The organism is Acetobacter senegalensis, from assembly GCF_001580995.1.
GTDB lineage: Bacteria > Pseudomonadota > Alphaproteobacteria > Acetobacterales > Acetobacteraceae > Acetobacter > Acetobacter senegalensis.
The window spans coordinates 1-93,445 of sequence record NZ_LHZU01000138.1 but is presented as its reverse complement, the minus strand read 5'-3'; the positions used below and the strand labels follow the sequence as shown (position 1 = coordinate 93,445).

The following is a 93,445-nucleotide window of genomic DNA, read 5'->3' as shown; positions in this document are numbered from 1 at the left end:
GCGCCTGCATCCGCCCCAGATCGCGCGAGACCAGCCGCATGACCAGCGAGGTCAGATCAGCCACCTGCGCCCGGCACGCGGCGGACTGGCGTGCAAGGTGGTTGTAGATGATCACCGCCGGAATGGCCGCCACCAGCCCCAGAGCCGTGGCCAGAAGCGCTTCGGCAATGCCGGGCGCCACCACCGCAAGGCTGGTCGCCTTGCTGGCGGCAATGCCGGTAAAGGAGGTCATGATCCCCCACACCGTGCCAAACAGGCCAATAAAAGGTGATGTTGCGCCAATGGTGGCCAGCAGGCCCGTGCCACGCATCAGGCGGCGGCCTTCCGCCGCTTCCAGACGTTCAAGATGCAGCACGATCCGCTCCTTCAAACCTTCACGGTCATCGGGAATATCCTGTGAGCGTTCGCGCTCCGTTTCCGCGGCCATCACCAGTGCATGGGCAATCCCGGCGCCACGCGTGTGCTCTTCTCCCAGATCCAGCGTTCCCGCTTCCTCCAACGCCCGTTCCGCCCGGCCCAGCTTCAGCCGCACACGCACCAGTTCAACCGATTTGGCAAAAAAGACCGTCCACGTCAGCAGGGATGCCAACGCCAGAAGAACCATCACACACCGGACAACAGGCCCGGCATTCATAAACATTTCCCACGGAGAAAACGAAATATCGGTCATGAGCGACCTCCTTTGACTGATGGGACGCACCACGCTTGCAGGAGGCAGACCACCGTCACGATAAAGGGAATGGAAAGGCTGATCCATGAAAGCACCAGCCAGAGCCCCTTCTGCCCCAGCAGGGCAGAGAACAGGCCAAACACCGTGAGTGCGCCCAGCGCAATGGGCCACCGCCACACAGCAATCTGCGGGCGGCCACGTGCTTCAGACACAACGGAAAAAGCGCCCTCCGGCGGCGGAGTGATCTTCATGACACCCCCTTCGCCAAAGCCGAAACAGGCGAGACCTCTCCTTCATCAAGCGCATACCCCAGCGCGCGCAGGCGTGCGTCTGTTGCTATCTTTCTTTTGCCTGCCCACAGCACCACGCCGCTTACAAGCACGCCAATCACAACACAATCGAGCAACGCCCAGAGAATACGAAGCGGCATGCCCCCGTAATCCCCAAAGTGAAGCGGGCGTGACACTTCAAGAAACCGCAGATACCACGGCATCGGATACGCACCCGTCAAAGCGCCGGTACGGGCATCCACCAGAACCGGGGTAAACAGGCGGGCACGCAAGGGCGTAGCACCTCTGGTCCACAACACGTAATGCACCGGGCTGCCAAAAGACGCACCGGGAAAGGAAAGGCCTGTCACCTCGTTGCCCAGAGCCGCCTTTCTGGCAGTTTCAAACGCAGCCTGCACGGACGCAAGATGATCCTGCGACGGTACAGGCAGATTGGCATAAGGCTTTAAAATCTGCCGCACATCCGTCACGCGCCACAGGCCAAAAAGTGGCCTCTGCAATTCATTCACTAGCCCGGTAAAGCCAACCACCAGTGCCCACACCAGCGTGGCAACCCCCAACAGATTATGCAGATCCAACCACGTCAGGCGAGAAGCACGGTCTCTCCGCACAGCGCCAAACGGTAACCGCTTCATGAAACGCCCATACAAGACCGTGCCGGATATCAATGAGACCACAAACACCCCACCCATGGCCCCCATGAACAATGCTCCGGGCAGTCCGGCAAACAGGTTGATGTGCAGGCGGGTGCACGTTCCCATAATCAGACCGGTCCATGTGCGGGGTTCCGGGGGAGCGTTGGCAGGGCGAGACTGTTCAAGCACCTTGGCGGTGCGCGCGTCAAACTTGATCCAGTGGCTGGAATTACGGTCTGGATACTTCTTGTCTTCCTCAAGCGCCTGCCAGCTTGGCGCCATGGAAAGCAGAACAGCAGGTTCATCATCCATGGGAGACACATTGGTGATAATCTGCCCCGGAAACATGGCCCGCGCTTTTTCTACAAGCGTATCCAGACTGGCGTTGGGTGTGCCGGGAGGCAGAACCTCATAGGGTGGGTCATCATCGCCCACAAACGTGTCCCATATCTGTTCTGAAAACAGCATGGGCAAACCTGTGACACACACAATCAGCAGAAAAAGGGTACACACCAGGCTGGACCATTTATGCACCACAAACCAGCGGCGGAGTGTTCGCGTGGTCATTTACCGCCCCCGATCAGACATGCGTGTGCGAGTAAATCGCAAAAACGCGCTGGATCAAGGCTCATCCGTTCCATCATCATGCGCCCTCTGGCTTCTGGAAAACATGCTAGAGGACACACACGACGCCTCAACGGGCGTTCAAGCCACCTCTCTTACTTACATGGACGAACAAGCAGCCCGTTTTTTTACGTGTTGCCCCATTTTATCTGAAAACAGGGCCTGACAAATCCGTGATACCCTGCCTTACCAATGGTAGCTCAGATTGCCATACACCCGTCGCCCCTGCCCCAGATAACACTGCGTGGTGCCGCAGGAGGTGATGTAGTACTTGTTGGTAAGGTTTGAGAGTGTCACCTGCCCCTCAAGCCCTTTCAGAAAAGACGCAGCTTTTCCAAAATCATACCGCATGCCGGTATCAAAGAGAATAAAAGCCGGAATCTTGAAGGAATTGGCAGTATTCGCGTAGGTCCACCCAACATAGCGAACGCCAAAATTGAGTTCCAGCCCGGACAAGATCTTGCCCGGCAGGGCGTAATTCACAAAAAGAGATGTCATGTTCCGTGGCAGGGCATTGACGTATTTCCCCTGAAGAGGCGTCTTTTCCCCCTGCCGCATATGATACCCCGCCGAATTTGATGTGGGATCATAATAGTAAGGAACAACCGTGTTGGTGCTCTTGCTGTAGCGTGCATCATCGTAAGTATAGGATGCAATCAGGCGCAGATTTTTTGTTATGTTTGCCTGCGCAGAAACCTCAACCCCTTTGGAAGTCACCTTCCCGCTCTGCACTGAAAAATTTGCGTTGTCCGGGTCCTGCGTCAGAACATTTGTCTGATCAATATGGAACGCAGATGCTGTAAACAGCGCATCAAAGCCGTGGGGCTTGTATTTCAACCCTGCTTCATACTGCGCGCCTTTGGTGGGCTTGAATGCGTTCCCGTGAGAGTCCGTGCCTGTCTGCGGCTGGAAAGAGGTAGCGTAACTGAAATAGGGAGCCAGCCCAAAATCAAATTCGTAAGTCGCCCCCGCACGCCAGGTAAAAGCCTGCGTGGAAAAAGGTGATCTGGTTGTTGTGCTTTCCCCCGTGGCAGGCGTGTTGGATTGCGACCACGAATATTGTGAATACCAGTCTTCCCGTCCGCCTAGCGTAACGGTGAGCCGTTTGTATTTGATCTGATCCTGAAAATAGACGCCAACCTGATCATATGTGTCACGCCCGAACCACGACCATGAATTTGCATTGGCTGGCCCCATCCCTGGATACCCAAAAGACGGCGTGAATTGACCATACTGGGGCGCATACACATTCAGGCTGTTGGCATCAGACCTGTAATAATCACCAGTGGAATGGTAATCCCAGAAATCAACACCGGCGATGGCGGTATGCTTGACCTTGCCCGTATTGAATTGTCCCAGAAGGCGGCTGTCCAGTGATGCCGTGCGGGTAGTGTTTGGCACTGCAAATGCAACACGCGGCTGGGTGACGCCATCATCCTCCAACGCACCGGATTTGGTATAAACGTAGCTGAAATTTGTTTTTGATTCCTCGTATCGGAACGTCTGCTGAAAAGTCAGATGAGAATTGAAGCGATGGGAAAACACATATTCAAAAAGTGCGCCCGTTTCCTTATGATTGTTCCAACCCGGTTCACCCATGAAAAGATGCCGGGAAAGGCGTCCATACCGGCCGGGAAAAATGGTCCCCACAGCCGGAAGGTAAGAGGAATAAGCACCATCTTCGGGAGTATAGACGTAATTCCCGATAACGGTCAGATCCGTATTCTCATCAATATCCCACTTCAGGGAGGGTGATACGCCTACCCGATGATAGCGAACGTAATCTGTCTGCGTATCCTGAGAGACACCAATGGCCGCTATCCGGTATTTGAGATTGCCGGATTTTGTAATCTTGTCGCTGATATCAAACGTGGCCTGATACCGGTTCCAGTTCCCAAACCCTACCGATACAGCCCGCAAGGGCGTATCGGTGGGGCGTTTTAACGTTTCATTGATAATACCACCGGGAGAAGACTGCCCATACATGACGGAAGACGGGCCGTTGATTGTCTCAACACGTTCAATAAAGGACGGGTCCAGCGCAACCTCAGAATTACTGATCATACCATCAATAAACTGTGCCGAGGAAAACCCGCGCTGCATGTAGGACCCATGGCCAAAACCGGCTGCCGCCCCGTTTGTCTGCTGCCCCATGCCTTCTGCATAAATACCTGGGGTGTAGCGCAAAGCCTCGGCAAGGTTCTGAACCTGCTGATCCTGCATCTGCTGTTTGGTGACAACATAAATGGAATTAGGAATTTCCATTATGGGCGTATCGGTTTTTGTACCAGACAAAGAGGTCTGCGCCACATACCCCACGCCCGGCCCGATGGCTGATTCCCGCATAAACGAACCATGAACCCGCACCGGCCCCAGAACGATGTTTTTTGCAGCCCGGGTCAGCATCACGGTGCCGCGGCCCGAGGGAACATAGCTCAACCCCGTGCCCGCCAGCAGTTGCGCCAGCGCCTGCTGCACGGTGAGACGGCCATGCACGCCTGAGGTCTGTACACCCCGCAAAATGGTTGAATCCGCAGTAACCTGCACACCGGCCTGCTGGCTGAAACGCATCAAGGCTGCGGACAAGGATTGTGCGGGAACATCAAACACCCGCGCACCGGCATCCTGCGTCTGCGCTGTTGGGTTTGAAGCTGCCAGTATGACTGAAGGGAGAGACACAGCCATGGCTGCACTGACAAAAAGTAGAAAACTCCTCTTCTTTCTTCCTTTTATCAGGAAGTATTCAATCCCGGACCACACCTCTGCTTATCCCTTCACGCAACATGATCAACCAGGAAGCAAAGGAGACAGGTTTCGGCACCGCGTTATTGCGATCTGCTTGCATTCGCATTCCCGCTCCTGAGACGTTCGGGGGAAATGCTTTTCCAGAAAAAGTTCCACAAGATTGATTTTTTTCGCGCTCATCCCCCTTTTCAGGGTTAGCGCACCACCTCGAACCAGGAGGAAAACCGATAAATTTCAGAGGCCTGAGCCTTGGCCACGGCCCGCAACGCCTCCTGAGGCGCGGCAAGATTATAAACGCCGGTAATATGCCGCGCTGCGTGAGGGGAAGCCATCACCACATGCGCCCCAAGCCACGGACGCAAACGGTCCACAACGTCGCTCATGGGTTCCTCATCCGCAACCAGCCAGCCTTCTCCCCATGCGCCAACATGATCTGGTGTTATCGTGCTCCGATAAGCGCCCTTCTCCTGCACATCAAGCACCTCACCCGCGCCAAGTTCCTGACCACCCTGCAGCGCGGCCCCTCCTTCAACCTTAACGCGCCCATCGCGCACCGCCACAATAACATCCGCCCCTTTGCGCCGGACATCAAACACGGTCCCGATATCCGTTGTCCGCACGGCCCCCGCCATCACAACAAAGGGCCGGGCAGGATCATGCTTGACGGTAAAAAACGCCTCTCCGGCTAACAGCCTGATCTGCCTGTACCCATTAGAATAGTCTATTGCTATGGCGCTTTGTGGCGCCAGTCTGGCCGTACTTCCGTCCGCCAACGTTACGTTTTGTGTTTCAGCCGTTGCGGTCATGCAATCTGCCTGAAGCCGCACCGCTATATAAGGAAAAACCACAAGTGCAACGCAGGCCGCTGCCGCAAGCACCGTAACGCCCTGCATGGCAAACCGCCGGGACCACCAGCGAGCGTGTTGCCGGCCGCTTTGCCAGTTTCCCGTATTCTGTGGCGGCATGCGGGCGATAACGCCCACCGTGCGCTGCATGATTTCCCACGCTTGCGCGTTCAGGGGTGATGAGGCACGCCATGCCTCAAATCTGGTGCGCTGCCCGCTATCCTCAGGGTCTTCCTGTAGAAGGACAAACCATGCCGACGCTTCTTTGGAGGCTTGTCGCCTCTCCTGTTCAGAATATGCCGCCATGTCTATCCTTCAACGCAGCCCGCCGCATGATCCCACCACAACATTCCGCGTGCCGGACCGCTACGCACATCGGCGCTCCCTCGTTTATCAGACGAGCGAAGACATGGTATTTCCACAAAGACCGCCTCTTCCTGTGCGGCAAGGGCGTGCCATTCTGTGCTGCGTGACATCATGGCTGATCCAGACGCTCCTTGCAGTGCTCCAGCGCCTCAACAACAAGCGTATGAGCCTTGGCCACGGAAACATCAAGAAACGCAGCAATTTCGCGCAGTTTTCGTTCCCCAAAGCGATGCATTTCAAAGGCTATGCGTGTCCGTTCAGGCAATTCGGCCAGAGCGGCATACAAACGTTCCATCTCATCCCGATGAAGAAGCACCTGATCAACAGACGGCTGACGGTCGGCTGATATCTCTGCCACCGTATCCAGCGGTTGAGACACCACAACCATTCGCTCGCGCTTTTCCCGGCGGCGGCCATCAAGCGCGAGGTTGCGGACAATACTGTACAGATAGCTCCGCGGAGACCGAAAACCCTGCTTCTGTGCGGCATCCTGAAGGCGCAGCCACGCCTCCTGCACAATATCCTCTGCCCGCGCCATATCGCCCGTAAAACTATTGGCGTAATTTATGAGGTCACGGCGATACGTTGAATATAAGGCCAGTAACACGCCTTGCTGCACCAAGATCCGTACCCTTCTTCGCCACCTTCCCCAAAAAAGAAGGATCCTTATAGTTCAGCGCCATCCGTAAGTGCGAATTGTTCTTATTATCTTCGATTGCACATTTCAAGCACCTTCCCTATTTGATCAGCCTTGCCCCGCCCGTGCTTCACTGACGAACTGAGCAGGGAATAACCATGCAGGCTCCAGAGTCACAAAAAGCTACGCACCCCGGCGAAAAACAGGTTCATATCCCGCCATACTAAAGCTCTCATAAACTTTGATCACGAGCCCGTGTGCTTGCCTCCATCCGGAGCCTCTTCGCTATTTTCATGATGGAAGGTTTGTTACAGACGCGGTTGCAGAGACTGCATACTACTCTGTCCGCCCACGCAGCCCCCAATCATTCTGATCGTGAAGAGACCACGCAAGCCGCGCCTCGCTTTATCGAGGCCCCACTCCGCTCTCTTTTTTTGGTAGCCCGTGCGAGACCCATGAACCACCAGCTTCCTCTGCCCAAGAAAGGCAAGATGCCTCCAGCCGGGAACACTTTTCTCCACTCTACAGCATTCTGCGGGAAAATACTTGCCACTTGGACAGGACGTTGCCACCCTTTCCTTTGTCATTACCCGCACGCTGACATATCATTCCGTCCCTCAAACAGTGCCCAAACGTCGAACCGATTTTGAATTTGCCGTTTGGAAGCTGTTTGAAATTTGCACCCCGCTGTAGGAAAAGAGCCATTCATGAGCATGATTTCTATTGATGACTTCGTTAAAATTGATGTCCGTGTCGGGACAATCACGGATGTCCAGCCTTTTCCGGAAGCACGGAAACCGGCATGGAAACTGACCATCAACCTTGGTCCACAAATTGGCCTGAAACGCTCCAGCGCGCAGATTACAGACCTGTATACTGCTGAGGATCTGATTGGCCGCAAGGTTGCCTGTGTCGTGAACCTGCCACCCCGCCAGATTGGCCCTTTTATTTCCGAAGTTTTGACCTTGGGGTTTCCTGACGAACACAAACAGGTTGTTCTGGCTGTGCCTGAACGTACTGTGCCCGATGGTAGCCGCCTGTTCTGAAAAGAGGAGCCTGCGCGCAAGGAAGGGACAGCACAGCGGAAAAGGACATCATTGCCGCAACGCCCCCTTCCTTCTTATGATGTTTAGCTGTGCTTCCTGATTAATCTGCCCCTTGCGCAAAAGAAACGCCAATACCCCTCAGCGCCGTCCGCCCCTGAAGAAAGGCTCACGGTGTAGAGTGCAGCCTTCCTCTTCAAAAATGGGCTTTGATAAACCCAACCAGTCTCTACGCTTTCTGCAAACCCGGATGCCCTCTTTCCGTGACAAAGCTGGCATAGGTGGACGTCACCCCGTTAGGCTGCATGACCTGATCGACTATTTTCAGATCTCCTCTCCACTGGTCACGGCCAACATCACACAGAACGTAACCGCGTTTATCTGTTGTGGCTTTCAGCCAAGGGTTTTCGTGCCGAACCGACTGGCTGAAAGCATCATCATCGCCCACACCATCTGAGCCTGATGTAATAGACGTTGCCAGAAACTCCACAGAAGCAGGCTGTTTGTCGTCCGGATTGACCAGCAGATCCCCAGCAAAGTGTCGGTGTGCATCCCCCGTCACGTTCACCACGTTGCCCGGACAATGAGCCTGAACAAACTCAAGCAGGCGTTTACGGCTATAAAGATAGCCTGACCATTGATCCATACTGTAAAGAAGCGGGGAACTGGCCGATTTACGATGTGCCAGATTCAGCATCATGACCTGATGCGCCAACAGGTTCCACCGTGTATCGGACTGCGCCAACCCGTTGAACAGCCACTGCTCCTGCGTCTGCCCCATCATGCTACGGTTTGCGGCCCACACATCTTTCCCCTGCGGACCATCTTTGTCACCGTAAACCTGATCGCTCCGGTATTGCCGCGTATCAAGCACAAAAACGTTCAGCAAATCACCATACCGTGCAGTTCTGTAGATCTGCATATGGCTGCCATTTGGCAAAGACCTGCGCCGCAATGGCATATGTTCATAATAGGCCTGCATGGCAACGGCCCGACGAAACAGGAATACCTCCTCCGGCGTGCCGTCCTGATCCGTATCGCCTGCCCAGTTATTATCTACTTCATGATCGTCAAAGCTCACAAACCATGATGTCGCAGCATGCGCCGCCTGAAGATCCGGATCAGTTTTATATTGAGCATAACGGCGGCGATATTCATCTAACGAATAACATTCCGGCCCCATATGCCTGCGCAGTACCTTGAAGGGCTGGCCGTTGATTTTACGGTATCCGGGCCCGCTATCCGCGCCCTCGTAAATGTAATCGCCATAGTGATAGACAAAATCAACAGGTTCCTGCGCAATGGCGCGCCAGGCTGTGTAATGTCCTTCTTCATAATGCTGGCATCCGGCAACGGCAAAACGGACTCTCTCTACAGATGCTCCAGCCGCAGGCAGCGTTTGCGCGCGCCCTAGCGCGCTTTGGTAATCCGCAACGCGGAAACGATACCAATAGGGGCGCGCTGCCTTCAATCCGGCCACCTCAACATGCACAGAATGCGCCAGTTCCGGATGCGCTAACGCCTGCCCTCGCGCCACTATGCGAGACATATGCTCGTCTTCCGAAACTTCCCAGTTCACCCACATAGGTTTCAAAACCATTCCACCAGCTTCTTCAAGCGGCGTGGGGGCAAGACGGGTCCAGATTACAAACCCATCTGCTTCCGGGTCACCCGAGGCCACGCCCAAGGTAAAGGGCGTTGACACAAATTTCGGATTTTTTTCAATATTGCGCGGGGCCTGTTCTGCTGCAAATGCCTGCCGCAGCATGAAGCTGCTTCCGGCAAATCCTGCCATACCCCCTAATAAAAGCGACCGACGACTGACCGACATTTTTCTTCCCTCCTGAAACAACGCCTGAAAACAGAACAGTCTGGCGAGACAAACTCTCTCGCCAGACCGCAAACTGCCCGCACTACACCGGAAAAATCAGTGAATAATCACGTGGAAATAAACACCCCGCCCATAATTATCCATCTGATTGGTATATTGCAGCTTGTCCCCGATAAGCCATTTAGGCTGCTGGTTTGCCAGATTCATGACCTCATACTTGAAGCTGATGCCTTTGTAGACCTGATGCCAGAAAGCCAGATTCAAGGTGAACAGAGATCCAAAACCCGTATTCTGGTTAGGCGTAGCGCCCAAAGATGTCAGATATCTTCCAGAATAATTGGCCGTCGCCCGCAGGCCCCCTTCAATCTGGGGGATGTGCCATGTCAGCGCACCATTGACCAGAACATCCGGCTGATAGATCAGATGGTGGCTGCGCAACATGGTTGTGCCATTAGAATAATTCATGCTGCCACCAAGCCATGTGGCATTGGCCGAAGCATCAAAATACTGGCCCCAGAGCTTCATGTTCCGGTTCAGAAGAGACACTTCAACGCCCTTGATGTTTGAACTGCTGGCGTTCATGGGCTTGCGCACATCATAAAGCGTATTATCAATCACTTCCGTGGTGCGCATGGTGTAAATGTCGTCCTGAATCCATTTACTGAAAAAGGCGACACTGAACATACCCTGATTATGGTTGAACCATTTATCCAGAGAAATATCGAAGTTATGGGAACGACGCGGTTTGAGGTTGGGGTTCCCCTGAGTAATGCTGCACTCGGCTACGCCACCACCATCTCCGCCGTCTCCATCACAGGAAATATTGGCAGCCTGTGCAATATTCCCCGGCGTAGGCCGCCCGATTGTACGGCTGTAAGACGCATGCAGGTTCATCTGATATGGCAGATGATGCACCACATCAAAGGATGGTAACGGATTGATATAGGAACCGTTCGTTTTGCTTTTCCCGGCGGAGGCCGTTCCGTTGGAAATTGTGGGTGTCCATGAGGAATAATTGACATTATCCACCCGCACACCGGCAATAAACGTCGTGTTTTTCAACTGGTAATGAAGGGAGAGGTACCCATCCACTATGTTTTCACGATATTTGTAGTCTGAAACACGGGAATCATAAAGGCTTTGCGCTGCATTCTTTTTCAGGCTTGACCAGGGATAGTGATACCCGTTTACCCCTATGAAGGAGGCCGGTGTTCTATCCTTCCACGCGACATAATTTGTATGATCAATCTGGCCGGTCATGTCACTGCCGGTGCCATATTCATCTTCGTTCACATCATTGGTAATTGTCAGTTCCCGCCATTGAAAGCCGGAAACAAGACCAAACCCGCGGGAGGTCGGTGACGCATTGAACGTATAATCAAGACGGGCTGTGGGAATCCCTTCCCACGCATGCGGACGCGTTACAGAGGCTGTACTCAGCGCATATTTTGAAGAAGAGGCGATTGAAGGGTCTGTTAATGAGCGCAGCAGATACACGCTGCCATCAGCAGGGTTGTGATCATAATTGGCATAAACATTTTTAGGATACGTGCGCCCCGCAAGATACGTGGATACGTTATCATAGGTCTCCCATGTATAACCGGCACGAGCCACAAGGTTTGAGCGCCCTCTGTGCCAGTCAACATGGCCGATCACGCCACTATGATGCCGATCCCACTGGTCCTGACGCCGCCGGATATAAATGCTGTTGACCTTGCGTGTTCCGCCTTCATCTGTCTGATCAGAAACAGTGCCGGTCAGATTGTAATCCTGCTTATCCATAACAGAATGTTCCCATCTGTCATAAGACCAGCCCATAACGGAGGCATAGAGATTGGTGCCAGTGGGCCGCCATTCCAGCTTGCCAGATCCACCAACAGTTGTAATGGCGTTGGCAAACTTGCCAGACTGAAAGCTGATGGGTGCTGTGCGGTCATTCCAGTCACCATCTTCCGGGTTGGTCATCACCTTACCGGATGAGTCCGTATATCCCATATTGCCATACTGTTTCTGGGAGTTCCGCACACGTGCCTGATAACGGCTGGAAAGAATAATGCCAAACTGGTGATCTTTACCGAATGTATCGGAAATAGTTCCCTTTGCGCCCGCCCCCATGTGGGGATCATACCCCTTCAGGCCATTATGCCCTACAGAACCACGATAACTTGAATAAATGCCATATCCGTCAAAATATTTGTAAAGACCCTTATGATCAAAGGCGCTCATGGGAATCATGTCGATCACGCCGCCAATGGCGTCCGCATCCTGCTCAGCAGTGAAGCTTTTATAGACATTGGTGCGAGAGGTCATTTCTGCTGGAATATCCTGCAAATTGACACGCCGGGTGCCTGATCCCGTTTCCCCGACCGAGGCAAGCGTTACACCGTCAATAGTGGTATGGTTCAGATCCGGGCTGATGCCGCGCAAACTCACATAGCGCGGCTCGTCCCCATCCACGATGCCCGTAACCCCCGGCAGCAAGACAAGAGAAGACGCAATTGAGGAATTTCCGCCCAGATTTTCAAAGGGATCATAAGGCACCGTGTCCATGACAATATTTGAAGTACGTTTCTCTGTCTGGCTTTTTCGGTGCCCGACAACAAACAGTCCTTCCATGTCATTGATCCCCGATTTCCGGACATGCGGAGCGGGTTTCCTGCTGACCACCAGCGTCGAGCTTTTCCCCAATGTCTGCACCTGCAAAGGTGTTTGGGCGAGCAATTTCTGAAGAGCAGCTTGATCATCCATCATGCCATGCACTGGCGAAACATGAATTTTCTGAACATCCGCACCTTTTGCAATCACACCCACACCGGACTGCTTTTGAAACGCCGCCAGGGCCTCGGGCACGGTGCTTGCCGGGATATTGAACATGTGTGTTGCGCCCAGCGCTGCACTCCATGACACGGTAGAAGAAAGCAGAGTAAGCGCACCTATCGCTTTAACTGAACGCATGGGGAAAGATTACCTTCGGACACAGTAAGAAACTTACCCCTTAAGACGAGACCGCACACCGCCTTCCCCCCTCTTTCCGTGCCGGAATTATGTTAAGGTTTTGTGTCAGTCTCAGGTGGTCAAAATAAATATTGTTATAACAACAACTTAACGGAAACATCCCCCACTCTGCGTATTCTTGCGCTTGCACACAGGCGCAGTGTAGATGAACGCATCCCGCCCTATCCCCCTGTTGCGAGATCCGTTCATGCTCGTTGAGCCACCTATGAAACGACGTGCGACACCACCGGAAGAAACTGCGGCAAAACCATCTTCTCCGCTGCCGGATACGGATCATCTGGCGTGGATTGCGCAGGATGTGATGCCGCATGAAAACGCAGTGCGACAATGGCTTTCCCGCACCCTCCTGCCCGGCGTTACCGAGGATGATATTATTCAGGAATGTTATGCACGGTTTTGCGCCGCGCCATTTCAGGACATTCAGAATGGCCGGGCTTTTTTCTTTTCATGCGCCAGAAACCTTGTGATAGAATATGCCAGAAAATCGAAAATACGCTATCTGGATGCAGATCTCGGCCTTGAAGCCTGCAATGTTGCAGATGACCGCCCCAACCCGGAGCAGAACCTGGCAGCCCGCCAACAGCTCGACTGGCTGCGCGAACAAATGATGACATTACCCAGCCCCTGCAAGGATGTCTTCATCCTCAGAAAAATCTATAATCACAGCCATGATTACATTGCGCAGTCATTAGGCATTTCCCGCCGCGCCGTTGAACGGCATATAGGGCGTGGACTTCAGAAACTGATAGAAGCCGGTAAGCGTTCCAAATAAAATTTTCCGGTTCATACTCTATAACAAGACAGACATATCATCAGACTCCCTTTAATCAGGGATGGACATCGGTTTCCCGTTGACGGAAAACATGTCTGGCAACCAGACGAGATTTGCTTGTGTACTCCACCACCTCTCAAACGGATGGACAACGGCGGAAAGAAGATGCTGCCCATTGGGTAGCATTAACAGATGCGCGCGCGCTGCTGCCTGATGAACAAAAACAACTGGATGACTGGCTTCAGGCTGACACGCGCAATCTGGGGGCCTTTGTTCAGGCCAAAAGCATCTACCATGCGCTTGACTATCGCTCTGGCCGACACATAGCCGCCGCACCTGTTCCCGCACCTTCCCCGCCTCTCGCACGGCGGCATTTTCTGACAGCGGCCTGCGCTGCCGGAGTAGCGGCGCTTGTTGCTCCCAAAGCCATAACGGAACATTTTTCTCTGCGCCATCGAGGCCGGCAAGCGCCGCAGCGTTATGAATGGCATGGCAACCAGATTACTGTGGATGCGCGTTCGGGCGCATATTTTTCTTCCACCCAACACCATGACGCCATTCTGATTGCTGATGGCCGCATCGGCCTGCAAATTCAACGCCACCCTTTGCATGTCACGGTGGGAACAATGTGGCTTGGAAGCAAAAAGGCAGACTTTGATATCTCCGTGCAGGGAGCTAACGTAATTGTCGCACTTTATTCAGGCGCTCTTAATTGGAAAAGCCCCGATAAATCTCTAAAGTTTACGTCTCCTAATATTCTTCTCTTTTCTCAGGGCTCCAAGAGTTCTCCCGTTCTCGTCAGCAAGCAAACACTGCCTGATGATGATGCTTTTATACGCAAGGCATGGCGTAACGGCCAGATTATTATGAATAACTACACCCTGACCGAAGCCGTGAATGAATTTAATCGGTATTCCGATGTTCAATGCCTGATTGCCAGCCCGGCTCTTGCACAACGCCGCCTTTCTGGCAGCTTCAGCCTGTTAAAACTTCATGATTTTGCGCAGGCCGCAGCCCTCTTGCTGAATTGCAAGATACGACAAGAGAAAAGTACAATTCTCTTCTATTCATAGCTGGAACTGTAAATATCCATGATCTCCCTATTCCTCTAAATGCTCACCTCAAGAACAACGTCTATTAGGCTCAGGCCTCATTCTTGGAGGTAGAAGATGAAGCTTGCCGCGATATGGATTGCGGACATGAATGCATGAGCGCAGCAGTCATATCTGGTGGCGATATGTCGCCAGCCCTTGTGTTTCGCGAACATGTTTTCGATAAGGTGGCGCTTTTTATACAGATGCCAGTTGTAAGGTGCCTTTGATTTCCGGTTCTTCTTCCGCGCGGTACAGGCAATGATATTCCGGCCCGCGAGAGACTGCCTGATCTTGTTACCGTCGTATCCCCGGACCCGATGATTTCTGATGTCTCATCCGGAAGGTTGTTCAGCAGCACGTCTGCGCCCCTGAAGTCACTGACTTGCCCTACTGTCAGACGAAGGCCGGACAGGCTTGCCTTCACCATCACACACGCCATGGAGCTTTAAATTCAGGTCGCCTTTTGTGCGCCCGATATGGGGGCGAAAAGCCCTTTTTAAGCAGGGGCCTGCCGTTCTGTGTGCTTTGAGATGTGTTGTATCTATCATCAGACGCTTTGAACGACCAGTCTGATCAGTCAGAGCCGTGAAAATCCAGTCGAAAACGCCCAGGCGGCTCCAGCAGATAAAGCGATTATCTAAGGTCTAGTGCGAGCTATAGGCTTGCGGCGCATCGTTCCACTGAAGGCCGTTGCGGATCACGGAAACAATCCCGTTCAGAACACGCCGGCCATCCATACGCAGAACACCATGCGCCAGAGGAAAAACGGCTCAATCCGTTCCATCTGGCGTTCAGACAGCAAAGCACATCACTCACAGGCTTACCTCCATCAGCAAGACTGTGACTCACAACAGCCAGATTAGTTCAATGAATTAACAGCTCCTGAGCCTCGCAGAACCCAGTCCACTATAACGCCAAGCCCACATCTTTTTGGCTACTGGTCGTGGGCTTGAACAATAACCCGGCTTATTTATTCTTATATTTATACGTAATAAAGCCAGAAATAGACGCAACGACCATAAAAATAATCGGGAAATAATGCAGGTACCAATGGGTATTGCCGGGATCAAAAACTGACAATCTTGGCCATGCCACATTAACAAGTAAAAGAGCCCCAATAACGACAGCAACAAAATTAACGATAAGCCCTTTGCTCCGTCCCAAATAAAAATACTCCATCCCCCCTGAGACAGGGTTAACACCCTTGATGCGTAAAATAAGCATAGGGAGGGTAACCAACAAATAAGCAAAATAAATTGTAACAGTCGTAACAGAACACAAAGCACTAAAAATAGCGGGGTCACCGTAAGACAGCCACAACAATGCTATAGCCAGTACAGTTACCACGAGTGTTGCAACCCAAGGTGTTCCGGTTCTGACTGACACGCGTGTTAAAAAAGAAGAGAGAGGCAACGCACCATCGCGCGCCATCGAAAACATAACTCTTGCTGCCGCGTTTTGAATGGCAAGGGTGGCAGAGAGAATGGAAATTGCGACCATTGCAAACAGTACATGCCCTGCAAAACCACCTGTTACAGCGGCCAAAACATAGGAAACACCATCTTTGGCCAAATTGCCGTCTGTTAACGACGGCGCGGCCATAAGAGCCCCCATGACCATAAGAGCACCGCCAAAAAATGAAACCATAAGACATTGAATAATAGCTTTGGGCGTGGTGCGCCGTGGGTCATTGGTTTCTTCGGAGAGCTCTGCTGCGCTATCAAACCCATACATGACATAGGCCGCCATTAAGGTAGATGACAAAAAACTCCAGAATGTAGGTGATGGCACCCCGCCACCCAGCACAACAGACGGGCCACGACTGGTATGGGTAAACAAAACAACAAGCAGGATAATCAAACCGATTATTTCACAATACACACCAATTGCTGTTGCCGTAGCTGCTGCCCGCACCCCGAGAGAAGAGATTACGGAGCAAATAACAATGGCAACTGTTCCTAAAATAACAGCATTGGCCGCACCTGTTGGCGAACCCAAGGCTGTATCACCCCCAAGAACCTGGAAGCCAATCCAGACACTTGGCAACACAGATTGCATGGCAATAGCAATGGCCGCCACGCTCATAATATAGCCAAGCAGCATAAACCAGCCCGCAGACCAGCCTATGCTTTCATTGGATAAACGCCGAGACCATTGGTATACCGCTCCGGCCACAGGATAAGAAGCAGCAAGTTCTGCAAAGCAGAGTGCGGTAGAAAACTGGCCGATAAAAACGATCGGCCATGTCCAGAAAAAAAGCGGACCGCCAAAGCCATAACCCGTCGCAAAAAGTTCAAAAATTGTCGATAAAATAGAGACAAATGAAAAACCAGATGCAAAAGATGCAAATGGCCCTAATTCTCTGCGCAATTCCTGACCATAGCCAAACTGCGCAAGATCTTCCGCCCCAGAGAGCTCAGATACAGCTTTAACAGAAGACATTTTTTGAGAACATGACATCAATTTACCCTCGACAAGCAATCATAACAAACACTGAGCATGGGAGCAGGCCTAAAAGAACAAAAGCATCATGCAGACACCAGCGGTACCAGACATTTTGCAGGAAGAATGATACAACGGGATGAAAAACCACCACTTTTACACACGTCGAAAAAGGATGGTGCTCTACAATGCAATTCCTGCCTGCTCCAAAATACGGCGTGCAGGCATCAAAGCTTCCTCATGCTGCTTCCAACGCTCTAAAGCATCTCGGTAGAGCGGACGGCGCACCTGAGCTGCACTTGGTGTTGACACTGCGGCACTGTTCTTATGAAAAGAAAGGCAAGCATCGTTCCAGCTTAAACCGCAATGCTCGAGAATATTCCTCGTGATGTTTTCTTGATCTAGAACAATATTTTCATACTGAACCTCTAAGATACGACCCTGCATTTCCTGCCGCCAAAAACGCATTAATCTATCAAAACGCACGTAATATCTGGCAATATCCTCTATGCTATAGCTGTAATCGTAATAACGTGATGTTGTAGCAAATAGGTTTTTGAAATTACTTAAAACAGTATCCATCGGATGTCTGCGCAGGCAAATAATACGTGCAGAGGGCAGCGCTCTGGCGATAAGCCCCGCATACATAAAGTTGCCAGGAAACTTGTCGCTAAACCGCATGCCTTGTGCAGGCAAATGTGAGCGTGCACGCGCAATATAGTCGCGCCCTATCATGCCAAGGTTTTTATCTGCGGCTTTCACAATTGTCTCAACATCAAGGACCAATCTGGTTCTGACACCAGAGGCGGCTTTGACTGCGATAGGAAAAGCCTGAAGTTCACCAGCGCTCACCATATCTGGATGAGAGGAAATAATACGATCCACCAAGGTTGTACCTGTTCTTGGCATACCGATAATAAAAATCGGGGCCTCTACAGGCGCATTATTGACGGGTGCTTGAGCATAAAGCGGCCAGTTTTGTTCTATAGCATCAAAAATTTTTTCATCCTGCTCAATGCTATACGCCAACTGCTTTTTATGTGCCTTGTTGGCATCAAACAAAAACTGGAAAGACTCCTTTGCCTGCCCAATTTCTTCGAGTTCTTTTGACAGCGCATAACCCAGCAGTAACCGCGCTTCTGGATCTTCTGCCCGAGCCAGTGTTGCGCGTAAACGGGGCACATGGTTGCGCTCTGCAGTTTGCCGCCGCAACCCACTTAAACCGTGGTGAGCCCGTGCATTATCTGGAGCACGGGCTATAAGGGCCTCAAAAGCCTTATCGGCCTCATCTATACGCCCAACAAAGCTTAAAGCTACTGCCCAATTATACAAAAATGCTGTATTGCTTGGCGCACCACGGGTTGCCGCTTCAAAATGTGCAAGAGATGCCGTGTGCATACCTAAACGAGAATAGGCACACCCTATTGTGTCGCGCGTTATAGCATCAGATTTTTTGCCGGCGTTTAGGCAAGATTCGGCCTCCTGCAACGCAGCCAAGGCATCTGCGTCGCGCCGCAATAGTAAAAAAACACGTGCCAGCTGGGCGCAACCTTCCACAGAGGGTTCAAAACCAACAGATGTTTCTAAAAGATCTTTTCCCGCCCGTATGTTTCCCCTCGTTATTTCACAAACACCAAGCAGGAAATATGCGGTGGCTGAACGCGCATCTTGCGCCACGACGGCCATGGCAAGAGAGTGTACTTTCGGCAAGTCGCCCTGTTCAAGCGCGCTACGAGCCTGCTTCAGGTTGCTGAGAAGAAAATGCGGCATCATGAAAGCCTATTCTTGCAACATACTGATATTCCTACGCTCTTTACCCGCAAAGGGGCATTATGAGCGACGGGCAATGTCGGCATCTATTTTATACTCCCTTAAGTGGTAGTTACGTGAAGGAAAAAGACTTATTCTATTTTGTGAGTTAACAGATTTTTATAATATTGAGACGGCCTCACTTATTCATTGTTGCCATAGCAATAGCTGCGGCTGATGTTCTGTTTTCAATACCAAGTTTAACAAAGATCTGCTCAAGATGTTTGTTGACTGTGCGTGGGCTGATGTTCAAGATAATGCTCACATCTCTGTTAGACTTCCCCTTGCTGATCCAGAGCAATACTTGTGCCTCACGCACCGTAAGCCCAAGGCGTGTTTCAAGCAAACGCTCCTCATCACCTGGACGTTTTAATAAAAGCGATACGGCATTTATGCTGTCATCCATTGTACCCATCAACACACACTCTATAACCCCACCAGCAACCTCTATTGTTTGGCGCATCGTGAGGGAGTGCTGCTCGAGGAGGTTGATGATGACGGCACGCAGTGGTTCTGGCAGGAGCTGATTAATGGCCCAACCGGGAAAAGCACTAGTTAACACAACAGCAGACTGTGGGGTGTGCCACAACAAGATGCCCTGATTATCGACACCAATTGTTGGGCGGTGCCCAAAATCGAGCGCCTGCGTAACAGCCTGCCCTGTTCTGGCATTGTGCAAATGTACACGTATACGTGCAACCAGTTCGTTCACATCAACCGGCTTGCGAATATAATCAACGCCACCCGCTTTAAGGCCCTGCACAACGTGCTCAGTTTCGGTCAGGCCTGTCATAAAAATAACCGGCACATGGGTAAACGTGGGATCGGCCCGTAGCCGCCGCGTAACCTCAAAACCATCTAGACCCGGCATTAACCCATCCATAATAATAATGTTGGGCACCACCTTCTTAAGAAGGTCAAGCGCCGCAAAACCATCACGAGCGATCAGCACGGTCATGCCTGCTTCCTCCAGTGCAGCTGTCACAAAATGCAGTGACTGAGGCATATCATCGACAACCAGAACACATGGCTGTGCTCTTTCTGTCAGTTGATCATAATTCGGCATCGTTAATTGCTCTGGTTATTGCTGCCAGGTCAAAGTCACGTACATACCGTTTTATTATCGCAATAAAGACTCTATCAGATTCCGTTTCGATTGCGAGTGAATTCAGCACGTTTTCTACGCCTCGGACATGCCCCAGTTCTGACGCTTGGCGAATTTTGTGGAAAGACTGCCGAATTTTCGATGAAAGATCCGAAAAATAACCGTTAGAAAAATCAGGTATGTCGATTTCCACCTCATCATCTTTCACGTAAATCCACTCAAGGTGTAGTACATGGCCAATGGTGGTGAGTAAGGTGTTACTATCAACCGGTTTTGTAACAAAAGCATCATAATCTGTGGCTCTGTCTGCATCTGCACTTAACTCGGCATTGCCGGCAGAAACCATAATGATAGCTGGTTTGCGTGGGTGTTCTGAGCGTATTTTAGCCGCCGTTACCAGATCATCTTCACTGGGCATTTTCACGCTCAGCAGCACCATATCAGGGTGGCATTGCGTCACGGCGTGAAGGCCTGAAAGGCCGTCATACGCTTGATGCACAACAAAGCCTAGCGGCACCAACAAGGCTTCCAGAAAGTCACGCTGGAGCGCATCATGATCGACCACCAGCACGGAAAGCGGCTTGCCTTTATACCCTACAATCTGACCTTTAGAGGGCGTGGGTTCTGCTGTATCGGACAGGTTATGAACGATGGGCAGCATAATTCTGAGGCAAAATGTGGTCCCAACACCCACATGACTGTCCACTGTGATCTCGCCTCCCAACATCTGCGTAAGCACTCGTGTTATGGCTAGGCCAAGTCCTATTCCGGGCTTGCCCTGGGTTTGCGCATCGCAACCACGTTCAAAAGGTTCAAACACACGCTCCAGATCATCTGGGCCAATGCCTGCCCCTGTGTCACTCACCTCAATCCGTGCCACCTCATTCCGATAATGGACAGAAAGCGTTACGCAGCCTTCATCTGTATATTTAATGGCGTTTGAAAGGAGGTTTACGAGAATTTGGCGAAGCCGTTTTTCATCTGTCCTGATCCTGGTTGGTAATGGATCATGCACAATGACGTCTAGTTTAAGGCCTCTTGCTTGTGCTTGTACCCGAAACATCATGATAACATGTTCAAGCAAGTCTCGTATTGAAACAACGTCTGACTGGACTTCTACATGCTTGCTTTCTATTTTTGAAACCTCAAGCAGGGCCTCGACCAGGCTTGTCAGATACTCGGTTGATTGACGGATAACAGCCCCGGCCTCTTTGGGAGGGAATGGGTTGCCGCGCTCCAACAGTTGGGCGTAGCCATAAATGGTATTTAGTGGTGAGCGAACATCATGACTGACAGAGACCAGATAACGTGTTTTTGCTTCATTAGCGGCAAGGGCGACATCATGCGCTCTACGTAGGGCCGTCTGCGCTCTGGTGCTCTCATCAAGCTCCGCTTTTAACGCATTGAGGTAGTTTTGCGCCTCTACCTCTGCTGTGCGGTGGCGTTTTTCTTGTAGAACCAACTGCCATACGCCAACGCCAGCCTGCAGGCCGAGACAAAGAATAACACTCACACTATACCAGATGAGTGTAGAACCTCGACCCAAAACCACACCAGACCAAAACACGCCCCCAAACAAAACAGCAGCAAGAAAACACGCAGTAAGTAGCATTGGCGCAATAAGCGGCCAATGCTGTTTCTCCCACATGTTTTTGCTTATCTTCATGCCATGACCTGCCTTGTATGCACGCTATTACAATGCTTACCTAACGTAGCACCCCACGCTAATGATAAAGGCTATTGCAGACCCATTTTAAGACTATTCAATGGATCCTTACTTCATTGAAAATGGAGCCGAACCCGCCTCTCTTTATGGAGCGCGTGACTTCAGCCATGCACGCCATCCCCCCCAACTGGTAATTTCCTGTGCGTCGGCAAGGGCGTAGCCATCACAGACAAAGCCTGTCTCCCATGAGCCATCCGCCAGTTCTACTTTACCAAGGCCTAATGGGGCTGGAATGTTGGTTAAAAAAGACCCGAGCTCTGCTGAGGGCACTTCCCACACTTCTACTTCAATGGCCTGCCCGCCTTCACTAGCGCGTACCATGGCAGGACGCATAGGCGGCCCACCCGGCAAGGCATATAGGCGGTAATGCGCAGAGGTTGTGGTGGCAGAGACCAAACGCCCCTGCCGCTCACGCAGTTGCCAGTTAAGCGGCAAACCTTCCAGATGAGCACCGCAAACAACAACGCGGGCTCTGTCATTACTTGCCCGGCGCATTTTGCCCACAGAAGCCGGCAGTGTGTTGCCGCCCACCAGCGCTAACTTGGTGGTATGCTGGAATTTGTTGGCAACAGACAGAAGGTACTGATCGGTAAACGCCCGCCCAAACAGCGTAATGCCCCATGGCAGGCCGGTGGTCATAAAACTGGCAGGCACGGCTACAGCAGCGTAGTCCAGCAGGTTCATGAAGTTGGTGTACCAGCCCAATTTTGAATTGGCCTCAACAGGTTCCCTGTGCAAATCATTCAGGGTAACCGGGTGCGGCATGGACGGGGTTATTACAAAGTCGAGGTCAGCCATCAGGGCATCACACACCATTTTTAGGTGTTGCAGCCGGTATAAGGCCTTGTAATGATCGAGCGCTGAATAATGCGGTGCTTTTTCAAGGACATCATGAATAACAGGCAAAACGGCTTCTGGATTTTTTGTTATTAATGGACCCGCAACCAGGTAACGCTCTGCCACCCATGGCCCTTCATACAGTAAACGGGCGGCTTCCAAAAATGGAGTAAAGTCTAAGGAGACTTCTGTTCCGCCCATGTTTTTGAGCTTAGCGATAGAGGCGGCAAAGAGTGCTGCGCTTTCATCATCACCAAAAAATTCTGTTACTTTTGGCACACCAAACCGAAAACCCGGTTCAATATCGCCAAAGGCTGTTGCATCGTTCCATGCCGGGTTGTGGCGGCTAAAGTCATCACGCGGGTCGTGCCGGGCAACCAACCCCAGCAAACGGCTGGCTTCTGCCGCCGTAGCAGTAAAAAGGGTTGTGCAATCAAGCGTGCGACAGGCGGGCACAACACCGGCTGTTGAAATAAGTCCTTTACTGGCCTTAAGGCCAACCAGATTGTTATACGCAGCAGGAATACGCCCACTACCGGCTGTATCGGTACCCAAAGAGAAACTGGCCACACCCAACGCAACCGCCAATGCAGAGCCCGCACTTGACCCGCCTGAAGGATACTCCGGCAGAACACTGTTTTTGCAGATACCGTAGGGGGAGCGTGTACCGTTAAGCCCTGTTGCAAATTGATCCAGATTGGCTTTGCCTACAGGTAAAGCCCCTAATTCAATTAGCTGCTCAACAATGGTGGCACTTTTCTTAGGCATATAGGCAAAAGCCGGGCACGCGGCTGTGGTTGCAACACCTTTTAGGTCAATATTATCTTTTATAACAAACGGGATACCATAAAGCGGTTTGGTTTTGGCTGCCGGATTTTCAAGTCTTTCCAAATAAGGCTCGAGTTCCGCTTCATCTAGAATATGTATGAATAGATTAAATTCTGCATTGAGTTGTGTCGCACGGCGTTTCAACTGTGCCATAAGGTCGCGCGGAGTTATGTCGCCGCGAGTATAAGCTGCGGAAAGACTATCAATCTGTAAATTAGGAAAATTGTTTGTCATGAGTTCAGTCTTCCTTGATTACAATGACGCATTGTCCGGATCTGACAGGAGCGCCAGGTTGAACGCGAATTTCCATGACTGCGCCAGAACAGGGTGCAACAAGAGATATTTCCATTTTCATGGATTCCAGAACAACAACAACCTGGCCGACTTCAACTCTGTCGTTCAGGCTAACAAGTACCTGCCACAGGTTGCCCGCAATGCTGCTTTCAACGGCCTGTAGGCCATTGGCTAGCGGTACATCCTCCCCTTCCTCTGGAGCTACATCGTTACTTTCAAAATTAGCCGTACCATTTTCTATCCAGCGTTGGCGCTCTGCATCAAAAGCGGCCTGCTGGCATTTTTGGAACGTGGAAATTGCCTCATGATGCTGCTCCAGAAACGCATGATAATCTGAAAGAGCGATTTCTGTTTGTTCGATTTTGATATCATAACGGCCCAACGGAAAGTCTCGGCGGATAACTTCCAGCTCTTCAGCTGAAACCGGATAGAAACGGACCTGGTCAAAAAAGCGCAGGAGCCAAGATTTACCCTGAAACGCTTCTGGCAAGCGATACCGCATCCACATTTGCAAGGTACGGCCTACAAACTGATAGCCCCCCGGGCCTTCCATGCCGTAAACGCACAGGTAAGCCCCGCCGATGCCAACCGAGTTTTCTGCTGTCCAGGTGCGGGCCGGGTTATATTTTGTGGTTACCAACCTATGACGCGGGTCTAGCGGCGTTGCGACTGGAGCGCCCAAATAGACATCTCCCAGCCCCATGACCACGTAGCTGGCGCTAAAGACAATGTTGTACACGTCATCAATGCTACCAAGGTCATTAATACGGCGGATAAATTCTAAATTGCTTGGGCACCATGGCGCATCTTTGCGCACGGTGGTCATGTATTTGCGAATGGCCAACTGGCAAGCAGGGTCATCCCACGAGAGGGGGAGGTGCACAATACGAGACGGAACACGTAGGTTGGTTTTTTTTAAAACATCAGCCCACAGTTGCTTAATGATGCTGAGCAACTGCCCAGAAGTGATTAGATGGGAGGCATAATGGATCTGTAAGGAGCGAATCCCTGGCGTTAGGTCAATAATGCCGTTGAGATTTTCTGCCTCCATTGCGCGCATAAGCGCATGCGCCCTAAACCTGAGTGTCAGATCAAGTTCGGGATCGCCAATTTCAAGCAAAAGGTTTGCATCACCCGAGAGCCGGGCCACAAGGCGTGTACTGCCCTCCCCTTCGGTCATGACAATGGGGGAGGAAAGCTGTGCGCGCTCCCACGATGGGCTTTGCTCCTCCAGTGTCTGGACTTCGGCTTCACCCGAACGGGCCAAGCTGTGCGCCGTGGGGAGGTCAACCGGCACAAAGCGCACCAGATCACCTGCCCGTAGCTGCCCCAGCTTCCATAGGTCCGCGCTTATAACGGTTACGGGACACACAAACCCACCCAGGCTAGGGCCGTCTGGCCCCAGAATAACCGGCATGTCTCCCGTAAAATCGACTGCCCCAATCGCATATGGATTGTCATGAATATTGGAGGGGTGAAGGCCTGCTTCTCCACCACTTTCACGCACCCATTCCGGCTTGGGGCCAATAAGACGAATGCCCGTGCGGCTGGAGTTAAAATGGATTTCCCACTCTGTAGCGAAAAATGTTTCCATATAGGCGGGCGTGAAATATTCCGGTGCGGCATGGGGGCCGTAGATCACACGCACGGTCTGCACATCGGGCAGTGCTAGTGCAAGCGATACAGGCAGCACAGCACCATCTGTTAGGCTCTGTGATGGCGGGAGATGCAATACATCACCCACACGCAACGCACGCCCTGCATGCCCGCCAAACTGACCCAGAATAAACGTGCTGCAACTGCCCAGATAAGAGGGCACAACAATACCGCCGCGCAGGGCCAGATAACTACGCGCCCCTTTTCTGACGATACTACCCAGCTTTAAAACAGACCCCGCACAAACACGGAACGCGGTGTTCATTGGGCAAGGCTGCCCATCAAGCTCAATAACAATTTCGGCACCGGCGATGGCAACAACAGCGTCTGCGTTAAAACGCAGAGTTGGGCCATTCATGGTTATTTCAAGACCGGCCGTTCCTGCGGCATTGCCCAAAAGCCTGTTAGCCATTTGGAAAGATCGGCTATCCATGGGGCCAGAGGGGGGAATTCCAACAGCCCAGTACCCCAACCTGCCGGGAAAATCTTGCACGGTGGTTTGTGTGCCCGCGACAAGAACTTCAAACGTATTGGCTTTATAGGTTAAGCCCTCAAGACATCTTGTCCATGGGTTGCTTTCTACAAACGGTTGATAGGCTAGAATTTGCCTAAGGTAGGCACAATTGGTTTCAACCCCGTAAATCTCTGTTTTGGCAAGTGCTTCATCCAGCCGGGCAAGGGCTGATTGCCGTGTGCTATCATGCGCAATAACCTTGGCTACCATGGGGTCAAAAAAAGCCGGAATTTCTGCGCCTGCTTCTATCCATGTATCTATACGCAGAGCTTTTCCGTCTGCTGGTGGAAAGTGAACATGCGTAACGAGGCCGGGAGAAGGCTGAAAATTACGGCCGGGGTCTTCAGCATACAGTCTGGCTTGAATGGCATGCCCTTGCGGCGTTAAGCCAGCCATGAGCGTGCTGAGCGGGGGCAGTGTGCCTGCCGCCAGTTCAACCATCCACCGAACCAGATCTACACCCCAGACCTGCTCCGTTACGCCGTGCTCAACCTGCAGCCGTGTATTAACTTCTAGAAAGTAAAACTGCTTGACATCACTATCATAAACAAATTCTACAGTGCCCGCACTGCGGTAGTGCGTGGCTTTACCCAGCCGAATTGCGGCTTCACACAAGGCTTCAGCTATGCCATCGGGCAGGCCGGGAGCCGGGGTTTCTTCTATAACTTTCTGGTTTCTGCGTTGTATTGAACAGTCGCGCACCCCAAGGGCAATAACCTCACCCTGTCCATCACCAAATATCTGAACTTCGAGGTGTCGTGCATGCTCAATGTATTTTTCAATAAACACTCCTCCATCAGAGAAGTTATTAAGGCCCAACTGACGAACTTTATCAAAGGCCTCTATCAATTCCTCTTCAGAGTAACAGACACGCATGCCTATGCCGCCACCGCCTGCCGTACTTTTGAGCATAACCGGATACCCGATCTGGGTGGCGGCATCTGTTGCGTCTTGCGCTGTATTGAGCAAAGGGGTGCCACGTAACATAGGTACGCCTTGTGCGGCGGCCAGATCTCGCGCGGTATGTTTTAAACCAAAAGTACGAAGTTGCTCCGGTGTAGGACCAACAAACGCAAAACCTTGCCTCTCACACTCTTCAGCAAAAGCGGCATTTTCAGACAAGAACCCGTAACCAGGATGAATGGCCTGAGCACCCGCCTGCCGGGCTGCTGCCAGAATTTTATCTGTTTTCAGATAGGTTTCAGCTGCAGCGCCTTCCCCAAGCGAAATAGCCTGATCTGCATTGCGTACATGAAGACTTCCAAGGTCTGCTTCTGAATAGACAGCCACCGAACCAACATGCAGGTCTTGTAAAGTCCGCTCAATACGGGCTGCAATGGCACCACGGTTAGCTATGAGTAATTTTTTAAACATTACAATTTCATTCAGAAGAAAGTGGCTACCCACTACGGGAAAAAGACTGGCTTGGTTCTACAACCCGCTTAAAAACAGCCGAAGTGGCCGCTTTTAATTCCAGACCAGCACTTCAGCCGGTGTGGGATTCCACCCATTGCAGGGATTGTTCAATTGCGGACAATTAGAAATAAGAACCATGACATTTTGTTCGGCGCGCATTTCAACATATTTTCCGGCGGCGGAAATACCATCTTCAAACGTAAGCCCACCATCTGGTGTAACGGGCACGTTCATGAAAAAGTTGATATTGGCACCAATATCACGCTTGCCTAATCTGCCATCATGCAGACAGGCACACAAGAAATTGTCACGGCAACTATGCATAAACCGGCGGTCGTGCGCATAGCGAACGGTATTACTCTCCTGCGCGCAAGCGCCACCCAAAGTATCGTGCCGACCGCATGTATCTGCCACAATTGTCAACATAGGATTGCCCATATTGGAATACAGCACTGTGCCACACGTAAGGTAAACGCTGTTCTGGCGCCGTATTGTACGCTGGGGGTCGTAACGCTCCCGTGGCGCTTGAGCGTTATAAAATAAAGTATCTATGGCCTGATTACCTTCCAGATCAAGAAGGCGCAGTGTTTGACCAGCTTTTACTTCAAAAAGAAACGGTTCACCTGCGGGAATCACATGGCGGAAAAACGCTGTTTCGGGTGACAGAGCACTTGGCGTTAATTTCATGTCCGTTTTCCTTACACGCAATAAAGAGCTGTATTGAAAAAAGCGCGCCCATTTTCTGGCCGAGAGGTGTGACAACCAAAAGAAATACCGTCTTCTACAACATCATGTACTGAAAAAGAGATAGGCTTTGGGTTGTACTGCGGTGAAGGGTCCATGGGGTGCTGCAACGCAGTCAGAATAATCAGCACATCCATCGGGGCGTACAAGTCGATATAATCACCCGCAGAAGAGTTGCCCTCCACAAAGGAAAACTGACCTGTTTCATCAACTATGACTTTACTGAAAAAATTAACAACCATCAGAAGGTCTTGAATATTAAGGTTCCATTTTCCCATCTCCACAAGAAGGTTATCGTGCCCATTGCGGTGGAATTTATTGCGCAGTTCCTGATAGCGGCCAGGGCCGTATTTTTCTTCTACTTCCTGCGCGTTCAGTACGCCGCCAAAAGAGTCATGCCAGCCACAGCTATCTTCTGATATAGCGAGTAAAACGCGTCCCATATCAGAATACAGACAGTGCCCGGCAGTCAGTTTTGCAGTATGCTGCCCCTTTAGGGTATCTGGTAGGTTAAAACGCTCACTTTTCTGATCTGCATTGAGAAAAGTGGCACTTACATTTGCACCGCCCTCTATATCTTTAATGCGCAAAACACGCCCACGCTTAAGGATAAAAGACGTATGCCCCCCACCCGGGACAAATTCTTCGTAAAGACACGGACGTAACGTCGACATATCGTTTTTCATTATAGACTCTCAGCTCCTGGAGGGTGGGAAGCGCAACAGCGTGAACAAGCACGCGCAGCAGCAGGAACAGAACACTCAGGCCTACAAGATTGTGTAAGCGAGAGTCCTATCTCATTGATAAACAAGGAAAAAGGAGAGAAATGCATTTTAAAGACCTCCGGTTAACACGACAACAAACAGAGCAGCGCGACACAAAAAGTGTGCTGTCTCCCGGGCTTTTGTCCCGCCGTGTAACCCCAACCAGAGGTCGTTCGCTCTCGGACCAGGCACCTGCATAAACAGGTCGGAACCCTAGCGAACCATTGCATATTGTTACAGTCTAACTAAGACTGCATAACGCTTTTATAGCAGAGTCTCTGACATTGAATCAATACCGTAATGGATTTTTTGGAAGAAACATTTATTTTACCAGAGTGAAGCTTGCCCGCATGCCACAAGGAACATGGTTAACGTATTGTATTGTAAATGTTTTTTATCTGAAATTAAGGTGGTGCTTTCAACTAAGGCCAAAAGCACCCATTTTTCTTTTTTGACGTAAAGATGGCAGCTTAAATCCACATAAGATGGGGAAGATTAATGCTCCAACAAACCGAAAATATCATCTCCCTCAACAACGGTAGAATATGTTTTGAGCGGAACAGTACACGGCGGAGAAACAGCGTTGCCCGTACACACATCAAAACCACCACCGTGCAATGGGCAGTAAATGGTGGTTCCTTCCAGATCACCCTCCGTAAGAGCTACTTTACCATGAGTGCAAAGGGCGTCTGTCGCATAAACCTTTCCCTTAACCTTATAAACCACCAGCGAAGCATCTATTCCCGCAACGGCCACCTGGCGCATAGCGCTCTCTTTAAGCTCGCTGTTACGGCACAAAAAAACTTTTTCGACCATTGCTTTCTCCAGCATATATTTTTGTAAATTTATAGACCGTTTTGATCTGAGAATAGAAGCTGACATAGGTTGACTGGTTTTACAATCACCATGCCCTCCCTATGCCACAAAAAATATTTTACCCAACCAGATTATGCCTACAGCACGCTTGGTACGTGCCGTTATATCACCCCACATAACCCGAAATATCTCTTGTTTTATCATTATTTTTCAAAATTATCTAAATAGGAAAATCTCTGTTTTGCATCTGAGACCCTCACCACACCTCAATGATAACGATCATTTAATGCACTTCATGTTTGAAAACCGATGCTTTTTTGATGACAAACACCTTTAATTACGTCAAACAACATATATCGGTTACGGAATAATTTATCTACGCTCCCATATGAATTTGTTTAGCAACTCTCTTCTTGGTTGCTCAAACTGGCGACTAAGACACTCACCAAAGTGAAAACAGGAGTAATGTATGCAGGATTGTCCGGCCAAAAGAAGGGCATATCTGTTTTGCGCCACCATGTTGATCAGTGGCGCTCCCTTTGCTCTCGCTGCCTCTGCCCATGCAGCCTCGTCTGACCAGAAGAATGGCCCAGTGGCAGAAAAGAAGACACGCTCTGGCGCACCAGCAAAGCAGCAACCTGCAACAACGAAAGCCGCCGCGGTTAAGCCTGTTCAGCAGAAAGTACATGCTGCCCAAGAAGAGCAGATTATGGTTACCGCAACGCGGCGTTCAACCAAGCTGGAAGACTCGCCCATCAATATTTCTGTCATAGATCAGAAGCTGATGAAGAATGAGCGGATCACTGACATTCGCCAGTTGAGCTCTTTTGTGCCGGGTTTGACCATTACCGATAACGGCCCGGGCAATACCGGTAACATTATTATGCGCGGCCTTTCTTCTGGCTCAACGTCAACAACCGGGAACTTCACCAACAACTCGGTTGGTGTCTATCTGGGTGAAGTACCGCTTTATACAGACTTCAAGATGGTCGATATCGATCGCCTTGAAGTGCTACAGGGGCCACAGGGCACCCTATACGGTTTAGGCACCTTGGCTGGCGCTATTCGTTATATGCCCCACCGCCCGGTTCTGAACCACTGGTCTGCAGATGTAACCGGCAAGACCTTTGGGGAATCGCACAGTGGCTCCCCCGGTGGTGAAACAACGGGCACGTTTAATATTCCACTCATCAAAGACCATCTGGCGTTCAGAACGGTTGTTGGGTACTATAATGACCCCGGCTTTATGGACTACAATTACCTGCTGAAAACACCGGGAGTTTCTAACCCGCAGCCGGGTGCTAACTCTTTGGGTACAGCTGAACAGCGCGCCCAGAATTTTTACCGCCGTAAAGATCTGAACTACGACCACACCTTTACAACCCGTAACCAGCTCTTAGTGCAGGTTAACCCTAACATCAAGGGTTACCTGACCTACATGCACCAGGAAACCCGTACAGGCGGCCAGCAGGCCAATGCTGCGGGCGTGCTCGGGACTGGCCATTATGATGCACCGTGGCGCTATCAGGAGCCAGTAAACCGCAAATCAGACCTTTATAGCGGGGAATTCTATTTCAACATTTTCAACTTTGCTCAGTTGGTCAACACAACGGCTTATACACACCAGACCATAGACTCAGTTGAAGATAATACGGATCTTCTGCTTGATCTTGATTATGGGTACCAAGCCTTCCCAAACTTCTCTTCCTATGCCGTGAGTCACAGAAAATACACACAGTTCAACGAAGAGCTGCGCCTTGTTTCTACCCATAAGGGGCCGATAAGCTGGGTTATTGGTGGTTTTTACAACAACCAGAAAACAGATACCAACCGCCATGAGTATGTCCCTGGGTATACATCTTGGGCGGGTATCGATCGGCCTGATGAACTTGAGTATGCCTCACGCGTGCACACCAAAACGCAGGAGCGCGCAGTGTATGGCGAGCTTACCTACCATATCTTGAAAAATCTTCAGATTACAGGCGGCTTCCGGTACTTTGATTATGACTCTTCGGTAGATGGTGGCACTGCATTGCCGCTCTTCCAAACCTACCCGAATGTAAACTATAGCTCACAACAGGGTTCTACCGGTGCCAATGGCACCATGTGGAAAGCGAACATTTCCTACCGTATTAACCCGAATATCATGACCTACTTTACTTACAGCACTGGTTATCGTGTGGGTGGGGTAAACAAAGTGGCCCCCTGCTCCATGCCATTGGACACAAGCGTCCAGCATGCTTGTGCCCTCCCCAATGAAGTCAGTTATAAACCAGATAAAACACGCAATGCTGAACTTGGTATCCGTGGGAATTTTTTCCACCGTCGGTTAATATTTACATTGGCTGGCTACAATATTGACTGGACGAACATACAGGTTCCCGGCCAGACTCAATATGGGAATGTTGGAATTACGAAAAACGGCGCGGCTGCTGTCTCAAGGGGCTTCGATGCGTCTGTGAATGTGAAGGTTCTGCCAAACTTTACGATTTCAGCGACCTATTCTTATGTTGATGCACACTTGACAAAATACTCTCCAGGATTAGTCACCAACGTACTAGGCTCCTATGCAGGAAAACCAGGGGACCGTTTACCCGGCTCGACCAAGAATTCGGGCAGTATTATTGCAAACTATACCTTCCCCCTAGATGAGGACCGAAATATCCAGTTTAATTGGGCGACCACTTATCAAGGCAGCATCTTCTCTCGTGTGGGGCTAGAAGGCTACGGCTACCGCATGCCCAGTTATGTAACGCACCGAGCGTCTATTACATACAACACACGGAAATGGAGTGTTGATCTTTTTGTCAATAACCTGACTGATCAGTATGCTGTAACTGCAGTCAGTAATGATATGAGCTCCATTCGTTCCCGTGATGGCATTGCTGAACGTTATTATGCCTATAGTGTTTTAACACCACGCACCTTTGGGCTGGAAGCAAGCGCACATTTCTAAAAATTAGTGCCTGACTGATACCACAAAGAAAGACTCCTCTATGTGAAACATATTTTCCATACGGGGGTCTTTCTATTATTTTGGTGTGCACCTTGTTTCGATGCTCATATCAACTCAAAAAAATTACCATAAGCAGGGAAATTTCTGATGGGAACAACACAAAAAGTCATTATGGTTTCAGGCGCAGCAAGAGGCATGGGGGCTGCGATTGCCAAAAAGTTTTACGATGAAGGCTGGTGTGTTAGCCTTGGTATGCGCAAATCCCTGATACCAGCATGGGCAACAGACAAAGAGCGCGTTTTGATTGGCCACTACGATGCCTTAGACACAACAACAGAAGCCAGTTGGGTTGAAAGCACAATAAGCCATTTTGGGCATATTAATGCAGTTGTTGCCAATGCTGGCATTGGCATATGGAAAAACATTATAGACATCTCCGAAGATGAGATGGATGACCTGCTGGACGTCCATATTAAAAGCCCCCGCCGCCTCGTAAAAGCTGCATGGGAACAACTTGTTGCCTGTGGCAGCGGCCGAGTTGTTATGATTGGCTCCCTGTCGAGCAAACGTGTTTATGATTCAGATTCTGGCCCTTATGCCGTGTCCAAATTTGCAACGCTTGCTTTGGCGCACTCCATTCGCCACACTGGGTTTGAATATGGCATTAGAGCCACGGTGATCTGCCCTGGCTTTGTAAAGACCGACATGGTTGAAGGCATGATGCCGGAACTGAACATGACCCCACCAGAAGAAATTGCCCGCGTTGCGCATTTCCTTGTCACGTCACCCAATGAGGTTAGTATTTCGGAAATTCCCGTAAATTGCAGGGCAGAGGAAAGCTACTAAGCTCGGCTTTAGAATAAACTTGAAAAGCAAGTCGGAGTTCACAAGAACTTTGCCTTGGCCAGTCCAATAACCCTGACAGACGCTTTGTGTGGAACTCTTTTTACTCGCGTTACTTTCTCTCCTCTCCCTTGAGACTATTAGGTGACAGGCGCACAAATGCCTTCTCTTTTTGTTAGCAAAACTGACAACGCTTTGAACCCTCTTTTACGGCGCCACTTCTTGGGAGGGGGCATAGCGCTTGCTTTTGCAGGGCTACCTGCTGCACGTAGTAAAGTGGCCTTGGCGCAAACAAGCCAGAATGTTCACTCCCCATCAGATATTACTCTTGGGGGTGTTGTTCGTATTGGGAGCGATAATAAAATATCTCTCATTGTTCCAAACATTGAAATGGGACAGGGTATTTACACAACTGAAGCCATTATTATTGCAGAAGAGCTGGAAGTAGACCCTAAAGACATTACTGTCCTGCCTGCATTGCCGCAGGACGTGAGTGATGTTGCTCCAAAGTTTCTAAAATCCCTTTCAACAGGCGGTTCCCGCTCTGTCCGTAATGGGTGGGTACCCTTACGGCAAGCTGGCGCAACGGTTCGGCTTATGCTTCTTACTGCTGCTGCTGCACGCTGGAATATACCGCAGCATTTGTTAGCAGCCGAAAATGGTTACATAAAAGACCATACAGGCCAGCATTGTGCACAGTATGGTGACTTTGCGGTTGATGCCGCCCGGCAGAACATACCCCAAAATGTGCCTCTAAAATCACCCAGCGACTGGAAATTGATAGGCAAGTCTTTCCCGCGGGTTGATATTCCTGCCAAAACGAACGGTACTGCTGTTTTTGGTATTGATGTGCGTGTGCCAGAAATGGCGATTGGCGCTGTTATGGGAGCACCTGTTATTGGCGCTACTCTCGACACCCTTGATGACACACTGTGCAGGACTATCCCTGGTGTTCTGAATGTTCTAAAAACCAGCACAGCCGTTGCTGTTATAGCAAGGAATTACTGGACCGCTAAAAAAGGCTTAGCAGCTCTCAAAATTAAGTGGGTAGAAGGAAAAAACTCTTCTCTTAGCTCTGAGGACATCAGACGAAAAATCCGCGATGCTTCCCTTTCTGTGCCAGAAATTATTGCGCGCAATGATAAACCCAAGAATACTTCTGCAGAGTCTGGCAAAAAACTGGAAGCGACTTATGAGCTCCCATTTCTCTCTCATGCACCTATGGAACCCGCCAATGTAACACTACATGTGCGTGCAGAGCGTTGCGATGTCTGGATGGGTACGCAGGTTCCAACCCGTGCACGGGCTGCCGTTGCAAAGATAACAGGTTTGCCGCCAGAAAAAGTTGCAATTCATAACCACATGATAGGCGGTAGTTTTGGGCGTAGGCTGGCTACAGACTTTTTGGAACAGGCAACACACTTCGCCTGTCAGGTCTCTCACCCTGTAAAATTTATCTGGAGCCGGGAAGAAGATATCCGTCAGGATCTTTTTCGGCCCGCGTACTATGACCGTATCAGTGCAACACTGGGTCAAAATGGGCAGCCGCTTTCTTGGCAGCACCATGTAAGTGGGCCTTCTGTCGTTGACCGCTTTGCCCCAGGCGGGTTGCCCGTAGGCAAGCTCGATACTGATGCTGTCGCCGGCGCAGTAGATACACCTTATGACTTGCCCCAGATGTTTGTAACGTGGACGCGCGCTGATACACCTGTGCCAGTTGGCTGGTGGCGGGGTGTTGGCCCAGCGCATAATGTTTACGTAGTAGAAAGTTTTATAGATGAATTAGCCGCCGCAACACATACCGACCCGCTTGAATACAGGTTACGCCTTTTGGGCAAAAACCCTCGTTCTGTAGCAGTTCTAAAACGTGCTGCGGAAGAAAGCCAATGGAGCAAACCGCTCCCTACAGGCACCGGCCGTGGCCTGGCCTTACATAATGCTTTTGGCTCCCATTGCGCTGTGGTCACTGAAGCAGTGGTAACGGATAAAAAATCTATTGCTATAAAGAAGGTGACCGCCGTTGTGGATTGCGGCATAGCCGTTAATACGGATGCACTTATAGCACAAATGGAAGGTGGACTTCTTTTTGGATTTAGCGCCGCGCTTTATGGAGAAATAACCATAAAAAATGGGCGCATAGAGCAAAGTAATTTTCATAACTACCCGCTTATGCGCATTAATGACGTACCGCCCATTGATGTGCATATCATCAAAAGTACTGACAGCCCCGGCGGTATTGGAGAGGTCGGTACGACTGCTGCGTTTCCATCACTTGGCAATGCACTTTTTAATGCTACAGGCAAAAGATGTAGGCGCTATCCGTTCTCTCCACATTTCTTTAATGGCGAGTTCGGTTCAATTTAGACCAATTTGTAATGGGATTGTTTCTCGCTTTTGAAAAACTCACCCAATAAGAGGGTGAGCTTTATAAGAGGGTGCTTTTTTGTGCTCGCCTCTATATTGGCTGAGTTAGACAGGCAGGGCTTACCTTGTCACTACTTTTATAAAATGCAGATACTACCCGACAAGGATGAAGCATCTGCCACTCTATAAGGTAACTTTCTTCAGCTTTTTAATTCCCGATATTTTCCGGGTTTGCCCACCATGCCAGAACATGAATATCGTGAGATGTTGTCCAGATACCTTCTGGGGTGTACCGCAACGCGCCACTGCCCGTTTGTGCACCAATTCGTGCACGAATGGCCAGAGTTTGGGGGTCAATGACGACAAATGTCTGATGGTCTGTGGTACGCAGCCAGACCTTACCACCCCCGGCATCAATATCCCCATACATCAATGAGTTATCGACTTTTACCCGACCAGAAACCTCTCCTGTTTCTGGGGAGACGCGAGCAACTGTTCCGTCACCCTGCTCTTGTACCCAAACAGCCCCCTCCCCCGCAGCAAGAAAGCCAGGAGCACGCCCAAGGGCGGTTTTTTTGACGACGGTGTTAGTTTGCGGATCGATCTTTTGAAGCGTGTTATGGGTAGCGCTTACACCCCATAGGGCACCATAACCGAATGCAAGATAATAGGTTTCAGAATCGACCGGGATAGATGCAATGACTTTGTTTGTAAGTGGGTCAACACGGGCAACTTTCCCACTGCCATCACTGGCTACCCAGATAGAACCCTCCCCACTGACAACATTCAGCTCGCCTCTGGGGTTTGCTATACCTGTTTGAATAACAACGTCTTTTTGTGCAGTCTTGAGGTCTATCCGGTTGAGGGTATTCGCTTTGCAATCAGCAACCCAAAGGGAGCCAAACGCTACTGACATGGCACCACAAGGATGGCCCAACTTAACTTCAGCCAGTTTTCCCGACACAGACCAGTGCTCTACACGCCCTCTGTTCATAACCCAAACTGAGGCACCATCAACGGCAAGAAAATCAGGTGAACCCGGTACATGCATAACCTGCTGTGTTGGCACTGTTGCCGCAAATACATGAGGGAGACAACTGACCGGTGAAAACACCGCCAACATTAAAGCATGTTTTAGTATTTTTTTAATACGCACACCGCAACCTTTTCGAATGTCTTAGAAAATCAATACTCAGACAAATATTTTCTAAAAAGAGACTTTACGGACAAAGCTTCGCTAATCCTGCCGATAACGTATAAGATCGAAAAGATACCGGCAAAAACGTAAGCCGCTACGGGAGAGAGTTTTTTCTTGCCCTGTTTCTCGTCATCTTTATCTGTTTTCTTTTCTGGCGCGGGCACCCCCAAAGCTTTGTCTATAGGGCTTTGAATAAGATATCTGGCCTCTTCCTCTTTTTCCTTCTCGGCTAAAGACTGTGACACCTCAGTTGATGGCTTTTGGAGGTGTTTAACCACAATTGTGAGTTCGGCCATTGCCAGAAAGAAAAACGGTGCCAGAAAACAAAAAAGGAGTGTTTTACTTCTTAAGTCATACTGTAAAACAGAACCTTCTTTTTTGCTCTCTATGCTCAAAACACCATCATCAAATACAGCCATCTTATCTTGAGAAGGTTGATTTTTTTTAGAAAAAACCAGACTCTCATTTTTCAATTCATGCGTTGTTCCAAATTCCTGAAACAAAGGATCTATTTTACAAAAGACTTCGCTGCTGGTTTGTTGCGCGGGAATTGAAAGACATCCTCTTACATGCCATATCCAATCAATAAGATGCCAGTTCACTTTTGTGCCCCTTCTCTTTAACCATTTTAAGTGGTCAAACCCATTCAATAGTAATGAAACAATGATTTAGGGCTTATTGCCGCGCTTTTGTTCCAAACCATTGCTTGGTCATTTTTTTGACTTTCCTCTTGTAGTAGCGCCAACCATTCGTGAACGGGTACGTCATTTGTTCACTGATTGTAAGACGACGCCCGCCTTCTGTTCCAAGCAGTTCAGCCTCACCGTCAACGCAAGTACCGAACATTCTATCTATGAAAATATAAACGCTCGCATAGTTGCTACATGTTGCTTCATAATCCTGTGCATGATGCAAACTATGATGCTCCGTAGTATTAAACAAATATCTCCACCAACGCGGCGTGTTAAACCTTACGTTAATATGCTGATATTCGCCAATTGCCATAGACATGGCTCCAGCCAACAAAACAGCTCGTGGCAAAAAATCAAAAAAGCCACCCAAACCAAGTCCGATAAGAAACAACTCAGTTGGATTGCCCACTGCACCTTTATTAATATTTAATTGGGTAACATAATGATGAACCGAGTGCGGTAACCACAGCGGGTACCATGTATGCATACCGCGATGCATCCAGTACTGACCAAAATCAAAAATAAATGAAATAATAAACGCCTGAACCAAAAGAGGAAGAACAAGAAACCACATAACTTTATCAAAATGAAAATAGCTCTGGATGAAATCAATCACCGCATCACTACCAATATAACTATTTACAATCCGTAAAAAAGTATAACCGACGCCGACATAAAAAAGGTCCGTGACCAGCTCTTTCCAGGTCAAACGCCAACTTTCATAACGTGGATTTACCCACTCAAGCGCCATCAAGAGAACCCGAAAGCCTACGCCTATCCAGATGGCTGTTGTGGCCGTCGCTATTGAATTGGGAGCGTAATACCAAAAAACAATCAAGGCGAGGAGCATAGCCGGCTGAAAATAGGTGAAGACAAATTGCTTAACCTTACCCCCCTCCACTTTTGGTATATTATCCCAGCCAATCGTGACGGGAGCTTGCGAACCGATCACTCTGTTTCCAACGCGAGTTCCGCTCATCTCCACCTCCAAAAATTCATTGGTTTGAATTTACCTCATTCTCCATCAGAGTTTCATACGTCATTCGACGCAGCCCGAAGGGTTTCTGGCTGGCTTTTCCGTTCTTGAAACGCAACAATTCTCTTTTAAGCGCTTTTTATGGTGATATGCACTAGAAATTTTTAGTCTTTTTAAAATTCTAGCGCACGAAAGATGAAGAGATATTTATGCTTTACAGAGCACAATATTGATAATTTTTAATATGAGAGCCGAGTGATGCTGCGTAAGAAGTTCCTGTGCGTCCTGCCCGCTGATTAAAATAGTGTATTCCACTCGTCAATCAGGAACAACTCCCAAGTTATTCATGTCGCATAACAAACATGATTTTTTCTTATTACAACGTAATTTTTAATATATTCCCTCTCTTGTGATGGAAAAATTTATCTGACATAGGGGTAAAGTATTATTTTTTGCTTGTATGCGCATTAACAAGTAAGTGAGAGTTGAGAGTGAAAGAAAAAACGGTTGTCATTGTAGGGGCTGGCATAGCTGGCGTATCTGCTGCCCAAGCCCTGCGAGAAAATGGTTTTGACGGGCAGATTATCTTATTAAGCCGTGAAAATACAATGCCTTATGACAGGCCACCGCTCTCTAAAGATGCTCTGCATACAAGCGCACCGCCCGCCACTTTCTTGCTCCGTGACGAAGCCTTTTACAAGACAAACCAGATAGACCTGAGGCTAGGTGCCGAAGCGACCGCTATTGATGCTGCAGCCCACCTTGTAACGCTCTCTGATGGTACAAAACTGCCTTACAGTACGCTCCTTTTGGCCACAGGTTCACGCCCCCGCACACTGCCTCTTTTTCCTTACGGTGCGCCCTTTATCCATTATTTGCGCACGTCCCTTGATGCGCAAAGACTAAGACAGGACATGCAAAGCCTCCCCAAAGGGGCCAGCATGGTTATTGTGGGTGCAGGCATTATTGGCCTTGAAGTCGCTGCCGCGGCAACGGCACAAGGCTTTCATGTTACTGTTATTGAGGCTGGGGAAAGGCCGCTGGCGCGCTCTGGCAGCCCGTTACTGGCCAGCTTTCTTGCGGCGGAACACACGAAACACGGTGTAGATATTCGGTGCCAAACGCATATTATAGATGTAGAAAAAGGCAAGTCTGGCTACTCTCTCACCCTCTCTGACAAGAGCACCCTCGCTGCAGATTTGATTGTTGTTGGCATTGGTGTGTGCCCTGAGCACAAACTTGGCAGCCTTGCTGGGATTGAGGCTGCAGCTGGTGGCATTTCTGTCGATGCACAAGGCAGAACCAGCATTAAAGACATTTATGCTGCGGGAGAGGTCGCCTTTCATCACAACGTACATTACGGCACGCAACGCCGTGATGAAACATGGCAGCACGCAGCGAGCCATGGCGAGCACGTAGCCAAAGCGATTCTTGGTGTGCCTGATGATTACTCATCACCAGGGTCATATTGGACAGACCAGTACACCTTTAACATTCAAGTTGTAGGTAACCCGCTTGGAACCAGCGAAGTTGTACGCGGTAACCCGAACGATGGAGCTTTTGTTATTTTCCACCTTAATGACTCAGTTATCTGCGGGATAACGGCTGTTAACGCCACGCGCGAGTTACGCAAATTACGGCGATTAGTCAGCAATGCCAGCGCAGTACCACAAGATATTTTAGCAGATCCAACAACAGACTTAACCGATTACTAAATAAAACTTACCTCCCCTGTTACTTACCAGAACAGACTTTCCTAAATGAAACGGTCTGTTCTGGTATAAGAAAAAATGAAAGACCATTTTTCTTTATAGCTGGAAAGATCGAAAAAACCTTGCTTGAAGCATAATCACCCTGATTTCATGCAAGGCTGCGTTGGTTATTGGTTTTTGCACTATGGCCTTCCCTCTACATTGGGGCAAAGTGGGGGGCCTTGGATTGCTATGCGGCAGCGCTGATCCGCTCAGGAAGAGGAAACGGCGCATTGTAGATGATATTAGCCAGTCAGACGCTCTTCAACATCAAAGAAACCCGCCTGCTTCATGATTATTCCGCCCCCCGCTCACCATAAGAAGCATGGAAGCAGAGACACGCACGCAAAACCACGAGGTTTGTAGAACCCTCCACGTCTGAGCTGACGACTGGGAGAGAGCAGCTATGCCCAAGGCGGCAATCAAGGCCGGACATTTCCTAGCAAGCCTCAGTTCTTCCCATCGCGCCCCATGTCCTCCGATATTCCGGCGCCAGAACCACGCCCAACAAAAACATCGCCTGCCAGCACTCGGTAGTGCCATTCCGTTCACATCTCACAAATGGGCACAAGCACCACCATCAAGCACAGATATGTTATCATGCGTGTTTGGCGCACTCCATTCGCCACACTGGAACTGATCGGTTTAACGACCGTGCTTGACCATTACGCGAAGCATACTGCTAGAAAAATGTAGAGGTTGGCAGCTATTACTTACCCGTAGTAGATAACTATAAGCTGCCTTCGGTCAGTCTCTACAGCAACTTCACATGAACCAAGGGAGACCAGAATCATTCGCTCCGTTACGTCGATAGATGTTGCAAAGCTGGCCGGTGTGTCCCAGTCGGCTGTCTCCCGTGCCTTTTCTTCAAATGCGAGCATTTCCGCCGAGACGAAAGAAAGGGTACTGGCTGCGGCTGCCACGCTCGGATATCGCCCCAACCGGATACCAAGCATCATGCTTTCCGGACGATCTCATATGGTTGGTGTGGTTATCGGAGGGCTAGATAATCCGTTTTATGCTTCCGCACTCGAACGGCTGGCAATAGCCCTTCGCCAGGCAGGACTGCAGGTTCTGCTGGTTCAGGTTGACGACGCGCTGACTTTGGATACAGCGCTTGACCAGTTAGCCAGCTACAGAATTGATGCAGTGGTAACCTCATTGGCCGTGGGCTCGCAATCCGTCGTTCAGGCACTGTCCGAACTTCATACCCCCGTGATCTGTTTTAATTCATCTTTTGTGGGGCCGTGGATATCCACGGTCGTATCCAACAATTACGGGGCAGGCCAGATCGCAGCACAAATTTTCATCAAACATGGCGTAACACATCCTGTATGGCTGGCAGGCCCCGCAAAAAATGCGGCCTCCCGCGCACGAGGAGAAGGATTTTGCGATACCCTGAAAGAGACATCTGACTGTTTCGGAAAACTGGTCCGGCTTCGTGGCGATGATACCTATCAGAGCGGCTATAAGGCTATTCGCCGCCTCTTGCAGCGAGGCTTACGTCCCGATGGTATTTTTTCCAGTAACGATATGATGGCCTGTGGTGTGCTGGATGCCCTGCGTGAGTGCGCAGATCTGCGTTGCCCTGATGATGTGATCGTTTTGGGTTACGACAACATCCCCCAGGCAGCATGGCATGGCTATGATCTGACCTCTTTTGACCAACGGACGGATCAGATGGTGACAGTCGCTATGGATATGCTGAATGAGGCGCTTCAGACGGTCGATCATCCGTATTCCCAAACCCGCACCATTAACGCGCAGTTGATCGAACGCGGCAGCACGCGCACAGGCAAATAAGGGATTAGGGGTTGCACTCCCAGGCAAAAATGGTCTTCATTGCATAGCTATGCATACAAGCTCCATAGCCACTAAAAAGGAATGCAACACGATGCACCGCACTTTCCGTAGCATTCTCACGGGTTCTTTCTCGACGCCATGCGCAGACAACCCTACCGTCGCGATGATAGAAGCCGGGTTTCAGCACGCAGGACTGGACGCGCGTTATATCAACTGTGACGTGAAACCTGCGCACCTAGGCGAGGCAGTACGCGGGGCTCTGGCCATGGAATGGGCTGGCTTTAATTGCTCCCTGCCGCACAAAGTTGCTGTTATCGAGTATCTTGATGACATGGCCGAAGCTGCCCGAATTATCGGTGCCGTCAACTGCGTCAGCATTCGTAATGGCAAACTGATAGGCGACAACACCGATGGCAAGGGCTTTCTTGCCTCGCTCAGGACCGTCATCGATCCTACAGATAAGAAGGTTTTTCTTCTTGGTGCCGGAGGAGCCGCGCGGGCAATTGCCGTTGAGCTTGGTCTGGCAGGCGCAGCCCATATAACCGTGGTCAATATGAAAAAGGCGCACGCTGACACCATTGCTGATCTCGTGCGTGATAACACCAAATGCAATGCGACTGCACACCTATGGGAAGGCGAAGCGCGCATCCCGGCTGATACGGATATCGTGATCAATGCGACCTCGGTTGGCTTTGGTAACGCAGACGCCATGGCGGCAGTAGATGTCGATACTTTTAAAAAAGGCCAGGTGGTTGCGGATGTTATCCCCAACCCACCGATGACACGCTTCCTACGTGAAGCAAAGAAGCGGGGCTGCACGCCGCTTGACGGACTTGGAATGCTCGTCAATCAGGGCGTGATCGGGGTGGAACTCTGGCTGGGCAAGACGCTTGATGCGACCGTTATGCAGCGTACGTTGAGCAACATATTCAACACATCTGACGCGGAATGATGTCCGGGCACTGCACCTGATCACAGAAAATGGAGGCGCCGTTATGACTGCCGCGCCGGGCACCCACAACACATCCACGTCCTTAATGCATAAGCGTGCCATATCTGCCTTTCATGCTCAGGCCCATGAAGAGGATCAACGCAAATCTGCGCGTCGGTATGTCTCCATCGCTGCTGCTGTCGCTGCGGTTGGTGGGCTTCTTTTTGGCTATGATACCGGCATCATAGCGTCCGCATTGATTTTTGTGACGCAGACGTTCTCTCTTTCCACAATGGGGCAGGAATGGGTTGCTGCTTCATTAAACATCGGTGCGATTTTCGGCGCAGTGTTCAGCAGTCCGATTTCTGACCGCTGGGGCAGGCGCCCTGCCATTATGGCTGCAGCGGTGGTCTTCATCGCGGCATCAATCGGATGTGGACTGGCCCCCAATGTGGCAGTGCTGATCTGCGCCCGGCTTGGTCTGGGCATTGCTATTGGGGCTACTACGCAGATCGTGCCAGTCTATGTGGCGGAATTGGCCCCTGCGTCTCGTCGGGGCAGTCTGGTATCGCTCTTCCAGCTTGTATTCTCCTTAGGGCTGCTTCTGGCGTTTTTTGTCGGTTACGAACTTGCAGGCAGTGCTGAATCATGGCGGGCCATGTTCATGCTTGGAGCCCTGCCGGCATTGCTCCTTGCTTTTGGCATGCTGTTCTTGCCCGAAAGCCCGCGCTGGTTGTTGCATAACGCGCAGGAGCAACATGCCGTCTCCGTTCTTTATCGGCTCCGTGGCCATAAGGACGTGGTACGCAATGAGCTTGATGAAGCACTTGTTGTCAGAACAGGTGAGCACAACGAAGGCGATTGGAAAATCCTGAAGCAGAAATGGGTAAGACCAGCACTTATTGCCGCTTTAGGAATAGCCGCCTTTTCCCAACTGTCAGGCCCCAACGTGATTGTCTATTATGCTCCTATTATTCTGTCACAAGCTGGCTTGGGACATTCCGCGGCATTACTGACATCTGTTTCTGTTGGCGTGGCCTCCACTATCACAACAGCCTTGGGGATCGCCCTGATTGATAGAGTGGGAAGACGCCGCATGATGCTGGCCATGCTTCCGCTGGCTGCGCTCTCCCTCTTTGTGCTGGGTGCCATTTTCATCAGTTCCGCACCACTCTCCGGTGCACGTCTGGCTCTGATGATAATTTCTTTGTTGGGATATATTTTCTTTAATTTTGGCTCACTGTCCGTTGCGGTGTGGCTGGTTGCGTCTGAAGTGTTCCCTCTTATTATACGCAGCAAAGCAATGGGGCTAGCAAGTGCCACAGTCTGGTTCTCCGATACCATCGTATCCCTGATTACACTTTCTCTGGTTGAAGCATTAGGCACGACAGGAACCTTCTGGCTATTCGGGGGTGTTAACGTCGCGGCATTCCTATTCATCTGGAAATATGTTCCTGAAACAGCCGGCACGACATTGGAATATATCGAAGAGTCTTTAAGGCATGGAAATTTCTATAAAATACACAAAAAATAAATAGTGTTCTTTGCTTTCTATAACCTAGGAATTTCGTAAAACCTCCAATTAGCCTCGTGGAAGATAGCCACACTACCATTGAGAATAATCCTGCCGAAGAGTCACTGAATCCATCTACCTCGGTAGAAAAACTATCTTTTTGCCAAATTGATCAATGCTTGGGCTTAAGAAGCCGGTTACGATCAAACCAGAATATAAAAAATCCCGTTTCCTAAAAGCTAAGCGAGCGAAATACCAGTTCGTCGTTCGGCAACTGCTAATACAAGCTTACGCATTCAACCCAGTTATCAGACTACATTAAACACGTGAACCAAACCGTCATATCTTCTGAGACGAGGCCATTACCTTATGAACACCATTCCGTTACAGATAAAGAAAGACATTAGAATTGTATAAATGATATATCGTTTTTGGATATATCACAAATTTCTTTTTACAATGCCTTGCACGGACTATTTTCTATGAAACCCTATGCAAAGACATTTGTTAATTGGAGAGGACGTTAATTTAACAACGATAGGAAGCCTTATGCCGCTTACAATCTCTCCCCAAAGCCAATCTCACCAGCCTGGCATTGAGAAAGTCATGAAGCCACTAGCCGTCCACATCAGGCCCGATTACCGTGGCAGCGGCAAACTCACCAACAGGAAAGCGCTGATAACCGGCGGAGACAGTGGCATCGGGCGTTCTGCTGCCTTGCACTTCGCTCGCGAGGGCGCTGACGTAGCCATTATCTATCTTGAAGAACATGAGGACGCACAGGAAACCGTTCGTCTGATCAAAAATGAAGGACGCAAGGCTATTGCGATTCCGGGTGATGTCGCATCCAGCACATTTTGCAACGAAGCTGTGAAGCAGACTGTCGAAGCATTGGGCGGCCTTGATATCGTGGTCAATAATGCGGGCATCCAATATGTCAGTGAGGACCTCACGGATATTACTGATGAGGTCTGGCAGCATCACATGGACGTAAATATCAATGGTTACTTCTACATAACACGAGCGGCTCTCCCCCATTTAAAAAAGGGAGCCACGATCATTTCAACTTCTTCCATAAACGCATTTTCCGGCAACAAATCTCTGGTGGCATACACGACGACCAAAGCCGCCGAAATGGGCTTTACACGGGCACTCGCATTGCAACTGGCCGATAAGGGTATCCGTGTTAACGCTGTAGCGCCTGGCCCCGTGTGGACGCCTTTGCAACCCGCGAGCTGGGGCCCTGTTGATCCGCAGGCGGTAGCAGAACTGGGTTCAGACACGCCAATGGGCCGTTGTGGTGAACCGGCCGAATTGGGGCCAGCATATGTCTATCTTGCCTCAGAAGATTCCAGCTTCATGACTGGGCAGACCCTGCATGTAAATGGAGGTAAAATTATTAATGGCTGAAATGCTGCCATCGCTGATGGTGCCAACCTCCAGTTGGCTACGTTCAACCCCGCATCGATACTGGCTGGAATATCAAGGGTTACGGTTACTGGATTTTTCGAAAGCATCCAGATTAAACGATGGATTTGGAGCTCTCGACAATCAAGGAAAGCTCGTACCAGATACCCAACCAGACACGACCCTTACGGCAAGAATGACCCATTCTTATGCTACCGCAGCCATTCGGGGGCTACCCGGATGTAGAATGTTGGCTGCACATGGTGTCCAGTCGCTTCTTGGGCCGTTACAGGATGCAGAGCATGAAGGATGGTTTGGCGGCCTGACAAACGGCAGACCGACGGAAACGCAGCAACGCAAACAGAATTATCTTCATGCCTTCATATCGTTGGCAGCGTCCACTGCTGTTGTCGCACGTCTACCGGGAGCCGCACAGCTTTTGGAACAGGCGACATCAGTTTGGGAAACACATTTCTGGAGTGCAGAGGAAGGTGTTTTTCGCGAGAGTTTTCAAGCCGACTGGTCATGTGAAGAGGATTATCGTGGTGCGAACTCCAACATGCATTCTGTCGAAGCCTGCATGGCGCTTGCTGACGTTACCAAAAATCCGGTATGGCGACATCGCGCCCTTCGTTCGGCCGAGCGTTTCATCCATATTCTTGCACGAGATTCCGACTATGCTGTACGGGAACATTACGATCGCAACTGGACGTATCTTGCGGATTATAATCGCACCCGACCAACAGACGACCTGCGACCTTATGGGTTGACCCCAGGTCATTTTGTTGAATGGTCTCACCTCCTGCTGAAACTTGAAGCAGCTCTCCTTCGCGAAAGTGGGACAGCTCCGGCATGGTTATTAACCGACAGCATTGCCCTTTTTGACAAGGGTATCGCAGCGGGATGGAGCCGAAATGGCAGACCCGGACTGCTTTACACCGTCAATAACGATATCGAACCTGCTGTGGAAAACCGTCCACACTGGGTACAAGCCGAAGCACTTACAGCGGCCGCGGCTCTGCTGAAGCGGACTGGCAATGTCAAATATGAAACTTGGTATCAGACCCTATGGGACTATATCGATCTTTATATGATCGACCGACATAATGGCGGATGGTTTCAGGAACTGGATGGCGAGAACCGTCCTTCGGAAGTCGTTTATGCTGGCAAAGCAGATCTATACCATGCCTGGCAGTCAACATTGACCCCCCTCCTCCCGCTCTCGCCTAGCTTTGCGACTGCGGTTCAAGCACTATTCTGAAAAATACCTACTCATCTACAAGTTCAAAAAATATAGTACCACTTTAGCATTATCCGATAACCCACAGCATATCGGCAGTTGTCCAGGACGAGGAGGGTTCTAAAAAGCTCTTGATTTTGAGTGCTTTTCCGTAATTCGATCCTCTGTGTCGTGATGAGGGGATGGTGGCATGAGGCTGCCCGGTTTCTCTGCGTTGAAGCGCAGGCAGGTCCGGAACGAGCAAGCGCTTATTGTCGACGATTGCCCATGATGAAGAAACGTGTTGTGGCAGGCATTGCCGTTCTTACCTGCCTCGCTCTTCATGCAAGACTGGTAGCCTGTGAACCGGAGAACAAACCCATATCCCCTGTCAATCAGACGCTACCGCTGGACAACAGTCAGCTCATGCTTGGCGCGGTCATGAACTCGGAAACCGAAGAAGTCAGACGCCTTGCAGAACGACATCAGGGACTGGATGAACGTGATACAGACGACCAGTCAACGCCGATGATAGCGGCTTCAGATACGGATCAATAGCCGGTCGTGGAGATCCTGATCGACCATGGCGCTGATATCTGGGCACATGACAGATTCGGCATTACGACTGCCCAACGCACGCTCACCAGCCGTATCCTGCGTGGCTCTCCCGAGGATGCAGCCCGGCTACGGGTGATCGAAAAACTCAAGGCACGAGGCTATCCGTTTCCTCCGCCCTCCCGTGCCAAGATTCTGGCTCTCGACAAGGCGGGCAAATGGCCACCGTCGGGAGTGAAACGCTGAGACAAACAATGCAGCACGACGTCCATTGAGGTGTGCGGCAAACCTTGTTTGTGATGAAATTAGCTCGCGCCTCCCGCATAATTTTTGCGTGGTAGAGAACAACGTGATCGTAGAGCGCAGACCAGATATGGAACTACGCTGAGTAGAATTTGTGCTGCGTTGTTCTTCACAAGAAACGGTAGAGTCGAGGTCCTATGCTGGGCTATCGCAATTCTATGATGACCGGCGCTCCCGCGATTGGATAATCGGGAAAGGTCAACCAAACGCCTGATTGATTATTGCCGTCGTGCAGATTGGCTATCGGGACGATAGTTGCGAACAAACCGGAAGATTCGCAGAACCCCTAGTTTTGATAGGTTCTGTATGATTCCCTCTTTCATCTTGTGATAAGGGATGGCTGGAATGAAGCAACCTAGTTTCTTTGATGTTGAATAACGCCCAGCCCGTTTGAGCGGGCTTGGTGACCAACTCGAAGCCTTTTACCGGACTGTGGATTTTGAGGTGTTCCGTCCTGATCTGGACAAGGCTCCGGCCTATTCAGATGGCAGGAAAGGTGGCGAACGCCATTTAATCCGGTGCTGATGTTCAAGATCCTTATGATCCAGACGCTGAACAACCTATCCGACGAGCGAACAGAATACCTGATCAATGACCGGCTCTCCTTCATGCATTTCCTTGGTCTGGGGCTGTCAGACCGCATGCCGGATGCCAAAACGGTCTGGCTGTTTCGCGAGCGCCCGACCAGGCTCGGGCGATTGAAAGACTGTTTGACCGGTTTGACGCGACCCTGCGCAATGCCGGTTATCTGCCCATGTCCGGCCAGATCCTGGATGCAGCACTGGTAGTGGCTCCCAAGCAGCGACTGACATGGCGGAGCTCCCGGGAAGGACGGATGATCCCACAAGACTGCCAGGACAAGCCCTCACAGCTATCTCACAAGGATCGTCAGGGCTGCGGGATAAAACCAATACCGCCTCAACGGTTTGGGCAGATACAGCCTACCGCTCAAAAGCCAATGAGGACTTCATGGAAAAGCATGGCTTTGTCTCGAAGGTTCACAGGAAAAAGCCTCATCTCAAGCCCATGCCACGACATATCCAGAGGTCGAATGCTGGACAGTCGTAAGCTTCCGGTATGAGGTCCTTGTTGAGTTTATGGAGTGGTGACGTGTTCTGTTCATGACAGAGCGATCAGAACAGAATGATGCTTTCGCAGCGACATTCGCTGCGAAAGCATCGCGAGCCCTTCATCCGGTTATTGAAATTGTTGGTGAACGACGCCGGGCCTATGATGACACGTTCAGGCATCGGGTTGTACTGGCTTCTTATGGGAACTGGTCAGTCAGTCCGTGCTGTTGCGCGCCAGTTTGGTGTCCACGTCAGCGTCGTTTACCGATGGCGTCAGAGACTGGATTTCGTAAACCCGTCTGCTAAAGAGCAGCTTTCTTTTGTGCCGGTTCACGTGACATCCCCAGTTGAAGGGCTGGGAGGAGACCAGTCCTGCGGGAGTGGACATGAAGCCAGCATTCTTTTTCCTGGTGGCGAGAAGCTGATGGTTGACAGCCGGATCGCGATTGAAGATCTCCGTAAACTCCTTCAGGTTTTACGCTCATGATCCCTCTTCCCTCTGGCCTGAAGATATGGCTGGCGGCAGGTACGACAGACATCCGCCTTGGCATGCCCGGTCTGGCTTTGAAAGTTCAGCAGTCATTGGGCCATGATTCCTTTGCTGGTAACGTCTTCGCTTTTCGGGGTCGCCACGGTGATCTGGTGAAACTGATCTGGCATGCCGGGATCGGAGTGTCCCTCTATGCGAAACGGATTGAACGTGGGTATTTCATCTGGCCCTCAGCAAAGGACGGGACCATCCATCTGACGCCGTCACAATTAAGTGGTCAGCTCGAAGGGATCGACTAGCGTAATCCGCAGAAAACATGGCGACCTGAACTGGCGGGATAACAAAAAGGGGATCGTGATCCATAGTCCTGTACCCTTTTGAACGGTTTTGTGCTGAACTGTTTTTCATGATGGGAAGCATGGATGACATGACGGCCTTACGTGCGGCACTTACCGCTGCCGAGGCGCGTGCCCGTGCTGCCGAAACCCGGGCCACAGACGCTGAAGCCCGAACAGTCAGCGCCGAAGCGCAGATTGCCCATCTTAAACATCTTGTTGCACGGATGCGTCAAGACCGCTTCGGGGCGTCATCGGAACGGGGGCGGCGCCTGCTGGAGGAGCTGGAAACAACGCAAGCCGAAGGCGCGTCCGAAAATGCGGCGGACCCCACTGTCGGTGCAACAGCACCGCGGAATAACCGGGGGCGGCAACCCTTACCCGCCGACCTGCCACGCGAACGGGTGGTTCTTCTTGCGCCAACACAGTGTCCGTGCTGTGGCTGGACGCGCCTGAGTAAACTGGGCGAAGGCATCACTGAGACGCTGGAAGTGATCCCACGCCAGTTCAAGACCATCCAAACGGTGCGGGAGAAGTTCACCTGCCGAGACTGCGAGAGCATCACCCAGCCACCAGCGCCTTTCTACCCGATCTCACGGGGGCGTGCAGGGCCAAAACTGCTGGCGGGCATTCTGTGCGACAAGTATCTCCTGCATTTGCCGCTGAACAGGCAGAGTGATGCCTTTGCACGCGAAGGGATTGATCTCGACACGTCAACGTTAGCCGACTGGGAGGGAGCCTGCACAGCGACCCTGGCCCTCTGAACGCGCTGATCCGGGTACATGTGCTGGCAGCTGATCGTCTGCATGCGGATGACACCACCGTGCCCGTGCTGGCGAAGGGCCGGACAGTCGCCGGTCGATTGTGGAATTATGTGCGGGACGATCACCCCTTTGGAGGCACAGCGCCCCCAGCCGTATGGTTCCGTTATTCACGGGACCGCAAGGGCGAACATCCTGTCGATCATCTTTCGGGCTGGACGGGGATCGTGCAATCCGATGCCTATGCCGGATATAACGCTCTGGCAAAACCGGGCCGTCAGCCTGCACCTGTCGTGTCTGCAGGGTGCTGGACGCATAGGCGAAGGGGGCTGTTCAAAATTGCAGAAAAGGACAAAGGCCCCATTGCCATAGAGGCCGTGCGCCCGATCGACGCCATCTTCGAGGCTGAACGTGTGATAAACCGCGCACCTGCCCAGCATCGGTTCGCAGTCCGTCAGGAAAGCAGTGCTCCCATGGTAGAGAACCCACGCACATTAATAACTATTTAATAACGCTATTAATGTGAAACACTTTGACTCTGTGTTTTAATTTATATATCGAATATTTATGTGTGTTTTTTGTTTAATCCATATCTTTAAGTGATATATCAAGAAGGAACAGCATCTCCATGCTGGCGCAGCACCGCAAATTCGTGATCCCGTTTCTACTGCCACCGATTTTAAGCCTTTCCCTGCCTGAGCAGGCCAGGGCCGAGACGGCAATCAACCCGAAGCCATTCCAGAAGCACAAATTTGCCCCTGCCCCCGTAAAACTGAAGACAACCGATGCCGCCAAGACTATCGCTGCGACTATTGGGGCATCTCCTCGTCCTCAGGTCAGTTCAGCGGCAGAGCAACTGGTCGTAACCGGTAGCCGTAGCGGTGCGCGTCGGGTCGAGGACAGCCTGACGCCCATTGCCCTTGTGACCTCAGCAGACATCAAAAAGACCGGGAAACAGACCCTTCGCGATGCTTTGGCTCAGCTTTTTCCAAGCTATACCAGCACGGCCGGTTATCAAGGGCAGCAGGGTGAAGCCGTTCGCACTGCACGTTTACGCGGTCTGGACTCGAAGGATACCCTGATCCTCGTGGACGGAAAACGGCGGCATAAAACATCGCTTTTCATTTCCGGCGAATCACCGACAGATCTGGACATGATCCCGATGAGCGCGGTTGACCATATCGAGATTCTTGAAGATGGTGCTGCCGCGCAATACGGTTCAGATGCAATAGCCGGCGTCATCAATATCGTCCTGAAGAAAAACGCAAAAGGCGGCGCGGCCAGCTTCGGTTACGGCCAGTACGGCTCTACCGTGGGCGACCGGTCGGACCTTTGGGGCCGGACAGGTACGATACAGTTCAATCAGGGTTTCGACCTTGGGCCGGAAGGCAGTTTTTTCTCGCTCAGTGGTAATATTGATATCAAATCCCCAACAAACGTCTATGGCTCATATCCTCTCTCGTCCCGTATCTATCCCAAACTAAGTAATGGTCAGCTTGATCCGCGCGAATATAGCATGTCCAGATTCCGCCAGGTCGAAGGTCAACCCGCCGCCAGGAATTTCAGTTTTGCCTATAATACTGCGGTCCCGTTGAACGATTCAGTAGTTTTCTACAGCAATGCCACGTTCGATCACCGGAACTCGGATGGCTATCTTTTCTACCGCACTGCCATATCACCACAGAATTTTCCCTGGATCTATCCGGACGGATATATGCCACTTTCGTCAATTGCAGAGAATGACTATCAGGCTGTATTCGGATTAAAGGGCAAGGATTTCTTTGGCTGGAAATGGGATGTCAGTTCAAGCTATGGCAGTGATCGGGCACGGGTTTACACACTCAACAGCCTCAACCCTTCACTCGGCCGCCAATACGAGAACAAGCATAATTTCTATGATGGCGCGCTTATAAACGGCGAATGGGTCAATAACTTCGATCTTTCCAGAAAATTCGACACCGGGCTTTTTTCCCGTCCGCTTTCGGTTTCACTCGGGATCGAACATCGGCGAGAAACCTTCAACTCCTACGCGGGAGAATGGGCATCTTACGAGGATGGTAGCTTTATCTGGCCTGCGGGAAGCGCCAATGCAGGAATCGCGCCCAACCCCGGCGCATCGGGCATGAAAGGCTTCGACCCCAAGGATGTTGGAGGATGGAGCCGTAACAACGCGGCTGTATACGCAGAATTAAACCAGAAAATAACGGACAAACTTACACTCGATGTCGCAGGCCGTTATGAGTACTGGACCGACTTCGGCAGTGCTCCGATTGGCAAGATTTCCGGGCGTTATGATTTCAACAAGAAATTCGCCCTGCGTGGAACCATAAGCAACGGATTTTCGGCCCCCACACTCCAACAGGAGCATTATACCCAATCCACAGGTGGATATGTCACCAATCCGACCACAGGACAGCTTTATCAGCAATATACGGTCCAGGCGTCACCCACAAGCGCGATTGCCAATGCATTGGGCGCACAGGCGCTCAAGCCAGAACACAGCCTTAACGCCAGCCTTGGTTTTGTGACCCATCCGCTGCCGCGAACAACCTTCACCGCAGATGGTTATGTTATTGATATCCGCAACCGGATCATCATCACGCCAACCCTGCAGGGCAGCACCGTCACAAAAGTTCTGAACGCTGCTGGAATCTACAATGTAACCGGCGTCACACTCTATACTAATGCCGCACATACCCTCACCAAAGGGTTTGATATTCGTCTTGAACATTTCGAAAAATTTGGAAAATGGGGTACGTTGCGGTGGACGCTGGTTAGCGATGAAAACAATACGTCGATCATTGGCCTGTCCGGAATCCCGAGCGCTTTAGCTGGCAGCGGCATCGGATGGGGGCGTTCGGTCACCAGCCAGCTTACCAGCTGGTACCCCAAGAACGTCACGACCCTTGCCCAAGATTGGCAAATCGGGAACTGGGATCTGATGATAAAGGAATATCGTTGGAGCAGCACAAACTACAAAGACGCGAATGGCCCGCAACTGGATCAGCATAATGCTGCGGCTTTCACGACCGATATCAATGTCAGCTACCGCGTCAATTCACACATGACCGTCGTTTTTGGTGCGAATAACGTGACGAATAAACGTCCCACGCAATGGTCAGCCTCAGCTCGAAAATATGCGAGCGTCCCCATCTCGAACCCAGCTTATAACTGGTATTCCCCCTACGGAAACGACGGAGGATTCTACTACGCTAGGCTCGATGCCAAATGGTAAGATAAAGACAGCCACTTTTGCAGCAATCCCTCAGACAATACATCAGCCGATAAAACGCAAATAAACCCGCTTACCATATTTGGTAAGCGGGTTTATTGCACGAGACGTGGGTAAACTATCATAATTGATGTAAAAATCTGCATAACACAGATGTATTACCTTATCCTGGACGCTGATAACTGATTTTTCCAGATAGGCGTTGGCTGTCGACGCGTCTTATACCCATGCCAAAACAGACCAATAATACCAGCCAGGTTCCGGTTGTTCATGCTTTGGAAGGCAGTCATAATATTCTGCGATGATACCTGTTTGTGCTGTTTTTTTCATAGTGAAAATAGACACCATCAATTTTCGATGTCAGGCATCTGACCGGTAAACACAGAGCCCCCTCTCCAAAACCTGCGACCATTCAGGACGTGGGAGACAGGGTAGACGGATCAAGCGCCCATTCGCTGACATTGACCGGTTGAATGATAAAACCTTCAGCGAACAGGAAATCCGCCTGCTCTTGCAAAGCCGACACGCGCTCCGGCGTAAGCCGGGGAATGAGATTATCCGCTTGGAAGCGTGTAAATGCCGCTTCTGCATCCTCTATGGCCTGACCGGTCTCATCTGCCAGCAGGCTCCAAAGGCGTTGCCGGTCACCGCCGATGTCAACAACTGCTTTTGTAATTTCATTCACAATCCCAGCGGCCAGAGCAGGCTGTGCGGCAAGAAAATCTTCATGGAATGTCAACGTACGGGGCGTGCCGTTATTGATCCTCAACGACGGATCCGGCAATGTGTCGATCCGCAATAACACGCGATACATCCCGCTGCGAACCGCTGCTGCGCCGGCGGCACTCTTCACCCAGACGGCGTCTACACTCCCCTGGTCCAGAGCCTGAAGTTCGGCGTCGAACTGTTCTACGCCACGTTCTCCCGGAGATGTGCTCCATCCCCCGAGCACACTGACAAGCTGGACGTCTTTCGGTTCGAGACCTCCTGTACGGAGGGCCTGCTGAATGCCTCGCAGTACACTAATGCGCGCCACGTCGAGCTTCTGGCCTTGATTGTCGGGCACAGCAAACCGAAGACCCACAAGATCTCGTATAGAAACCGCTGAACTGTCCGCACGTACCAGAATAGCCTGAAATTCGTCCAGCCATGTAATACCCAAAAGACGAGTTCGGGCACCGCGCGAACGAGCCCATATAGCCGGGATATTGCCGCCCTCGCGCAGCAGGTTCGCAATTCCATGTTCAAAATGATGCCGCCGAATTGCAGGATTCAATACATCCTGCAATGCCTGCGGCGTCAGTCCTGACGCTTCAATCAGTTGTTGCAGTTGACGTGTCGCGACCCCAACCCCGACCGCCGTTGGAGCCGGGCAACGTGTGTAATAAAAGATATCGTTCATCTCGTGCCTCTTTCCTATATCTGTAGATTTAGCCCTGTGAGACACCGTGTTCAGAAAACACGCCCTTCATCGAAATCATCGCGAACGCCGTTAAGATAATAGTCACCAAGAACCCTGCCACGCAGGAATGCGGGATTATGGTTGAGGAGGGTACGGATATTGCGCCAGTGTCGATCAAAGTTGTTTTTCTGGGACGTCGCTGAACCGCCACCTGTGTCAAAAATCTTCTCTGCGGCCTGAATTGCAAGGCGCCCGACGACAATTTGCGTTTTGGAATTCTCGATCTGGCTTTTCAGAACAATGTCATCCAGATTCACTGCCCTATCGAGGATCGCCTGCGCGGAAACATCCAGACTGCGTGCAGTACTGGCAACAAGCACATCGACCGCATGGGAAAGTGCCGCGATTTCCCCCACGATACTCTGGACAAAATGATCGCCACGCGCCGTTTCGGAAGCGCTGTGTTTCGCCGAGCGGGCGCGCTTCGTCACATAGTCAATCGCATCGCGCTGGATATTGCGCACAATCCCGCAGACGACAGCCATGAGATGGAGTTGCGCACGGGTGGCGCCATGGCGCTGGATAAAACCCGCCGTGCTGTCGCCATGTTCAAAAAAACCGTGCGCACCGATCTCCTCGGGCGCCACATCTACATCCACGAGTTCCACACTGCCACTGGCAGACATGCGCTGCCCCATGCCATCCCAGTCATCGAGAATATTGACGCCTTCGCGATGTGCCGGCACCAGAACACTCGCTATTTTCCCTTCATCGTTCAGTGCCGTAAAACTCGTGTAATCTGCGTAAGCCGCACCAGTCGCATAATATTTATGACCGCTGAGACGATAACGGTCGCCCTTCCGGGTCAGACGTGTACGCAGCATATTAGGTCTGGGCGTGTTGATCTCCATATGCGCGCCCCCCATCAGAGCGCCCCGCAGGATAAGCGGAGCATATCGCCGCGCAGCCTTCGATTCTGGGGCAAGCGCGATGGATTCCAGAAAGCCGAAATGACTTCTCAGGGCGTGCGCAACACTCGAATCACCCGATGCCAGAGCGCACGTCACCTCGATCTGATCGGAGAGTGAGCCGCCCGGCCCACCGAGCAATTTTGGTATCCGCAACCAGGTCAGCCCAGTCTGGCGTAATCGCTCGAAAATGGGGAAAGGCAACTCCCGCCACCGTTCACGCTCTGCCGCGCCCTGCGCAATTTCCGCGACGATAGCGGGCAGTTGCGCAAGTATTTCCTCACGACTCGCACCAGACGGCACTGCATGCGCAGTTCGCGTGCCGCCTCTCGTATCGGCGGAAAAAATTGATTCTGAAGCCGGCATGCTCACCTCTCCTTGTGCGGCGCCTACAGAACGCGACACGCTAAACACCAAAGCCCAATCGCCCGTTTGAAAAATAGCTATTAATTTTGATAATTTACTCAATCACAGAGTAAATTACACACAATAATATAATTAAATAATATAATGCACTTTGTTATATCGCAATAAGCTTGACCACCATAAAAAAACATCACAATATAACTAAATTGAAATTAACAACTATAAAAGAGAGTGAAAATGGTGCGCGCCGACATCGTTCAGCCCCATGCTGCTACCCCAGCCACGTGGCTGAACGTGGCGCACGCGGTCGCGCTGACGCCGCGCTTGACCATACGGGTCATCATGCGCGTGGTGCCGACACTTGCCACCATCATGGTCGTCGGCTTTAGTCTGCTCAAACTCGCGCCAGGCGATGCAATCGACCAGATTATGGGGGCAGCAGGCGGGGCATCTGCCGACAACGCAGCCATCCTGCGGGCCCATTACGGGCTCGACAAGCCGGTCTGGGTGCAGTTTCTCGCCTATATCCAGGATCTCATGCATGGCAACCTCGGCTGGTCCGTTCGTTTCAATGCTCCGGTATCGCACCTGATCGCAGATCATGCCGGGCCGACAATCGTTCTTGCCTTTGCGGGCCTCGTTCTCGCGCTCGCTGTCGGAGTGGCCGGGGGCATTATCATGGCAGCATGCGAGCAGCGGTTGATCGGCAAGATTGTGTCAACCCTCTCGATCATGTTGTATTCCGCACCGGTTTTCTGGATCAGCCTCATGCTGATCGTACTTTTCTCGATCCGACTGCATTGGCTGCCTAGCGGGAACATCGAAACCATCGGGGAAGATCTGGGGGGCATCGAGTGGTTGTACGACCGCTTCCTTCATCTTCTCCTGCCCGCCATTTCGCTCGCTTTGTTCTATGCCGCGCTCTATGCGCGCGTATTCCGTGGCAGCCTCATTCATGAACAATCTCAGGACTATGTACGCACGGCTCGCGCCAAGGGCGCTTCATCCGCTCGGGTGATGGTGCGGCATATCCTGCCCAACGCCCTGCTGCCGCTGAGCACCATCGTTGGACTGAACATAGGAAGCATGCTCGGAGGTGCTGTCGTGATCGAGACTGTGTACGACTGGCCCGGTCTGGGCCGCTTGGCCTATGACGCAATCATGGGCCGCGATTTTATCGTCTTGCTCGGCGTTTTGCTGTTTGCGTCTTTATTTGTGGTTGTGGCGAATGTGTTGACCGATCTGGGGCAACGCCTTCTCGATCCTCGGCTGCGTATCCAATGAGCGCGGCAGGGCAGAGAATGGAGGACGCGTCAGCGGCCACATTCAAGGTCACCTTCGATGCGAAGCAGCCAGCAAGCCTGCATCGCGCAAGTTCGGCCAGACACACGGGGCGCTTGGCATCCGTGCTGTTTGCCGCCCGACGGGAAGGCACGCTTATTGCTGGCGCAGCTCTTCTGAGCGTGATCTTCACGCTAGCACTGGTGGCGCCGTACGCTTTCCCGGGTGATCCTCTGGCCATTACCGGCCCCTCTTTCTTATGGCCGGGCGAGGCCGCCGGTCATAGTCTGGGCACGGATGCACTCGGCCGGGACGTCGCAGCCGGTATTGCTCATGGCGCACGTTTCTCCCTCTTTGTCGGCATGGGTGCTGCATTTCTTTCAACACTGGCAGGTGTTGCCGCCGGTGCAGTGGCGGGATTTTTCGGTGGCTGGGCGGACCGTAGTTTTGTACGGGTGACAGAAATTTTCCAAACGATACCCGGCTTCCTTCTCCTTATGGTATTGATGGAGATTGTCCCGCCATCGCTCTTTTCCATTACTGGCACGATCGCATTCGTCAGTTGGCCGATGATGGCACGCGTTGCCCGTACTGAGTTCATGGCCCTGCGTTCACGCGAGTTCGTGCTTGCCGCACGCACACTAGGTTATGGTCCAGCGCGTATTATCGTCATGGAAATCCTGCCAAACGCGCTGCCACCCATTATTGCCATCGCGTCGGTATCCGTCGCTTCCGCGATCCTGATGGAGGCGGCTCTTGCCTTCATGGGTCTCGGAGACCCGAATACCGTAAGCTGGGGTCTGATGATCGGCAACGGCCGCGAGTTCCTGCGCACCGCATGGTATCTGTCCGCCATTCCCGGCGGGGCGATCATGGCCACAGTACTCGGCTTCAACCTGCTCGCAGACGGGCTGGCCCGGTATCTCAACCCGCACAGGGCAGACCGGGCCAGCGCACGCACCCCATGAGCATACAGAGCATGCCCCCTCTGCTTTCCCTGCGCGACCTCGCAATAGATTTCCCGGTCAGGGGGCCCGGTACCCAAGGAGTGCGGCCCGCGGTAACGTCCATAGGCTTTGATATTCCCGAAGGCGGGTTCGTCGCGCTGGTAGGCGAGTCCGGTTCGGGCAAGTCACTGACAGCGCTCTCCCTTCTCGGCCTGCTGCCGCGTGGCGCACGTCGCCTGAGCGGCACGGCGATATTTGAAAACGAGGATATCTTCCGTCTAGGGACCGCCCCACTCCGTGCTTTACGCGGCAGCCGCATCGGCATGATTTTTCAGGAACCGATGACCTCGCTCAATCCAGTTCTGACCGTCGGAAGTCAGATCGCCGAAGTCCTTTACCTGCATCTGGGCCTGACACGTCGCGCCGCGCAAAGCCGGACGGTTGAATTGTTGGACGCTGTACGCATCAACGATCCACGGCGGATCGCGGCCGCTTACCCGCATGCGCTCTCCGGCGGGATGCGCCAGCGCGTCATGATCGCAATGGCGATCGCCTGCCACCCGCGCCTGCTGATCGCGGACGAACCTACCACCGCGCTGGATGTCACTATCCAGGCGCAGGTCCTCGAACTCATAGACTCCCTGCGCGCCGAACTTTCGATGGCGGTCCTCCTTATCACACACGATCTCGACATCGTGGCGCAATGGGCGGACAGGGCGGTGATCGCCAGAGCCGGACAGGTTGTGGAGGCGTTAGATGCATCCCGGCTCTTTACTCACGCACAAGCTCCATACACGCGTGCGCTGCTCGCCGCCTCGCCCCGTCAGGGCAAGGTAAGACATTACACGGACGGGCCCCTCACCGAACTTCCTGCCATTATGGGGGAGGCGTAACATGGTGCCTTTTAGCGTTTCTGACCTGATTGTACGCCACCCGGGCGCGCCCGTCCCCACCGTGAACGCTGTGTCGTTCACGCTGATACGCGGCGAAACACTCGGGATCGTCGGAGAGTCCGGCTCGGGAAAGACAACGCTGGCGCGCGCACTCATCCGTCTTCTTTCTCCCGAAAGCGGTTCCATCCGTTTCGAGAACGAGGATATAACCCATGCCCGTCCGGCTGCGCTCAGCCGTTTCAGGCGTGAAGTGCAGATGGTGTTTCAGGACCCGTTCGCCTCGCTCAATCCTCGCCAGAAAATCCGCAAGGCCCTTACAACACCACTTGCTGTGCATGGCATGCGTGATCCGGCCGAGCGCGAGGCGCGGGCAAGACAGGTTCTGCGCGAGACCAATCTGCCTGACGATGCACTGGAGCGTTTTCCCCATGAATTCTCGGGCGGACAGCGGCAGCGTATCGGAATAGCCCGTGCGCTAATTTTGGGTCCGTCCGTGATGATCTGCGACGAGCCCGTCTCAGCACTGGATCTTTCCACCCAGGCACAGATTCTCAACCTGCTGGTTGCACTCAAGCAGAGTCAGAATCTTTCTTATGTTTTCATTTCGCACGATCTTTCCGTGGTCCGGTATTTTTGCGACCGCGTCATGGTCATGCACCACGGCAGGATCGTCGAGACGGTCGCGGCCGCAACAATGGAAGCCGATGCGCGCCATCCATATACCCGCGCTCTGCTTGACGCCGCACCTCACCCAGGACGGCGCAAAACGCGCAACGTTCCCAAGGAAGCTGAAACAACGGTTTTCTCCAATTAAAGGACAGATACTGAACTATGGTCGACTATCGCTATCTTGGTAAATCCGCCCTTCAGATTTCCCCATTGACGCTCGGTACGATGATGTTCGGCGGCGCGACGGACGAAGCAACCGCTCATCGTATCATCGACAAAGCCCGCGACCAGGGCATCAACTCGATCGACACTGCGGATGTCTATAATAATGGGCAGTCGGAAGTTGTTGTCGGGCGCGGGATCAAGGCGCATCGTGACCGCTGGATTTTGGCGACGAAATTCGGCAACGGTCGGGACACCGCGCCCAATACCCGCGGACAGTCGCGCAAATGGATCATCGAAAACACCGAAGCCAGCCTGAAACGCCTTGGAACGGATTACATCGATATCCTTTACTTCCATCGCGCAGATTTCAACGCCCCGCTGGAAGAAGCGATCCGCGCGCTCGGGGACCTCGTGCGACAGGGCAAGCTGCGCTATTTCGGCGTTTCCAATTTCCGCGGCTGGCGGATCGCCGAAGCAGCGCGTATCGCAGACTCACTGGGTATCGACCGGCCCATCGCCAGTCAGCCACTTTACAATATCGTCACCCGTCAGGCTGAAGCGGAACAGTTGCCCGCCGCCGCGCATTACGGCGTTGGCGTAATCTCCTATTCTCCGCTTGCACGAGGTGTGCTGACAGGCAAATACCAGCCCGGCCAGGCGCCCGAGCCCGATACCCGTGCGGGCCGGGGGGACAAGCGCATTCTGGAAACCGAATGGCGTCCAGAATCCCTCGAAATTGCAGAGAAAATCAATGCCTATGCCCGCTCGCGTGGCTTCACACCGGCAGATTTCGCTATTGCCTGGGTGCTTCGTAACAGTCTTGTCAGTTCAAGCATTACCGGCCCACGCACAGAAGAACACTGGGACGGGTATATCCGCGCGCTCGAAACAAAACTGACGGCAGAGGACGAAGTTTTTGTCGACTCGCTCGTCACGCCCGGACACGCCTCGACCCCCGGCTTCAACGACCCCAGCCATCCCGTTGAAGGCCGCGTCACAGCCTGACGCCTCTCCCCTCCCGAAAGGAACGTTCTCCATGAGCCGACAAACTCCCGCGACAATCTGGTACACACGCTGCCCAGTGCCGACGCCACTTGGCCTCGCCGCGCAACTCGGCCTTCTGGAGAACGCTTTCGGAAAGGCCGGGATCGTGCTTGAATCCATCATCGATTCACGCGACCCCGAAATCCGGCGCAGCCATTTCGATCACACCCTGCCATGGTCTTTCCGCCATGGTGGCAACGTTCCCCCGATCCGCGCACGTTCGGAAGGGCGCTCGACACGCCTTGCAGGCATTACCTGGACAGACGAGTTCCAGGCGATCATCACCCTTCCCTCACGCAAGATTGGGACAACCTCCGAGCTGAAAGGACGGCGGGTTGGTATCGCCCGTCGTCCGGCCGGTATTGTGGATTTTATGGCAGCGACAGCACTCAAGGGGCTTGAATCAGGTCTTTCCCTCGCTGGGCTGAGCCTTGACGAGGTCGAACTCGTCGACATCACACTCGAAACCTCCGTGCTGGAAGACCGTCTTGCACCCTCGCTCTTCGAGTTAAACCACCGCATACCCTATGGCCCGGAAGCGGCGGCGCTCATTCGTGGCGAAATTGACGCGTTTTTTGTCAAGGGCACGCCAGGCACAGCCGTCGCCAATCTGATCGGCGCCGTCGCCCTGGAGTCTTTCGGATTCCACCCGGACCCTGCCATCCGTATCAATTCCGGCTCGCCCCGGCTGCTGACGGTCGACGCGCTGCTGGCCGATGAACGACCAGATCTGGTACGACTGCTGATCGAGACGCTGAGAGAGGCATCGCTCTGGGCCGAAGGACACCCTGACGAGACTGTGCGTTTCGTCGCCCGGGAATCCCGCGCATCCGAAGAGCAGGTGCTCGCCGCGAATGGAACAGAGGTGCACCGCCATCTGGGCCTCAGCCTCGCGCCGGAGCTTCTTGCCGCTGTGTCGTCCTACAAGGATTTTCTGCTGCGGCATGGTTTTCTTGCAGGTGATTTCCAGATCGAGGACTGGGCGGATCACAGGCCGTGGAAAGGCATTCCCGACCCAGCCCCTTCCGGTCTGGCTGCCGGTCTCGCGGCATAGGAGCCCCGAGACCATGACCATTCCTTTCGTCGACGTTCTCATTATCGGTGGTGGGCCGGGTGGCCTTTCCCTTGCGCAGGGGCTCAAAAAAAGGAGGATCGGCGTTCGCGTGGTGGAACGCGATCTGGAACGTCGGGACTATGTTCAGGGGTTCCGCCTGCGCGTACGCGAGCGCGGTATACAGGCGTTGCGCTCCAATCTTCCATCCGCCCTTTTTACCGCGCTTGAGGAAACAGCCGGTCGCGCCCCGGCTGATAGCATTGCCCTGGACGAACACCTGCGCCCCGTTCCCAGTAGCACACGTGACTACGGGGAGAAGGAAGATGCGCATATCGACCGTTCGGTAAGCCGGATCACGCTTACCCGTATACTGCGCTCCGGGCTGGAAGACATTCTGCAATCAGGCATTGCCTTCACCCATTACGAAACCGGCGAGAACGGCCATGTTCTCGCACATTTTGCAGACGGTTCCGCCATACGCACCCACCTGCTTGTGGGTGCGGACGGAGCCCGCTCACGCGTGCGCCAGCAACTCGTTCCCGATGCAAAAAGCATCGACACCGGGGCAAGACGTCTTGCCGGGAAAATTCCGCTGCATCGGGCGCAACATCTGGGGCTGCTTCCTCTTTTTTGGGAAAAGAACGTCAACATTCGCCCGCATGACGGCGCATCGATGATGATAACCAGCCACGTCGTTGATACGGCATCGCGCCGGCGGCATGGGCTGACCGATCCGCCAGCGGCGGAGAGTGGCCTGCATCTCGACGACACAACCAGTTATATCTGGTGGAACACAGCCTATACGCGCGACAGCCTTGCCCCCGACAGCAGACTGGAAACGCTGGACGGGCAACAGTTGCTGTGCCTCCTGCTCAGCCGGATTGCAACATGGGACCAGCGGTTGCTTGAGCTGATCCGCGCGACCGAGCCCACGACCGTGGGCCTGCTGAAAGTCTTCAGTTCCGAACCTGGCCTTTCCTGGTCTGCAGGGCCAGTGACACTTCTGGGCGACGCGGCACATGCGATGACCTATTTCCGCGCGCTCGGGTGTAATTCCGCCCTGTACGATTCCGGCCTGCTGGCCGCAGAACTCGCCCGCGTAAAAGAGGGCACGCCACTGCGGCAGGCCGTAGGAGAATATGAAGGCGCCATGCGCACGCACGGTGAGCATGCGGTTCGCTCCTCTCTTGATGCGCTGCGGCACAGCCTTGGGCTGGCAACCTGAAAAAATGGTCCGGAACCATAATATCTGGCCCCTGTCGAAAGGATTTTCCCAAGTGAACCAGAAGGGTCGCTTTCTCAACCTGAATGTCGGCATCAACACCACCGGCTACCTGCCCGAAGCATGGCGCTACAGGACCGGTAGCAGCGCCGACATAACCGACCCAGCATATTACCGCGCCCTGACCGAGCTGGCACATACGGGACTGTTCGACGCAGCTTTTCTTTCGGACCATCCGGCGTTGATGACCGAAGCCACCGGGCGCCCCTTCCATACGCTGGACCCCCTGATGCTGACCACGCATCTGGCTGCGCAGGTGCCTGATATCGGCTTTGTGGCGACCATGTCGAGCACGTACAACTCGCCATATAATCTGGCCCGACGCACGCAATCGGCGGATATTCTCTCCGGTGGCCGGCTGATCGTGAACATCGTGACCTCCTTTAACCGCGACGTGGCGGCTAATTTCGGCAACGCGCCCCTGCCGCCGCGCAGCGAACGCTATGCCCGTGCGCTTGAGTTCATGGATGTCGCCAAGGCCTTATGGGCAAGCTGGGACAGGAGCCGCGAACAGGCCGTGCCTGAAAACCGTTTCTGGGATGCATCGGCCGCTCGGACCATCGATCATACCGGCCCCTATTTCTCGGTACGCGGGCCGCTGAACGTGCCACGCGGGCCGCAGGGCTATCCCGTGATCGCACAGGCCGGCGCTTCCGCTGGCGGGATCGAGCTGGCGGCACGGCATGGCGAAATTATTTACTGCAATATTCTCTGCCGGCAAGCCGGGATCGATTTTCGCGCCCGGGTGGCCGAACGTGCCCGCGCAGCGGGCCGCGACCCGGCTGGTATCCGCATCGTGCCCGGTGTCGTGGTCATTCTCGGGGCAACGCGGCAGGAGGCCTTCCGTCGCCACGAACTCTATACGGGTGCAGGATCGGAAGATGGGCTGATTGCCCGCTTCATCAAGGAACACGGGTTCGCCCCCGATACATTCAACGCCGACGCCATACTCGACCCCAAGCATTTCCTGCCTCCGTCCGACCGGCTTCAAGCCCTCGGCATGGGGCTGGGCCTGTACGACCTGCTGACCCACGAAAAGCTGACTGCACGGCAGGTCGTGCGCCGTTCCGCCGGGCATCACCGTCTGCTTCTGGGCACACCGGAAGACGTGGCCGACGGGCTAATCGACCTGTGGCAGGACGGAACAGTGGATGGCTACACCTTGCAGCCGCCGCGCGCGCCTGACGATATTGTGGAATTCATCCAGAAAGTTATCCCGATCCTTCAGGATCGAGGCGTCTACCGTCGCCGCTATGAGAACAGTACGGTCCGGGACCGGTACGGCCTGCCCTACCCTTCCGCTTCAGATACCGCCGGAGCATACGCATGAGCCACGCCCCCTTCTCCCCAGTAGGGCCGTCTTTCCGACGTCGCACGTTCCTTACAGGCGCCGCAGGCGTATCTTTGCTGCCGCTCCTGAGCGCATGCGGCAAGCACAGATCCAAGCGGCATAATATCGTGGTCGGGATAAACATCGATCCGCTTTTCCTGACCTCCGCCATCAGCTCGGACGGACCGGCGCAACTGGTGACGAGTAAGATATTCGACGGACTGCTGACTTACGGCGCCGACCTTCAGCCTCAAGCCGCTCTTGCCGTGGCGTGGGAAAGTGCGCCCGACAATCGTTCACTGACACTCAGGCTCCGCCCAGGTGTGCGCTGGCATGACAACCAGCCCTTCACCTCCGGGGATGTCGCATTTTCACTGACTGAACTGTGGAAGAAATATCACAGCAGGGGCCGCACGACTTTTGCCAATGTCACGGCGGTACACACGCCCGACGACCTGACGGTGATTCTGGAGCTTTCTGAGCCGAGCCCGTATATTCTCAATGCGCTCGGCGCCAACGAATCTCAGGTGGTGCCCCGACATCTTTATGAAGGCAGGGATGTTCTTTCCAATCCCGCCAATACGCAACCGGTAGGAACAGGCCCCTACCGTTTCCAGACATGGAAACGCGGCAGCCACATCACTCTGGAGCGCAATCCTGAATACTGGCGCAAGGACCTGCCGGCGGCAGACCAGCTGATCTTCCGCATTATCGCCGACAGTGCCTCCCTGGCAGCGGCCGTCGAGGCGGGAGAGGTGCAGATTGCCCCACAGCTTTCACCTAGCGATGTCGAGCGCCTGGCCCGTATTCCGCAGATCGTCGTCGATCGTACGCCCCGTCCTTTCGCCGTCGCGACACTGGCGCTGGATTTCAATCTCGATCTCGACAAATTCCGCAACGTCGTGCTCCGCCGCGCCATTGCGCATGCGATTGACCGGGAGTTCATTCTCAAAACCATTCTCTATGGCGAAGGAAGCATCGCCACGGGGCCGATCCCGGCCGCACTCTCGGCCTTCTATACGCCGCAGGTACCGGACTATACCTATTCACCAACACAGGCCAATGCCCTGCTCGACGGAATAGGACTGACACGCGGCGCTGACGGCACGCGCCTGTCTTTTACACTCGACCCCACCCCTACTGCGGGGTACAGTGTCCAGATTGCGGATTACGTTCGTAGCGCGCTGGCGGAAATCGGCATTCGCGTCGTCGTTCGTCAGCAGGATTTCGCATCTTTCGTCAAGCGTCTTTATACTGACCGTGATTTCGAGGCCGCACTCGTCGCAGCACAGATGGGGCCGGACCCTGCAATTGGCATGCAACGCTTTTATTGGTCGAAAAGCTTCCACCGTGGCGTCGCTTTTGCCAATACCGCCCATTATGATTCACCCGCTGCCGATGCCGCCCTGGAAGCCGCGCAGTCAGCCCCGGACCTGGCCGATAGACGACGCCATTACGAAGATTTTCAGGTAATCGCCCAAACGGATCTGCCACGTATTCCGCTGGTCGATATTTCGACACCCCTCGTATACCGGGATTCGATTTCTGGATTTGAGAGCGGTGCAGCCGGAATTTACGAAAACTACGCTTTGCTCCGGCTCAAATCCTGATCCGCCTGCGACAAAAAACGCCCGACCGCAAAAGCCCCAACACTGCGCGCGCGATAGATACGTGGATTATGCGAAGCAATAACCCGCGCATTGCGCCAGTGGCGGTCAAGGCCCAGAGATTTGCTGGCAGCAGACGCGCCCAGCGCGTCGAAAGCAGCCGTCGAGGCATCGAGGACAAGGCTGGTCACGACGGGTACTGCCTGATCGACCTCAAGCGCACCTATGTGTCCGGCCTGCGCCTCATCCTGCGTATTCCGGGCGAGACGTGCGTCATCAATCCGCTGGATTGCCTCTGCGGCCTTTAAAACGATGGCCCCCGCTGAATAGGCTGCGGCACGCAACTGCCCGACCACCTGAAGAATCTGCGGATCTTCGGCCGCTTTTGGCCCGTTGCCCTGAGCGTAGACCCGCTTCCGCCCAGCCACAAGGCGCGCCACGTCGTCTGAAAGAGCACGCCCGATTCCCGCGAGGGCGGCAAGATGAACGAGTTGGAAAAATGCACCGATATAACGGCAGCGCCCCCGCACGGGATGAACCCACGATTCTTCGACGAGCACATTCTCGAATATGGCCGTACCGCTGGCGCTCAACGCCTGGCCGAAGCCGTCCCAGTCATCCAGAATGGTGACCCCTACGGCATGGGTCGGAACCAAGCCACTGACAGGGGCATCGTTCTCATCCACGGCGCCGAAATTGATCCAGTCCGCAAAAAGTGCGCCACTGGTATAGAATTTACGACCGTTCAGGCGCCGGTGAGCCCCCTCGCGCACAAGTCGGGTTTCGTAATCGCCCACAACACGCCCGCCGGCTTCTGAAAAACCGCTGCCCGCCAGCCCGCCCTGCGCAAAGTGGTTCAACCAGAATTCGGAGTGCTCTTTTTCGCTGGAGTTGAGCAGGTCTTCCGTCAGGCCGAGATGGGAGCGGAAGATATTGGTCAAGTTGGGATCGGCTTCGGAAAGCTCGATGAGCAGGTTAAAAAGCTCGGGCAGAGAAAAACCCAGACCGCCCAGGCGTTCGGGCACACGCAGGCCCGTAAAGCCCGCCTCCTTAAGTAGTCGGACCTCCGCCCAGGGCAGAATGCGCCCACGATCACGGTCGGCGGCACCTGCGCGAAGCTGCGCGAAGACCCCGCGAAAGAGCCCGGCCAGTTCCTCGTAGCGTAGACCCGGCCCACCGCCCCACCCCCGCTCAACCTGTGTCATGATCGTCTGTTTTCCTTTGCGGATATCTGTTTTTCAAACATCGCCGGAGACACCAAGCCATGCCAGTAAAGTTCGCCGCATCGCCCCGAAACCCGGGCCGGACACGTCGCGCGGTCTCGCCAGAGTAACGTCCATCTGACATGCCACAGCACCGTCACACATCAGCACTATACGGTCCGCGAGCAGAAGAGCCTCCTCCACATCATGTGTGACCAGCAGTACTGAAAAACCGTGCCGTTCCCATACGCGTGCCACGAGCTGCTGTGCCTTCAAGCGAAGAAGCGCATCAAGGGCGGCAAATGGTTCATCCAGGAACAGAATATCGGGCTGCCTGACAAGCGCTCGCGCCAGAGCTGCGCGCTGGGCCTCCCCACCTGAAAGTTCACGTGGCCATGCGGCGGCCCGGTGCTCGAGCATGACCTCCGCCAGCACGGACGCCGCATCCGCCAGCGAACCGGGCGGCGAGAGACCGAGCACAACATTTTCCCAAACACGCTTCCATGGCATCAACCGTGGCGCCTGAAAGGCAACACCCCGCCTGGACGGCACAGCCACCTCGCCCTCAAACTGGGTATCGAGCCCGCAAAGAATCCGCAGAAGTGTACTTTTGCCGCAACCGCTGGTCCCCAGAAGGGCCACGAATTCTCCGGGCCGGATATCGATATCAAGATCCGCCAGAACCCGGCGGGCCCCAAAATTCTTGTTAAGACCTCTTACGCGTACCGCAGGGGCAGACTGTGGGGGACACACCGTTCGAGTCATGAGGTCGCAAATGCTCCGTTCCACGCCAGCAGCCGGGATTCGAGGAACCTGATGGAAAAATCAGCGGCAAGACCAAGAAATGCGTAAATGAAAAGACAAACGACAATAATATCGGTGCGGTAAATTTCCCTGGCATGATTGATAAGGTAGCCAAGCCCGTTGAGGCTGTTCACCTGTTCGGCAAAAACCAGCGCCAGCCATGCGCTGCCCAGCGCGTACCGAAGTCCTGTCAGGAGGTTCGGCATCGCGCCAGGAAGAAGAACATGGCGCACAACCCCCAGCCGGCTCAGCCCAAGTGTACGACCTGCCTCAATCAGCCCCGGATCGACCTGGCGGACACCCGAGACAAGATTGATGTAAACCGGGAAAAATACCGCAAGAGCGATCAGCGCGTCCTTTGAGGCCTCTTCGATGCCGAGCCATATGATAAGCAGCGGAATAAGCCCGACCCAGGGCAGGGTCCGCGCCATATGCACTACGCCGTCGATCAGATCTTCACCCAACGCGGTCAGGCTGGAAAGCAGCCCCAGTCCCACACCGCATGCCAGGCCGGTAACGACGCCAATGCTCACCCTTGCCAGCGACGCCTCAAGGGCATGGGCCAGTTCTCCGCCTGCGGCAAGCTCCCGGCACGTCGTAAACAGGCTATGCGGAGCCGGCAGGGTGTCAGGGCTGACCCACCCGGCCAGAGCAGCGCCTTCCCATACTGCGAGCAGAAGAACTGGCCCGAGCAGGCGTCTGACAGGCCTGGGTAGACCGGAACGCCCCTGCGGACGGGGTACTATGATCTGCATTCCACCCTGTCGGAAAAGGAGAGTATTCATGCCCGATCTCACTCATGCCTGTCCGCGACCAGCCCCGCATTCTCCGCATTGATAATATCGTCAAAACCGGGGACGAGATTATCTTTGATATCGAATGTCCTGCCGAAAAGGCCGATCGTATGGAAATAGGCTATTTCCTGCTGCCATGCGGCCAGCACGTCAGGCGTGTCCGCCGGCAGGTAGCGTGCGGTCGCGCGGCTGACCGTCAGCCGCGCCGCCGCAAGTGGCACCTGCGCAATACTGGACATCTGAGCCGCCCAGATATCCGGGTGCGCATTAACCCAGGCGCGAGCACGCAGTATGCGCCGCGTCAGATCCTTCAAGGCAGCGGTTTTGGCTGGATCGCGCAAATCGGCAGCGTTGGCGTACAGCATTCCCGCAGGCTGCACAGTCCGATCCAGAAACGCAATGACCCGCGCTCCATGTTCGGTCTGGGCGATTGCCACGTTCGGATCCCAGACTACGAACGCGTCGACCCTGCCGCTCAGCAGTGAGAAAAGCCCGTTCGACGTATCCAGGTTAAGGATTTTCCTACTGTCCCAGGGAATACCGACCTTGTCGAGCACTTTCGCAAGTTGATAATGCTGCGCTGTATAGTAAGGCAGCGCAATTGCGGCGCCGCGCAGATCGGACACGCTTTGCAATGGCGAGTCCTTCCGCACCAGAATAGCGCTGCCTGAAGGGCCGCTGTAGCGTGTCGCACCCAGAACGGCGATCTGCGCGCCGTGCGCAATGGCGAACAGCACGCCTGTTTCGCCTCCGGCCGCTACATCCACCCGACCTGCTCTCAGAGCTTCTGTCAAAGGCAGGGTTGAATCAAAAACAGCCCATTTGATGGCGTACGGCGTGCCCTGATCCTCACCCGAGGCGATCAGCTCACGCTCCAGACCAGTCTTGTTGGGCGTTCCAACAACAATCGTTACCTGCGACAGATCGGCTGTGGCGGCAGAGGCGCGCTCGACCGTGCCGACAGCGGCGCACAGATAAAGACAGAGCAGCGCGCGCCCGACAGCCCGGCTCCGCAGAACAAGATAAAAAACGTTTAATTTTGTAATATTTTTTAACATGCGATCTTAAAGTGTCTAATTTTGATATTGATGTCAATATCGTATAATTATACACATAAAAAATATAGCACTCTAATTTTTAGTGTGTTTTGTACCGTCATCACGCCGCTCCTCAACCGGCATTTGCACCATGGCACCCGGGACCGATCTGCCCGGACCACATGGCGCAGGAGAAGTTTCCCATGTCCGAGGTTTCACAGGCCGATACACTCGCGTCATCTGCCGCCACGTCTTTCTCCCCCATTGTTCCCTCCCCGCTGGATTTCCCGGACAGCCCGCTTTCGCTCGCGGTCAAACAGCCATTGATGCTTGGCCTGTTTCTGAATTTTCAGGATATACGGGTGTCGACATATCCTACCGGATCCACCTGGACCTTCGACCACAATGCCGAAATCGTCCGACTGGGTGACAGTCTGGGTTTCGAGATCGTCTTCAGCCGTACACAATGGCTGCCCAAGGGGGGGTATGACGGTGACGCCTCGCTCGACTCCTTTATCGGAGTTGCCGCATTTGCTCCGATAACGAAGCGCATATTGCTGATTTCGACCATTCACGTACTCTATGGGCCATGGCATCCACTGCATCTTGCGAAATACGGTTCCACGCTGGATCATATTTCCAAAGGCCGATGGGGAATCAACATCGTGACCGGCCACCGCGCCGTCGAACATTTATGGAGCGATACCGAGAATTTCAGCCATGCCTCCAGGCTTTCAAGCTGGAAAATCAGGAATGGCTACATTACCCCCAAGCCGCTCTTTGGGCGGCCGGTCCTAGTCACGGCAACCGGGTCGGAAGCCGGAATCGCCTTTGCCGCGCAATATTCCGATCTTTTGTTCATTACCAGCCCTGGCGGAGCGCATATTGACAGCGCACTGGCAACGCTGCCCGCCCATATCGCGAATATTCATCAAGCAGCCGCCCGCTTTGGCCGTCACGTCAAAACAATCATCAACCCGCTGGTTGTCTGCCGCGACACATCAGCCGAAGCCCATGATTATGCCCATGCGATTGCCCGGAACAAACTGGCTCCAACCAACTCAACCGGGTTCGGCAACTATGATAGCGATGCTCATGCCTGGCGTGGGCGGCTGAACCAGAATGCCAAACAAGGGCTCGGGCTTGGCGGAAATATCGAGATCATTGGCAGCCCTGAAGAGGTCGTGGACCAGCTTGTCGCGCTCAAACGGGCAGGAATCGACGGTGTACAGCTTGGATTCTACGATTTTCTGCCCGAACTGCGTTATTTTGGCGAACGCGTCCTTCCGCTCATGAAGCAGGCCGGCCTGCGCCTTTAAGGCCCCATATTACGCGACAGGACCTATGATGTGAAAGTCATGGGTCCTATTGCAACAAACGCGCAGAACAGCGCGCAGGCCGAAAACCAAGGATCTGGCTTACCGATCAGGTTCCGGCCCTTCGCTTAATTTTTCAAATGGTTTGTCGTCTGGTCTTCATCGGATGGGAAAGCCGAGCGTGCGACCATGAGCCTTATGGCTCGGGAATTGGGCGCGTGGGACTGCACGCAAGCCAAGTCCCTGCAATAACGCTCCAGGGCATCGTGCCGGGAAAGCCCTACCGCACCGGTAAGTTCAAGAAAAAGCGCATGCAGGGCAAGCTGGCTTTCGGTCGTGGCGTGTCTTAGCAAAGCCCCTTCCAGTGCTTCCGGCCTGCCCTCATCTGCCTCCCGTGCGGTCGCGCGCAGCAACCGTTCATTCGTCTGGATAAGAATCTCTGCACGACCGAGACCTTCCTGAAAATGTGGAAGACCGAATAATGTCGAATCGCCAGTCGCATTCAGGCGACGTTCGCGCCCGAATTTAACCAGCCAGTCTCTCGCGGCCAGTGTCACGCCATGATAGACCGATGCCACAAGAGTAAAATGCCACACCGTTCCCACCGCTTCGCGTACAAGCGGCGCACCTGCCGGGCGATCGTGCAGAATATGACCATATGGTACCTCGACGTTATCGAGAATCACGTCATGCGACGCTGTTGCCCGCATACCTGTCGTATCCCACGCCGGCCTGAACGAAACACCGGACGCATCCGCCGGCACAAGAAACGAGGCAATACGCGGCTGAACTTCATCGGTCACGGCTGATATGAGTATCCAGCGCAAGGCCGTGGAACCGGTGCAGTAACATTTGTGACCCGTGATCCGCCAGCCGTCTCCCTGGCGCCGTGCGACAGTCCTGGGTACGCCCCCATGCGAAGGTGAACCCGTCTCAGGCTCAACCTGAGCCGCATTGATCAACGCACGATGCGAAAGTGCATCACGCACGACAAAATTGCCCAGTGCCTCCGGCCACTGGCTGCCACGGGCGATCTGACCATGTGTTCCATAATACATGGCAAGGATAAGTGCCGTCGCGGGTTCTCCACGCGCGATTTCAGACACAATCGCACGGGCAAGCTGTAACCCGCCACCCGCACCTCCCGCTTCCGGCGCTATGGTGACAGCCATAAGGCCGCTTTCGAACAGCAGATCGAGATTCCGCTCGGGGCATGCGCCACTGCGGTCGTATCCGGCGGCATCTACTGCAAAACGGTCTGCCAGATCACGAGCCAAAGCCAGATAATGATCGGCCGGATAAGACTGCACCCGTTGCTTTCTGGGGGCTATCATGACATCCGTACTTTTTCCGCTCATGGCGTCTATTCCTTACATCTCGCGTTGTGAGCATCTTCTCTCACGCCAGTGGAATCAGAAACTAATATTGGCGCCTCCCTGAATGCGGAAACGAGGCTCCACGCCGACGTAACGGACCCCGTTGGCGTAATAATTGATTTCCGAGAAACGATCGGTCGGAAATGCAATGGCCGACAGATACAAGGACAGATTATGCCGAGTAGGATTGGAATAGGTCAATTTGCCCTGAATGCGCTGATAAGGAGAACTGGATTGCCTGCCGTCAGTTGAAAGTTTGGTCTCGCCTATGAACTGATGCGCGAAATTAAAGGCAAGTCGCTCATTCGGGTCGCCCCAGAAGTGTACTGGCGCTGAAACGTTGATCTGATAATCCTTCTGCTCATCCGGAACGAACTGCACATATCCCCATGAGTTGCCGGTCAGGCGGGCACGTACACGGCTGTAATTCGCGGCGACATCAAGCTCGATATGGCTGTTACGGATAAGGAACAGCCTGACGTCGAAATCTTCACCCACGCGAAGTGACGAGCCAATATTCTCAAGCGCGCCTGTCGTTGTCGATGTGCCGATCTCGGAACTGGCGTTGGTCGTATAAACATCAGCGCCAAAATGAAAGCCCAGTTTTGTGTTGTCATAAGCAAGCCCCCCCTCGTAGCTCCGCATCGGCGATGTCTTGAGAGAGGGATTCAAATTAAGCTGTAAAACCGCGTTAGGTGCCTGAACGGCTTCTCCCATGTTACCATACAACGTCAAACCGGTGGCCGGATAAAAGGCAATACCCAGCTTAGGACTGATATGCCCCGCCCAATTGGTAATATACTGGCGCAAAAGGTTATTGGGTTTGACCCAGCTTAAAACATTGTCGCTGAATATGAAGCTATCGTACCGAAAACCTGCTGATATTTTCATCCATTTGACAGGTTTGAAGCCCATATCGAGATAGAGGGAGGGGTTTATTTCGGTGAAATCCGCCTTGTTGAAATAGTTGATCGATCCGAAATAAGCTTGTGGCGCCGGAATTGCCTGATTATTCAGCGCCGGATAATTCCACGCCTTCGCCATATCCACATGGACAAGCGCTCCGGCCCGCAGATCGAGTTGCATGCCCAAAGGCAGCTTGAATTTCCAATACGGATCAACACCTGCACCTACTGTGGTGCGGGAATCGATTGAGGCATTCTGCTCGGCCCGCGGCACAGACGCAGGATAATAACCACGCGTTATCGAACGGTAGAGATAGACATTATCCACGAACAGATTGGCGTCGAGCTGAAAATTCCCGTGAGTATGGGTAAAATTGAAATTGAACGTCTCCTGCGTCTTGTCACCTCGATCTTCCATATTCATGGCGGCCTTCGGATTGACTCGAGCAACGGAGATGGGAATGTAACCGGGCTGACCATAATTCGCGTTGTAGATTTGCGCCGAAAATGAGAGCTTGTCCTCAGATGTAAAAGAATAGGTCGTCTTGCTGAACAGATTGACCTTGTCTTGGGCGGCATTGTCACGATATCCCGCATCCCTGCCTCCCTCAAACACAACATAGCTTTTCAGGCGGCCACCGTCATAACCATAGCTCAGCAGCGACCGTGCCTCTCCGAAAGATCCAAACCTCTGAGAAAAACCGGTTCGATAGAAATCGGCTGTATGAATGACAACAGACCCACCGACGGCAAGCATGCCGCCATAACGCGTATCGAACGGGCCTTTGATGACATTAATATCCCCGATGATTTCGGGAATAAGAACATTGAGGTCGTTATAGCCATTGCTCTGCGCACCCGAATACATGTTGCGCTGATAACCATCGATATAGGCTGCTACATAATTGCCGTTCGCGTTACCGGACCATCCGCGCATGCCAAAGCCCTGCGCAATGCCGCCATTGCCGTAATCCTCCACATAGACACCGGGAACATTGCGGAACAGATCGATCGAGGATGATGTGGCTTGCGCTTGAATATCTTTCTGGGTCAATCGATAAACCGTTGCAATATCATTTTCGACAGACTTGCCCAGATTCAATTTTCGCGCGGCGGTATGAGACTGACCACTGACTTCGACCGCCTCCGCTCGGGCTGCTCCAACAATTGCCACAGGCTGCTGGCCTTGCCCCTGAGCAGCCTGCGCCGAAACCACTTTTCCCGCGGGAGTGGAAACACCGACTTTTCCATCCTGAGCGGCAATTTTTCCCTTTCCTGACACTGCATTCGCGGTACCGCAGGACAGTAGGACGCCAAGCGTTACTGGAACCAGAATCCCGTCCCGCCTACTGGCATGTATGGCACTGGATGCCAGAGCCTCTATTTTCATCAATCTCAGGCGTGTCATTATCGTCCAACCAAAAAACACTATCATTTATGTGCGTTTTTAAATTTACGATTAATTATGAGTCAATTATAATAGCGGTATAATGAGATATCTATAAAATAATGACTTATTTTGTTGTACTTTAACAACATATTCCTAATTTATAATCGTTTTCATTCGTTATTTTTTTGATTGACTCAAAATTAAATCTCATAATAATGATGAATATGGGGCAACCCCAACAATCAACTTCATTGTATAGTTAAATATGCAGCCCAATCTTCCATACCGAGACACTGATAATAATAAAACACAGAAAATACAGAAGGCTTGATACACAGACATCCTACAATAAATGCAACTACCATTATTGTGTAGATACAAAAAATACTCTGAAACGGATCTTCTGTTTTTGCATGTGAGTAAAAATACCTGACCAACACGTCTTCAATCGATAGGACACAAGAAATGGCGATCAAGGAAATTCATCGTGCGACACTCCAGACCTGGCTGACTGAGGGCAGCCTCAGCCAAGGTGTCGAAACTGGCCTTCTCGACCTGCGCAATGAAGCGGATTTTGCCAAGGGTCATCCACTCTTCGCGACTAACGTTCCTCTGCGCCGCCTCGAGGCGGAAGCATCGGCCTTCGTGCCTCGCAAGGACACGCGTCTTGTGCTCGTGGATGGAGGCCACAAGATTGCACATCAAGGAGCTGAAATTCTCGAGCGACTGGGCTATACAGATATCAACGTTTTACGTGGTGGCATTCCCGGCTGGCTGGACAATGGCGGCAATGGCTCTCCGACATTCGATATCCCCGGCGTCATTTTCGCGACGGCTGTGCAGGATGTCGACGGAACACCGGGGATCACGGTTGACGAACTCGCTGCACTACAGGCCCGGAAAGCAGATATTGCGATTTTGGATACCCGCACGCCCCCCGAATTCGAGCTGGGCCATGTACCTGGCGCGCGCAACCTGCCGGTCGCAGAACTACTCCAGCGTTTTCTTGACTATGTTCCGTCGCCCGATACCCGCGTGATCGTTTCATGCGCGGGCTTGCCGCGCGCCATACTTGGCGCACAGACTCTTATCAGCGCCGGGGTGCCTAATGAGGTCGTCTATCTGATTGATGGTACGCCGGCCTGGACGCGTTCCGGTCGGGAGCTTGAAAGCGGCCATGCTGAAACATTCGCCCACCCCAGTTCCAAAGCCGTGGAATTCGGCCTGAAAGTTGCAGAAAAGTTGGTGCGACGGGGCGGATTGAAAACAATCGACCGCGCGGGCATTGACAAATGGAGCGCCGAAAGTGGCCGCACAACCTATGTGCTGGACGTGCGGCTACCCCATGAATACGCGCAGGGGCACCTGCCCGGTGCACTCTCCTCACCTGGTGGTCAACTTATCGCCGTGTCGCATCGAACCGTTGCAGTCCGCGGTGCGCGTATTGTGCTCGTCGACGACACGGGTACACGCGCGAAAACAACGGCATTCTGGCTCGCTCGCAGGGGGTGGGAGGTACGCGTTCACACACATATCCAAGCCGAAGCAGAAAAAGCCGATACAAGACGAGAATTTGAGCCAAGCTAGAGCCGTGCTTCGATATAACGCTTCCAAGCTTGACGGAAAATTCGCTTTTGTAATGGGTGACGCGCGCGGAATAGGCCGCGCCATAGCCGAACACCTCGCCACGCGCGGCAGCGCCGTGGCAATAGGCTATCATAGCTAGCCGACGCAGCCGGAAGAGTGGTCTCCGCTATACAGGAGTATCGTGGAGAAGTTTTTGCCGTGCATTGCGACATCAGCAACGGACGAAGTGTTGTTGCAGCGCATGAACAGGTTCGGGAACGTTTTGGCGCACTCGATATACTTGTCAACAATGCCGGTGGCTCTCCCCCTCTGTCTGTTGGTGATGTGCGAAAGTGGGCGGTGGAAGGGAGCCCGTCCCCCCCGAGGGTCTGGAGCCCGTTTGGGAGCATGGGTCCCTTCCACCTTCGTTCAACCCTGAACAGTTGCTTGGGACTTTCGATCCCGCACGACATGGACAGGAACCCTCACCATGCCACAGCCAGTCATCGGCTGCGATCTTTCGCGCGCCTTCCTCGATCTCTGCGACCTTCCTTCCGGCAGGATGCAGCGCATTCCCAATACCCGTGACGCCATCGCCGAATGGGCCGAAACGCTCACGCCTGATGTGCTCGTCGTTTTCGAGGCCACCAGCGGCTGCGACGACATCCTCATCGCCACCCTGACCGAACGCGCGCATCCGTTCTCGCGCGTCAATCCGCGTCAGGCTCGCGAGTTCGCCCGCGCAACCGGCGTTCTGGCCAAGACCGACCGCGTCGATGCGCGCGTGCTGGCCCAGATGGGCGCAGCCCTGGATCTGCCTGTCACCCGTCCGGTCAGTCCGGCCCGTGCGACATTGGCCGATTTCCTGCGACGCCGCAGGCAGTTGGTCGACATGCGCAAGGCCGAGAAGTTGCGTCGTCACAGCGCAGGCCATGATGACATCGCCGAGCAGATCGACGCCATGATCGCTCTGCTCTCGACCCAGATCAGTGTGCTCGATCAGCGCATCAAAGCCATAATCGCTGCAGATCGCGCGCTCGCGGAACAGGCCGCCCTGATGAGCGCCGTGCCCACCATCGGCCCGACCGTAATGGCCGTCCTGCTCGGCGAACTACCGGAACTCGGCACATGGTGTCGCCGCAAGATCGCCTCTCTTGCCGGTCTGGCACCCCATGCACGCGAAAGCGGCACACGGAAGGGCACACGACGCATCTGGGGCGGGCGACGAAAGGTCCGCGAAGCCCTCTCGCAGCCCTGTCCGCGTCCCGCCGCATCCTGCGCTCATCACCATGCGCGATAAGATGCACGCCGAGGGCAAGGCACCCAAGACCATCCTTATCGCCGTCGCACGCCAGCTCCTCGTCATCCTCAATGCCATGATCCAGAAACGTCAGCCTTTGCAGATCACATGATCAACACAGTTGCCCCCGTGCGCCCGGTCGCGGACCAAATGTCAGAGGCGTTCGATCAAGCTTTTGCGCTGGCCAAAGGTACATATCTGGAGGGCTCTAAAAACCCCTATTTTGATTTTTCCAGTAGTGGTAATATCAATGAGTTACGATTTTTATACAGGCGGAAAAGAGGGTTTTTAGAACCCTCCAATTGTAACCCCGCCGCCATGCTTTCTAACAATTGCAGAATGTGACGTGCTTGCCGATGAGAGCCACGCCATTGCCCATCAACTTCAGGAACACAGCAACGATGTTACAGCACGTGTCTACGAAGGCGCTACCCAAGACGAGCGCGCCTGTCGGCTAAGTTCCGGGCTTGATAGCTCAAGGCCATAATGCTTACCACGAGAGAGAACAGAAAGCGTGGCAAGCATGCTGCATACTGTAAGCACTGCATCTGAAAGGCTGAGATCGGGGCAAATCCTACTCCGCCTCTGTAAAGCACATAACATTTCGAGGACAAGACCTCATTCAATCGGCACGCGCACAGTCATAAGAGCGGAAAAACCCGGCTCGACATAATAGGTCGGAGAACTGCCGCCGATACTGCCCCCGAAAACACCCTTCGTCGTTCTGGCATTGTCACTGTAGCTGTAAACACCCGTTCTCTGAGTGGAGTTGCTGATGTTGTTCAGGTTCACCTGAATGGAAGGACGGTTGAATACTACAAACTTCGGCAGCCTGTATCCCAGAATCACACTGTTGGTGACATAACCGGGCATTTTTTCGTCATTCATCAGAGTCGAATACTGAGAACTGATATATTTGACATTCACGCTGCCGAAAAAGGTGCCGTCATCGTAGGACAACCCCAGCCCTGCCTGATAATGCGGACTGGCAATCTGCGTCTTGCCGGCGGTACGAAGATAATCTGTCTGTCCGGCGCTATTGACGGTTTGTAGATTATTGTCCTGCCGCGCATCGAGATAGGCAAAAGTCACATAGGGTGTAAAGCGTTTCCAGAGCGGCGTCGTTCCAACCTGGATATCAACACCCCGGCTGGTCTGGCCGCCGGCATTGAACTCACGCTGAACCTGAACGCCTTCCTGATAGGTGTTGAGCGTCAATAGACGGTTCGTCATGTTCATGTTAAAGAAAGAAATCGACGCAACGATTTTCTCTCCATTATAGCGATAACCGATTTCTTCCTTGATAGCATATTGAGATTTCGGAGAATTAGCCCCGGTCGTCATGGCCCCGGTCGTGACGCTGTACTGCTGCGCCGTCGATCCCATGAAGGGCTGACGGTAATCACCCTCGGCGTTGATATAGATCTGATTGGTACGGTCGAAATTATAGCGCGCACCAAGAGAGGGTAAAGGGATGTTTTCACTAATGCCCATATGCGGTGTTGAGCCAGGAATATAGTTATCGACACCACGCGTCACCATGACATCCTTAAAACCCGCATTGATCACAAGCCTGTCTTTCAGCAGGCGTAACGTATCCATCACAAAAGGCGCATTAATCTGATAGTGCAGAAAGTAATTATCATAATAATAAGGATTCCCATTCGCCAGACGATAGTAGTTGTAAGAATGGCTGAGGTCGGCGGGATCACCTGTCTCCTGATTAACAAAGCCTACCGGATCTTTCTCGCGCAGATTATAGTTTTCATACCAGTAGCCGACCGTCAGAGTGTTATGCCCTTGCGTCCAGGCAAGCTTTGAGGTGATGCCACCAATATAGGTCGGGCCGCCAAATCCGGTCGAGGCAAGATATTGCTGACCGTTCTGGGCCGTCCCGCCCGTACCCTGGGCAAGGTTGACGTCAACACGCTGGTTGCCCAAGTAGGTCTGCCCCTGCGTCATGGTGGTGCCGCCAGGTCCCCAGCCGAAACCATACCAGAAATACGGCGTCGTATCCCATGTCAGATGCGGCGTGATTACCACATGCGCAGGGGCCAGAACCGTCCCGCTGTAGAAAAGAGAAGTCTGATTCAGCTTATAATACGATCCGTCATGAATGCCTCCATAAGTCGCACTCGGGTTGACCCAGCGATACTGCCGCCACTCTTCCTGGGTTGGATAGTAATAATAACCATTTTTATTATTATTGAAAACCGATTCAAGCGCAATCGTGCTGCCGTTATTGAATGATTTAAGCAGCTTAAAATCAACATGCTGCTTCTTCGCGATCCCGGGACCACGCCAGAAATCAGTTGATGCGTTCGAGTAGGAAACAAATGCCTTCACACCCGAATGACCGATCTCACCACTATCCAGTCTGACAAAGCCACGATAGGTGTTGAAAGTACCATAGGTGAAATCAACCTGAGCACGAGCCTTACTCGTCGGATCTTTCATCTTCGTGTAGATCACGCCACCCGTGGCGGAGGTGACCGGATCATCAGTTGAGCTGGAGCCTGGTGTAATCGAAACGCGATCCATATTTTCACTGTCAAGCATTTCCGCCTGAAACTTGCCTGCGCCAGGGGAAAGTGTCGGCGCGCCGTCCAGCACCCAGCCTATATCATCAACCGTCAGCCCCCGGACCATGATCCCATTACTCAAAATTCCCGTAGGATCCTGAGACATCGAGTTTACACTTGGCATCATCGCCAAAAGGCCAACAACGTTCGATGTCGGATTCTGTTTGGCAATATAGTCCGCACTCACGGACTGAACCGAGCGCGTGTCATCCCGTCGCTGAAGCATGCCTCCGCCGGATGAAATACGCAGATGCGCCGCGGTAACCCGGATCTCTTCGGCATTCGCACTCTGAACTGATTTAACAGCAGTTTTCCGGGCAGGGGCTTTCTGCGCCGCGGAACCGGAAGAAGTGGCAGCCTTCACCGTTGTCGCATGGCGGGGGTGTGCCGCTTCCGCCTTTCCGAGAGCCAGCAGGCTGAAGAGGGGAATAACGAATGCTGAACTCGCGAATAGAGCGCTTTTTAGACCCATGTTTTCCTCCGCATAACGTGCGCATCGTTAAAAGGACATCGTTTTTCGAAATATTCCGGATCAGGCTGACGAATCGGGTAGGCCTTGCGATCAGGAGCAATAAACCGGTTTATCTAGTGAAACGGGAAAATAGATATGTCAATATGTTTCGATATCGTATTAAAATGTTTTCCGCTTGGAACGGGGTCAGAAATACGAAAACAGCATCTCAAAAGAACGGATAAAGATGAAGCGATCACATATCCGCACGATTATAAAAAACCCAGATATCCCATTCGTCAGCTCCGGGAGAAAAAATCGATACAGTCACTATAGAGATTGGCTGCTGTCATGAGCGAATCCACCGGACAGTATTCGTCTGTCTTATGCGCCACATCAGGCTCTCCCGGCCCGATGATCACGGACGGAGAGTTTTTGAAAGCCGGAGAAAAAATGGCCGCATCTGTAAAATACGGAACAGTGACGATCCCCCGATCGACAACACCGTGCCGGATGGCAAGCGTATGCACGGCCTGCACGAACGGATGATCGGAAGCCGTGATGACAGGGGGAATATCAAGAAGTGTCTGCAGGGACATCGCGGAACAGAGACAGCCTCTTATCGTTCCGCTGATGCCGCTATGCGCCTCCGCACTGCTGGTCCGCGCGTCGACACTGAAACGGGCCCGGTCGGGCACCGAGTTGATGTTCATCCCGCCACGGAACGTGCCTACCGTGACAGTATTTTTTCCAAGAATAGGATCGTCTTTCCCCGGATCGGCCGACCGTATCCGCATGATGGCATCCGTCGCCCGATAAATTGCATTTACCCCAAGATCAGGCATCGCGGCATGAGCCGTGCGCCCCTCCGCCGTGCATTCAAACCAGAGAACGCCTTTATGGCCAATAACAGGATAATTGCGGGTGGATTCGCCGATCAGAAGACCGGTAAAGTAACAGTCTGCAAACAGAGGATCAGACACCAGGGCGGTCGCGCCCTCACACCCAGTCTCCTCTCCGCCGGTCAGGATCACCGTCACGTCCGGACAGTGTCCTGTGCGGGCATAATGTCGCCCGCAGGCAGCGATGAACGCAGCAATCCCCCCCTTCATGTCCGAACTGCCGCGGCCGTAGACACGGCCATCGGCAATCTCGCCGGAGAAAGGAGGATATGCCCAAGTGCTGCCCCCAAGCGGAACCGTATCAAGATGACCGGAAAATCCGAGATTGTCGCCCGGCCGCTTTCCCGGTGGCCTGGCAACAAGATTCACCCGTCGCTCCCCGAAGTCATGCAACGTGACTTCAAACCCGATATCCGTGAGAATGTCAGCGCACAATGCGGCGCAGGCCGCCTCGTCACCCGGCGGATTGACGCTGGGTATCCGGATCAGATCCTGAAGAAGAACCACGGGGTCGGTATGTTTTTCGGTCAAAAGATTCAGGCCCGTGCCGTCAGCCAGTCAAGACAGTTGACCCAGAGCGCCTTGTAGCCGGGCCAGGCAAGATAATCATCAGGCATCCAGTGTGCGGACATGTCGCTGGTCCAGACGAGCGACCGGCTGTTGCCCATATCACGCGCGGCAATCAGCGGGTGCTCATCTTCCCCGACAGTCGCGACAAGTGTCGCTTCCGGATGAAGAATGACCTCATTATAACCAAGCAGAACCGGCCACGTAGCAGGCAGCCCGGCGACAACCGGATGCGCGGAGTTAACCACTTTCACCTCACTGCCTTCAGGCGTTTCCTGGCGGTCGTCATAAGGCAGACACGTGACCGGCAGCAGCTTTTCAATCGGCGTATTCCGGTAACGGGCTTGACCGTTCACGCCCTGAAAACTCAGATATCCTCCAACCATCATGATGGAACCACCATTTTTCACATATTCGGCGATAACCTTCAGGCGATTGGGAAAGGTCTTGCTGTGCAGCCATGTGTCCGGATGAATCAGGATCGTGTTCGCCCCCACATCGGAAAGGATAATGGCATCATATTGCGCGAGGTCCTCCGCTTTCGCCGGAAACTGGCTCTGCGCCACTTCCGAAGGCATATGGGTGACATCATAATCCGTGTCACTCATGACCTTAAGAAAATTGACCGCGCCATTATGAGCCGTGGTGGTAAAGAACTGATCAAACCCCTTGGCGTGACTGGCGGAGCTGATCCAGGATTCGCCGACGAGGAGGATTTTCTTTCTGGACGACATAGTTTCTCTCTGTTTCAGGGTTTATCTGCCACCACACATGACACGCCGGGGATTACTGACGAGCAGCTGTTCGATGTCGCGTTCCTGCAGGCCGCACCGCTTCAGGCGGGGCACGAAATGCCGGAGAATATATCCGTATCCGTGCCCCCCGTAGCGCGTCAGCATGCTTTTTAGAAACACATCGTGGGAGATAAGGAGTTTCTTTCCATATCCCCGCTCGAACAGACGTGTGATGGCCTTGGCGTTTTCATCATCGGAAGGGCACTGGGCACCCTCTTCGGGGTAGTAATACGACATGGAAATCATGTCGTATTCGAGAAAGGCACCCCGATCAGCGAGGCTGTGCTGATAATCCGGGTCTGAAAAACTGGGGTTCATGTGACACAGAATCACATGATCGAGGTCCGCTCCCTCTTCCTCCGCAATGTCGAGCACCGTGTGCGCGACGCGCATCCATGCGGGCAGATGAACGGAAAGCGGAACACTGGTCTCCGCCGACGCAATCGCGGCGGCGCGCAGGACTTTCTCCTCGTCTTTCGTCATGACGGAGGAAATACCGATTTCACCGATCACACCAGCCAGAACAGACGGATTTCCATTATCATCGGTCCGTTCCGCGCCACCGACATCTTGGATGATGCGCCGGGCAAGCTGATCGGTGCTCTCTGGATGTACGTAATCGGGATGCGAAGGCTGAAGATAATAACCCGCGCCCATGACAATGTTCAGACCGGTCTGCTGCGAGATCTTCTGCAACGTCGCAGGATCCCGTCCAATGCCAACATTGGTGGGATCAATCACCGTACGGCCGCCCAGATCATGAAACATCTTCAGTTCTTCAACCGCGAGTTCAGCATTGTCGAGCATGCAGTTGTCGCGGTTGCCCAGCGGATTCATCACGATCTCGCCAAGCATGTCCATGCTCAGGGGACGCATGCTCCATGAACTGTGGCAGGCGCAGGAAGCGGATGTTAAGGACGTGCTCCACTTTTTCGAAGCATCGAGCAGAATATGCTCATGCACCAGGGTAACGCCCATCTCCCCTGCATTCACCGGGCCGTTGACAGTCATGATACGCCCGCTGCGCACGCCGACAGACATAGGTTCCATTGCGGAAGACTTATCTGTCATCGCGGTTTTTCCTGATACCAAAGAGATCCCGGCCCTTGAGGCTCATATTGATCCATATGGCGCCAAGCGTGATCAGACCGGTGAATATCTGTGTAAGGAATGGAGAAATATGCGCCAGGATCAGGCCATTTTTCAGACAAGCCAGAGTAAGAATGCCAAGAGCGGACCCGATGACGGAGCCATACCCGCCCGTCAGGCTCGTGCCCCCCAGAACCACGGCGGCAATGACATCAAGTTCGAAACCCACACCGATATTTGAGGATGCGCTGCCGAGGCGCCCGGCCATAATGACACCCGAAAGAGCCGCGGCCAGACCGCTGAAAACATAAACGATCAGCGAAACCCGACGCACATTGACCCCGGTACGCCGCACGCCCTCCTGGTTCGAGCCGATCCCCGTCACATAGCGCCCGAAACGGGTGCGGTGAAGCGTAATGCTGGCGGCCGCGACACAGAAAAGCATGATCAGCGCGGGAACCGGCACAGGCCCGATCCAGCCGCGTCCAGCCCACTCCAGCAACGCAGAGTCCTCCGGCAGCGGCAGAGAATAGCCCTGAGCGGTGACCAGAGAGAGCCCCCGGAAGACCGACATGGTAGCAAGGGTCACGATAAAAGGCGCCATACCAACGCGGGTAATGAGAAGACCATTCACAGCCCCCGCCACAGCACCAGCACACAGTGCTCCCGCAACCGCCAGCAGTGGCGGCATATGCCAGAAGGTGGCCAGAACCGCCATGGCGATGCCGCTGAACGCAGCAACTGCCCCGATCGAAAGATCGATGCCGCCCGTGGTGATGACAAAGGTCATAGCGGCGGCAGAGATGAAGGCCGCCGCGTTCTGCCGAAGAATGGTCAGAAAATTGCTGACGGAGAGAAAGGATGGTGCGAACACGGAGAAAGTCGTAACGCAGATGAACAGCAGGCAGCAGACGCTGGCGAGCCCGGGCTGCCTCTCAAACCCGAGCGCAATCCCGTGCAGCAGACGGCCCGGCGCGCGCCCGACGCCGTTCTTTGAAACAGTCACGGTTTTAGTGTGCTGAGCGGGCATGAAAACGCTCTCCCACGATGAGATCGACAAGCTCGCCAATGCTGGTTTCATCAATCTGGCGCTCCGCAGCCACAACACCATTGCGGATAACGGCGACGCGGTCGCAGACGTGAAAGAGATCCTGCAGCCGGTGGGTGATAAGAATGATCGTCACCCCCTGATCACGCAGCCTGGTAATCAGGCTGAGCACAGCCTCAACTTCCATGACGGCCAGCGCAGCAGTCGGCTCATCCAGAATCAGAACCCCCGGATTGAAGGCCGCCGCGCGCGCGATGGCAATGGCCTGGCGCTGACCACCCGACAGCCCCTCAACCCGCGCATGCGTGTCGCGGATCACAACACCCAGCCCCTGAAGCATCTCGGCAGCCCGGCTGTGCATCGTCGCTGTGTCCAGAAAGGGAAGTCCGAGAACACGGCGAACCGGCTCACGGCCCATGAACAGATTGCCCGCAACATCCACAGAGCCACACAGAGACAGATCCTGATAAACCATGTGCACGCCCGCGTCCTGAGCATCACGCGGAGACGCGAAGCGACAAAGCTGTCCGTCGATCAGAATCTCCCCGTCCGTCGGCGCCAGAGCGCCCGACAGGATCTTGGTGAGCGTGGATTTGCCGGCGCCGTTGTCGCCCAGCAGGCCAAGAACTTCACCACGCCCAAGCGCCAGATTGACACCCCGAAGAGGCTGAATCGCCCCGAACCGACGGGTAATGCCGCGCATTTCAACGGCAGGAGGCAGACCGGTCATGACTGGCAGGACCCGCATGCGGCCAGGGTGGCCGGTGTGACGATGGCAGCCGGCACGGCGATATCATGCGGCGCAGGACGATGCCCCAACCAGTCGGAAACAGCAGTCACAGCCGCTTCGCCCATGCGGATAGTATCCTGCACTGCCGTGGCCAGAACCGTCCCGTTCCGAAGCCCCCGCGCGATTTCGGGAGACATGTCCCACCCGGCCACATGAACGCGCTTTCGCGGCGGACTGGTCTCCAGCGCGGACAGCGCGCCGATCATCGCCGGCTCTCCGGTCGCGTAGATAAGATCAAGCTGCGGCGCCGCGGCGAGCAGATCCTCCGCCGCAGTCTGCGCTGAATCAAGGATGTTCTGACCATCGACAAATCCGGCAATATGCATGAACGGAGCCTGTTTTTTTATGGCATCGAGAAAGCCGCTATAGCGGAGAGTCTGGATATAGGAGCTGGTAGCGCCAACAATGCCGACACTCACTGGCGAGATCGGACCAGACTGCAAAAGAGCCTCAAGCAGACGCGCCGAGGTGCTGATGTTATCCACGCCGATCTGCGCAATCGTTTTCCCGGAAACGATCGCATCAATAGCAACCACGGGAATACCGTAACTGGCCGCAGTGCTGATGGCATCGCGCACGCCATACACATCGATGGCGCACAGAAGAATGGCGCTTACATGCTGCCCGGCATAATTTTCAATGGCGTCCGATTGAGCAACCGGGCTGTTATCGGCATCGAACACCGAAAGACCGTAGCCGGAGCGTTCACACTCATTCCGGACTCCCCGCGTGATTTCATTGAAATATTGCGAAGACTCCGTGGTCTGAACCAGCGCGACATGAACAGCGTCAGCCCGACCGGATGCCGCCCCGGCTCGCCTATTCGGCAGGCACAGGGTCAGCACCCCACAGATCAGTTTTCTTCGATGCACTGTCAGCATGATAAACGGGCCAGAGGTCCTGAGTGGTCAGCAGGTCCGGTCTCCCTGCCTTAACTTGTAAACCGGTTTAACGAATAAAATCCGATGTCAGTTATGTTGTCAAGCCGGAATGAGAAAACCCGACATTGTGTGAGGACGGATTGCTCATTACAACAAAGATCAGAGTGGACTTCCCCCACTCCGGACCCGAAGGTGGCTGACGCCGTTGATGAAAAAAAAGAGCCCGACCATTCAGGATGTCGCGGACAGAGCAGGTCTCTCAAAGGCCGCCGTCTCACGCTACCTGAACAAGTCGATCAGACTCCCGGAAGAAACAGGGCAGAAAATCGATGACGCCGTGCGCGCCCTGGGCTACAGGCGAAATTCGATCGCCCGGCGCCTGAGCAAGGGCGGAAGTGAAACCATCGGCCTCGTGGTGCCCGAAATCTCCAACACCTTCTTCTCGGAAATGGCCGAGGCCGTCGAACAGACAGTCTCGGAGCGAGGATATAATCTCATCCTCGGCATCAGCCGGAATCATCCCGATAAGGAACTCGGCTTTCTCCGCTGGATCGATGATTCCATCGTCGACGGCCTCCTGTTCGTGACAAACCGGCCCGATAACCGCCGCCTGCAACTCGACATCCGACGTTACCGCGCCGTCGTCTTGCTGGACGAGGACATCCCCGGCACAACGCAGGATAAAGTCTTCTGCCACAATATCGAAGGCGCCCGCGACGCCACACGCTACCTCATCCGCACCGGACACCGCCGGATCTTCCACGTCACCGGCCCGTCCTCCCTAATGAGCGTCAAAGAGCGCCTGGAAGGCTTCCGCCTTGCACACCAGGAAGCTGCACTACCCTGCCCCGACACACACATCTTTCATCACGACTACACCCAGCAGTTCGGCCGGGAGGTGGCGCGCAAAATCCTTTCATCTCCCATTCTGCCTGACGCAATCTTCGCCGCCAGCGACTACATCGCCATCGGCATGCTTGAGGAGCTCAGGCGCAACGGCGTGCGCGTGCCCGAAGACATGTCCGTTATCGGATTTGACGACACCAGCCTCGCGGAATTGGTCACTCCCAAACTGACAACCGTGCGGCAGGACGCCGCGGAACTCGGCCGCATCGGCGCGGACAGACTGCTCGACGCCATCGCGCACCCGGAGGTCCGTCACGGTGTAACCCGCATCGCAGCCTCCCTCGTCGTGCGGGATTCCGTCCGGGACCGGCGCCTGTCAACACGCGACATCCGTCCCCCGACCGCGCTCAGTCCCTCACCGGAACCGCCACCTAAAAACCAGTCATAAAAATCCCCTTGCCCTTGCCCCATCCACCGCCCGAGGGCACCCTGCGCCCTCAATCTCGGCTGACCTACTGCAAGCATCGACACACGTGTCCGAAACCTCGGAATCCCGCATCTCCCTCCTCGGGATCACCCTCCCAACTCCGGCAGCCAACCGCCTCCCCCAGACCCGCTCCGTCTCGCTCATCGTCATCTGGAAGGTTCTAAAAACCTCTTGGGTTTAAGGTTCTCTCTGTGATTCCATTTCTTCGGTTTTTATTGAAGGAATGGCGATATAAAACAGTCCGGTTTCTTTGATGTTGAAGAGCGGCTTGCGCGATTGAGCGGGCTTGGTGACCAACTCGAAGCGTTTTCCCGGACTGTGAATTTTAAGATATTTCATCCTGATCTGGAGAAAGCTCCGGCCTCTTCAGACGGGCGCAAAGGCGGCCGTCCTCCCTATGATCCGGTACTGATGTTCAAAACTCTGGTGATCCAGCAGCTGAACAATTTGCCTGATGAACTAACAGAATACCTGATAAACGACCATCTCTCTTTTATGCGTTTTCTTGGTCTGGGGCTGTCAGACCACGTGCCTGATACCAAAACAGTCTGACTGTTTCGCAAACACCTGACACAGGCTGGTGCTATTGAAAGACTGTTTGACCGGTTCGACGCGACCCTGCGGAACGCCGGTTATCTACCGATGTCAGGCCAGATTCTGGACGCAACGCTGGTGGCAGCTCCAAAGCAGCGCAACACCAATGAGGAGGAGGCGGATCTTCAGGAAGGACGGATCCCCAAAGGCTGGCAGGACAAACCGGCGAAGCTGTCGTACAAGGACAGGCAGGCTCGATGGACACTGAAGTTCACCAAAGCGAAGCGGCAGGATGATGGAACGATCCCGTCAACGGATCTCGCTATCCCGTTTTTTTGGCTACAAACCCCATATTTCCATTGATCGGAAGTTCCGGTTGATCCGGAAGAAGGAAGCGACAGATGCCGTGGCCAGCGATGGTGCGCGATTGAGAGAAGGTCTGCTTGACCGCAGCAATACAGCATCCGATGTCTGGGCGGACACGGCATATGGCTCAAAAGCCAATGAAGCCTTCATGGAAAAGCAGGGCTTTGTCTCAAAGGTTCATAAGAAAAAGCCGCATCTCAAATCCATGCCGCGGCACATCCAGAGATCCAATACCGGAAAATCCGTCATACGCTGCCGTGTTGAGCATGTCTTCCCCGATCAGAGCCGATCAGAAATCACAGACGGGACTGTTCATCCGGGCAATGGGCATCACCCGTGCCACCATGAGGATCGGGCTCGCCACTATCATCTATAAATATGCGCCGCTTCCTCTTACTCGAGAAAATCAGTTCCGCCGTATAGTAAGGCAGAGTGCAAAATCCCCGCAGCTCAAAACGCAGCGCGAAAATCAGACCCAAGAACCGTCAATCAGCACGCCAGAAATCTGAAATCAGGAGCCTAGAGAAACAAACAATGGTTCTTCGATCCCTCCAAATGATACCCCCATATCTACCCCCAATGCTTGAGCTTGAAGGAACATCACAGAGCGTCATAAAGCGCATAACAGCAGAAATCCGCCGCTGTTTATGGGAAATGAGCGCTAAGAACCGTCATGGGATATATCAAATGGCGGAGAGGGAGTCCTCCATGAATAGCATATAACATATTGATAATAATTGGTTTTATATAATTTGTAATTTTTTATACCACATAAAATACCTACCAAGGGATTCTGAAGGGGCGCTATAGGAAAAGCCTGTTAACGCCCTCAAATCAGACATCCAAGCAATTGTGCAGGTTGCCCGAAAGCCGACATTATTAGGTGGGCTGCGGTAGAACGAGTTTAGGGTACGCCCGACGTGATCGGCGCGCTGAAAGCGCGCGCGCAGGACATTTTCAAATTCGGGCCGCAAATCTTCACCGTCGAGATCAAGGTCGGCCTGTGCCAGTCCGTCGTCGCCTTCGGTCGCGCGGTCGCCCATCGCCTGTTCAGCTACAAAAGCTACATCGTCGTGCCTCACACCACGACGTGCGACGACATAACGGACTAACCTGACTATGTAGCATTTGGGGCGTCGGCCTCGTAGTTTTTAACGCTCGACCGTGAGCTGCCAGATCACGCGGTTGCGGCCTTCCCTGGCATTTTTTACGTCAACACGATACTCAATCGCCTGAAGGCAAGCAGATCAAGGTTGCTGAACCGGCTCTTCATGATCTGAACGAAGTATTAAACCGATAACCTCGACTCTCCCGGAAAAATATGGAACAAATAGAGAATGCTTGGAAGGCTCGCCAAATTTCTGCTGATTGCCTCGGCCTTAGCGCCCGTAGGGCTCGTTTACGCGTGGCTCGCCTGGTGCAACAAGCAACACAGCATTGCGATGGGCATTGTTGCCGCATGCGCGATGCTGGTATTGATCTGCGTGTACCTGCTTCGGCAGGCCCGTACCTCTTTGGAACGTTTTCCGCTCAATATTACCAGTGTTGAGCCAGCCGATCGCGAGAATATCGCGTTCATGCTTCTCTACCTCTCTCCGCTATTTACTTCCGAACTTGGACAGATCAACATCAATCTGCTCATACCAACACTGTTCATATTCACACTCTTGACGGCAACAGGATATAACTATCATTTCAATCCATTGCTCGGCCTAGTTGGCTGGCATTTTTATAAAGTCGAGTCTACAGAAGGCGTGACCTACGTTCTCATCACACGCAAGCAGCTCAGGAATACGAGCACAATAAATCACGTCGGCCAGTTAACCGAATACATTTTGATCGATCTAGAGGATGCGAATGCCTGTTAATCTGTTGGCTATTTGTCGCTCGGCGACCGGCTTGATTGTGAAGCGGATCAAAGTAAAGGCTACGGTTCAGAATCAGCTGGAGGGAATTTTCATCCAGCAGGAGCAGATGTTTGTTGATGGCGTAACCGAGGAGGTACCGTTCGATGGAGGATGGAGTCCCGACCCGCACGAGCATCTTGTGGCCCAAGTGACGGACGAAGCAGCCGCCATTTTTGCAGCCGCTCAAGGTAACATCGTAGCAATGCCGGAAGTCGATCCAGCGAACTTCGAAAATGAGAACATCAGAGCACTGGGTGTCCTAGTGCAACACTCAACTGGACCACGCCTGCTGCTACAAGAGTTTTCTGCCCGCCAGATGCTTGAGCGCCGATTTAGTCTAATACTTGATGGCAACACCTTCAATAGACTGACTCAGCCCGCATTTGCGATTGGGGCCTCTCTAGCAGGCTTCGTAGAAGGCGACAAAATCAAGTTCCAGAAATTCAGCCGTATCAAGCTGATTTTCAACCTAACTAGCCTTTATCAGGAAGCAACTGATACTGAGGTTGAAGGCTTCTGTGAGCTTGAATGCATCGATGTCGGTGACATCGGCAAATTCAAAAATCTCGCTGATCAAAAAATGCGAAAGCTGATCAATGCGATCACTAAGCGAGGAACGCTAAATGATTTTACACCTGCACAGATTCAGGTCGCTGCAGCCGGTGAGAACTTTCAAATTGCGGTAGCAGACGGGAAGATCATCATTCCGTCAGTGAAAGCAGAAGCAAAAGCGCTCCTTCATTTCCTTGACAATGGCTTATATCGTGGCCCGCTTGGCGGAGAAATCTTTATTACCAATTCAAAGCGAGCGCTCACCCCCACGCCCTAGCAAGCTGAGAAACAATATACACATTGTTCCGTGTGGCCCACCAGCAATGGTGCATCTTCAATAGAGCGACCCCACACGTCAGTGTCGTGCTCAAGCGCGAGAAATTGCATGAGCAGACATCTGCTGTTGGGAAAACTCAAGCGGAGCGCAGATGTCTACGATTGCTCGATTGCAACTTGGCTGCTTCCGCCTCTATGCGGACGCCGGAGCGCAACTCCACCCTTCCGGATAGCGGACGTGTGGCCCAGAGCGTACGGAGAAGACTGTCCGTTAAGCCTGGTGCGGTTCAATCGGAAATATCCATATCTGCTACGGGATCTGGTCATCGATCGGCCTGACCAGGTGTGGTGTTCCGATATCACATATATTCCCATGAAACGGGGATTTCTCTATCTCGTGGCGATCATGGACTGATTCACGCGCAAGGTCCTGTCCTGGCGTCTGTCGAACACGATGGACGTGGAGTTCTGTATCGAGGCGCTACAGGATGCCCTCATGCGCTATGGCACCCCGGACATTTTCAATACTGACCAAGGGTCGCAATTTACGACACCCCGTTTCACCGGGATACTGGAAGATCGTCAGATCCGCATCAGTATGGACGGGCGTGGGCGATGGCTGGATAACGTATTCATCGAGCGTCTGTGGCGGTCGCTGAAATATGAATGCGTCTACCTGCACGCGTTCGAGACCGGATCAGAGCTGAGGGCCGGGCTTGGCAGATGGATCGCCCATTATAACGAAAGGCGTCCGCATA

74 protein-coding genes, 4 pseudogenes and 1 riboswitch are annotated in these 93,445 nt (G+C 53.1%); of the genes and pseudogenes, 41 read left to right on the top strand and 37 right to left on the bottom strand.

The genetic code is table 11. From position 1 onward, the window contains the following. From exbB to AD948_RS11955, 7 genes are all read right to left on the bottom strand, one after another. Nucleotides 1–670, bottom strand: a 670-nt coding sequence (gene exbB / locus AD948_RS11980) for a tonB-system energizer ExbB (protein WP_061472164.1), incomplete at its 3' end; no start/stop codon positions are given. Further along, nucleotides 667–921 (bottom strand): hypothetical protein, encoded by a 255-nt coding sequence (locus tag AD948_RS11975; RefSeq protein WP_061472163.1) that lies wholly within the window; start codon nt 919–921, stop codon nt 667–669. The genes AD948_RS11975 and exbB, both read right to left, overlap by 4 nt. After that, nucleotides 918–2,162, bottom strand: coding sequence for a PepSY-associated TM helix domain-containing protein (locus AD948_RS11970; RefSeq protein ID WP_061472162.1), 1,245 nt, complete (start codon nt 2,160–2,162; stop codon nt 918–920). Before AD948_RS11970 ends, AD948_RS11975 begins: the two co-directional genes overlap by 4 nt. A 243-nt stretch (nt 2,163–2,405) precedes the next feature. After that, nucleotides 2,406–4,904, bottom strand: a complete 2,499-nt coding sequence (locus AD948_RS11965; RefSeq protein WP_061472161.1) for a TonB-dependent siderophore receptor — start codon at nt 4,902–4,904, stop codon at nt 2,406–2,408. Between the two features lie 254 nt (nt 4,905–5,158). Then, entirely contained in the window at nt 5,159–6,115 is a 957-nt protein-coding gene (locus tag AD948_RS11960) for a FecR family protein (RefSeq protein ID WP_061472160.1), read from the bottom strand. A 2-nt stretch (nt 6,116–6,117) separates the two neighbouring features. After that, nucleotides 6,118–6,288, bottom strand: coding sequence for a hypothetical protein (locus AD948_RS18205; RefSeq protein ID WP_156479015.1), 171 nt, complete (start codon nt 6,286–6,288; stop codon nt 6,118–6,120). Beyond that, entirely contained in the window at nt 6,285–6,794 is a 510-nt protein-coding gene (locus tag AD948_RS11955) for a sigma-70 family RNA polymerase sigma factor (RefSeq protein WP_082782432.1), read from the bottom strand. The genes AD948_RS18205 and AD948_RS11955 overlap by 4 nt, the downstream gene beginning before the upstream one ends. Before the next feature lie 725 nt (nt 6,795–7,519). Between AD948_RS11955 and AD948_RS11945 the strand changes: the two genes are divergently transcribed. Further along, nucleotides 7,520–7,858, top strand: a complete 339-nt coding sequence (locus AD948_RS11945) for a tRNA-binding protein (RefSeq protein WP_058987074.1) — start codon at nt 7,520–7,522, stop codon at nt 7,856–7,858. Between the two features lie 226 nt (nt 7,859–8,084). On the opposite strand, the gene AD948_RS11940 is transcribed toward AD948_RS11945, so the two are convergent. Beyond that, nucleotides 8,085–9,686, bottom strand: a complete 1,602-nt coding sequence (locus AD948_RS11940) for an alkaline phosphatase D family protein (protein WP_061472157.1) — start codon at nt 9,684–9,686, stop codon at nt 8,085–8,087. A gap of 96 nt (nt 9,687–9,782) precedes the next feature. Beyond that, nucleotides 9,783–12,641 carry a TonB-dependent receptor gene (locus AD948_RS11935; protein ID WP_237933201.1) on the bottom strand — a complete coding sequence of 953 codons (2,859 nt, stop codon included), beginning with the start codon at nt 12,639–12,641 and terminating at the stop codon, nt 9,783–9,785. Nucleotides 12,642–12,846: 205 nt separating this feature from the next. Here AD948_RS11935 and AD948_RS11930 point away from each other — a divergent pair, with 205 nt between their 5' ends. Then, a complete protein-coding gene (locus AD948_RS11930; protein WP_006559963.1) occupies nt 12,847–13,473 on the top strand; it encodes a sigma-70 family RNA polymerase sigma factor in 627 nt (208 codons plus the stop codon). 119 nt (nt 13,474–13,592) lie between these two features. After that, nucleotides 13,593–14,546 (top strand): FecR family protein, encoded by a 954-nt coding sequence (locus AD948_RS11925; RefSeq protein WP_156479014.1) that lies wholly within the window; start codon nt 13,593–13,595, stop codon nt 14,544–14,546. A gap of 77 nt (nt 14,547–14,623) precedes the next feature. Here the strand turns inward: AD948_RS11925 and AD948_RS17840 are convergent. The 10 genes and pseudogenes from AD948_RS17840 to AD948_RS11880 form a co-directional block, all read right to left on the bottom strand. Then, nucleotides 14,624–15,351 (bottom strand): annotated as a pseudogene (locus AD948_RS17840) (IS5 family transposase). 182 nt (nt 15,352–15,533) lie between these two features. Continuing rightward, complete coding sequence (locus AD948_RS11920; RefSeq protein ID WP_248846010.1) at nt 15,534–17,009, bottom strand: amino acid permease; 1,476 nt, start codon at nt 17,007–17,009, stop codon at nt 15,534–15,536. A gap of 183 nt (nt 17,010–17,192) precedes the next feature. After that, the gene (locus AD948_RS11915) at nt 17,193–18,782 is read right to left on the bottom strand and encodes a tetratricopeptide repeat-containing sulfotransferase family protein (protein WP_211264481.1); all 1,590 of its coding nucleotides are present in this window, start codon (nt 18,780–18,782) and stop codon (nt 17,193–17,195) included. Between the two features lie 175 nt (nt 18,783–18,957). Next, a complete protein-coding gene (locus AD948_RS11910) occupies nt 18,958–19,884 on the bottom strand; it encodes a response regulator transcription factor (protein ID WP_061472154.1) in 927 nt (308 codons plus the stop codon). After that, complete coding sequence (locus AD948_RS11905; RefSeq protein ID WP_061472153.1) at nt 19,871–21,589, bottom strand: ATP-binding response regulator; 1,719 nt, start codon at nt 21,587–21,589, stop codon at nt 19,871–19,873. Before AD948_RS11905 ends, AD948_RS11910 begins: the two co-directional genes overlap by 14 nt. Nucleotides 21,590–21,733: 144 nt before the next feature. After that, nucleotides 21,734–23,548, bottom strand: a complete 1,815-nt coding sequence (gene atzF, locus AD948_RS11900) for an allophanate hydrolase (RefSeq protein ID WP_061472152.1) — start codon at nt 23,546–23,548, stop codon at nt 21,734–21,736. Between the two features lie 4 nt (nt 23,549–23,552). Next, nucleotides 23,553–27,152: an urea carboxylase gene (gene uca, locus AD948_RS11895; protein ID WP_061472151.1), complete on the bottom strand. Its 3,600-nt coding sequence runs from the start codon at nt 27,150–27,152 to the stop codon at nt 23,553–23,555. Between the two features lie 93 nt (nt 27,153–27,245). After that, nucleotides 27,246–27,881 carry an urea amidolyase associated protein UAAP2 gene (locus AD948_RS11890; RefSeq protein WP_035378575.1) on the bottom strand — a complete coding sequence of 212 codons (636 nt, stop codon included), beginning with the start codon at nt 27,879–27,881 and terminating at the stop codon, nt 27,246–27,248. An 11-nt stretch (nt 27,882–27,892) separates the two neighbouring features. After that, a complete protein-coding gene (locus AD948_RS11885; protein WP_211264480.1) occupies nt 27,893–28,624 on the bottom strand; it encodes an urea amidolyase associated protein UAAP1 in 732 nt (243 codons plus the stop codon). A gap of 205 nt (nt 28,625–28,829) precedes the next feature. After that, a riboswitch (guanidine-I (ykkC/yxkD leader) is annotated at nt 28,830–28,930 on the bottom strand. Between the two features lie 267 nt (nt 28,931–29,197). Continuing rightward, nucleotides 29,198–29,518: a non-heme iron oxygenase ferredoxin subunit gene (locus AD948_RS11880; protein ID WP_061472170.1), complete on the bottom strand. Its 321-nt coding sequence runs from the start codon at nt 29,516–29,518 to the stop codon at nt 29,198–29,200. 469 nt (nt 29,519–29,987) lie between these two features. On the opposite strand from AD948_RS11880, the gene AD948_RS11875 reads away from it, so the two are divergent. From AD948_RS11875 to AD948_RS11865, 3 genes are all read left to right on the top strand, one after another. Beyond that, nucleotides 29,988–32,474: a TonB-dependent receptor gene (locus AD948_RS11875; protein ID WP_061472150.1), complete on the top strand. Its 2,487-nt coding sequence runs from the start codon at nt 29,988–29,990 to the stop codon at nt 32,472–32,474. Nucleotides 32,475–32,621: 147 nt separating this feature from the next. Then, nucleotides 32,622–33,320, top strand: coding sequence for an SDR family NAD(P)-dependent oxidoreductase (locus AD948_RS11870; protein WP_061472149.1), 699 nt, complete (start codon nt 32,622–32,624; stop codon nt 33,318–33,320). Nucleotides 33,321–33,476: 156 nt separating this feature from the next. Continuing rightward, entirely contained in the window at nt 33,477–35,681 is a 2,205-nt protein-coding gene (locus tag AD948_RS11865; RefSeq protein WP_061472148.1) for a xanthine dehydrogenase family protein molybdopterin-binding subunit, read from the top strand. 208 nt (nt 35,682–35,889) lie between these two features. Here the strand turns inward: AD948_RS11865 and AD948_RS11860 are convergent, their stop codons facing one another. From AD948_RS11860 to AD948_RS11850, 3 genes are all read right to left on the bottom strand, one after another. Next, nucleotides 35,890–36,837, bottom strand: coding sequence for a Vgb family protein (locus tag AD948_RS11860; protein WP_248846009.1), 948 nt, complete (start codon nt 36,835–36,837; stop codon nt 35,890–35,892). Between the two features lie 29 nt (nt 36,838–36,866). Beyond that, entirely contained in the window at nt 36,867–37,481 is a 615-nt protein-coding gene (locus tag AD948_RS11855; protein WP_061472146.1) for a hypothetical protein, read from the bottom strand. Nucleotides 37,482–37,554: 73 nt separating this feature from the next. After that, a complete protein-coding gene (locus tag AD948_RS11850) occupies nt 37,555–38,550 on the bottom strand; it encodes a sterol desaturase family protein (RefSeq protein ID WP_061472145.1) in 996 nt (331 codons plus the stop codon). A 488-nt stretch (nt 38,551–39,038) separates the two neighbouring features. On the opposite strand from AD948_RS11850, the gene AD948_RS11845 reads away from it, so the two are divergent. The 14 genes and pseudogenes from AD948_RS11845 to AD948_RS11780 all read left to right on the top strand — a co-directional run bounded on the left by AD948_RS11845 (nt 39,039) and on the right by AD948_RS11780 (nt 53,920). Next, nucleotides 39,039–40,262 carry an NAD(P)/FAD-dependent oxidoreductase gene (locus tag AD948_RS11845; RefSeq protein WP_061472144.1) on the top strand — a complete coding sequence of 408 codons (1,224 nt, stop codon included), beginning with the start codon at nt 39,039–39,041 and terminating at the stop codon, nt 40,260–40,262. Between the two features lie 870 nt (nt 40,263–41,132). Beyond that, nucleotides 41,133–42,101 carry a LacI family DNA-binding transcriptional regulator gene (locus AD948_RS11840; RefSeq protein ID WP_248846008.1) on the top strand — a complete coding sequence of 323 codons (969 nt, stop codon included), beginning with the start codon at nt 41,133–41,135 and terminating at the stop codon, nt 42,099–42,101. 91 nt (nt 42,102–42,192) lie between these two features. Continuing rightward, nucleotides 42,193–43,053: a shikimate dehydrogenase gene (aroE, locus tag AD948_RS11835; RefSeq protein ID WP_061472142.1), complete on the top strand. Its 861-nt coding sequence runs from the start codon at nt 42,193–42,195 to the stop codon at nt 43,051–43,053. 43 nt (nt 43,054–43,096) lie between these two features. After that, nucleotides 43,097–44,566, top strand: coding sequence for a sugar porter family MFS transporter (locus tag AD948_RS11830; RefSeq protein WP_061472141.1), 1,470 nt, complete (start codon nt 43,097–43,099; stop codon nt 44,564–44,566). Between the two features lie 528 nt (nt 44,567–45,094). Continuing rightward, nucleotides 45,095–45,955: a glucose 1-dehydrogenase gene (locus tag AD948_RS11825; RefSeq protein WP_061472140.1), complete on the top strand. Its 861-nt coding sequence runs from the start codon at nt 45,095–45,097 to the stop codon at nt 45,953–45,955. Next, nucleotides 45,948–47,213, top strand: a complete 1,266-nt coding sequence (locus AD948_RS11820) for an AGE family epimerase/isomerase (protein WP_061472139.1) — start codon at nt 45,948–45,950, stop codon at nt 47,211–47,213. The genes AD948_RS11825 and AD948_RS11820 overlap by 8 nt, the downstream gene beginning before the upstream one ends. A 246-nt stretch (nt 47,214–47,459) precedes the next feature. Next, nucleotides 47,460–47,729: a hypothetical protein gene (locus AD948_RS11815; protein ID WP_061472138.1), complete on the top strand. Its 270-nt coding sequence runs from the start codon at nt 47,460–47,462 to the stop codon at nt 47,727–47,729. A gap of 6 nt (nt 47,730–47,735) precedes the next feature. Further along, nucleotides 47,736–47,972 (top strand): hypothetical protein, encoded by a 237-nt coding sequence (locus AD948_RS11810; RefSeq protein ID WP_061472137.1) that lies wholly within the window; start codon nt 47,736–47,738, stop codon nt 47,970–47,972. Nucleotides 47,973–48,419: 447 nt separating this feature from the next. After that, nucleotides 48,420–49,094: pseudogene (locus tag AD948_RS17835) on the top strand (transposase); the annotation flags it as partial. Nucleotides 49,095–49,259: 165 nt separating this feature from the next. Next, complete coding sequence (locus AD948_RS11800) at nt 49,260–49,586, top strand: helix-turn-helix domain-containing protein (RefSeq protein WP_248846007.1); 327 nt, start codon at nt 49,260–49,262, stop codon at nt 49,584–49,586. After that, nucleotides 49,583–49,888 carry an IS66 family insertion sequence element accessory protein TnpB gene (tnpB, locus tag AD948_RS11795; protein ID WP_061472136.1) on the top strand — a complete coding sequence of 102 codons (306 nt, stop codon included), beginning with the start codon at nt 49,583–49,585 and terminating at the stop codon, nt 49,886–49,888. Before AD948_RS11800 ends, tnpB begins: the two co-directional genes overlap by 4 nt. 128 nt (nt 49,889–50,016) lie before the next feature. Continuing rightward, nucleotides 50,017–50,688 (top strand): IS66 family transposase zinc-finger binding domain-containing protein, encoded by a 672-nt coding sequence (locus tag AD948_RS19000; protein ID WP_408736069.1) that lies wholly within the window; start codon nt 50,017–50,019, stop codon nt 50,686–50,688. 20 nt (nt 50,689–50,708) lie between these two features. Continuing rightward, nucleotides 50,709–51,194: an IS66 family transposase gene (locus AD948_RS18995; protein ID WP_061472134.1), complete on the top strand. Its 486-nt coding sequence runs from the start codon at nt 50,709–50,711 to the stop codon at nt 51,192–51,194. A gap of 119 nt (nt 51,195–51,313) precedes the next feature. Then, a complete protein-coding gene (locus AD948_RS11780) occupies nt 51,314–53,920 on the top strand; it encodes a TonB-dependent receptor plug domain-containing protein (protein ID WP_061472133.1) in 2,607 nt (868 codons plus the stop codon). 409 nt (nt 53,921–54,329) lie between these two features. Here AD948_RS11780 and AD948_RS11775 read toward each other — a convergent pair whose 3' ends face one another. Beyond that, nucleotides 54,330–55,319: an ABC transporter substrate-binding protein gene (locus tag AD948_RS11775; protein ID WP_061472132.1), complete on the bottom strand. Its 990-nt coding sequence runs from the start codon at nt 55,317–55,319 to the stop codon at nt 54,330–54,332. Between the two features lie 50 nt (nt 55,320–55,369). Next, a complete protein-coding gene (locus AD948_RS11770) occupies nt 55,370–56,653 on the bottom strand; it encodes an acyl-CoA dehydrogenase family protein (RefSeq protein WP_082782427.1) in 1,284 nt (427 codons plus the stop codon). A gap of 237 nt (nt 56,654–56,890) precedes the next feature. Between AD948_RS11770 and AD948_RS11765 the strand changes: the two genes are divergently transcribed. Genes AD948_RS11765 through AD948_RS11725 form a run of 9 tightly spaced genes read left to right on the top strand, consistent with a single transcriptional unit; the run spans nt 56,891 to nt 66,928 of the window. Further along, nucleotides 56,891–57,937: an ABC transporter permease gene (locus AD948_RS11765; RefSeq protein ID WP_082782426.1), complete on the top strand. Its 1,047-nt coding sequence runs from the start codon at nt 56,891–56,893 to the stop codon at nt 57,935–57,937. Between the two features lie 17 nt (nt 57,938–57,954). Then, complete coding sequence (locus AD948_RS11760; protein ID WP_211264479.1) at nt 57,955–58,902, top strand: ABC transporter permease; 948 nt, start codon at nt 57,955–57,957, stop codon at nt 58,900–58,902. A gap of 11 nt (nt 58,903–58,913) precedes the next feature. Next, nucleotides 58,914–59,774 (top strand): ATP-binding cassette domain-containing protein, encoded by an 861-nt coding sequence (locus tag AD948_RS11755; RefSeq protein ID WP_082782431.1) that lies wholly within the window; start codon nt 58,914–58,916, stop codon nt 59,772–59,774. Between the two features lies 1 nt (nt 59,775). Then, nucleotides 59,776–60,588: an ATP-binding cassette domain-containing protein gene (locus tag AD948_RS11750; protein ID WP_061472130.1), complete on the top strand. Its 813-nt coding sequence runs from the start codon at nt 59,776–59,778 to the stop codon at nt 60,586–60,588. 17 nt (nt 60,589–60,605) lie between these two features. Beyond that, nucleotides 60,606–61,613 carry an aldo/keto reductase gene (locus AD948_RS11745; protein WP_061472129.1) on the top strand — a complete coding sequence of 336 codons (1,008 nt, stop codon included), beginning with the start codon at nt 60,606–60,608 and terminating at the stop codon, nt 61,611–61,613. A gap of 31 nt (nt 61,614–61,644) precedes the next feature. Next, complete coding sequence (locus AD948_RS11740; protein ID WP_061472128.1) at nt 61,645–62,706, top strand: ABC transporter substrate-binding protein; 1,062 nt, start codon at nt 61,645–61,647, stop codon at nt 62,704–62,706. Nucleotides 62,707–62,719: 13 nt separating this feature from the next. Further along, nucleotides 62,720–63,931 carry an FAD-dependent oxidoreductase gene (locus AD948_RS11735; RefSeq protein ID WP_061472127.1) on the top strand — a complete coding sequence of 404 codons (1,212 nt, stop codon included), beginning with the start codon at nt 62,720–62,722 and terminating at the stop codon, nt 63,929–63,931. After that, nucleotides 63,846–65,318: an NtaA/DmoA family FMN-dependent monooxygenase gene (locus tag AD948_RS11730; RefSeq protein ID WP_211264478.1), complete on the top strand. Its 1,473-nt coding sequence runs from the start codon at nt 63,846–63,848 to the stop codon at nt 65,316–65,318. The genes AD948_RS11735 and AD948_RS11730 overlap by 86 nt, the downstream gene beginning before the upstream one ends. Further along, a complete protein-coding gene (locus AD948_RS11725; RefSeq protein ID WP_082782424.1) occupies nt 65,315–66,928 on the top strand; it encodes an ABC transporter substrate-binding protein in 1,614 nt (537 codons plus the stop codon). The genes AD948_RS11730 and AD948_RS11725 overlap by 4 nt, the downstream gene beginning before the upstream one ends. On the opposite strand, the gene AD948_RS11720 is transcribed toward AD948_RS11725, so the two are convergent. Genes AD948_RS11720 through AD948_RS11705 form a run of 4 tightly spaced genes read right to left on the bottom strand, consistent with a single transcriptional unit; the run spans nt 66,901 to nt 70,783 of the window. Continuing rightward, a complete protein-coding gene (locus AD948_RS11720; RefSeq protein WP_061472125.1) occupies nt 66,901–68,130 on the bottom strand; it encodes an acyl-CoA dehydrogenase family protein in 1,230 nt (409 codons plus the stop codon). The two genes, AD948_RS11725 and AD948_RS11720, sit on opposite strands and share 28 nt — an antisense overlap. A 33-nt stretch (nt 68,131–68,163) precedes the next feature. Continuing rightward, the gene (locus AD948_RS11715; protein ID WP_061472124.1) at nt 68,164–68,892 is read right to left on the bottom strand and encodes an ABC transporter ATP-binding protein; all 729 of its coding nucleotides are present in this window, start codon (nt 68,890–68,892) and stop codon (nt 68,164–68,166) included. Then, on the bottom strand, nt 68,889–69,716 hold the full coding sequence (locus AD948_RS11710) for an ABC transporter permease (RefSeq protein ID WP_211264477.1): 828 nt from the start codon (nt 69,714–69,716) through the stop codon (nt 68,889–68,891). The genes AD948_RS11715 and AD948_RS11710 overlap by 4 nt, the downstream gene beginning before the upstream one ends. Before the next feature lie 8 nt (nt 69,717–69,724). Further along, the gene (locus AD948_RS11705; RefSeq protein WP_061472122.1) at nt 69,725–70,783 is read right to left on the bottom strand and encodes an ABC transporter substrate-binding protein; all 1,059 of its coding nucleotides are present in this window, start codon (nt 70,781–70,783) and stop codon (nt 69,725–69,727) included. A 182-nt stretch (nt 70,784–70,965) separates the two neighbouring features. Between AD948_RS11705 and AD948_RS11700 the strand changes: the two genes are divergently transcribed. After that, nucleotides 70,966–72,081, top strand: coding sequence for an LLM class flavin-dependent oxidoreductase (locus AD948_RS11700; protein ID WP_061472121.1), 1,116 nt, complete (start codon nt 70,966–70,968; stop codon nt 72,079–72,081). A gap of 125 nt (nt 72,082–72,206) precedes the next feature. Here AD948_RS11700 and AD948_RS11695 read toward each other — a convergent pair whose 3' ends face one another. Both AD948_RS11695 and AD948_RS11690 read right to left on the bottom strand, forming a co-directional pair. Further along, complete coding sequence (locus tag AD948_RS11695) at nt 72,207–73,436, bottom strand: acyl-CoA dehydrogenase family protein (RefSeq protein ID WP_061472120.1); 1,230 nt, start codon at nt 73,434–73,436, stop codon at nt 72,207–72,209. Between the two features lie 54 nt (nt 73,437–73,490). Next, entirely contained in the window at nt 73,491–75,767 is a 2,277-nt protein-coding gene (locus AD948_RS11690; RefSeq protein WP_169797413.1) for a TonB-dependent receptor, read from the bottom strand. A 447-nt stretch (nt 75,768–76,214) separates the two neighbouring features. Here AD948_RS11690 and AD948_RS11685 point away from each other — a divergent pair, with 447 nt between their 5' ends. The 5 genes from AD948_RS11685 to AD948_RS18985 all read left to right on the top strand — a co-directional run bounded on the left by AD948_RS11685 (nt 76,215) and on the right by AD948_RS18985 (nt 79,102). Beyond that, complete coding sequence (locus AD948_RS11685) at nt 76,215–77,336, top strand: rhodanese-like domain-containing protein (protein ID WP_061472118.1); 1,122 nt, start codon at nt 76,215–76,217, stop codon at nt 77,334–77,336. Nucleotides 77,337–77,492: 156 nt separating this feature from the next. Further along, nucleotides 77,493–77,903 (top strand): SDR family NAD(P)-dependent oxidoreductase, encoded by a 411-nt coding sequence (locus AD948_RS18990; RefSeq protein ID WP_082782423.1) that lies wholly within the window; start codon nt 77,493–77,495, stop codon nt 77,901–77,903. After that, nucleotides 77,806–78,615: an IS110 family transposase gene (locus AD948_RS11680; RefSeq protein ID WP_061472117.1), complete on the top strand. Its 810-nt coding sequence runs from the start codon at nt 77,806–77,808 to the stop codon at nt 78,613–78,615. Before AD948_RS18990 ends, AD948_RS11680 begins: the two co-directional genes overlap by 98 nt. Then, nucleotides 78,605–78,727: a hypothetical protein gene (locus AD948_RS18875; RefSeq protein WP_276325361.1), complete on the top strand. Its 123-nt coding sequence runs from the start codon at nt 78,605–78,607 to the stop codon at nt 78,725–78,727. The genes AD948_RS11680 and AD948_RS18875 overlap by 11 nt, the downstream gene beginning before the upstream one ends. A gap of 189 nt (nt 78,728–78,916) precedes the next feature. After that, nucleotides 78,917–79,102, top strand: a complete 186-nt coding sequence (locus AD948_RS18985; protein WP_156479016.1) for an alpha/beta hydrolase fold domain-containing protein — start codon at nt 78,917–78,919, stop codon at nt 79,100–79,102. A gap of 131 nt (nt 79,103–79,233) precedes the next feature. Here the strand turns inward: AD948_RS18985 and AD948_RS11675 are convergent, their stop codons facing one another. The 7 genes from AD948_RS11675 to AD948_RS11645 form a co-directional block, all read right to left on the bottom strand. Further along, nucleotides 79,234–81,669, bottom strand: coding sequence for a TonB-dependent receptor (locus tag AD948_RS11675; RefSeq protein ID WP_061472116.1), 2,436 nt, complete (start codon nt 81,667–81,669; stop codon nt 79,234–79,236). A gap of 278 nt (nt 81,670–81,947) precedes the next feature. Further along, a complete protein-coding gene (locus AD948_RS11670; protein ID WP_061472115.1) occupies nt 81,948–83,081 on the bottom strand; it encodes a M20 family metallopeptidase in 1,134 nt (377 codons plus the stop codon). A gap of 5 nt (nt 83,082–83,086) precedes the next feature. Continuing rightward, nucleotides 83,087–83,851 carry a glutamine amidotransferase gene (locus AD948_RS11665; RefSeq protein WP_061472114.1) on the bottom strand — a complete coding sequence of 255 codons (765 nt, stop codon included), beginning with the start codon at nt 83,849–83,851 and terminating at the stop codon, nt 83,087–83,089. Nucleotides 83,852–83,872: 21 nt separating this feature from the next. Continuing rightward, a complete protein-coding gene (locus AD948_RS11660; protein ID WP_061472113.1) occupies nt 83,873–84,982 on the bottom strand; it encodes a phosphotriesterase family protein in 1,110 nt (369 codons plus the stop codon). Next, nucleotides 84,972–86,030, bottom strand: coding sequence for an ABC transporter permease (locus AD948_RS11655; protein WP_061472112.1), 1,059 nt, complete (start codon nt 86,028–86,030; stop codon nt 84,972–84,974). The genes AD948_RS11660 and AD948_RS11655 overlap by 11 nt, the downstream gene beginning before the upstream one ends. Beyond that, nucleotides 86,011–86,778 (bottom strand): ATP-binding cassette domain-containing protein, encoded by a 768-nt coding sequence (locus AD948_RS11650; protein ID WP_061472111.1) that lies wholly within the window; start codon nt 86,776–86,778, stop codon nt 86,011–86,013. The genes AD948_RS11655 and AD948_RS11650 overlap by 20 nt, the downstream gene beginning before the upstream one ends. Next, nucleotides 86,775–87,719, bottom strand: coding sequence for a substrate-binding domain-containing protein (locus AD948_RS11645; protein WP_061472110.1), 945 nt, complete (start codon nt 87,717–87,719; stop codon nt 86,775–86,777). The genes AD948_RS11650 and AD948_RS11645 overlap by 4 nt, the downstream gene beginning before the upstream one ends. Before the next feature lie 208 nt (nt 87,720–87,927). On the opposite strand from AD948_RS11645, the gene AD948_RS11640 reads away from it, so the two are divergent. From AD948_RS11640 to AD948_RS11605, 6 genes and pseudogenes are all read left to right on the top strand, one after another. Then, entirely contained in the window at nt 87,928–89,013 is a 1,086-nt protein-coding gene (locus AD948_RS11640; protein WP_082782421.1) for a LacI family DNA-binding transcriptional regulator, read from the top strand. Nucleotides 89,014–89,283: 270 nt separating this feature from the next. Further along, nucleotides 89,284–90,326, top strand: a pseudogene (locus AD948_RS17820) (IS5 family transposase); the annotation flags it as partial. A gap of 546 nt (nt 90,327–90,872) precedes the next feature. Further along, nucleotides 90,873–91,064 carry a hypothetical protein gene (locus AD948_RS11620; protein WP_061472107.1) on the top strand — a complete coding sequence of 64 codons (192 nt, stop codon included), beginning with the start codon at nt 90,873–90,875 and terminating at the stop codon, nt 91,062–91,064. A gap of 225 nt (nt 91,065–91,289) precedes the next feature. Beyond that, nucleotides 91,290–91,820, top strand: a complete 531-nt coding sequence (locus AD948_RS11615; RefSeq protein WP_061472106.1) for a hypothetical protein — start codon at nt 91,290–91,292, stop codon at nt 91,818–91,820. Then, the gene (locus tag AD948_RS11610; protein ID WP_248846006.1) at nt 91,810–92,688 is read left to right on the top strand and encodes a Kiwa anti-phage protein KwaB-like domain-containing protein; all 879 of its coding nucleotides are present in this window, start codon (nt 91,810–91,812) and stop codon (nt 92,686–92,688) included. The genes AD948_RS11615 and AD948_RS11610 overlap by 11 nt, the downstream gene beginning before the upstream one ends. 297 nt (nt 92,689–92,985) lie before the next feature. Continuing rightward, nucleotides 92,986–93,445: pseudogene (locus tag AD948_RS11605) on the top strand (IS3 family transposase); the annotation flags it as partial.

Bases quoted from the DNA above. Each gene is read 5' to 3' on its own strand.
- AD948_RS18875 (WP_276325361.1), top strand. From the start codon at position 78,605: ATGCGCGATAAGATGCACGCCGAGGGCAAGGCACCCAAGACCATCCTT.
- AD948_RS11700 (WP_061472121.1), top strand. From the start codon at position 70,966: ATGTCCGAGGTTTCACAGGCCGATACACTCGCGTCATCTGCCGCCACG.
- AD948_RS11975 (WP_061472163.1), bottom strand. From the start codon at position 921: ATGAAGATCACTCCGCCGCCGGAGGGCGCTTTTTCCGTTGTGTCTGAA.
- AD948_RS11825 (WP_061472140.1), top strand. From the start codon at position 45,095: ATGCCGCTTACAATCTCTCCCCAAAGCCAATCTCACCAGCCTGGCATT.
- AD948_RS11665 (WP_061472114.1), bottom strand. From the start codon at position 83,851: ATGTCGTCCAGAAAGAAAATCCTCCTCGTCGGCGAATCCTGGATCAGC.
- tnpB (WP_061472136.1), top strand. From the start codon at position 49,583: ATGATCCCTCTTCCCTCTGGCCTGAAGATATGGCTGGCGGCAGGTACG.
- AD948_RS11945 (WP_058987074.1), top strand. From the start codon at position 7,520: ATGAGCATGATTTCTATTGATGACTTCGTTAAAATTGATGTCCGTGTC.
- AD948_RS11730 (WP_211264478.1), top strand. From the start codon at position 63,846: ATGAAGGCGCCATGCGCACGCACGGTGAGCATGCGGTTCGCTCCTCTC.
- AD948_RS11685 (WP_061472118.1), top strand. From the start codon at position 76,215: ATGGCGATCAAGGAAATTCATCGTGCGACACTCCAGACCTGGCTGACT.
- AD948_RS11640 (WP_082782421.1), top strand. From the start codon at position 87,928: ATGAAAAAAAAGAGCCCGACCATTCAGGATGTCGCGGACAGAGCAGGT.
- AD948_RS11800 (WP_248846007.1), top strand. From the start codon at position 49,260: ATGATGACACGTTCAGGCATCGGGTTGTACTGGCTTCTTATGGGAACT.
- AD948_RS11880 (WP_061472170.1), bottom strand. From the start codon at position 29,518: ATGGTCGAAAAAGTTTTTTTGTGCCGTAACAGCGAGCTTAAAGAGAGC.
- AD948_RS11885 (WP_211264480.1), bottom strand. From the start codon at position 28,624: ATGAAAAACGATATGTCGACGTTACGTCCGTGTCTTTACGAAGAATTT.
- AD948_RS11735 (WP_061472127.1), top strand. From the start codon at position 62,720: ATGACCATTCCTTTCGTCGACGTTCTCATTATCGGTGGTGGGCCGGGT.
- AD948_RS11920 (WP_248846010.1), bottom strand. From the start codon at position 17,009: ATGTCTTCTGTTAAAGCTGTATCTGAGCTCTCTGGGGCGGAAGATCTT.
- AD948_RS11660 (WP_061472113.1), bottom strand. From the start codon at position 84,982: ATGACAGATAAGTCTTCCGCAATGGAACCTATGTCTGTCGGCGTGCGC.
- AD948_RS11760 (WP_211264479.1), top strand. From the start codon at position 57,955: ATGGAGGACGCGTCAGCGGCCACATTCAAGGTCACCTTCGATGCGAAG.
- AD948_RS11830 (WP_061472141.1), top strand. From the start codon at position 43,097: ATGACTGCCGCGCCGGGCACCCACAACACATCCACGTCCTTAATGCAT.
- AD948_RS11765 (WP_082782426.1), top strand. From the start codon at position 56,891: ATGGTGCGCGCCGACATCGTTCAGCCCCATGCTGCTACCCCAGCCACG.
- AD948_RS11770 (WP_082782427.1), bottom strand. From the start codon at position 56,653: ATGCCGGCTTCAGAATCAATTTTTTCCGCCGATACGAGAGGCGGCACG.
- AD948_RS11705 (WP_061472122.1), bottom strand. From the start codon at position 70,783: ATGTTAAAAAATATTACAAAATTAAACGTTTTTTATCTTGTTCTGCGG.
- AD948_RS11755 (WP_082782431.1), top strand. From the start codon at position 58,914: ATGCCCCCTCTGCTTTCCCTGCGCGACCTCGCAATAGATTTCCCGGTC.
- AD948_RS18205 (WP_156479015.1), bottom strand. From the start codon at position 6,288: ATGATGTCACGCAGCACAGAATGGCACGCCCTTGCCGCACAGGAAGAG.
- AD948_RS11865 (WP_061472148.1), top strand. From the start codon at position 33,477: ATGCCTTCTCTTTTTGTTAGCAAAACTGACAACGCTTTGAACCCTCTT.
- AD948_RS11710 (WP_211264477.1), bottom strand. From the start codon at position 69,716: ATGAATACTCTCCTTTTCCGACAGGGTGGAATGCAGATCATAGTACCC.
- AD948_RS11940 (WP_061472157.1), bottom strand. From the start codon at position 9,686: ATGTCGGTCAGTCGTCGGTCGCTTTTATTAGGGGGTATGGCAGGATTT.
- AD948_RS11655 (WP_061472112.1), bottom strand. From the start codon at position 86,030: ATGCCCGCTCAGCACACTAAAACCGTGACTGTTTCAAAGAACGGCGTC.
- AD948_RS11970 (WP_061472162.1), bottom strand. From the start codon at position 2,162: ATGACCACGCGAACACTCCGCCGCTGGTTTGTGGTGCATAAATGGTCC.
- AD948_RS11740 (WP_061472128.1), top strand. From the start codon at position 61,645: ATGAGCCGACAAACTCCCGCGACAATCTGGTACACACGCTGCCCAGTG.
- atzF (WP_061472152.1), bottom strand. From the start codon at position 23,548: ATGACAAACAATTTTCCTAATTTACAGATTGATAGTCTTTCCGCAGCT.
- AD948_RS11680 (WP_061472117.1), top strand. From the start codon at position 77,806: ATGCCACAGCCAGTCATCGGCTGCGATCTTTCGCGCGCCTTCCTCGAT.
- AD948_RS11850 (WP_061472145.1), bottom strand. From the start codon at position 38,550: ATGAGCGGAACTCGCGTTGGAAACAGAGTGATCGGTTCGCAAGCTCCC.
- AD948_RS11905 (WP_061472153.1), bottom strand. From the start codon at position 21,589: ATGAAGATAAGCAAAAACATGTGGGAGAAACAGCATTGGCCGCTTATT.
- AD948_RS11930 (WP_006559963.1), top strand. From the start codon at position 12,847: ATGAACGCATCCCGCCCTATCCCCCTGTTGCGAGATCCGTTCATGCTC.
- AD948_RS11750 (WP_061472130.1), top strand. From the start codon at position 59,776: ATGGTGCCTTTTAGCGTTTCTGACCTGATTGTACGCCACCCGGGCGCG.
- AD948_RS11615 (WP_061472106.1), top strand. From the start codon at position 91,290: ATGCTTGGAAGGCTCGCCAAATTTCTGCTGATTGCCTCGGCCTTAGCG.
- AD948_RS11645 (WP_061472110.1), bottom strand. From the start codon at position 87,719: ATGCTGACAGTGCATCGAAGAAAACTGATCTGTGGGGTGCTGACCCTG.
- AD948_RS11715 (WP_061472124.1), bottom strand. From the start codon at position 68,892: ATGACTCGAACGGTGTGTCCCCCACAGTCTGCCCCTGCGGTACGCGTA.
- AD948_RS11960 (WP_061472160.1), bottom strand. From the start codon at position 6,115: ATGGCGGCATATTCTGAACAGGAGAGGCGACAAGCCTCCAAAGAAGCG.
- AD948_RS11610 (WP_248846006.1), top strand. From the start codon at position 91,810: ATGCCTGTTAATCTGTTGGCTATTTGTCGCTCGGCGACCGGCTTGATT.
- aroE (WP_061472142.1), top strand. From the start codon at position 42,193: ATGCACCGCACTTTCCGTAGCATTCTCACGGGTTCTTTCTCGACGCCA.
- AD948_RS11815 (WP_061472138.1), top strand. From the start codon at position 47,460: ATGATGAAGAAACGTGTTGTGGCAGGCATTGCCGTTCTTACCTGCCTC.
- uca (WP_061472151.1), bottom strand. From the start codon at position 27,152: ATGTTTAAAAAATTACTCATAGCTAACCGTGGTGCCATTGCAGCCCGT.
- AD948_RS11780 (WP_061472133.1), top strand. From the start codon at position 51,314: ATGCTGGCGCAGCACCGCAAATTCGTGATCCCGTTTCTACTGCCACCG.
- AD948_RS11965 (WP_061472161.1), bottom strand. From the start codon at position 4,904: ATGGCTGTGTCTCTCCCTTCAGTCATACTGGCAGCTTCAAACCCAACA.
- AD948_RS11935 (WP_237933201.1), bottom strand. From the start codon at position 12,641: ATGCGTTCAGTTAAAGCGATAGGTGCGCTTACTCTGCTTTCTTCTACC.
- AD948_RS11675 (WP_061472116.1), bottom strand. From the start codon at position 81,669: ATGGGTCTAAAAAGCGCTCTATTCGCGAGTTCAGCATTCGTTATTCCC.
- AD948_RS11775 (WP_061472132.1), bottom strand. From the start codon at position 55,319: ATGAACGATATCTTTTATTACACACGTTGCCCGGCTCCAACGGCGGTC.
- AD948_RS11875 (WP_061472150.1), top strand. From the start codon at position 29,988: ATGCAGGATTGTCCGGCCAAAAGAAGGGCATATCTGTTTTGCGCCACC.
- AD948_RS11745 (WP_061472129.1), top strand. From the start codon at position 60,606: ATGGTCGACTATCGCTATCTTGGTAAATCCGCCCTTCAGATTTCCCCA.
- AD948_RS11720 (WP_061472125.1), bottom strand. From the start codon at position 68,130: ATGACACAGGTTGAGCGGGGGTGGGGCGGTGGGCCGGGTCTACGCTAC.
- AD948_RS11690 (WP_169797413.1), bottom strand. From the start codon at position 75,767: ATGACACGCCTGAGATTGATGAAAATAGAGGCTCTGGCATCCAGTGCC.
- AD948_RS11915 (WP_211264481.1), bottom strand. From the start codon at position 18,782: ATGATGCCGCATTTTCTTCTCAGCAACCTGAAGCAGGCTCGTAGCGCG.
- AD948_RS11650 (WP_061472111.1), bottom strand. From the start codon at position 86,778: ATGACCGGTCTGCCTCCTGCCGTTGAAATGCGCGGCATTACCCGTCGG.
- AD948_RS11890 (WP_035378575.1), bottom strand. From the start codon at position 27,881: ATGAAATTAACGCCAAGTGCTCTGTCACCCGAAACAGCGTTTTTCCGC.
- AD948_RS11870 (WP_061472149.1), top strand. From the start codon at position 32,622: ATGGGAACAACACAAAAAGTCATTATGGTTTCAGGCGCAGCAAGAGGC.
- AD948_RS11725 (WP_082782424.1), top strand. From the start codon at position 65,315: ATGAGCCACGCCCCCTTCTCCCCAGTAGGGCCGTCTTTCCGACGTCGC.
- AD948_RS11910 (WP_061472154.1), bottom strand. From the start codon at position 19,884: ATGCCGAATTATGATCAACTGACAGAAAGAGCACAGCCATGTGTTCTG.
- AD948_RS11820 (WP_061472139.1), top strand. From the start codon at position 45,948: ATGGCTGAAATGCTGCCATCGCTGATGGTGCCAACCTCCAGTTGGCTA.
- AD948_RS19000 (WP_408736069.1), top strand. From the start codon at position 50,017: ATGACGGCCTTACGTGCGGCACTTACCGCTGCCGAGGCGCGTGCCCGT.
- AD948_RS11695 (WP_061472120.1), bottom strand. From the start codon at position 73,436: ATGAGCGGAAAAAGTACGGATGTCATGATAGCCCCCAGAAAGCAACGG.